Origin of the sequence: Candidatus Pedobacter colombiensis, assembly GCA_029202485.1 — a bacterium.
Classification (GTDB): domain Bacteria; phylum Bacteroidota; class Bacteroidia; order Sphingobacteriales; family Sphingobacteriaceae; genus Pedobacter; species Pedobacter colombiensis.
This window is the reverse complement of sequence record CP119313.1, coordinates 4,152,346-4,267,688: the sequence shown is the minus strand read 5'-3', so window position 1 is coordinate 4,267,688 and position 115,343 is coordinate 4,152,346. Positions and strand designations below refer to the sequence as shown.

The following is a 115,343-nucleotide window of genomic DNA, read 5'->3' as shown; positions in this document are numbered from 1 at the left end:
TTTAAAATTGAGGGCAGGATGCTTACACGAGCAGTAGTATCATTAGCAAATTCAATCAAACCATTCAAATCCAGCTGATTTACATCATCTTCATTAGAAAGCTTAACGTTTAAGGATAAACTATCATTTCTTAAAATGTTAGAGATGTTTACATTTTTGATATATAAACTATCATTCAAATCAACCCTGTCAGAAGTAACAATCGCCTGAAGTTGATTTGTACTCGTATTTTCATCAATGATGAGATTGTTGACAACTACCCCCTTATATTTTAATTTTTTTATAAAACCATTAAGTGTTGCCGTGTTATTTGGAGAATCGAAATTTCCTACAAAAATAGCCTGATCTTCTATCTGGAGTCCTGGAACAAGCAATTCTGCTACCGGTTCAAATCTTTTTATGTTTAAATTGAACTGAAAAATCTGATCCATGAATTTGACAATATCAGCTTTAAGGGATGGTATGTATTTTTTTGCTAAGGTTTTGTAATAGGAAGGAAGGGTATTTAAATCGTACTGACCTTTGATACTGGCATCAAGTATATCCGATTTTACGGTTAAGCTTCGTTCTTTCCCTATACCACTCGCTTGTAATTCAATGGAATCGACATTATAAATTCCCTTTACATTATCCAGTTTTATCTGCTGCAGGCGGAGGTTTCCTTGAATATTGTCCAGGTTGCTTCCGGAAAAGTTAGTGCTGAATATAGCATCGATTTTCAATGAATCCTTATATAATTTAAGCGCCCTGAGCCTGGCATTTTTTATGTTAGCTTTAAAGTTAAATACCGGCAGCTTTGGATTTAGGTTAACCCCACCATCAAAAACAAGTTGAATATTCTTGTCATTAATTTTTAAGCTTCCATCAAAGAATTTCTTGTCAAAAGTTCCATCAATTTCGACGTTTCTATATCGATAATCGTTAAAATCAATATAGTCTATATCTCCATTTAGTTTTTCTGATAAACTATTGATCTCTGTTCCCCGACCTTTAACATATAATGAAGCAGTGAGTCGACCCAGCGTTTTTTCATTAATTAAGCCCCCTAAATTGAAATCATAAGTCTTAACATTACCGGTATAGGAAGGGATCCCCTTTTTATCGATTTTCATATTCACATCCGACACCACCCGACCTAATCTGGTTTTAAATTCTCCATAGGCAATGAAGTCATTTTGAAAACCGGTAAAGGACCCATTGAAATTAATGTTTCCAAATTTATCTATTATTTGGGGGATCACTTTTGTTTTCTTGCCAGTTACATCCGTTACAATTTCTTCAAGGTCGGCTTTATTTGTTCCAGCCATATCAACCTTCATGTCCATAAAAGTCTCATTGAGAGAGGGCAGACCTTTTAGTGTAAAATCACCTTTTATGTAAGTCGCTTTGCCTGCCTTAACAGTTAGTTTTTTTGCTCTAAGATAATTGACAAGACCGGTAATCTGGCCATCAATGTCGATGTCAAGGTTCATGGGATCAAGTTCAGAAGCAAAGTAAGCAACATCGCGTGAGGAAACATGGCTATCAACAAAGTTAGCTTTCATCTTTACCTTGTTGATATAATCATTAAAATCTTCAAATTTCTTGAAGCTCATTTGAAAATAATCAGTCAGGCGGGTTCTGTTTGTAACCAGCATCAGATTTTTTAATTCAATGCTATTGGTATCGATGGTCGTAAATGCAGTTAAGTTTTTAAGATAAAAACCACTTTTTTCTTTAAAAGTTAAGTCCTTGATATGGGTTTGTAGAATATGGTCTTTGGTATTGAACCCTTCAAAAATACCATTTAAATTACTCAGGGCAACATCATCAAAGTTTACCTCCTTCATAATGGTATCCCTCCTGTAGTTCTTATACTTGAAACTAAAATTATTAAATATTACTCTTTCTAAGGAAAGCTGGAATGGTTTTTTCTTTTTAACTGTTGGAGGGCCGGATTCGAAGTAGTCTATGATAAAATCGAGGTTGGTTGATCTATCCTTATACGATTTTAAAAAAAATGACCCTTTGTTGATCTGAACCGTATTAATTGCTATTATCCGTTGTTTTAATGAGAACTGATTAAGATTTACCAGGAATTTTGGCGTGTTTAATATGGTATCCTTTTGACGGTCAAGCACCAGTAAATCCTCGATCACTACCGAACTAAAGGGTTTTATGTATATGCTACTTAATGATACTGTGGTGTTTAATTCTTTTGAAAGGTAAGCTGCAGCTTTTTTCGCGACATACGTTTGCACCGGTTTAAACTGGAAGGCAAAAATCACGATCGCAACTAGTAATATTACTGATGCAACAAGCCAAAGAAGTATTTGTAATAGTTTTTTAATAGTTTTGTAGCTTAATTATAAATAACCGTGTCTGTAATACTTGCGATAGAATCTTCTTGCGATGAAACCTCAGTTGCCATTTGTAACAACGGCAAAATTACTGCCAATGTTATTGCAAACCAAACAATTCATGAAAATTATGGTGGTGTAATACCCGAGCTTGCCTCAAGAGTACATCAGCAGAATATTGTTCCGGTTATTCAACAAGCATTAACTGATGCTAAAGTTAGTAAAAAGGAGCTTAGTGCAGTTGCTTTCACTAGAGGGCCAGGGTTGTTAGGATCATTGTTGGTTGGGGTATCATTCGCGAAATCTTTTGCATTGGCACTTGATTTACCTTTAGTAGCTGTAAATCATATGCACGCGCATATTCTGGCTCACTTTATTGATGATCCAAAACCTAAATTTCCTTTTCTTTGTCTTACTGTTTCGGGTGGGCATACCCAGATTGTTCTGGTCAAAGATTATTTTGATATGGAAATTGTTGGGGAGACTTTAGATGATGCTGCGGGCGAAGCATTTGATAAAACTGCTAAGATATTGAGTTTACCTTATCCAGGTGGACCATTAATAGATAAACACGCAAAAATAGGAAACCCAAAAGCTTTTAAATTCCCTGAACCTCAAATCAAAGGCCTGAATTATAGTTTTAGTGGTTTAAAAACCTCAATATTATATTTTATCAGAGCCCAGGAAAAGGAGAATCCTAATTTTATTGCCGATCATTTGAATGATATTTGTGCATCTGTTCAAGATAGTATTGTACATATTTTGCTGAATAAACTGAAGAAGGCTGCATTACAATACGGGGTAAAGGAAATTGCGATTGCTGGTGGTGTTTCTGCTAATAGTGGTTTAAGACTGGCTTTGCAAAGTATGGCCGATCAATTGAGCTGGAATGTTTATATTCCGGCATTTGAGTATTGTACGGATAATGCGGCAATGATTGCAATAGCAGGGTATTATAAGTATCTAAATGGGGATTTTGTTGGGCAAGATGTTGCTCCGCTCTCAAGAATGGAGTTTTAAATTTAAATAAAGAATTATGAATGCTGCTAGCTATATATTTTTCGGATTGTTGCTAATCCCACTAATTGTTTTCCTGGGTTGGCTCATTAAAAAGGACAAGGAAAGGAACTATATAGGAATACTTGTACTAATTGGTATGGCCCTAATCGCTTTGTTTGCTATTATTAAATATGATAGTAAGTTTATGGAAACTGGTGAGGGATCGAGAATTAAGACACAGGCTCCTAGTTATAAATAACATAAAATGGCCGATAGTATTCACTATCGGCCATTTTATGTTATTTGCCTTAATTAAATATTAAGCCAATTCTTCTAGTCTTTCTCCGGTAACTTCAGTACGTATTTTTGCTTCGATCTCTTCAGATAGCTCCGGGTTATCCAATAGCAATTGTTTAACTGCATCTCTACCTTGTCCAAGTTTAGTATCTCCATAAGAGAACCAGGATCCTGCCTTTTTGATGATGTTAAAATCGACACCAAGATCAATGATCTCACCTGTTTTAGAAATACCTTCACCAAACATGATGTCAAATTCTGCAACACGGAAAGGAGGGGCAACTTTATTTTTAACAATTTTTACTTTTACTCTATTTCCTGCTACTTCGTCCGAATCTTTGATTTGAGATGTTCTGCGGATATCTAAACGAACAGATGCATAAAACTTAAGGGCATTACCACCGGTTGTAGTTTCAGGGTTACCAAACATTACACCAATTTTTTCGCGCAATTGATTGATAAAAATACAGCAGCATCCCGTTTTAGCTATTGTTCCGGTAAGTTTACGTAAGGCTTGCGACATTAAGCGGGCATGTAAGCCCATTTTAGAATCACCCATTTCACCTTCAATCTCTGCTTTTGGTACCAAAGCAGCAACAGAGTCAATTACAATTACATCGATAGCACCAGAACGGATCAGGTTATCAGCAATTTCTAAAGCCTGCTCGCCATTGTCAGGTTGTGATATCAATAGATTATCTACGTCAACACCTAGTTTTTTTGCATAACTTTTATCAAAAGCATGTTCCGCGTCAATAAATGCAGCCATTCCACCTTTTCTCTGTGCTTCAGCAATAACGTGTGTAGCCAAAGTTGTTTTACCCGATGATTCAGGTCCGTATATTTCGATAACTCTGCCTTTTGGGATTCCACCAATGCCTAATGCAATATCTAAACTGATAGATCCGGTAGATATAGATTCAATAGGTTCTACCGGATTGTCTCCTAATTTCATCACTGTACCCTTACCATATGATTTTTCTAACTTATCTAAAGTAAGTTGTAGCGCTTTTAGTTTGTCTGCGTTTATGCTCATGTTTTTATAATTCTTTAAGTAAGACAGACATTTAATGTATAGACATAAATGTTAAATCTGTATGCTAATTATATTAGCAAATATAATGTAATTTAATTTTAATTATGCAAGTAATGTTTAAATTATTTTGTGAGGTCCTCCGGATCACTAAATATTTTAGTTATTTTTTTATTTTTTTGGAAATATTTACAGAAATGTGTGATCTCGCAAATGCTACACTTGGGCGTTCTGGCTACACAAACATATCTTCCGTGTAAGATTAGCCAATGGTGTGCTATATGAATGGTATGCTCAGGTAAATTTTTAACGAGATCTTTTTCTACTGCCAATGGTGTTTTGCCAGCCGTTAAGCCAATTCTGTTAGCAACCCTAAAAACATGGGTGTCGACCGCCATTGCCGGGGCATTATAAATCACGGAAGCAATTACATTAGCTGTTTTCCTTCCTACACCTGGCATTTTCTGCAATTGTTTTACATCTGAAGGCACCTCGTTGTTAAATTCATTTAATAGCATATTTGCCATTCCAACTAAATGTTTTGCCTTATTATTGGGATAGCTTACACTTCTGATGTAATCAAACACAATATCAGGAGTTGTTTCGGCCAGTGCTTTTGCATTTGGAAAACGCTGAAATAAAGCAGGAGTAACCTGATTAATCCTTTTGTCGGTACATTGTGCAGATAAAATAACTGCGACCAATAATTGGAAAGGATTATTATAATGTAATTCTGTCTCAGCATTTGGCTGGCGAGCAGAAAAATGGGACACAAAAAGCTGATATCTTTCTTTTTTGAGCATAGGCAAACTTAGATAAAAAACGGGCATAAAAAAAGCTGCCGGTTTCGCGGCAGCTTAAGATCATTTTAAATTACTTTGTTCTCGAATAAGCCAGAATCTTAGAAATGGATTCTTCTGAAGGTTCTTTTTTAAGCATATCCAGTTGAGATTTAATGTTTTCGTAAAACACCATGTCTAACCCTTCAACTTTATCAGTATTTTCCTGATTGTGTTGCGTGTGATCTAAGTTGTTAATTGAAGTAAAAGTTTTCATCATAAGCAGTAGCGCGTATTTAGTTTTAATGAAAAACGTTTATCTCCTTTATTTATTTTCAGCTAATCCTCAATGAATTGTAATATATTCTTTACAATTGGCGATATGCCCTCAAAACACACGATTTTGAACAAAAAAATCAAGAAATTTCTTTCACTTTCATCATCTTACGAAGATTGTTTAATGCATAGCGCATACGTCCTAAAGCTGTATTAATGCTTACATCAGTAAGATCTGCAATATCCTTAAAGCTTAGATCGGCATAATGACGCATAATCAAAACTTCTTTTTGATCATCAGGCAATAAATGGATCATTGCCCTTAAATCAATATGAGTTTGCTCTCTCAACATTTTATCCTCGGCGTTCTCTTCATGAAATTGAAGTAGGTTAAAAACATCCGTTCCATCAGCACTTGTAATTACAGGGGCTCTTTTTTCGCGCCTGAAATAATCTATAACCAGGTTATGCGCAATACGCATCACCCAAGGCAAGAACTTGCCTTCTTCATTATAACGACCGGACCGTAATGTGTTAATAACCTTAATAAACGCATCTTGAAATATATCTTCGGCCAGATACTGATCTTTAACCAATAAATATATAGATGTATAGATTTTTGTTTTATGCCTTTTTAAAAGTTCTTCCAAAACGGTTTCATCACCGTTAAGGTATAACTTAACCAATTCCTGGTCATTTGTTTGTTGTAGTTTCATAGGAGTCCCTTACTAAAATCCCTTGCTTCTTTGTTTCACTTAATCCCTTACTTTCTTGCTAAAAAAATACTTTAGTAGACGTTTTATTCTATATGAGTTCTCCTATTGGTTTGTTAGTTAGTGGTTTGATTTCTGGCTTAATATTTCAAAAGAAGCATTTTTTTATTACAAAACCATATAAAAAGTGTTAAAAAAAAATAAAAGTGGATGGATAGCCTTATTTTTGCACTTACTGAAAAAACCAAAATTCTGTTATTTGGGTTATATTAGCAGTATTCTAGCAAGAAATCAATGAATAAGGAAATCAATAAAGATCCACATAAAAATATAATCATAAAGGGTGCCAGAGTTCATAATCTTAAAAATATAGATGTAGCCATACCTAAAAATAAGCTTGTTGTGATTACAGGAATGTCGGGTTCCGGTAAGTCATCGCTGGCCTTTGATACCTTATATGCCGAAGGGCAACGCCGCTATGTAGAAAGCTTATCCTCTTATGCCCGCCAGTTTATGGGACGTATGAATAAGCCTGATGTTGATTACATTAAAGGAATTGCGCCGGCAATAGCGATTGAGCAAAAGGTAATCACTTCAAATCCACGCTCTACGGTGGGTACTTCAACAGAGATCTATGATTATCTAAAATTACTTTTTTCCAGAATAGGGAAGACCTATTCGCCGGTGTCAGGGGAAATAGTGAAAAGAGACACGGTAACTACTGTTGTTGATTTTATTTCCGCTTTAGGCGAGGAAAGCGTAGTGACCATATTTTGTCCATTATTTCCACACAATAACAGATCCTTAAAGGAGGAGCTAGCAGTGCTTTTGCAGAAAGGTTTCTTAAGAGTCTCTTACAAAGAAAAGATCCACAAAATTGAGGATATTCTGGAAGATAAAGATTTTGAGGATTTCGAGCTCATAGATGAGCATACTGTTAATATATTGATTGATAGGATTGTTGTTCATGCTGACGATGAAACGCTAAGCCGTATTGCAGATTCTGTGCAAACCGCTTTTTTCGAAGGTAAAGGCGATTGTTATGTGGACTATGAAGGTAAACTCAGCCATTTTTGCGATAGATTTGAGCTTGATGGTATTCGTTTTGAAGAACCCACACCTAATTTTTTCAGTTTTAACAATCCCTATGGGGCATGTAAAAGGTGCGAAGGTTACGGAAACGTGATTGGTATAGACGAAGATCTGGTTATTCCTGATAAGAGTAAAAGTGTATACGATAATGCAATTGCACCCTGGAGAGGGGAAAAGATGCGTGAGTGGCTCAATAGGCTGATTAAAAGCGCAGATAAGTTTAATTTCCCTATCCATAGACCATACAGTGAATTAACGGACAAAGAACAGCAGTTAATCTGGACTGGGAATAAGTACTTTGGGGGATTGGACGATTTCTTTAAGGAGCTGGAAGAGCAAACGTTTAAAATTCAATACCGTGTGATGCTTTCCAGATACCGGGGCAAAACCAACTGTCCGGATTGTAAAGGCTCCAGATTGCGCAAAGATGCTTCTTATGTTAAAATAGCTGATAAATCTATCATTGATGTGGTATTGATGCCACTGGCAAGCATATTGGATTTTTTTGAAAACCTGAACCTCTCAGAAACGGATCAGAAAATTTCAAAGCGATTACTAGCCGAAATTGTAAACAGGGTGCTATACTTAAACAATGTCGGATTGGGATATTTAACCTTAAATAGACTTTCAAATACGCTTTCGGGTGGAGAATCACAACGTATCAATCTGGCTACCTCACTAGGAAGCAGCCTGGTCGGCTCTATTTATGTACTGGACGAGCCAAGTATAGGTTTACATCCGAGGGATACCAATAAGCTGATAGGCGTATTGGAATCGCTCAGAAATGTGGGTAACACAGTTCTGGTTGTGGAGCATGAAGAAGAAATGATGAAAGCGGCCGATCATATTATAGATATTGGTCCGGAAGCCGGAACGCATGGAGGTAACCTGGTATTTAGCGGAACCTATGAGGAGATCATTAAAGATAAAAATAGCTTAACCGGGCGTTACCTTTCCGGCGAAGAGAAAATTGCAGTTCCCACAAGGCGAAGAAACTGGAAAGATCATGTTCTGATTAAAGGGGCAAGAGAGAATAACCTTAAAAATATAGATGTAAAAATTCCTTTAGGTGTATTTACAGTTGTTAGTGGGGTTTCAGGATCTGGTAAAACGAGTTTAATCAAAAAGATTTTTTATCCTGCTTTACAAAAGGCAATTGGTAATTATTCGGGAGAGCAAACTGGCGCATACGACGGTATATTTGGTAATTATGAATTGGTAAGCCAGGTAGAGATGGTAGATCAGAACCCGATAGGGCGCTCATCAAGGTCAAATCCTGTTACTTACGTCAAAGCATGGGACGATGTTCGTGCATTATTCTCTGCCTTACCGGCTTCAAAAGCGGCTGGATTAAAGCCGGCGGCTTTCTCTTTTAATGTGGAAGGTGGTCGCTGCGATGTTTGCCAGGGAGAAGGAGAGGTGAAAATAGAAATGCAGTTTATGGCTGATATTTACCTGCCTTGTGAAACCTGCGGTGGCCGTAGATTTAAGCAACAGGTTTTAGACATCACCTACCAGGATAAAAATGTAGCAGACATATTAGATCTTACCATCGAAGAAGCGGTAGCATTCTTTAGTAATGAGCCTAAAATATTACAGAAACTACAACCGTTAGTTGATGTAGGCTTAGGGTATGTGCATTTGGGCCAGTCATCCAATACTTTATCTGGTGGAGAGGCGCAGCGTATTAAGCTGGCATCTTTCCTGATCAAAGGAAATAATGCGAATAAAACCATGTTCATTTTTGATGAACCTACAACGGGACTGCATTTTCATGACATCAAAAAGTTATTGATTGCGTTAAATACCTTAATAGAACAAGGCAACTCCATATTGGTGATTGAACATAATATGGACATGATAAAGTCTGCAGATTGGGTAATAGATATTGGGCCTGAAGGGGGAGATAAAGGTGGAAATGTTGTTTTTGAAGGAACTCCGGAAGATCTTTTAGGTGTAAGCGCATCATATACTGCAACGTACCTAAAAGAGCACATGAAGTCTGTATGAGTTTAATCCGTCTTAAAAAAACACTGAAATCCTTGTATCTTCGTCCATGATTTTTTTAACACTCTTTCTGGGTATCGTTTTAAATATGCTGGGATATATTCCCCCGGGGAACATTAACCTGACGGTAGTTCAGATCACAATTACCAGAGGCATCAGACAGGCCTTATATTTTATAGGGGCATTCTCTACTGTAGAAATCCTTTTCACCTTTGGTGTGATGCGCTTTGTACAATGGCTTTCCAGTGAAATTAATCTCGGAAATACCATCGACGTAGTGATGGTATTCATGTTTGGTATTTTGGGAGTTTTAACCTGGAGGTCGAGAAAAGAGATGCCTAAGGAAGATTATTCCAAGAAGGACAGTATTAGGTATGGTTTATTGCTAGGGGTGATTAATCCAATGCAAATCCCTTATTGGCTATTTGTGGGTACTTATCTCATCTCTCACGAATGGATTGATATTGGTTATCTTTCGCTGTCTGTCTTTAGTGTGGGATCGGGGATAGGTGCAGCATTGGCATTGTATGGATTTGCGCGATTTGCACAATACATACAAGAGAAATTTACCTTAAGTAGCTATATCGTTAATAAGAGTATTGCACTGTTATTTTTTGCCTTGTCGGCCTATCATATTTGCAAAATCACCTATATCCATCTTATTAAGTAATAAAGCTGCCAGAAAAAAAAAGTCAGGATTCCCGTGCTTTTCTTTTCTGGCAAAACTCATTGCTATTTCAATAGTTCAGGAACTTTTTTGTTGTTCCCTACTATCCAAACAATATCTTCATTCTCAAATATCATATTAGAATCAGGGTTCAGTATGCGTTCACCCTTACGCTCTATACCTACCACTAATCCTTGCGTAGTTTCTCTAATTCCCGAACTGCGTATACTTTGTCCGTAAATTGGTGAATTGGCATTGATGACAATCTTTTGTAAGGTCATGTCTTTTTTAGGGAAGCTTGCTTCCTCTGCACTTTCATCCACACTACCTTCAAAAAGTTCCTGGATCATGGCCAGCTGATTATCAGTTCCAATTACCAATACCTTGTCATTTGGGTATAGCCTTTCATCTCTTCCCGGAGTAGGAATCATAATTTTACCACGTTCTATCAGAGCGATGTTTACCCCATATTTTTCCCGGATGGATAGCTCCATCAAGGTTTGTCCAACTAGCTTAGATTCGGGCGCTACTACCAATTCAGCAAGGTGGGTATCCCAAGGCAAAATTTCAGGTTGAGCATTTTGGGCTTCACGTGCATTTAAGTTCAAAAAAAAGCGGCTTTCCAGACGGTTGTAAAAGCTCTGCAGTTTCCTCGAAAAGATAATCATCCCCGAAACAATCAATGCCAGCGCAATGGTAATGGCCAGCCAGGTACTGTAAAATTGGAAGATCAGGAAACCAACAAAGAAAACAGCCAGCGCAATACGCAAAACTTCTAATGCTATAAGTGGGCCCCTCGTATATTTCTTATTGAGCCATAAATGTGAATAAGCCTTTCTTTCGATCCTTCTGATGGCCAAGGCCCATAAAAAAGGTGTCATGATAATTAAAGTGAGCACTAAACTAATCACCATCCCATAGTTGCCATTGATGATATTGCCCGTAATAAAAGGTTGCAGATACTTTGAGCCTAAAACGGCAATGGAAATTAGAATTACAGAGTGGATGATGGTGTTAAAGGTATATGACTTAAGCAGCACTTTCCAATCGCTCAGTGTAGTAATACCCGCCGTACTGGAACTATATCTATTTAAGCCTTCTACCCATCTCTTTGGTAGGTTGCGCTCTAAAAAGAAATAAAAAGGCTCAGAGGCCTTAATTAAATATGGAGTAGTAAAGGTTGTAATTGCTGATACCGCAACTGCAATTGGGTAAAGGAAGTCGCTGGTTACTTTTAACGTTACACCAAGGGTTGCTATAATGAACGAAAATTCACCAATTTGCGCTAAACTTAAACCCGTTTGTACCGACGTTTTAAGCGGCTGTCCGGAAATCAGAGCACCGAAGCCAGAACTTAAAAACTTACCCAGAATAGTTGCAAATGTAATGACCAAAATAGGCACTGCATAGTCCACCAAAATACTTGGGTCTATTAGCATACCCACCGAAACAAAAAATATTGCAGCAAACAGGTCTTTAACAGATTTGGTTAAATGCTCAATGCGCTCTGCCTGTGTTGTTTCTGCCAGGATGGAACCCATGATAAATGCACCCAGAGCAGGAGAGAACCCGACTTTAACTGCCAATAATACCATAATCAAGCATAAAGCGATTGATACAACCAGCATGGTCTCATCATTCATCAGCTTTTTAGTGGCTTTTAAAAAAGTAGGGACTAAGAATATACCTCCAATAAACCATAAAATGAGGAAGAAGCAGAGCTTTAAAATAGAAACCAGCATCTCTGCACCTGCAAACTGTTGACTCACTGCGAGGGTAGAAAGTAGCACCAACAATAAAATGGCTACCAGATCCTCTACAATCAATACGCCAAACACCAAACCTGCAAACTTCTTATGTTTTACCCCAAGCTCTTCAAATGCCCTTATAATGATGGTTGTGGAAGAAACAGAGAGGATACCTCCTAAAAATATGCTGTCCATTGTAGCCCAGCCCATAGCCTTACCGGCTACAAAACCAATGAGCAGCATAAACACCACCTCCACAATGGCGGTAATAGAAGCCGATCCGCCAACTTTTACGAGTTTCTTGAAACTAAATTCAAGTCCTAAGCTAAACAGTAAAAAGATCACACCAATCTCTGCCCAGATATGGATGCTTTCATTATCAGTAACAGTGGGTATAAAATCTATATGTGGACCAACCAGTAGTCCGGCCAAAATATAGCCCAAAACCAATGGTTGTTTAATCTTTTTAAATAGAAGTGTAGTTATTCCTGCGGCAGCAAGTATTAAGCCTAAATCAGTAATTAATACTGGTAAATGTATCATATAAACGTATATTTTTATTGCGGTATTCCTATTATGTTAAAAAGTGTTTAGCATAATTTTTTTACCAAAAAACATGTTTGGGGTACAAATAATTAATTATAAATGAATAACAACCGTGTAAAAATGAATTATAAATCTTAACAGTTAAAACCTGGTATTGTTTAAAATAGCCCAAAATCTGGAAAGACAAAGGATAATCGAACCCTGATTTTTTTAACGTAGAATGAATGAAAGGGGCATCTTCAAAAAGATTTTTTTTAAATGAGGACGAATGCTTTTTACTTAGGTTATAATGATAGGCACTTGTTGCTGGTCTTTTCTGCCCGGCCCTGTTTTTTGTGGTGCTGCATTCTTTTCCCGAAGCATACTGCAGGGAGATTAGCTGTACAAAAACAAGTATTACTGCGCTAAAAAGACACCTCATTGCCGTAAATATAGCAAAAAAGTGCATTTATTGCTAATAAAAATGGCATGGAATTCGGATTAAGACAATGCGTTGAAATAAGCTAAAGTAGCTTCTTTATCTTTTTGCAATTGTAGCTTTAAGGCTTCTAATCCGGTAAATTTAACATCCTCCCTTAAAAACTTAAGAAAGGTCATTGTGATATCCTGTCCATAAATTTCCTGATTGAAATCGAATATGTTTACTTCAATATTCCGTGTCATGCCATTGATGGTTGGTCTTTGACCAATGTAGGCCATGCCTTTAAAAGTTTGTCCGGCCATATCAACGGTTACCGCATAAATGCCATCAGAAGGAATCAATTTATAGGTTTCTTCAATAAAAATATTGGCGGTAGGAAAACCTATTGTCCTGCCAATTTTATCACCTTTAATTACTCTTCCATGTAAAGAAAAGTGATAACCCAGATAATTAGCCGCAAGTGCTACCTTACCACTTAAAAGGGCATTACGTATTTTAGTGGAGCTTACCGCAACATCATTAATATCTTGTTCAGGTATAACCTCAATTTTATAACCATAGGTTTTGGCTTCAGCTTCCAGCTCAGGCATTCCACCAGCTCTGTCCTTGCCAAAACGATGGTCGTAGCCTACAATCAGGTGTTTAATGCCAATGGTATCTACCAGAATGTTTTTAATGTATTCAGCAGGGCTCAGATTCGAGAAATCACGTGTAAATGGGGTAATGATTAAATGATCTACACCTAAGCCAGCCAGTATCCGTGCTTTTTCATCAATAGTATTGATCATTTTTAAATCCTGATTCTCAGGATCTATAATTAGCCTTGGGTGCGGAAAAAAGGTAAGGATTACACTTTCACCACCGGTAGCTTTAGCAAGTTCACACAGTCTTTTAATAATTTTCTGATGACCATAGTGCACACCATCAAAAGTGCCAATGGTAACTACTGCATTGTTTAATCTTTTAAACTCAGAAAAGTGATTGTATATCTTCATAAAATTAATGTAAGGCCGGGCGTTTTACCACTCCTCCTTTTATATCAGCAATTTGCTGTTGTATGACGAATGCATCAGGGTCAATTTGCCTGATGGCAGTTTGCAGTTTACCCATTTCCAGCTTAGTGACAACAGTATATAAAATGTCTATATCCTTTTTTACACCATAGCCACCCTCACCTTTATAAATGGTTACACCCCGTTTCATTTGGTTAATGATGAATTTTTTAATTTGTACATTTTTCTCCGAAATTACGGTGACTCCGGTATACTGTTCAATTCCGTTTACAATATAATCTACCGTATTGGAAGCAGACAGGTAAGTTAGAATTGCATAAAGTGCAGTATCAATACTTAGTAATATAGCTGCGAAAGAGAAGATGACAATGTTTAGGATCAGAATGATGTTACCTACCGTAAGCGTGCTTTTTTTACTGATGTACAGGGCAAGGACCTCCGTTCCATCAATCACACAGCCACCTCGCATGGCTAAGCCAATCCCTCCCCCTAAAAATAGCCCTCCAAAAAAGGCAATCAATAAAGGATCGTGTGTAATGGATTTAAAAGGAGCTACAATCAACATAATAGCCAATATTGATATGGCAACAGATGTTTTAATGGCAAAAACTTTACCAATTTGCCTGTATCCCAAAACAACAAAAGGAATGTTAATGATTACAATCAGGTAGGAAAGCTTAAGGCCAGTTACATTGCTGATCAATAGTGATATACCCGTTACTCCACCATCAATAAAACCACTTGGGAGCAGGAAACTTTTCAATCCAAAGCAAGCCGAAACAATGCCACATGCAATTAAAAACATGTTTTTCACAAAGTTCAGTTTTTTCGGTTTTGCTTGCCCCCGCATAATTATGCTCTTTGACCTCTAAGATAGTCAACAAGATCCTTTACTTCGTAAGCATTTTCCAATAAAAAGTTGCCACTTCTGGTACGCACCAGTTTAGATAGGTATGCTCCATTGTTTAACTGCTTGCCAAAATCAGAAATCAGCGACCGGATATAAGTTCCTTTACTGCATACAATTCTAAAATCAACTTCAGGTAAATCAATTCTGGTGATTTCAAAAGCCGTAACGGTAACATTGCGCAAGCGCAATTCTGTTTCTTCTCCCCTACGGGCCTTTACATATAAACGTTCGCCATTTACCTTTACCGCAGAATGTGCCGGTGGGTATTGTTGAATATCACCTATAAAAGGTGCTGTAGCAGCATAAATAGCCTCTTCAGTAAGATTATCCAAAGGAAACTCCTGATCTACCACTGTTTCCATATCAAAAGATGGAGTAGTGGCGCCAAGCACCATTGTGCCTGTATATTCTTTTTCCTCTGCCTGGAAGGTATCTATCTGCTTTGTTAGCTTTCCGGTGCAAATGATAAGTAGTCCGGTAGCTAAGGGGTCTAAAGTACCTGCATGGCCTACTTTTAATTTCAAGGGCTTTAAGGAATTTCTTATTTTTCCCACCACATCAAAACTAGTCCACTGATAAGGCTTATTGATGAGCAGGAGCTCACCTTCAGCAAAATTAAAATCCCGAAATTCGATCATTAAAGTTGTATAATATTCTGATAATACAGAACTAAAAATATTAAGCCAAAAACGATTCTGTACCAACCGAATAGCTTAAATCCATACTTTTGTACGTAACCAATAAAAAATTTGATAGCCAGTAAGGCAATCACAAAAGCAACCACATTACCTACGCCTAAAAGCACTAGATTGTGCTTGTCTTTTAAGATTTCTGGTGTTTCTTTATAGGCTTTGAATAATTTTAATGCCGTAGCGCCAACCATTGTTGGTACTGCAAGGAAAAAAGAAAATTCAGCTGCAACAGATCTGGTTAGTTTTTGTTGCATCCCGCCAATAATACTGGCTGCACTTCTGCTGGTACCAGGCACCATAGCCAAACATTGCCAAAAGCCAATAATGAATGCACTTTTATTAGTGATCTCTGGTTCTGATTCTACGGTTGGTTTATTAAATACTTTGTCGATAAAAAGCAGGACAATACCGCCCAACACCAGCATTACCGCAACAATAACAGGGCTTTCCAGCAGGATGTCAATCTTTTTTTGCAGCAGTAGTCCTAAAACCGCGGCTGGCAAACAGGCAATGACCAATTTAAGGTAAAACTTCCAGTGATTTAAAGGGAAAAATCTTTTCCAGTAAAAAACAACAACTGAAAGAATAGCGCCCAGTTGCACAGCAACTTCAAAGAGTTTCACAAAAGGATCTTTGGTAATTCCCATTACAGAAGAAGCAATGATCATGTGGCCAGTTGAAGATACTGGTAAAAATTCCGTTATTCCTTCAATTATGGCCAGAATAAGGGTCTGCAAATAATTCATCAGGTAGCCTTATTTTTTTAAAATGGCATAAATACCAAAACCAAAACCAAACAATACCACCATTGGGGCTAGTAAGGTTTTTCTGAAGTCATAAATATCAGTAGTTCCTATCATCAGGATAAAACCAACTGTAACGATTGCAATGCTGATCAGTAACAACTGATAGTTTTTTTTAGTGAAAACAAGTTCACTTTTGTTGCCCTGATTTGCAGGAGCTGATTTTTTCTCTGTCATTATCTGTAAAGGTCGTAAATTTTTAAATTTAAATATTTGCTCACCGCAAATGAGGTGCTGATGGCTGTGATGAAAATGCCTATGCCAACCAGACTTGCCAATACAATTCCAAACTCAGTATAGTTCCTTAAAATAATCATTTCAGGAATCTCCTTTTGAGCATAGAACAATATGCCAAGTAGGATTAAAATCGCTATAAAAGCAGCAATTAAACCGTGTAAGGCCGCAATTAAAATAAAGGGCTTACGTATAAAGTTTCTGGTTGCACCAACCAACTGCATACTTTTAATCAAAAAGCGTTGCGAATAAATAGCAAGTCTGATGGTGTTGTTAATTAAAGCGACAGAAATAATTAACAATATAGCTGCAAAGCCCAAAATAATTAAACCGATGGTATTGATGTTCTTATTTACCATGTCAATTAATGAACTTTGGTAAATTACTTCTTTCACAATTGGATTTTTGCCGATACTCGCTTTCAGCGCATCAATACTTTTATTATTTGCGTAATCAGCTTTTAAATAAACATCAATGGTGGAAAGTAGTGGGTTATAGCCCAGGAAGTTTACGAAATCTTCACCCAAATCATTGGTTAAGTTTCTGGCCGCCATTTCTTTATTTACATACACCGTACTTTTAATGGCTGGATTTGCATTCAGTTCTTTCTGAAATTGCAAAACTGCAGTCTCCTTAGCGCCTTCATCTACAATAATGTTCAGGACAATATTTTCTTTTACGTAGTTAGAAAGGTTCTTTGCGTGTACTAATATCAATCCTAGCATTCCCAGCATCAATAAAACAAGGGCAATACTGAATATTGTAGAAATATATATGGTTTTCGTCTTCTTAGAAGCATCGCTCACTTCAAATTCTTCCATGTAATTGTTTTTATGTTCTGCGAAAATAAAAAATATAAGCAACTAATGTACAAAGCTACAACGTAATTTCATCAGAATATATTTTCTTTTCTCTTTATAGCTCCTCGTTTAAAGAACTTCAGATCAATGATTGTTGAAGGTATATCTAACAATAATTGCAAGAAAAACTGTATTTGTGTAACATTTTTGTACCAAAAGAATATTTTATACGTTATAATCAGAACAAATACTTATTGAAAACCTTAAAAATCACTCCCTAATGAAAAAACAAATTACTTTCGCAATTGGCTTATTATTGATTTTTGCAAGCTTAACGAGCTGCAAGAAGAATGAAACAGCAACACTTAAAGGCAAGATAGTGGGTAGGTGGCAAGTCGCCAAAATCGAAACCACTGTTTCAGGTTTGGCTACAGTCACATATACTGGTGTAGCTGCAGATTACTTTGATTTTCGTAACAATGATGCCAATGAGGTGGTGGTGGCTTTTAACGGCACTACCTATACAGGGATTTATTATGTGCTGATAAACGATCATCTTAATATCACCTACAATGGTAAAACACGCTCTGCGCAGGTGACTACTATTACGGCCAATAAACTCGAATTTACCGCAAGTGTTGATGGAGCTTCGCCACAAACAACCGAAAAATATTATCTGACCAGATAACAGATTTTACAGATTGAAACCTGTGGGCTGTTTGGGATATTTCCGGCAGCCCTTTTTTGTCAATTTTAAAATCCTTTATATTTGTCCTAAGCCTGAGTCTTAAAATCATCCTCAGGCATAGCATGATTAAGCAACCTAAACCAGTATTCGCTCCCGGAAATATTTTAAAATGGATTGGCTTGATCCTGATCGTAGCTTTTGCTGCGGGAACATTATCTGCATTTTTTTTAACGGCTTTAAATCTTGTTACCACTTTCAGAGATCAACATACCTGGGTTTTATATTTATTGCCTTTCGCCGGTTTTGTGATTGGCCTTTTGTACCATCATAAAGGAAAAGAGGTAGAACGTGGCAATAATCTTGTATTTGATACGGTGCACAACCCTAAAGATATTATTCCATTTAAAATGGTACCCCTGGTTCTTACAGGAACTCTTGTTACACATCTGTTTGGTGGGTCTGCAGGCAGGGAAGGCACTGCTTTACAAATGGCAGGAGCCACAGCCGATCAACTGCATAAGCCTTTTAAATTGAATGCCCAGGATCGGGGAATATTGCTCATTGCCGGTTTAAGCGCAGGTTTTGCCTCTGTTTTTGGGACTCCTTTGGCCGGGATAGTTTTTGGAATGGAAGTGTTGTTACTGGCTAAAATCCCGCTTAAAGCTATATTACCGACAATAGCGACTGCTTTTATTGGAGCCTATGTTACCGAATTATGGGGAGTTGGACATACGCACTATCAAATCAGCAGTATTGAGCCGCTCTCTTTGAGGTCTGTCATTTATAGCGGATTGGCTGGAGTGGCATTTGGGGTAGCCGCAATTTTGTTTGTAAGACTAACCGATGGCTTATCACATTTATTTAAAAAAATTACTTATGCACCCTTACGACCATTTATAGGGGGTATTATTGTCGCATTATTGTTTTTAATACCGGGTACCTACAAGTATGCCGGACTAGGTATTTCGACTATTTTAGAGTCATTTAATACGGCATCACAAACTCAGGATTTTGCGCTTAAAATTCTATTTACGGCGATTACGCTTGGTGCAGGTTTTAAAGGAGGAGAGGTTACTCCACTTTTTTTTATTGGGGCAACTTTAGGCAGTATGTTGTCTTTGTTTCTTCCACTGCCAGTCGGTTTACTGGCCGGAATGGGTTTTGTTGCGGTCTTTGCCGGTGCTGCCAAAACACCTCTGGCTTGTTGCATCATGGCCATCGAGCTGTTTGGTATTTCGTGTGGCATTTATGTAACCATAGCTTGCCTCGTTTCTTATTTTATTTCGGGCAGGCATAGTATTTATAATGCACGGGAAAATAAAGATCCGCGTCACTTCATATTTGGTAAAATCAAGTATTCCTATTTTAGCAAAACTTAACATAAAGGCTATTTTATAAAAGCGTTTCGCTAGCAACCTTTATTTCTTTATTTTCGCGCTATAAAAGGAATAGCATTAATGGATTACCAATTTAAAGAAATAGAGCAAAAGTGGCAAAAATTCTGGGCTCAGAATCAAACGTTTAAAGCAGAAAAGGATTCTGCTAAACCTAAATTTTATGTGCTCGACATGTTTCCATATCCTTCAGGGGCTGGATTACACGTTGGTCACCCGCTTGGCTATATTGCTTCAGATATATTTTCGAGGTATAAGAGACTAAAGGGCTTTAATGTGTTGCACCCAATGGGATACGATTCTTTCGGCTTACCGGCAGAGCAATATGCTATCCAAACAGGACAACATCCGGCCTTAACCACAGAGGCCAATATCAATACCTACCGTAAGCAGTTGGATGGAATCGGCTTCTCCTTTGATTGGAGCAGAGAAGTTCGTACCAGCGACCCTGAATACTATAAATGGACACAGTGGATCTTTATGCAGTTGTTTAATTCATGGTATAACCTTGAAACCGACCGTGCAGAAGACATCACCACATTGCTTGAAAAATTCAATGCATCAGGTAGTGCAGATGTTAAAGCCGTTTGTGATGAAGACGTAAAAAGCTTTATGCCGAGCGATTGGGCCACTATGACTTATGAAGAAAAACAGGAAGAGCTTTTAAAATATCGATTAACTTATCTAAAAGAAAGCACCGTAAACTGGTGTGCTGCTTTAGGTACCGTACTTGCCAATGATGAAGTAAAGGACGGTTTCTCTGAGCGTGGAGGTCACCCCGTTGAGCAGAAAAAAATGATGCAATGGAGTATGCGTATCTCTGCTTATGCAGAACGCCTATTGCAAGGTTTAAATACGATCGATTGGCCGGAACCTGTGAAAGAGATGCAGCGCAACTGGATCGGTAAAAGTATTGGGGCAAGTGTAAGATTTACAATCGAGCAATCTGAAGAGCTTAAATCTCAGATCCCGGCACTTAAAACCGATTATATTGAAGTTTTTACCACACGTGTAGATACCATATTTGGCGTTTCTTATCTGGTACTTGCACCGGAACATGAGTTGGTTGCTCAGCTAACTACCGCAGCACAGCAAAATGATATCAACAACTATATTGCCCAAACCAAGAAAAAATCAGAGCTTGATCGTATGGCTGATACCAAAACGGTATCCGGTGCCTTTACAGGAAGCTATGTGATTAATCCGGTGAGTGGCGAGCGTATTCAGCTTTGGATTGCCGACTATGTATTGGCCGGTTATGGTACAGGTGCCGTAATGGGCGTACCAAGTGGCGATCAACGCGATTGGTTGTTTGCTCGTCATTTTAACTTACCTGTTGTTCAAATTCTTGATGCGCAGCAAGATATAGAGAATCAGGCTGATGCAACAAAAGAAGGAAAATATATCAATTCAGGCTTCATTAACGGAATGAACTATACTGAGGCGATTGCAACTTTAAATGCATGGTTGGAAGAAAAAGAAGTTGGTAAGGCAAAGATCAATTACCGGATGCGTGATGCTATTTTTGGGCGCCAACGTTATTGGGGAGAGCCAATTCCTGTATATTTTAAAGATAGCTTGCCTTATTTGATCAAAGAGGAAGAACTGCCTTTAATGCTGCCAGAAATTGATAAGTATTTGCCAACTGAAACTGGTGAGCCACCATTGGGTAGGGCCGAAGGCTGGAAATATGAAGATCAATACGAATACGAATTGAGTACCATGCCAGGATGGGCAGGTTCAAGCTGGTACTGGTATCGCTATATGGATGCAAAAAATGATTCAGATTTTGCATCAAAAGAAGCCATCGCATATTGGAAGGATGTGGATTTGTATATTGGTGGTGCAGAACACGCAACAGGTCACCTTTTGTACAGCCGTTTCTGGAACAAATTCCTGAAAGATTTAGGTTATGTACTGGAAGAAGAGCCTTTCAAAAAACTGATCAATCAGGGTATGATTCAAGGGAGAAGTAATTTCGTATACCGTGTAATTGATGAAGAAGGAAGGGGCACCAATACCTTAGTTTCTCACGGGTTAAGAAAAGACTACAAAACTTCGGCATTGCATGTTGATGTTAATATTGTAGATAACGAGATTTTAGATATCGAGAAATTTAAGCTGTTCAGACCAGAGTTTGCCAATGCTGAGTTTATTCTTGAAAACGGTAAATACATCTGTGGTGTGGAGGTTGAAAAGATGTCTAAATCTAAATTCAATGTAGTAAATCCCGACGTACTTATAGAAAGCTATGGTGCTGATACTTTAAGGATGTACGAAATGTTTTTAGGCCCGTTAGAACAAAGTAAGCCCTGGAATACCAATGGTATTGAAGGTGTGTTTAAATTTTTGCGTAAGTTTTGGCGTTTGTTCCATAATGAAAACTGGACTTTCCATGTAAATGATTCTGTGCCTGCTAAAGCAGAGTTAAAAGCCTTACATAAGATCATTAAAAAAGTACAGGATGATGTGGAGCGTTTCTCGTTCAATACTTCTGTTTCAAGCTTTATGATTGCTGTAAATGAGTTAACAGATCTGAAATGTAAAAACCGTCAGGTATTGGAAGATCTTGTCATTGTTCTTTCTCCTTATGCTCCACACATTTGCGAAGAGCTTTGGGCACAATTAGGGCATGATGAAGGTAGCTTATCTTATACTCCTTATCCAACTTTTAATCCTGCATATCTGGTAGAGGATGAATTCAGCTACCCGGTTTCTGTAAATGGTAAAACACGGTTGAATTTAAATCTGAGCCTTACTTTAGAGGTTAAGGAGATTGAAGAAACCGTATTGGCTAATGAAGATGTACAGAAATACCTGGAAGGTAAGACTCCTAAGAAAGTGATTGTAGTGAAGGGAAGAATTGTGAATATTGTCATATAAGATTAGTCTCAAATAGTCTCATAAAAAAGCTTCTAATGAAAATTAGGAGCTTTTTTCATAATATTCCAGGCCGATTTCTCTTTCACATACTCCATTGTGCTATAGTTATCCTGCTGTATTTTTAATCTTTTATTTGTAATCGTCTTGTGTTTGCTATCTTATTCTCAACATATTCTTTACGGGTTATGTACAGGTTCTTTACGCTTTTAGCCGTAGCGAACCCGTAGCAAACCCGTATAGGAGTCGTAGCAAACCTGTAAAGAATATGGTGTGAAAACGTGACGGTATAGTTTTTTCAGGAATCGACAGCAGATGTTTTTGAGAAGTAAAAACTCTTCAATTTATAAGAATGGTTTATATTGGCTGATTTTCGAAAATATTTCCTATTATTGACGAGGGTATATAACATACACAACCTTTTAAGATGGTGACTGATGTCAAGGAGGATGAACAGTATTGGATGGATGGGTTCCGAAATGGGAATAACCAGGCATTAAGTCATTTCTTTGATTTGCATTATAAACCACTTAGTTATTTTGCTACCCGCCTTACTCAGGACGCAATGGAGGCAGAAGATATTGTAGCCAATTGCTTTGTAAAACTTTGGAAAAGGCATGAAGATTTTCAAACAGTTAACAATATAAAGGCTTTTCTATATATCAGCTGCCGGAATGCTTGTCTTGATCATCTGAAACAGTTAAAGCGTAAAACCACTGCCCAGGAAGAGTATTTTAAGCAACTTGAAGAAAGCGAAGAAACTATTTTATTCCAGATTATAGAGGCAGAGTTTTTACAATTACTAAATGCCGAGATTCAGTTACTTCCGGAGAAATGTGGCGAGATTTTTAAGCTCATTTATTTCGATGGTAAGAAAACAGATGAAATAGCTGCTGAATTAGACTTGTCTGTGAAAACTATACGGAATCATAAAGCCCGAGCGGTAGCTCTTCTCAAAACATCCTTCCTTAAAAAGGGCATGAAAGATGGATTGTACCTCGCTTTATTGCTCTTTTTACAAAATCGTTAAAAAAAGTAAAAAACATTTGGGCGTTTTGTAGGGCGCTGTCGTTTCCATATCAAACCTAAGCTAAAACCCCTAAACCTATTAAATCATATTTTGACCAAATGCTTGAAGAAGAATTTAATATTTCCTTATTAATTGCCCTGCATTTACGTGGACAGTTAAGTGAACAGGAACAAACTGATTTAACTGCATGGTTAGAGGCCTCAGCAACTAACCGGGCTTATTTTGATGAGCTTGTTGATGAACAGGCCATGCCAGCTAAGCTTGTAGCATTCAATAAAGTGGATAAAACTGCTATATGGAATAAAGCATTAAAGGGAATGAATGATGGCCCAGATCGGAAGCCTAAAGTATATCAGTTAAGGAGGTATGCTGCAATTGCAGCGGCCTTGTTAATGGTGTCTGCTATCGCTGTTTTTCTGTTTAGCAAGCACAGAGGTGCTACATTGATGGAAAATAATCTAGTGAATAGGGGAGTTGTTATACCAGGAGGAAATAAAGCTTACCTGACTTTGTCGGATGGAAAAACCATTAGCTTGACCGATGCCAGTAATGGTCAGCTTGCGGAACAAGCAGGTATTAGTATACAAAAAACTGCAGATGGAGAACTCGTCTATAAGGTCGCAAAAAAACAAACTGCAGTCGGTAAAATAAATACGGTTACTACCCCAAAGGGTGGGCAGTATCAGATTGTATTGCCGGATGGTACACGTGTATGGTTAAATGCCGCCTCCACCCTTAGTTTTCCTATTACTTTTACTGATCAGACCAATAGATTAGTTGAGCTGAAAGGTGAGGCCTATTTTGAAGTGTCTAAAAATAAAGCCAAGCCCTTTATTGTAAAATCTGATGAGCAACAGGTAGAAGTTTTGGGCACGCACTTTAACATTAATGCGTATCATGATGAGGAAAGCACTAAGACAACCTTGCTGGAGGGATCCGTAAAGGTTGCAGGCAAGGGAATGTTTGGAGATGAGGTGGTCCTGAAACCTAATGAGCAATCTATTCTTGTCGGTAATAAATTTAGCGTTATACCGGTTGACCCTGAGATGGCCATAGACTGGAAAAATGGTTACTTTTCCTTTAACAAGGAGAGTTTACCGGCTATTATGCGCAAAATATCCCGATGGTACGATGTGGAAATCGTTTATCAGGACAATTATACCGGAAATGATTTTACTGGAATTGTATCCAGAAAAAAACAGGTGACAGAAGTGCTTGATTTGTTGGAATTGACTGGCCTTGTGCACTTTAAAATAGAAGGAAGGAGGATTACTGTTATGCCATAAATTTTACGAGAAATTTAAAGGCTTAAAAGGAAGCCAGAAGCGGTCGTAACGCCTCTGGCCGGTGTAAGGGCCCCATTAAAAATTAGCTGGAAACCATAATAACTAAACCCAAACTATTCAAATGTATGAAATTATACGCTATAAATGGCGATAAGCAACGGACTTATGCTTTAAAAAAAATCCTGCGAATAATGAAACTGACCATTTTTTTATTGATAACCGGCTTACTTCAGGTAAGTGCGGCAGGTTATGGACAAAGGGTCTCTTTATCTTACAAAAATGCAAGTATTGAAGAGGTTCTGAGACAAATCAGGAAACAATCAGGTTACGATTTTTTATATAGTAACCAGGGACTAAAAGATGCCAAACCTATAACCATTAAAATAAACAATGCGACTATTGAGGAGGCGCTAATAGAGTGCTTCTCAGATCAGCCTTTTACCTATTCCATATCTGGTAAAAGTGTAGTCATCAAAAATAAACCTGCTATGGTACTGCTTGATCCCGTGCCTGTTAAAGGAAAGGTGACCAATGATAAAGGTGATTTTCTGCAGGGAGTAACTGTTACCGTGAAAGGCACTAAGATTAAAGTAATTACTAATGCCAATGGTGAATTTAACATCAATATGCCGGAAAAAAGTAGTATACTAATTTTTTCTTGTATCGGTTACGGAAACAAAGAAGTTGCTGCAATAACTGCCAGAAATATTACTGTGCAGCTGGATGTTGCAGCAGCCAAGTTGATTGAAGTACAAGTTGTAGGATACGGAGTAGTAGAAAAAAGAAGTAACACGGGTGCCGTGGCTACCACAAAACCTAATGTATTGGGTGCGCTGCCCAATAATCTGGATAATGCCTTAGTAGGCAGAATGGCAGGTGTGCAGGTCATGCCGTCCTCTGGTGTACCAGGATCGGCTTCAGCCATTACCATAAGGGGTGTTACCAGTATCAATGGTAAAGGAAACTCTCCATTGATTGTAATAGACGGGGTGCCCATGTATGGCGCCGATAAAGATGCAAATACTGTAAATTTTAGTGGACGTACTTATGGGACCGGATTTACCGGTAATGTAAACAATAGTCTGTCGCAAAACCAGCGCGAAACTTTTGAGCGTAATCCCCTTTCTTTAATCAATCCGGAAGATATTGAATCGGTTGAGGTATTAAAAGATGCCTTTGCAACTGCAATCTATGGATCGCGTGGCGCATCGGGGGTAATTCTTTTGGTTACCAAGCGCGGACACCTCAATATGCCACGCGCCGATGTACAGATTTCTGCTGGAGTAAACAGTCCTTTTGCAAAACATAAGCTAATGAATGGAGATCAGTATTCGGATTTCTATACCACCTATTTTGCACAACAAAATAAGGCTTTTGTCTTTCCTAAAGGGATCAATACCAATTGGATGGATGAGATTGAGCAAACTGGAAAAACTTATAATGCCACTTTCAACATCTCTAATGGGAATGAAAAAGGAAACTATTATATCAGCGGATCTTATGCCAATGAGTCGCCTTATATTGTAAACAATAAATATGAGCGTTACTCTGGAAGGGTAAACCTGAACCAGAATTTAAGTAAAGCACTCAGTGTAGGTACAAATTTAACTTTATCGACCAGCAAAAATGGAGCTTTAAATTCTGCTCTTTTATATGGTGATGCCGCTATAGCAGCCCCTAATAAACCGATCTATAATGAATTTGGTAACTACGTATGGGACAACTGGAAAAATACATTGGTGTCGAGCCTGGCTCGTGACAATAACCCCGTTGGTTATGCTGCAACAACCATCAACTATATTAGTGATAACAATGTTGTGGGTAATGTATTTGCGGAAGTCAAACTGTTTCCATGGGCAAAATTTAAATCGGAACTTGGTGTAGATTGGGAAACCAGTCGCGCATATAGCCGTTTTACAAGCAAACCCCGAACACTGGGCGGATTGGCCTCTGAAACCGAAAACTGGAGACGCAAATGGGTAGTTAACAATACCATTAACGTAAATAAGGCTTTTGAAAATCATACGTTGAATGGAGTAATCGGGCAAAGTTTTGAATCATCAATCGAAAATGCAGTAGCTGTAACCGCCAGTAATTTTCCAAACGATAAGGTGTTAAGTCTGAATACTGCAGGGACTAAAACCTTTGGCTCTGCATTGCAGCAGGAGTGGGCGCTCGTATCCTATTTTACACGACTCAATTATATGTATAAAGGACGTTATATGGCTGGTGTAACGTATCGCTTAGACGGTTCCTCAAAGTTTAGTGTCGATCGTCGGTATGTAGGCTTCCCGTCCTTTTCTGCTGGCTGGGATGTTAGTAGAGAGCAGTTTATGCAAAAAGTTACTTTTGTTGATCAGCTGAAGCTTCGTGGAAGTTTAGGCCTTTCGGGTTCGGATGGTGGATTGGGCTATTATGGAAATAAGGGTATTTATACCAATGTATCTGGAAATGGTACCTGGGCTGGCGATAATGCCATTGTTCCTTCAACGCCTAATAATCCCGACCTGAAATGGGAAACACGGACCAAGTATAATGTGGGTGCCGATATCATTTTGTTCAAATCAGCAGTGAACATTACCCTAGATTATTATAGCGAGCGGACCAAAAATGCCATACTTTCTTTTCCTATCCCAAATTATCTGGGCTTTATCAGCCAGTCGCAAAATGTTGGAGAGCTCTCTAATAAAGGGGTCGAGTTTAGCATCAGTACCACAAATATCGAAAAGGACGGTTTCAGATGGAACACGATGTTCAATATTACCCGGAATGTAAATAAGGTCGAAAAACTGTATGAAAAAAATGGACTTACCGATCCAATTGCTTTGGGTAAAAATCTGGAGGCAAGTACCGGACGTTTTTTAATCGAAGGTAAATCAGCAACAGCATTTTACCTGTACGAATGGGCTGGGGTAAATCCGGATAACGGAAATCCTTTATGGGTGGATAAGAATGGCAATAAAGCAGAAACCAACGTGCAGTTAGTTGCCAACGGCGGCGATAATAACCGTAGAATGATGGGCGATGCTGCACCTAAATTTTATGGAGGCCTGGACAATACCATTAGCTACAAAGGGATCGAATTTAATGCATTTTTCTCCTATGCTTACGGCAATAAAATGTTGAATGGTACCAAGGCATATTTATATGCCTACACCAGTAATGATGTCAACAACTTGTCGGTAGATATGTTGGACTATTGGAAAACGCCTGGTCAACAAACCAATATTCCGGCTTTGCTAAACAGAAGCAATTTCAATTATAATCCGACCACCAATTTGCCTACAACGGCGGCCGGAACCGACTATACTTTGGGCCGGAATACCTCAAGATTTCTGGAAGATGCATCCTATATCAAATTAAGATCGGCTACCATTGCTTATACCATAAAACCTGCATGGTCTAAAAAAGTGGGTGTTTCAAATCTGAAATTATATGTGCAGGCCGACAATGTTTTTGTGATCACGAAATACTCGGGGGTTGATCCGGAAGTGAGTGCTTTTGGCTCATCGGCGCTGCAAATGGGAAGAGATGAGTTTACCATGCCTACTTCCCGGAGCTTTAGATTGGGTATTAAAGTGGGTTTTTAACTATATAAACTGTACAACATGAAACGAATATATTTATATCAGCTGCTTGTGCTTGTTGTTTTAAGCATCACAGCATGTAATAAACAACTGGATCTAGCACCCGAGAATAATCTGGTTGAAGATCAGGTACTGGAAGATAAAGTTACCGCCGAGCGACTAGTGGCGGGAGGCTTTTACTCACAGTTTCTGGTAGAGCGGAATACACTGCCTGTTATTGATTTCAGCACGGGCATCACTACCCAGGCTACAAACAACTATTATACAGGGAGTATTGACGAAAACTTGTCGACCGTGAAAGATATTTGGGCCGGGCATTATGTGGTGATCAATATTGCGAATGTGATCATTAATAATTTACCTTCAAAGGCCAAGTTTGAAGTTGAAATTCAAAAAAGACTTATAGCCGAAGCTAAGTTTTTAAGGGCATTTAGTTATTTCCGACTGGCTATTTTGTATGGTGATAGGATTTTTGATGGTCCTTCGGCTGCAAATAATCCTTGTGTACCCCTGCGGTTGGAAGGCTTTGTCAGGTCTGGTGCCGAACAGATTATTCCAAGGGCAACCAATAAACAAATCATTGATAAGGTGCTAAAGGATCTGGAAGAAGCTATCCCAGATTTGCCGACAAATTATCCCGACGCTCCCAGCGGAACCCAGGATGTAAAGTTGCGCTCCAGAGCAGTTAAAGCGGTCGGTCGCGCCTTTTTGTCGAGGGTATATCTTTACTTAAACAATTATGACGGGGCCATCAGTAATGCCGACCTGGTGCTTGGTGATCCCAATTATGAGCTTGCCGCCAGTCCTGCAGTAGTATTCCCTAACAATTTGACTGTAAGTTCGGGCCCTTCAAATATCCCTTATAACAAGGAAGTGGTTTATGGCTACCCGGTAAGCTGGAACCTGTACTCTACAAGTTCTACAACACATAGTTATCAGTATAATTTTGATGCAACGTTTTTAAACACTTATATGGCAAATGATATGCGGAGCACAACCATGGTAAGGTCCGTAACCGTGTTGGGGGTAACCGGCCCGCGGAGCAATAAATATACCAGTCCTGGTCTGCTTGATAACGAGATGATCATCAGGTTGGCAGAGGTTGTTTTGACCAAAGCCGAGGCATTGGCCAGAAGAGATGGTGTTAATCAAACTTCAGTCGATCTGCTCAATAGCATTTACCAGCGTGCTTTTGTAGCCGGACAAAAACCGGTTCCCTATACCATGGCTTCATTTGCCACTAAAGATGCACTGGTTAGTCGCATTCTGCAAGAAAGACGATGGGAACTGGCTGCCGAAGGGCACGACCGTTTTGACAAGCTGCGGGCAGGGCTACCGGTAAATCCTGTTCTTCCTGCGGGCAAAAATACTTTCCCTATTCCACAAACAGAAATTAACATTACCAGCGGGGTTATTGTTCAAAATCCCGGATATCAGAAATAATTTACATTTAAAACGAAACCATTCATATGAAACGAAGACTAATCACATTAACGCTTAGTATTGGCGTTATGTTGAGCGCAACAGCACAAAATAGATCTATTAATTTTAAACACGAGGGCTCCTTTAATGAGCATCTTGCCACAGCAGCCAAAGAAAAGAAACTGTTGTTTTTTGATGCCTTTACTTCCTGGTGTGGCCCCTGCAAAACGCTGGCTAAAGATGTATTTACTGTAGATAGTGTAGCAGATTATTTTAATGCCAATTTTATCAATGTAGGTTACGATATGGAGAAAGGTGAAGGGATTGAACTGAAGAAACGTTTTGCTTCCGAGATCAATGCTTATCCAACATTGTTGTTTATTAACGGAAAAGGAGAGGTGGTACATAAAATAGTCGGAGCCCCTTCAGTAAAAGAGTTTATGGAGCTTTCTAAACTAGCACTTAACCCGGAGCACTCATTAAAAGGCCTCGAGAAAAAGTTTAATAACGGAGACCACTCGTTAAATACCATAACAGCTTATTTAAAAGCACTTGGTAATGCCTACGATGCAGAAAAAACCAAAGCCGTAGCTACCGCTTATTTTGATGCTATGCCTGTTGCCGAGTTGAATAAGCCGGAAATCTTTGAACTTATAAAAAGCTATTTGTATAATATAGATGCCAAAACTTTTAAGTACATTTTATCGAACCGTGCTGCCTTAGGAAAAGTGCATGGTGCCGAAAAAGTAGATGGCTTTTTGATCGGTAATCTGTCCAGAGAGGTAAATGGCTTAAGTTCGGCATATTATGGTAAAAAGCCTGTTGATACGGGTAAAGAAGCGTGGTTGGTTAAAAACCTGGAAAACTTTAAAAATGAACAGGCTGGGCAACTGCTGGTAAGAATGAGCCTGATCAGCAGCAGAAATAAAGGGGACTGGGCAGCTTTTAATCAGGCTATGATTAAGATGATTACAGATGTTGGACCGATTAAAGGAGCTAGTTCAAAAACTTCTACTATGCTCAATTTTACAAGGAAATTTACAGAAGCGGCACCGGCCGAACACCTTGCTGATGCACTGAACTGGGCCGACCTATTGTTAAAAACAGATGTCAATGTGCCTTCTGTGATCGACTTGTTGACTTTTAAGAAAGTGATATATAATAAAATGGGGAATGCTGAATTGGTTAAAGAAACAGATAATATGATTACCACTCAGAACAAAATTAAGGCCGACCTAGAAAAAAATGGAACCTCTTTTCCTGGTGCAATGCGCGGATTTATGTAAAACCTGCTGATTTAAATAATTTAAAAAAATGATTAAAAAAAGTTTAACATTGGTTGTTGCAGTCTTATTACTGGCAGGCAGCAGCTTTGGCCAGAAAGGAAAAACGGTAACTTTTACAGGGACTGTTAAGTTTCCAGATACCGAAAACAAATACCAGATTTACCTGGGTAAATACGAAGGCGAAGGGTTTAAAAAAGCTTTTAAGGCATTTGATAGTACTAAAGTAGATGCCAATAATAATTTCTCATTTAAAGTGCCGGCAGATAAGCCTGACTTTTATCAGGTACGGGTTTATTATTTCGACCGAATTGATTTCTGGGCCGATAAAGACAATATCCACGTAAACGTAAGGGGGATTGATACCGCAAAGATGAAAATCAAAAACCCACCATACATCTATATGGAAAACACATCTGCTGATAATGATCTGATCAATGATGTGAAGTTAATTGATTATCTGCATTATCAGAATCAGATTGCAGTAAGCCAGGAACAATATAAAGCAGGTCAGTCAAAGGACAGTTTGTGGATTAATTACATGAAAAATGGCTTTGATCGTATCAATAAGGATTTAGACATCCGTGTCAAATATACTATCAACAAATATAAAGATCAGCCAGCGGTATTGTATGCCCTAAATTACTTAAGCTGGAAAAGGGATAGTGAATTACTCATGTCTACATTGGATAACCTGACTAAGAAATACCCTAATTTACCACAAGCCAGAAATAAGAAAAAAGAGATTGAGGAGAATATGGCTCAAACGGCTAAAATTGCGAATGGTCAAAAAGCTCCGGATTTTGCTTACCCTGATATAAATGGTAAGAAATGGAGTCCTAAAGATTTTAAAGGAAAATACCTGATTGTAGATTTCTGGGCCTCATGGTGTGGCCCTTGTCGCCAGGAAATCCCTCACTTGAAAGAAGTGTACAAAAAGTACAAAGATAAAGGGTTAGATATCTTAGCTGTTTCTGTAGATGCGAAAGAAGCCGATTGGAAAAAGGCTATGGCAGAAGAGAAAATGGCCTGGACACAAATCAATGCCAAAGAGTCTAAACCTGTAATGGCTTCTTATTTGTTCAGTGGTATCCCTTACCTGGTTGTGGTTGATAAAGAAGGAAATATCATCGAAAAAAACCTTCGAGGAGAGACATTAGATAAGAAATTAAAGGAAATTTTTGGATTTTAATAACTTCGACGATTACAGTTGTTGTGATTTTATTTTATAATAAATGGCTGAATAACACGTTTTTAAAGAACTGGTTCGGCCATTTACTATTTGAAATGGTTCTGTGGATATGTTTTTCAAAGATTTTCATCAATTGAGATTCATTGCAATAATGCAGGAAGAAACCAGAAATTCTATATAAATTTATAGTAACAACAATATTATTAACTTATGTACAGCTCCTTACTGCTTCGGCAGGTATCACTGACCTTTTTGGTTATGTTAGCTGTCTGCCCAATTTACGCGCAAAAAGTTATTGCAAGTGCCTACCCCAAAGAGGTGGTATTTAAGGAATCTTCGATTAATTATCTCCCGGATAAGATTGTTGGTAAATGGATTAGTGAAAAGAAAAATCTCATTGTTGAAATCTATAAGTCAGGAATTGAATTTAAAGCGAAAGTTGTATGGTTTGATGATCAAGATGATTTGAGTAGTCCTATGGACAATCGAACCGACTTTCGAAATCCTGACCCCGCACTAAGAAGCCGGAAACTTCTAGGCATGGAAGTATTAAAACAACTTAAGTTTAAAGAAGAATCAAATAGTTGGGAAGATGGCATCATTTACGACTCGATAAATGGTAAGGAATGGAGTTCATGTGCTTTTTTTACAGATAGTGGCCACTTACGTGTAAAAGGCTACTGGAAACTTAAAATGCTCTGCAAAAGCATGGACTTTTTACCTTACAAGGGGCATATTAAATAAGCTCCAGATTTACTACATAATTGCAGCTTAAGTTAGTATTACAAAAATTAAATACTAATGAAGAAAGCGACAATTTTAATCGCCGGCCTAGCCGGCCTGACAATTTCGGCGAGTGCTCAAAAGCTTGCTGCATCTAATGTTCCCGGAGCTGTTAAAATGGCATTTGCTAAAGCTCATCCTGAAGTAAAAACTGTGACATGGGAAAAGGAAGAAAATGATTTTGAGGCTGGATTTAAATTAAAGGATCAGGAGGTATCCGAAATTTACTCCGCCTCAGGTAAGATGAGGGAATCGGAAGTTGAAATTAAAACTACTGAATTGCCTGCTCCAATTACATCTTATATTGCAGGCCATTATAAGAAGGCTAAAATAAAGGGAGCTGCTAAGATTACTAAAGCCGATGGGACGGTTGTCTATGAAGCGGTAATAAATGGCAAGGATCACTTGTTTGATGCAAAGGGTAATCCTGTTAAGTAGGCAAAGCTTTAAATATCCGGGATTAGCATTATGCTAATCCCGGAGTTTATATCTTAAATGCCGTATTCAAGTACTCTGAATGTTCCTGGTATTTTTGTTGGTCTTTTACCTTTTTCCGTTGCTGGTTTGAAATCTGCAACTGGCATAAAAATATGGTGACTAACTGGATCTAAGGTTATAGTTCTGGCACCTGAAACAGTCTTGATGTTTTCCAGAACTGTGAACTTGTTGGCATTGCTCTCTTTAACAATGGTTAATGTTCCGTCACCGTTTGAACTATAGGCTAGTTTTAAAGCGGGATCAAAAGCTATTCCATCACTTTCCTCTCCAATAGGTAATGCAGCTATTTTTTTGCCTGTTCCTGCATCAAGAATCAGCATTGTTTTATTGGAACATCCTACAAATAAACGGGAGGTGGTCCTATCTATTGCTAGTCCAGTTGGTTCTTCTCCACCCTCAAGATTGAAGGTGCCTGTAACTTTAAATGTGGTTGCGTCAAATCGCACCACCTGATTCTTGGTTTCGATGTTTACATAAATATTTCCTTTGCCGTCAGATACACCTGCTTCCGGTTTGCCGCCAAGAGCGACGGTAGCAATCACCTTATCTGTTTTTGGATCAATGACAGATGCATCTAGGCTACGTCCGTTGAATACAATTACTTTCTTTGAGAAATCATCGTAGATGATTGCATCTGGATTTTCACCAACTTTAACTCTTCCGGTTATTACATGGGTTAAAGTATTGAAAACGGTGCATTCACCACTTTTTCCATTACTGGTATAACCTTTATTTAAAACCGGAACAAGTGCAATACCATGTACCCTGGGCGTATTCAAAATAACTCCAACGGAGTCGCCGGTTTTTTTGTTGAGGATATTAACTTGTGTTCCATGAGCAACATAAAGATTATTAGATGCTGGATCTGCCAGAAGGTAATCCCATCCACCATCGCTACCTATTCGATAAGTGTGAAGTAGGTGAGTCCCTGTTGTAGTTTGTGCCTGTGTAGCCATAGCTGCTGAAAGACTCAACAAAACGGCTGTAATAGCTGCTTTCTTCTTCATGATTTTTCTTTTTATCAAATAGAATAAAACAGTCTGTAGAAATTCTGTAGCATTGTGTAACAATTTCTATCTTTCGGCTACTAATTTACGTATGAAAACCAAATTGAAATATTTCACTCTGCTCTTTGGGGCATTGATGCCATTTTTTGGCGCAAAAGCGCAATTTTCCCTTGGCGGGGGAACTCAACAACCAACTGTAACAGGGCGGATTACTGCAGTAATTCTTGACTCTTTGACTAAAAAACCGATAGATTATGCAACTATTTCTCTGCTTAAGGTAAAAGACAGCAAGTCCGTTAATGGTGCTGTAACGGATGATAAAGGAAAAGTAGTGCTTCAAAATGTGGCTCCCGATGATTATAAATTGTCAGTTGGTTTTATGGGGTATAAGACAAAAATGATACCCGTTAAAACCACAGCAGGGAAGCCCGATCAAAATATGGGAATAATTTACATTAGTCCTACAGCCGATAATTTAAAGGAAGTAGAAATTACCGGACAAAAAGCATTGGTCGAAAATAAGATTGATAAGCTGGTGTACAATGCAGAGCAAGATATCACAAATGCAGGTGGTGATGCTACCGATGTGATGCGTAAGGTGCCTATGCTTTCAGTCGATATAAATGGGAATGTTCAGCTCCGCGGCAGCTCGGTTAGGGTTTTGATTAACGGAAAGCCATCAGGAACGATGGCCAATAGTGTTGCTGATGCCTTGAAGATGATCCCTGCAGAGCAGATTAAAAGTGTGGAGGTGATCACCAGTCCATCTGCAAAATATGATGCTGAAGGTTCCGGTGGAATCATTAACATCATTACCAAGAAGAAAACGGCAGAAGGTATGAGTGGCAATGTGAGCGCAACTGCAGGTACGCGGTCAAATAATGGTACCTTTGGCTTGAATGTTAAAACAGGCCGCTTAGCAGTAAATGGAAGTTTAGGATTAAATCAGGCTTATCCACAAAACTCAAAAGTCGTTATTGCTAACACTTCTACGATTGATGGAGTAACCAATAATGTTTTACAGGACGGTTATTCTAAATGGTCGAGGGTGGGATATAATGGTAGCTTTGGTATGGATTATGATATCAATGGTTACAATAACATTAGTACTAACGTTAAAATGAATCGCTTTTCTAATGGCGGGCCGGGTAGTTCATTGATCACCAGGAATGGTGTTGTTTCGACGAATATAAGGGATATGGACATGAGCTTTAATAATCTGGATTGGAATGTGGATTATAGAAAAACCACTAAGCGGGAAGGTGAGGAGCTAAGCATTTCGGCACAGCTATCTGCCGGGCGTAATGGTAGCGACTTTAGCAATAGATTTATCAGTGCAGGCATCCCAGATGTCGAAGTTCTAGGACATAATACAGGTAAAAATAATGAGTACACTGTACAAAGTGATTATGTTTATCCCTTTAGTAAAACAACTGTTTTAGAGACAGGTATAAAGGGTATCTTCAGAAATATTAAAAGCGATTTTGACAAAGCTGAACAGGATTTTGATTATAACCAAAATGTGGCGGCGGCTTATGGTGTGTTTGGTTTTAAATTGACTAAAAAGATAACGGTTAAGGCAGGTTTAAGAGCTGAGTATACTAAAATAGACGGGTTGGCGGGTCATACTTTAGACTTTAATAACGACTACTTTAATCTATTTCCGAGTATGGTGATTTCAAAGACTTTAAAAGGAATGTCTACGCTTAAGCTAAGTTATAACCGCCGGGTACAACGCCCAAGCTTATCTTATTTAAATCCTTTTAGAAATGAAAGTGATGTGTTTAATCCAACTCAGGGTAATCCAAAGCTCGCTCCTGAATTGACAGATAATATAGAACTTGGCTATTCGACTTTTATTAAGGGCTCGGTCATCACAGCATCGGTGTTTTACAAAAATACTCAGGATGTGATTGAGAGTGCCATAGCGCCAATAGTGGAGAATGGGGTAAGTAAAAATTTGATCTCTTATATCAATGTTGGGACCAGCAGGTCTTATGGGGTTAATGTGTTCGGTTCTTATAATCCAAAACCTAAATGGACGTTAATGGCCAATTTGGGTTTAAATACTTATGATGTTAATAGCCCTCAATACCATGTGAATACGGGTACATTTTTAAACTATACTGCTTTTGCGCGTTCGGCTTATGCCTTGCCTAAAGGTTGGACTACTGAGTTGTGGGGAGTGATCAATGCACCAAAACGTACTTTTCAAGGTAAGACAGATATGATGTATTTTTATGGTGGAGCGGTGAAAAAAGAGATTTTAAAGCAGAAAGCAACCATTGGTTTGAATGTTTTGAACCCTTTTAACCGGGATTTGAATATTAAGACTCAAAATACTACTCCAAATTCAACGCAGAAAACTGATATTCATTATCCTTTGCGTTCTTTTGGTGTGAACTTTAGCTATAAGTTTGGTAAAATGAATTTTAATGCCAAAAAGAAGAAGGTAAATAATGACGATTTAAAGAAAGATGAACAGCAACAAGGTGGTGGTGCTGGTGGAGTTGGCGGATTGCAGGGGAATTAGCACACTATAATTTTTTACATAAAAAAACCGTCACAATCAATATTGTGACGGTTTTTTTTAATACTACTGGTAATTGATTTACAATGGTATCAATTTCATTGTATTGTTGGTATTAGAATAATATCCTTTTGCATAAGTAGCATCTGGGGCATTATATTTTAACTTACTAAACTTAAGACCGTCAATTTCATACTCTTTATAAAACTCAATACCTGTATCAGTTACTATAAAGGAGATGGTCATGCTCTTAGCGGTTACATTTAGATAACGGTTTGGCCTTACTGAACCATTTACCGTAGACGTTGTAGCCGTAGTTGCATATGTTGTACCATTTACCTCTATTTTAAAAGTTCTGAATGCATTGAACGTAGCTGCAGCTGCTTTATAATTCGCAACGATAGTTGGTAGTTGATTTACGTCTACTGATCTCATTTTCATGAGATTGGCGTATTTTCTGCCTTTTAATACAACAGAGTCTGGGCTGGCACTCATTACCAAAAATTCAAAATCACCTTTCATACCGCCATCTGCAGTACCAATACCTGTATAGTAACCAGGAAGTCCGAAATAGTGAATAACTGAATTATAAGTATCAAATGTTAAAATAGGACCTGCACCTGCATAAATCTTAAAAGTGCTGCTTTGTGCGGTTAAAGCATAATCGGCCTGTAAGGTTACATCTACAGCACTGGTAAAGTTAGGAAAAAGGTTAAACCCACCATATTCCTGGTTTGCACCCGGATAGTAGCTAAATACCCATGCTTGTTTTGCTTTTATTGCAGCATAAGTGTTATCAATGCTGGCATTTAGTCTTGCTGCGGGACTTTCATCGAATACTCTGTCTTGCTTTTTATCACAACCTGCAAATAAAAGAACAGATAATACAGCTAATAATAAATATTGTTTTTTCATAATTCTTTTAGATTAAGGTAGAGTTGTTTGATCAAATGTTGGCAAGCCGGCAGCTTTAGATTGAATATTTGCTCTTAAAAGATCCATGTCAATCCCAAACTCATTTTTCATGTAGGTTTTAACAATATCTGTTTTTGCAGCAATAATTGCGATGCCTGCCGGAGTGCTTCCTGTCGAGTTTAAGTAGGCAGTATATTCCGTTGCTGATAAGGTAACATAAAACGAATATAGCTCAGCAAAGTCTTCTGTATTCTCACTTGAAGCATAGGGAGAAATAAAACCAGCTGCAATTGCAGCGCCGTCAGTTAAATAGGTTGTATTCCATACATCACTTACATAACCGGTTCCGGAGATGGTGACAAAACTTGTCGGAAATGGCTTAGTTTGATTTAATATGTGCTGAAATTCGTGATGTATAACATGAAAGTAATACTTATTTAAATAACTGATACTGGTTGAATTTGCAGCCAAATTATTTAAATTATATAAATTAATTTTTTTACCGCCTTCAGCTGTTCCCAGCACTATAGTCCCATTACTTTTAATTGGCGATGAACCTATATAAGTTAAAAGTTTAGGAAAATAGGTTTTCATGAAAGTCTTACTTCCCGTAATATTATCATATGGTTGTAAACCCAGGTACAATAATAATTTTGTCAATCTAACAGAGCCATCGTAAGTTGCAGGCACTAAGTTATAGGTCAAATCAGTTTCTCTATCTACATATTTATAAAGTACATCGATATTGTAAGGGACGGTGTAATTATTATATATGTAATTGTCTAAAGCATTTTTTGGAAGTGTAGTGTCTACAAAAACACTTTTATCGCTTAGCTTTTCTTTTTTACATGATGTATAAATCAATGTGATAAAAAGCAAGTATATAAGGTTATATCTAATTTTCATATTATCTTGGATTAGGGGTTAAACCTGCTGCTATTACATCTTGAGGCAATTGAATGGCTCTTCTTTGATCTCTAACAGTTAAAGTATTGGTAGATACACTATTTATTACCGCTCCGGTTGTACTTCTTCTTGTGATCTCTATGCCGTATCTTTTCACGTCAAACCACCTTAAGCCGGCACTGTAAGTTTCAAGTCTTCTCATGTATAAAACCGCATGTAACATGTTCTCTTGTGTTCCAGCCTCTATCGTAAATTCAGGATTTAACTTTTTCTTAGGTGTAGGGGCAGTAGGAGTGAAGTATGCAAAAGAATTTGCCCAGGTATTGATATTTGCTTCGGTTAAAGTTGGTAAAGTGGTGGTCGTATAGGTGAAAGTACCCCAGTATTGCATATCAGCCAAAGCAGCAGTGTAATTTTTCAATTGAATATTTGCTTCTGCGCGTGTAAGTAAAGCTTCTTCGAATGTAAAAGGGGTAAATACACCATGAGCATAACCAGTACGAGCTACAGGGTCAGTGTATTCAAACTGATAGCTCAAGTGGGCAAAAAGTACCTTATTACTACTTGTTGAATAAGAGAACGCTTTAAGTCTGTAGCCAGTGGTTGTAAAAGTTCCAAATGGTCCTTTAGAGGTTATGGTTTCGTAATTTGAAACAGCTAAGCCGGGTACAAACCTCGATAAGGTAGTATAACCGCCGAAAAGTGTACCCATAGTAGAATATGCTGGTGTAATTAAAAAATTAGCTTTAATTAAACTGTTATTATATTCACGGGCCATATCCGAAAATGAAGCTGCATAAGTTGCAATTTTAGCATAATCTCTTACATAAGTTGTAGGTGTATTTGCAAAGGATGCCGAAGCATACTCTACTGCTTTTGTCCAATTGCCCATGTACAAATGAACTCTTGCGGCAAATGCATTAGCCGCTGATTTATTAAAGTGAAATTTGGCAACATTTGCATTTGCGTAAGATGCATCATTAATTAAAGGTATACCTGCTTCTAAATCTTGAAGGATATAATCGTATACCTCCTTTACCGTGTTTCTTGTATATTTTGGGTTTAGCTTATCTTCCGATTTAGTCATATAAGTTATACCTAAATCTGTGGCAGAATTGGCAGGCGAGTAATGTTGTGCAAATACGTTTACCAAAATAAAATGGCCATAAGCTCTTGCCACTAAGGCTTCACCTTTGGCTGCCGTCAAAGAGCTTGGGTTACCCAGTTCTTCAATAGCCGTAAGCGCTTGGTTTGCACTGGCAATTGCACTGTAACAAGAACTCCATATTTTTTCAACTCCATCATTTCCAGCTGTTTCAGTAATGTCTTCCCAGCCATACATTTGCTCAGTTTGACGATTACTTGTATAGTTTGGGCCATAATCATCAACATTATCTGAAGCTAATTCTGTAGTTACAACATAAGCATTGGTAGGATATGCCGAAACCAATAATCGGGATATTTTATCTGTATTGTTTAATTCGGCCCTGTTATCTGGTAACTCATCCAAGTACTTCTTGCAAGAAGAAAAACTAAATGATACAACTGCACAAAGCGCGATATATATAAATCTCTTTTTCATGATTAATTAATTTAAAGACCTAATCTTAGTGATAATGTATATTGTTTTGCTAAAGGGAGTGCAACACCGCCGGCATTAACAAATTCCGGGTCTTGTCCATTTAACTTTTTATCTGCATAAATCAACCACAGATTAGAAACGTTGAGTCTCAAACTTGCTGAAGCAACTTTTATGCGGGCTAAGAATGTTTTAGGCAATTGATAGGCTAATGAAATATCTTTTAATCGAATAAAATCACCTTTAGCTACCATAGCTGAAGAATAGTTATATGCATTATAAGCATAGCTATATTGACTATTGAGTTTGTTATACCTTCTATCTAGAATTACCGGAATTTTTGTAAAACGCTCATCACCAGGAACAGTCCATGCATCGAAATACTCTCTGGTTGTCGCATCTAAATCTGAATATTCTGTTTTAAATACAGGGTTTAGGCGTACCACATTACCAAATGAATAGGTAATATATGGCGTAAAGCTAAAACCTTTGTAGCTAAAAACGTTGCCAAAACCACCTGTAACTGTCGGGTCCGTTGGGCCTTCATATTTTAGGAAATCCAGGCTAGTTCTGTTTTGGAAGTTTATTCCTGTAACAGTTGTGCTCCCATCGGCGTTAGTGAATTGCGGTAAACCATCATTTCGCAATCCAACAAATGGGATGGAGAATAGTGATCTTACGGGATAATTTTGAAGTGCAAATCCATTACTGGTTATGAGATCAATAACTCTTTGTCTGTTTTGGAGGTTGGTAACTTTTGTTGTTGCGTGGGTATAGTTAAATGTCGATGTCCAGGAGAAATTAGAGTTTTTTATAACTGTTCCGGAAAGTGCAATTTCTAAACCACTGGTTTTCATATCGGCAACGTTTCCGTATTTATTAATCTGTCCACCTAAACCTTGTGTGACTATTGGGCCGATAAGGTCAAATTGCTTTCTTCTATAGTAGTTAATGTCACCATTTAACCTGTTTTTAAATAGGCCAAAATTCATACCTAAGTTTAGTTCGTACTGTTTTTCGTACGTTAAGTCAGCGTTTTCCAAATCACTAATTTGAAGACCTGTTTCATTATCCGATGTACTTGGTCTCCAAGGGTTATAACTCTGTATCACTACTACGGAGTTTGTTACAGTTGAAGGTCCGCGATCAGCCATTAAGCTATATGAAGTTCTAAATGTTAAGGTAGATATTGGTGTGCTTAGATTTTTAAAGAAATTTTCTTCACTTGCATTCCACAATCCTCCAACAGACCATGTAGGCATCCATCTTGCGGATGTGGTTTTGCCCAGTTTGTTCGATCCTTCGTACCTGCCTGTCACTTCCAAACTGTATTTTTGATCATAAGCATAAGCTGCCTTTCCAAAAAAAGCAATCTCTTTGCCTCTGGTGTTACCAACTGAATAGTATTGGCTATTCTCTTCCTGACCTCTTTTGAAAACGCGATAATCCACAAATGGAATTTCACCTAAACCATATTGTAGGCCCCAACCTCTAAACCAGTTGTTATTTCTTTCGATAGAATTTATGGAAGCACTTCCTTCAACATCTAAAACATGTTTTTCTGCAAATGTATTATGATATCTAGCATTGGCACGTAGGTCATTTACAAGGGCTCTATAATCTGTTCTGTTATAAATACCACCAGAAGGTAAAATTGATATAGGAACAGCATAAAGAACAGATGGATCTGTATACAAATAAGGGTTTGCATTACGTATAACTGTTGTAGGCATTGACCTATAAGCTAGAGCCTGGTTAGACTCATCTTTGATGTAATGTTGCTGTGATGTTTGTTGATATCTAACACTACCAAAAGCACTCACTTCTACGTTTTTAATTGCTTTCCAACTTAATTGTCCTTGAAACTTTACCTCCGCAACATTGATATCCATATAGTTGTTTTCCAACTCTGTTAAGATGTTAAATGGCGCATAATTTCTAGTATAACTTTCATTTGGATCAAGAGTTCTTGAAGTATTCAAAGCGTAAGCATAAGGATTGATGTCAAAATTTCTTTTAACTATTGCGGTTACTGAATTGGTAGTCTGACCTAGTGTACCTGGTGCTTTTTGAGTTCTGTAGCTTCCTGATGTAATGATGTTTAGTTTTAGCTTGTCAGAAATGTTGTATGTAGCATTTAAGTTAGCTGTATACCTTTTCATTTGAGATTGTTTTGCCCATCCCGGATCAGAAATGGCACTTACCGAAGCATAGTATTGAGATTTATCTGTACCAGAGGTAATACTTAACGAATGGTTCTGCATAATGTCATTGCTAAACAATTGGTCAAACCAATTGGTATTTCTGTACTCTGCCTCTCTTAAATAAGCATTACGGGCCTCTTCTGTGTTTAGTAATTGACCACTGTTAATTAATTGGTACATTTTACCATAAACACCACTTGAGGAAGCAGTTGATACTTCCGCCAAATTTAACCAGCCTCTTTGGAAAAGTTGCTGATAAACGCCCATCTGCTCCTGAGAGTTCATAATGTTAAATCCACTGTAAGAAGGAGTGGCCCTTACGGTAAGTTCGGAAACATAATTAAGCTGACTAAAGCCCGAGCGACCCTTTTTAGTTGTGATTACAATTACCCCCGCCTTAGCTCTGGCACCATATATTGATGTCGCAGAACCATCTTTTAAAACCTGGAAGGTTTCAATGTCATTTGCGTTTAGTCCGGCTACGGCAGAGCTGACTAAAGTAAGTGCATCACCGGTTGATAAATCATCTGCAGAAACATCGGCAACATCTTCTAAAATAGCACCATCCACAACCCATAAAGGTTTTGAACTGCCGTAAATAGAAGTTGCACCGCGTACTCTAATTTTAGGAGCTGTACCGAATGTTCCGGTCGTGTTTTGAACACTCACACCCGCAACCCGACCTTCCAGCATCCTACTAGGATCAGGTAAGCCTCCAAGTTCTGCATCTTTAACAGATATCTTTGTGGTGGCCCCAGTAAAGGTCTTTTTATCAACTGCACCGCCAATACCAGTCACAACTACTTCATTTAAGCTATTGTTGTCCTGCGCTAAGCTTACATTTACTATGTTTTTGTCAGTAGTAACAATTTCTTGTTTAGTGTAACCTAACATCGAGAAAATCAAAATGTCTCCATCGTTTACCCTGATAGAAAATTCTCCATTGCTATTTGTCGAAGTTGCTTTTGTTGTGCCTTTTATTTTAACACTAACTCCTGGCATAGGGAGTTTATCGTCAATGGCGATAACCCGACCGGTTATAACTCGATCTGGTTTGGTATTTGACTTTTCGGTTACTCTAACAATTATATTTTTATCTTCAATAGTAAACGAAAGCGGTTTATTTGAGAATATATCATTTAGTAAATCTGATAATTCTTCATTATTTACGTTTACATCAAGATTGGCTGAATGTTTTAAAACTTCATTATTGTATATGAAATCATAGCCTGTTTGATTGTTTATTTCCTTAAAAAGTGCTTTAAGCCCTATGTTTTTTTTGTTGATACTTACTTTTTGGGCAAAGCTTATTGCGCTTGCCTGAAAGGTAATCATCAAAATTATTATTCCTGTTAACTTCATAACCAAAAAAGCTTTTTTTGCGCCATTAAAGGTTGGCTCTTTATGAATAGTGGGATAAAAAAGAGCAATATAGCTCCTTAGTGAATGTGATAAATCATTCATATATTTGATTTGTTGGGTTTAGTTGTTAGTTAATTCACACGATTGATTATGGGTAACCCTACAGCCTGCCGCATAGCAGGAAATAAGCCTTTCCGGACTGCAATCTGGAAAGGTTATTTTAGTTAACCCCTGGCGTATTTTGAGTAGTTATTTTTCCATTTAGTTCCCTCCATTTATTTTCTTAATTGTAATTTGTTTGTTGTTTATTTCAAAATCTAAGCCGCCAGATTTTTTAAGTAAATCGAGTATTTTAGATATTTTATTATTTCTGGAGATCATGGCAGTGATGGAAATTGTAGGTTTATTGCCTTCATAAACTACATCAACATCATACCATCTTTTAATTTCCCGCATAACCTGATCAATAGGTGTATTGTCAAAAAGAAAATATCCATTTTTCCAACTCATTACATCATCTGTATCAACATTTCTAAGTGCAATACGATCTGAGCTACGGTTGAAAAGTGCTTGCTGACCAGGTTTAATGATTTGAGAGGTTTCTCCTAAATTTAACCTTATTGATCCTTCAGACAAAGTTACTTGAGTGTTTGGCTCATCATCATAATTCATAATGTTAAAATGCGTACCCAATACGCTGACTTCAGCACTACCAGTTTTCACTTTAAATGGCCTTTCGGGATCTTTAGATACTTCAAAGTAGACTTCTCCCGTAACCATTACATTCCGTTCATTTGTTTCAAATGCTGTTGGAAATGATATAGAAGAAGATGTATTTAGCCAAACCTCGGTGTTGTCTGGCAAAATGACCATATATTTTCCACCTGCAGGTGTTGAAATCGTATTGGTTGTTGGATGCGTTTTATTTGCGCTAACATCTGTTACATTATAAACGATTTGCCCATCTTTTGTTTTAGAAACAGAAATACCCGCTTCTTGAATCAGTTTACCATCAGCAGCATCGGTTAATGATATTTTAGTGCCATCTGCTAATGTTAAATAAGCTTTGTTATGGTTTGTTTCCTCCCCTCCAAAATGCTTTGTCTGGAGGTTTCCCTTATCTTTTACTTTGATATATTGGGTATAAGAAGTAATTCCAATCGAAAATAAAATGGTTATTGCAGCCGCATATTTGTAAATGGAAAAACTCTTTTTTGGAGATTCAAGATTGAGAATGTTATCTTCCAGGTTTGTGAAAATGTTTTGTTTAACGAAGTTTTCATCATTCATCAGGTCATTATCCCATACCTGATGCTTTTTAGATAATAAATGATAAGCTTGCTCAAATGCCCTCTTCTCAGATTCTGTAGCGGTTCCAAGTTCGTACTTACGTGCAAGTTCTCTAAATTCTTTATTTGTGATTGAGGCATTCATATAAGGTAAGTCTAATTAGCAGAGTCTTGCCCCCAAAAGAATTTTTACTTTTTTAAAAAAAAGGTAAAAACACAGTAATAAATAAAATATAATCGCCTAATGATATTTTTAAATGTCTTAAAGCTATTGTGATTTGATTTTCGACAGTTTTGGTGCTTATTCCCATTCTTTCGGCTATTTCTTTGTTGTTTAAGTGTTCTTTTCTACTTAAAATAAAAACTTGCTGACATCTTTCGGGTAAAGCCATAATGCCTTGATCTAAAAGGGATTTGATTTCTCGCTCTTCTAAAAGATCGCCTAAATGTACAGTGCCTGCTAGTTTTTCTAACTCTTGATCCTCAATAAAAACTTTTCGATTAGGTGCAGAATTTATAAAACTGATTACTTTATACTTTACGGCAGTAAATAAATAGGCTTTAAGTGATTTAATCTCTACATCATTTTTACGAATCCACAGCTGAAGAAAAATATCCTGAACAATATCTTCAGCTTGTTGTGTATCTTTTAAAACACTAAATGCAGATAAATAAAGCGATTTCCAATAAGTATCATAAATACTTTTTAGCACAAATTGATTGCCCTCCTTTAACAAAAGAAGAAGTTCAGTATCAGAAAAAGTTTTAGCCTTTGTGGAATTCATTGTGTAACAAATATGTGTATTTTAAGGCTTAATGGCAATAAGTCGTGAGCTATTTTTTAGCTTAACCAGCTTTAGTTAATTTTTTTTCAAAATTTTGCACTATTATTGCTTTTTTAAGGTTTTTAATATCATCAGGTTTAAAGCGTTAAGTGAAAAACCGCTGATGTTATTCTGTGTCAGAATCAATGACTGAGCATAAAGAAGAGGAACTACATTGGCATATTCTACAATCATCGATAAAGCGCTGCGCGAATAACTTCAGGAACGTACTGATTTAATCCAGCATAAAATCTTTCTTTTATGGTGTTTTATAATAAGGGTTGATCAATTAATTTTAAGGACTCCGTCTCATGATTAGTTCAGTTAAATAAATAAAAGTATATTTAAAAAACTTATACAATAAATTATAAGCTTACAACTCTATTAAAAAGACATTTATAAGCATCCTATTTATTTTTAAGAGCTTATAAAATTATTGATAATATAGATTTAGAATTATAATAAATTGTAGCTGAACATATGATAAAAAATACATTAATTACATCTTTTATTTTTGCAATAGCGCTGTTAATTTGGACTTCAAAAGACTTTTTTCATCCGTCTTTTGAAGAAATATCAAAAGCATCTTTTGAAGGACTTTTTTTTTGGCTATGGTCATATTTTTCTTCAAAAAATACTCAAAAAAAATCACATAAACAATAAGAACATATTTCATTTAATTGAAAGACAGCATTCAAGACTGCCATTGTTAATATATCCTAAACAAGTACGGGGCCTTCTAGTTCAATCATAACCAAATGAAATAGTAATTAATTAGTTTTTAGCTGAATTCTTAGGCTATTATTGCTTTCTCACCGTTTTCAATATCATCAGGTTTAAAGCATTCATTGAATATCCGCTGATGTTATTCTGTGTCATGACCAGAGATTGATCGTAAAGAATGGGAACTACATTCGCATATTCTACAATCATCCGATCCATTTTTTGATAAAGCAAATATCTCTTTTTGTTATCATTTTCGTAATAGCTTTGCTCAAATAGACGGTCAAAGTCATCATTAAAATAACCGGTATAGTTAGGGCCATTGGGTACTTTATTTTTGGAATAAAACATGGCCAGAAAATTCTCACCATCCGGGTAGTCGGCAATCCATGAACCTCTGAAAAAATTAACTCCATTTTTAGAGATGAGATCCCTTAAGCTAGCATTCGGGCTCACATCAACTTTTACATGAATGCCAATAGCATTGAGTTCCCCCTGAATAAATTCAATGAGGTCTTTGTAAGTTGTTGAAGTACTTAAGGTAAGCTGAGACATACCTTTTCCATCAGGGAAGCCAACTTCGGCAAGTAATTCGGCTGCTTTCTGTGGGTCATAATGATAACCTTTAACAGCTATACTATCGAAGCCAGGCATCCCGTTAGGAATAAAACCTGATGTGGCTGGCTTGCCAATGCTGTTTCTTAAATATTTAATCAGTTTAGGTTTGTCAATCGCGTAATTGATAGCTTGCCTCACCTTCTTAAATCTTAAAGGAGAGTTTTTGACAATTTCTTTTGAGGTGTCTACCAAAATGCCGACATACTCGGTACATAGATAAGGACCTTTTCTTAATTGAAATTTCCCTTTATACTTGCTGGTCATTTTGCCGCTCTTGGTCAGGATATCATCACGGTAACTGCCATCTACCTTGTCAAAATAGTCAAGATCTTTTTTAATGAAATTCATGAAAGCACTTTGCTTATCACTGATGAAGGTAACTTTTACAGCGTCGAGATAGGGGAGTTGCTGCTCTCCTTCTTTTTCCCAGTAATGCTCATTTTTTAACAAGACCAAAATTTCGTCTTCTTTCCAGTATTTAAATTTAAAAGGACCGGTGCCTATTGGGTGGCTTCTGAAATCTTTACCATAATGCTCAACAATTTCCCATGGTACTACGGAGCAGTATTGTGTGGTTAATAAGTTCATGAAGGCCGGAAAGGGTTTAATGAGTTTTACCTGAAAGGTGCTGTCATTGAGCGCGATGAAACTGTTTTTATCTTTTACCTTATCGCTAAAAATCCATCCTCCGGATGAGGCAACTTTTGGATCTATAAGTCGGTAAAAACTATATATAAAATCAGCTGCGACCACCTTTCTGCCTTTTCCATCAGGAAAAATAGGATCGTCATGGAAGTAAACATCGTTGCGTAGGTTGAAAGTATAGGTTAAGTGATCTTCGGAAATTTGCCATGTTTTTGCAATACAAGGCAGGGGAGCTAATGTGCTGTCAATCTGTACAAGTCCGTTAAAGATCTGATTGATCATCCAGATGGCATTTTGATTGCGGGCAAAAGCAGGATCAAGGGAAGTGACATTCTGGTCAAGGTTCATATTAAATACCTTTTTATCCGTATCGGTTGATTTTTGCTTACAGGACAGCAATGTTAAAATCAAGAGGGCATAAAAAATATTGTTTATCATATGGCGCATCAGTTCAGGAATAGTAATTTTGTACAAAGTAATAAATATATCGATATGTCTTTTTTAAATGCTGTTATAAATAAGGTTAAAGATGAAGCGCTGCGCGAACAACTTCAGGAACGTATAGATTTAATCCAGCATAAAATAAAGTTTATGGATAAAGTGCCAGTAGTCTGCCTGGATACAAACAACAAGCTAAATTATGCTTTAGAGGAAGTTATTTTAGCTGCCGGTGGAATATTTCACGATTTTCCAAATACAGCCAAAGTAGTTATCTATTTGGAAAGAGGGGTCTCTATGTTAGCGCTGATGGGTCTTGTTCTTCCATTATTGGATAACAGCTGGCCAGCCGTTGAGTACAATAGAGTTTATTTAATGGATGGACAGGATTTGGATATCGATGATGCCGAAGATCTGGTTGCAGCATTGGAGGATATCGCCGAAATGCTTTATCCTGGCTTCTTTGTGTTTGGGAATGAAGGGATAGATTGGTTGAGTTTTAAAACGCAATAAACTTATCCATTTGCTGACCTGTAAATTTTAAAGTGTCCTCTTTAAACAGGTTGTCATGCTCATCCAGTTCGGTTTTGATAGCTGATATGTGAATTCTTAAAGGCAGTACATTAAGATGTAAGTAGCTACAAACACCTCCGAAGTGGTCTATCCCTCTAATGTTTCCATATTTTCCGGAAGAGACACCTACCAGAGCGGCTTTCTTATCATAAAAACTTTCAGGGAAATTACAGGCGTCAATAAATGTTTTTAGTACACCAGGGAAGCTGCCGTTGTATTCGGGTATGATGAAAAGAAACTTACTGGTTGCCGCAATTAGCTTTTGGATGGGCTCAAATTGGGCACTTCTTTTTCCATAAAGATCAGACACAATGAGTGTTTCGGGAAGATCTTCCAGGTTAAAAAGATTGGTTTGTAACCCTTTTTCTGCCAATGTTTTCTGGTAATATTTTGCGACTTTTAATGTGTTACTTGCAGGTCTGTTTGTTCCTGATATGATGGTTACCATGCGTAAATTGTTGATAAGATGTGTAAAACACTTAATGCATTAATGCTAGTTTTGCCATTTAGTTTGTATCTTAGCTAATCGTTAAAATATGCCTAAAACATTACAAAAATAGCATTTTTTATAGATTTACTTCAATGTAAATTAAGCCTTAAGTAAATAATTGGTAATTATTAAAAAGATAAATGAGTAAAATTATTGCATTGGCAAATCAAAAGGGTGGTGTGGGTAAAACGACTTCATCTATAAACTTAGCCGCAAGTTTAGCCGTACTGGAATACAGGACTTTATTGGTCGACGCAGACCCTCAGGCCAACTCTACCTCTGGTATTGGTTTTGATCCAAGAAATATCAAAAACAGCATCTACGAATGTATCATCAATGATATTGAGCCGATGGATGCGATACAGAAAACGGAAACGCCAAATTTGGATCTGTTGCCAGCGCATATCGACCTTGTTGGTGCGGAGATCGAGATGATCAACCTCAATAACAGGGAGTATAAAATGAAAGCTGTAATGGAGAAAATTAAAGATCAGTACGATTTTATTATTGTAGACTGTTCTCCTTCATTAGGTTTAATTACGATTAACGCACTTACAGCAGCAGATTCGGTCATCATTCCTGTTCAATGTGAATATTTTGCATTGGAAGGTTTAGGTAAACTATTAAACACAATTAAAATCGTACAAAATCGTTTAAATCCTGAATTGGAAATTGAAGGTATTTTGCTGACGATGTATGATGTGCGTTTGCGTTTGTCGAATCAGGTGGTTGAAGAAGTGAAAACGCATTTTCAGGAACTTGTTTTTGAAACCATCATTCAAAGAAATACCCGCTTAAGTGAGGCCCCAAGCTACGGTGTGTCGGTAATTATGCACGATGCAAACTGTAAAGGGGCTATCAATTATCTGAACCTGGCACGTGAGATCGTTCGTAAAAACGGATTGGTTAAGGAAGTGCAGGATGTAAATACGGCAATTATATAATTATTTTTTAATGACATCTTTTCAGCGAAAAACAGGTTTAGGCAGAGGGTTAAGTGCGCTTTTGGATGATAGCGAATCCGTTAACCCGCCTAAAAGCGAGGTTAACCCGGTTAGTGAAACCAGATCGGAAAGCCACCAAAACAACAATGGCATTGGATTGATCAACATCAGTGATATAGAAACCAATCCGTATCAGCCACGTACCGAATTTGATCAGGTGGCTTTAAACGAGTTGGCTGAGTCTATTAGAGTGCAGGGGCTTATTCAGCCGATTACGGTTAGAAAACAAGACGGAAATCAATATCAGCTCATATCTGGTGAACGTAGGTTAAGGGCATCTAAACTTGCCGGACTTACTGAAATCCCGGCTTATGTACGTAGTGCCAATGATCAGCAGATGCTGGAAATGGCGCTTATAGAAAATATACAACGTGAAAACCTGAACGCTATTGAAGTAGCACTTAGTTTTCAGCGCATGCTGGATGAATGTAACCTAAAACAAGAACAGCTTGGCGAGCGTGTAGGTAAAAACCGTACTACGGTGACCAATTACCTGCGCCTGCTAAAATTGCCCCCGGTTATCCAGATTTCTATTCGCGATCAGAAAATATCCATGGGACATGCCCGTGCACTGATCAATGTAGAACAAGAAGAAAAGCAACTTTTTATCCATCAGGAGATTATTGACAAAGGACTTTCTGTTAGAAAGGTTGAAGAATTGGTAAGAAGCATCAACAGTGTTGAGGTAAAACCTAAATTTCAATTGAAATCGAAGGCGGTCCCTTTTGAATATCAAAAATTACAGAAAGACCTGGCCTCTAAATTTGCCACAAAAGTGAAATTAAAGGTAGGGGACAATGGTAAAGGAGCCATCGAAATTCCATTCATGTCTGATAATGATTTGAATCGGATTCTAGAGTTATTGGATTGGTAATGCACAAAGTTTTGCTGTTATCGGTCCTCTTGTTTTTTGCTGTTTTTGCAGCAAAGGCCCAGCAAAAACTGACCAATAAAAAGGATAGTACAGTATTGGAATCTAAACCCACTGATACTGTAAAACCTTATGTAAACCTGGGTAAAATTGCAGGAAGAAGAGCTGCCATCAGATCGGCGATTTTGCCGGGTTTGGGACAGATCAGAAACGGATTTAACTTTTACAGGGGGGTAAAAGTTGCCGCTATCTATACCGGGGCAACTTTGCTTACCATTTCCTATATGGATAATAGTAAGCAGTACAATATATTTGTTAATGAATTGGAGTATCGAGCGCAAAATGGAGGTAAATCTCCGGCAGGTAGCCTTTATGCAAACTCTCCAACAGATCGCTTGGTTTTAGCAAAAGACACTTACAGAAGAAATAAACAGGTTATCATTTTCTCTTATGTAGGCTTATATTTATTAAATATTGTGGAAGCTTATATTGATGCTCGCTTAGCAAATTTTGATGTGGGTGATGTCGGGGATGTAGCGCGGATAAAAGTTAGTCCCGATTTGATAAATTCAAATCAGATGTATGGCTTTAATGGTTTTGCGCCGGGAATGAAAATTGCAATTAGCTTTTAAATAGGTTAAATTAAAAAGAAATATAAATTAAATGAAGATAGCTTTACTTGGTTATGGAAAAATGGGGCAAATCATTGAAAGGTTTGCTTTAGAAAGAGGCCATGAAATCGTCCTGAAGATCAATATCGACAACACCGAAGATTTAACTACAGCTAATTTGTCTAAAGCTGATGTCGCCATAGACTTTAGTGCCCCCGATGCAGCCCTCGGTAATATCTATGCTTGTTTTGATGCAAACGTGCCGGTAGTGGTTGGTACAACTGGATGGTATGGTCAGCTACAAGAGGTGAAAAACGAATGTTTAAGCCGTAACAATACTTTACTTTATGGATCAAACTTCAGTATAGGTGTGAATCTCTTTTTTCATATTAACAAACTGATGGCAAAGCTTATGAATGATTTCCCCGCTTACGAAGTTCAGGTAGAAGAAATACACCATACACAGAAGTTAGATTCACCGAGTGGTACCGCTATGACGCTTGCCGAAGATATTATTGAGCGGATGGACAGAAAAACGGAGTGGGTGAATGAAGTGGTGGGTACGCCATTTGATGAGGTGATTAAGAAAGATCAATTGTTGATCGAATCCCACCGAATCGAAAATGTACCGGGAACCCATACTGTGCTATATAGCTCGGAGGTAGATGAGATTGAATTAAAACACACTGCACACAACCGTTCCGGATTTGCTCTCGGAGCAGTAGTTGCAGCAGAGTGGCTACAAAATAAACAAGGCTTTTATAATATAGCCGATATATTTAATTTTAAATAACAATATATGAGTTGGAAATTCTGGCAAAAAAGCAAAGACGATAAGCCAAAGAAGAAAAAAACCAGAACCCGTGAATGGGTAGATGCTATCGTTTTTGCAGTGGTTGCTGCAACAATTATAAGGGTATTCTTTATCGAGGCTTATACAATACCAACGGCTTCTATGGAAAGGTCTTTACTGGTAGGCGACTTTTTATTTGTTAGCAAGGTTAATTATGGTGCAAGAATACCTATGACACCAATAGCATTTCCTTTTGCTCATCATACTATGCCAATAACCGGTACTAAAGCTTATTGGGATGGAGTGCAATGGAAGTTCCATAGATTGCCAGGTTTATCCGATATTAAAAGGAATGATGTTGTGGTTTTTAATTATCCGCAAGGTGATACTGTAGCTTTAGAACAACAGGATGTTGACTATTATCAAATGGTAAGATCTGAAGGATGGGCTGCGATCAATAGCAGATATACCATTGTAAGCAGACCTGTAGATAAAAGGGAAAATTATATCAAACGTTGTATTGGTATAGCAGGTGATACCATAAGCATGTCAAATGGATTGGTAACTGTTAATGGAAAGCCTGAACCATTGAAAAATACGGGGCAGATCAGCTATGAGGTTGTGTTTAAAACTCCTGATGTGAATCCTTCAGTTTTTGAAGATTTAGGATTTAATATTTCTGATGATATCAGAAGTACTATGACTCCTAATGTGTATACATTTAACGGAACTGCAGAAATGATGGCCAAAGTGAAAAAATTGGACTTCGTGCAATCTGTAAAAGAATTTACGGCTCCTCCTCATGAACGGGAAGGTGATATTTTTCCGTTTGATCCGCACAGAGATTGGAATGTAGATAACTTTGGACCTATCATTATCCCTAAAAGGGGATGGACAGTTAAGTTGGATAGTGTTACCATGCCACTTTATGAAAGAAGCATTCGTATCTATGAAGGCAATAAGCTGGAGAAATCAGGTAGTGGCTGGTTAATAAACGGTAAACCTGCAGATAGCTATACTTTTAAAATGAATTATTACTGGATGATGGGTGATAACAGACATAGATCTGCTGATTCCCGCTATTGGGGCTTTGTGCCAGAAGATCATATTGTTGGAAAGGCTTTGTTTATATGGATGAGTTACGATACCAATGGTTCGTTCTTCCATAAAATCAGATGGAGTAGGTTATTAAGGGGTATCCATTAGGATAAACCAGCTATCCCTAATTTAAGGGCCAGTTCATTTAAGTCATTTACAACGGCATCTATTAAAGGGATGCCGTTTTTTTTGCGCTCATTTTCAAAGACATATTCAGGTTCACCCGGTATGATTACCTTATGCTCAGTGTCTATGGTTTTAGCACTTTTAAAACGTGAGATCCAGTTATCCAGATGGTCTTTGAAATCTTGTGCCGGACGGAAACCATCAACACGCATGGCACCAAAAAAGTGACCAATGCCTTCGCCTACGGGATCTGTTGGCGGCTCCAGAAAAGCAACAAAAGGAGGTACCCATGGTCCGTAATTAGCACCAGAGAGCACTGCAGATAATATATCAACTGTAGCCCCTAATCCATAACCTTTATGGCTCCCATGATCTTTATCACTTCCCAAAGGCAATAATGATCCGCCTTCTTTTAATTGATTTGGGTTTATAGAAATTTTTCCTTCCTTATCCTGTACCCATCCCTCTGGTATAGGTTGATTGGCCCTTTGCGCGATCTCTAATTTACCATTTGCTGCGGCAGCCGTTGCCATGTCTACCACTACCGGAGGATATTTGCCGGCAGGAAAAGCATAGCACATCGGATTTGTCCCTAATAATCTTTCATTGGCATAAGTAGGAGCTACCAGCGGACTTGCATTGGTCATACTGATCCCGATCATATCTTGTGCTACAGCCATTAGTGCATGATAGCCGGCTATTCCAAAATGATTCGAGTTTTTTACAGAAACCCAACCACTACCATAAGTTTGTGCTTTTTCTATTGCAATCTTCATGGCAAAAGGAGCTACCACCAGACCTAGCCCTCCATCACCGTCAACAGTAGCTGTAGTAGCGGTTTCATGGACTATTTTTACCACAGGCACCGGATTGATCCGTTTCTTTTCCCATAACCTCACATAGCCACTTAAACGGGCAACACCGTGAGAGTCAATACCCCTTAAATCCGAACATAACAAAACATCCGCGGCAAGTTTAGCATCTGCTTCCGGACAGCCCATAGTTAAAAAGACGTTTTCTGTAAAACGGCGTAGATTATTTTCGGTAAAAGTGTAAAATTTCATGGTAATCAGGCAAATAATATGGTGAACTGATGGTCCAGGGGTTTGAAACAGGCAATTAAAGAATCGATAAATTCGTCACCATAAAGCACATACATTGGCGCAATATTTAGTACCCTTTCCTGAAGTACTCCTGTTGGGAAAAGCTTCTCTTTTAAACTTTCAATTTGAGCTAAAGAGGTCTGATGTTTACGCTTCTCAGCCCTAAGCATTTTTGTCTCCAAACTGGAAATGAGTTTAAGTGCTTTTGTTTTAGCTGCATCAGCCGATTGAGAAAGTGTTTTGTCAATCTTGTAAGCATTTAATTTAATCTGATCAAAAACGGCGCTAATGGCACGTTCTTCATCATTTAAAGAAAGTTGAAGGTTTACATGCGAGCGTATCCAATCATTTTTTATAGTTTCAGTTTTTGCAAACAGGTTTTTATGACTGATGCCAAGAATCTGCATTCTTACTTCACTTCTGCTGTCAATGATCAATGCCGAATTACGTAACAACAACACTGGGAAATCAACCTTATAATGGTCAAAGTTCGATTTTAACTGTAGCCAGTAAGTCAGCTCGGCGCCGCCACCTATATAAGCCAGATTAGGTAAAATCACCTCCTGATAAACCGGGCGCATGACTACATTGGGGCTAAATCTTTCAGGGAAGCTACTGATTTCTGTTTGCAGCTCTTCTTTACTAAAGCTAATATCAGTGTGCATTACCTTATAACGTCCATCTTCGGCTACAATCCGTTCCCTCAATCGGTCTGTCATGTAAAAGAAGTTAATTTCTCTGGGGTTTACCTGTGGTTTATGGCCAAGTTCTTCCAGTTTTGCGTTGCTTTCAGAAATGAACTTAAAGCTATTTTGTTCAGTAATATCCTGGTATATAATTTCAGCGAATTGTTTTTTTAGTTGCGGATCATCTGCATCCATACAAACCAATCCGTATTCACCAAATAAGGCATCTACCAATTCCCGGGTAGCATCACTTAATTTAGTATTGTTGGTATAGGCTGCTTCAACCAACCGGGATAACATGAGCCCGTTTTTACCAATGCCTAAATACCCTTTATAAGCAGTAAGTGCTTCAATTATATCTTTAGTATTCAGTCGGCCTGTTGCGCCTGTAGCGTTTTTGTTCCAGGTCAGCATTTTGTCCTCAATTTTAACATGATTGATTTCTTCAAAATCATGATCTTCGGTAGCCATCCAGTAAACGGGAACAAAATTGTAATCTGGGAATTCCTGTTTCAATTCTCTGGCCAGGTTTATAGCGGTCACTATTTTATAAATAAAATAAAGTGGACCGGTAAAAATATTTAGCTGATGACCGGTTGTGATGGTAAAAGTCCGGCTATCTCCTAATCTTTTGATATGCTCGGTAACCATTGGCGTAGTTTTAACTGAAGCATATTGCTGCTGCAAAGTCTCTACCAATATGGTTCTGTCCCCATTGAAGTTACGATTTTTAATGGCTTCGCTGAAGCCATTAAAATCCGGATTATATTTATAAAAAGACTTTAACTGGTCTTTTCCGCTGATGTAATCCAATACAACGGCGGAAAAAGCATTCGTTTCCTGATAAGAGATGTATTTAGCCTGCATTGCTACGAATTTAAGTTAATAAACCATAATTCTTAATTTGCGGCTTTTATTTTACAATCTGTCCATATAGATCAAAGTCTTCGGCGCGGTCTATTTTTACTTGTACAAAACTGCCATTTGCGGCATAACCTGTACTGGCATCAATTAATACCTCGTTGTCAACTTCTGGTGAGTCAAATTCTGTACGACCAATAAAGAAGTCTCCCTCTTTTCTGTCTACCAGAACTTTATATGTCTTGCCAATTTTCTCTTGGTTAATGTCAAATGAAATGCCTTGTTGCAATTCCATAATTGCATCTACACGTTCTTGTTTTACTTCATCAGGTACATCATCTACAAGACTGTGTGCATGTGTTTTTTCTTCATGTGAATAAGTAAAACAGCCTAGCCTGTCGAAACGAGTTTCTTCAACCCAGTCCAACATCTCTTCAAAATCCTGCTGCGTTTCGCCCGGGTAACCACAAATTAAGGTTGTACGCATGGCAATACCAGGTACCTTATCTCTAATTTGGTTTACAATGTCAATGGTTTTTTGTTTAGTGATACCACGACGCATAGATTTCAACATATTGTCTGTGATGTGCTGCAAAGGCATATCCAGGTATTTACAGATATTCTCACGTTCGTTCATTGCGTCTAAGATTTCCATAGGGAAACCAGAAGGGTAGGCGTATTGAAGTCTGATCCATTCAATACCATTTACATCAGATAATCTGCGAAGTAATTCATCCAGATTACGCTTGCCGTAAATATCTAAACCGTAATAGGTAAGGTCTTGTGCAATGAGTATCAATTCTTTTGTACCGCCAGCTGCCAATATTTTGGCTTCATTTACCAATTCCTGCATATCGCGTGAAACGTGTTTACCACGCATTAATGGAATGGCACAGAAAGAGCAGGGGCGATTACAGCCTTCTGCAATCTTGAAGTATGCAAAATGGGAGGGAGTGGTAAGTAACCGCTCGCCAATAAGTTCATGTTTATAATTTGCACCAAGAGAGTGCAATAAGTTATTTAAATCATTGGTCCCAAAGTAGGCATCAACATTGGTGATTTCAGCTTCTAGTTCAGGTTTATAGCGTTCAGATAAGCATCCTGTTACAAATACTTTACCTACTTTTCCTTCATCTTTTAGATGGCTGTACTGTAATATGGTATCTATTGATTCTTGTTTCGCATTATCAATAAAGCCACAGGTATTGATGACAACAATATCATCTTTCCCCATTTTGTTTGCTTCATGAACTACATCCATGCTATTGCCGCGCAGTTGCCCCATTAAAACTTCAGAATCATAGGTGTTTTTGGAGCAACCTAAAGTAATTACATTGATTTTAGGTTTTTTAACGGGAATTATTTTGGAACTGATTTTTGTATTCATGCTGCAATATTGGGGTATTCTTTTTTATTTATTGTGCGCTTATTTAAATAAGCTATCAACAAATGCTTTTTTATCAAATAATTGAAGGTCGTTCATGCTCTCGCCAACGCCTATGTATTTTACGGGAATTTTAAACTGGTCAGATATGCCAATAACTACACCGCCTTTTGCTGTGCCATCAAGCTTAGTGATAGCCAAAGCGTTTACGTCTGTAGCTTCTGTAAACTGTTTACATTGCTCAAAGGCATTTTGTCCTGTCGAGCCATCCAATACCAGTAATATTTCATGCGGGGCAGAAGGGATCACTTTTTCCATCACACTTTTAATTTTGCCCAACTCGTTCATCAGTCCGATTTTATTGTGCAATCGACCTGCAGTATCAATAATAACTACATCTTCGCCGTTAGCTACGGCTGATTGTAATGTGTCATAAGCTACCGATGCAGGGTCAGAGCCCATTGCCTGAGCCACAACCCGTACGCCAACACGCTCACCCCACAGTTTTATTTGTTCTACCGCTGCCGCTCTGAAAGTATCGGCCGCACCTAAAACAACTTTAAGGTTTTCAGCCTTTAGTTTATGTGCCAGTTTTCCAATGGTCGTGGTTTTTCCAACACCATTTACGCCAACAACCATAATTACGTATGGTTTATGCTGACCGTATTCAAACTGTCTGAAGTCGTTACTGTTGTTTTCTGCCAGTAGCAACTGAATTTCATCACGCAATAAGTGATTTAGTTCTGTCGTAGATAAGTATTTGTCTTTGCTTACACGCTGCTGTATACGGTCTATGATTTTTAATGTTGTACTTACACCAACGTCAGAAGTAACCAATACTTCTTCCAGATTGTCGAGCACATCATCATCTATGGTAGATTTGCCGGCAACAGCTTTAGTAATTTTACTAAGAAAACCTTCCTTAGTTTTTTCTAATCCCTTATCCAGAGCCACTTGCGCTTCAGGCGCAGTTTCTTTTTTCTTGAAAAAATCGAATAACCCCATACGAATGTATAACAAAACAAAAAAAGCCCTCCCGGTAAAAAGGGACGGCTTTAATATTATAAAATATTAAAATTATTTTTTAGATGCAGAAATAGCATCTTGAACGTGATCGTTGTGAACAATAACTTCTTTGAAAGAATAAGCACCTTTAGGTGATTTAGTCATTGTAATAACTTTCGAATATTCTTTTCCTTTACCCGTTTTAAGGGTAGCAACTACCTTTTTTGCCATGATTTAATAGGATTATATTTAGTTATATACTAAATGATATTACTTAATTTCTTTGTGAACCGTTACTTTTCTCAATACCGGATTGAATTTTTTCAATTCTAAACGCTCAGTAGTGTTTTTACGGTTTTTAGTAGAGATATATCTAGACATACCAGGCATGCCGCTAGTTTTATGCTCTGTACACTCTAGAATAACTTGTACTCTGTTACCTTTTTTTGCCATTTTATATACTATTAAGGTTGATTCACATCAACCAATGTTATTTACAAATATCCTTTTTTTACGAAACGACTGATCGCTTCAGTAATACCAATTTTGTTAATGGTTTTGATAGCTGAAGTAGATACTTTCAGTGTTATCCAACGATCTTCTTCAGGAATATAAAATTTCTGAAGCTGTAAGTTGGGATAAAACTTACGCTTAGTTTTAACGTTTGAGTGAGAAACATTAAAACCTGTCATCGCCATTTTTCCGGTTAAATCACAAACTCTAGACATGCCTTTATTTATAGTGTTAAATATACTTTCTTAATTTTTTTAAGAGTGTGCAAATATCAATAAAATATTTGTATTCGTCAAGAAGTCGCCGAAATATTTTTAATTTATTTCCAGAGGGTTGGCTAATATAATTATGATTCACTTCTAAGCAACATTAACCGGTAGCTTTTATTTGTTTACAAAAGTATGGCTAAGCACTTAGTAGTCAGTCGTGGCTTGTATAGAAAGATATGGTGCCCTAAATACAAGGTCTTTTTTATTATTAGAGACAGATAGTTATGGATTAAAGCGTAAAAATTGGTACTTTTGGACTGGAGGGATAAGATAGAATTTAAATTTAACGCATTTTAAACTTGGACCAGATTAAATTATATACCCGGCAATTGGTTGCAGAAGCAATGTCGCTTATGCAAAATGGGAAGGTGGAAAGCCTCCCTATGTATGATAATGAAGATTTTATAGGTAAAATTACTTACGAAGAGCTACAGGCTTTTTTAAAATATAATCAAAAATCAGGAAATATTAATGCTCATAAACTAAATTTCGAACTCGGAACTGCACTGATTACTATAAAAAGAATGCGTAGGGAAGCCCAGCAAAGGCCTGTGCGAAGTACACTTGGTAAACAGTTTATCATTGGATTGAGCTCGGTAGCTGCAGTTGCATTAGTATTATTGGGTTTAACTTCTTTATTCTTTAAGCCTGTTCCCATAGTTCCTTCGGTTGAAAGTAATGTTATTGTTGCCAGTTCAAAAAATATATTATTGACTTTAGCGAACGGCGAAAACATTCCATTAAATGAAGCGAAAACTGGTGTCGCAGTAAAAGATCATATACTAACATATATTGACGGTGGTAAAGTAGCAGGGCAAGAACGTTTAGCAACCAACAGCCAGCAATTGATCTTAAATATACCACGCGGAGGTATGTATCAGATGGTATTGCCCGATGGTAGTAAGGTATGGCTCAATGCTGCCAGCAGTTTAAAGTTCCCCTCAACTTTTGCAGGAGCTACGCAACGCAGAGTGGAGCTAAATGGGGAAGCTTATTTTGAAATTGCTAAGGTTACACGCCCATTACAGCAAAGTAATAAGCAGTCTGCTGTGCGGGTTCCATTTATAGTGGTAAGTAATGGTCAGGAAATAGAAGTTTTGGGAACGCACTTTAATGTGAGTGCCTACAGCAATGAAAAAAATGTAACTACAACTTTGCTTGAAGGAAGTGTGTGCATCAGGCCATCACAGAATAGTATGTTATCAGCAAGTCTGGATCCCTCAACGCTCGACTTTATGGGAGGTATAAAGGGCAAGTCAGGTTTAGGGAAAGCTGTGATGCTCAAACCCAATCAGGAAGCAACTCTAATAAACGATAAAATAAGCGTTAAACGGGTAGATGCTGAGGAAGCTATAGCATGGAGAAATGGAGAATTCACATTCCGAAATGCACCACTGGAAAGTATTATGCGAATGGTTGCCCGTTGGTATGATGTAGAGGTGGTTTATCAGAATAAAGAAGTCGGTACGGCACTTATAGGTGGTACTATGATCAGGTCTAATAAAATACCTCAGGTATTACAAATGCTTGAATTGACCGCAAATGTACATTTTAAAGTAGAAGGAAGAAGAATTACCGTAATAGAATAATGCGTTTAAAAAGGGGAGCAATTGTTTTCATATTAACGCTGCTGGGGATAGTTGTACACGCACAGAAATTAAATTACGTTCGGAAGAACGTATCCTTATTGCAGTTTTTTAAAGAAATAAGAAAGCAAACGGGGGCTAGTGTAGTCTGGAATGAAAAGGAGTTCAATACAAATCAGCAGATAGATGCTAATTTTAAGAATGTTGAGCTCAAAAAGGTAATGGATCAGGTATCGGCTAAATTGCGATTTACCTATACCATGGTCGACAAAATGATTGTTGTAAAGGATCAGCCGGTTGTTACAGCACCGGTCAAAACAGTAGAACCGAAGGTTAACGATAAACCGGTAGTCACTGTTGAGGAAAAGGAGGTTGATTTGCCTGGGGTAGAAATTGTAAGTACAGGTTATCAACGTATTCCGAAAGAACGTGCTACAGGAAGTTTTGCATTGGTAGACAGTGCACAGCTAAATCGAAGAGTCAGTAATGATATCTTTAGCAGGCTCGAAGGGATCACCAGTGGTCTGTTGTTCAATAAAAATACTTTAAGTAGTAATTCGGGTAATTTGGATCTATCTATCCGCGGCAGAAGTACAATCTATGCAAATGATCAACCATTGATTATTTTAGATAATTTCCCTTTTAATGGTGACTATAATTCCATTAACCCAAATGACGTAGCTAGTGTTACTGTATTAAAGGATGCTGCCTCTGCTTCCATATGGGGTGTACGGGCAGGTAATGGAGTGATTGTAATCACAACAAAAAGAGGGAAGTACAAGCAGCCCTTGAAGCTCTCTTTTAATACTAATTTGACTGTTTCAAGTAAGCCGGATGTTTTTTACAATCAAAATTACCTGTCTTCCAAAGATTTTATTGATGTAGAAACATTCTTGTTTAATAATGGGAAATATGATGCGGCTCTGCTAGACAAGATTAATTATCCAGTTGTTTCTCCGGTTGTGCAGATTTTAGACAAGCAAAGAAAAGGACAATCTGCAACAGTAACAGAACAACAGCTTAATGCTTTGCGGGGGAATGATATCAGGAATGAAGAGCTTAAATATTTCTATCGAAGCCCTGTTTCACATCAATATTTTATAGACCTAAGTAAAGGCACTGATCGATCCAACCATTATCTTTCAGCGGGTTATGATCGGGCGCTTTCAAGCCTTGTTAATAATGAAAACAATAGGGTTACTGTAAACACGCAGCATACAGTAAAACTGTTGAAAAATCTGGAATTGAATGCAGGATTGTATTATGTAAGAACCAATGCGAAAATGGACAGTACGATTGCTGTTATAGCTCAAAACTTTACACCTTACTATCAGTTTAGGGATGCGAAGGGTAATGTTATGCCATTCTACAGTCAATATAGTGCTGAATTCAATGCACAGGCTCTGTCTAAAGGGTTTTTGGACTGGTCTTATGTCCCTTTAGATGAATTAGGACTTCCTCCTACAACGGTGATAGCTGATGATCTGCGTTTAAATGGCGGTTTAAATTATACGCTTTTTCCCGGTTTAAAAGCAGAAACAAAATACCTCTATCAACGTATCAAAAATAGTTCAGAACTTGTAGCAGGATTAGAAAGTTCCTCAACGAGAAGTTTGATCAATCAATATTCAATTTTGGATGCTGGGCAAGTTATTGGTTATAATATTCCATTAGGAGCAATTCAGTATCAAATAGTCCGAAAAGCTATAGCAAAAAATTTTAGAGCCCAACTAAATTATCAAAAGGACTGGCAAAAACAGAGTGTTTATGTGATTACAGGTTATGAGCTTTCCGAATTTGATACTCAACTAAATTCATACTCCAATTATGGCTATGATAAGCATACAGGGAGTTCTGTGTCTGTTGATACATTGAGTATTTTTAACCTAAATCCATCAGGTTCTGGTAAAATAAGCACTGGTCGCGATCTTTTCGGGAGACTAGATAGAATCAGGTCAGTATTTGCGAATGCTGCCTATACTTATGATCAGAAGTATATCATATCAGCGAGTGCGAGAATGGACGGATCAAATTATTTTGGAGTCAAAACCAATCAGAAGAACATACCACTATGGTCTGCTGGTGCTTTATGGCATTTGGATAGGGAGAGTTTTTACAAAATAAACTGGTTGCCTATATTAAAATTAAGAGCATCTTATGGCTTTAATGGGAATTTGGATAAGAACTATACAGGGATAACTACTTTCAGAAATATTGGAAATGCAGTAGGTACAAATTTGCCAATTGCGACTATAGTAAACATAGGAAATCCTGAGCTTCGTTGGGAAAAAATAGGTATTGTCAACTTAGGGTTTGATTTTGGGTTCAAGGATAATGTTGTTTTGGGTAAGGTAGATTATTTTTTTAAGAAAGGGACTGATATTCTTGGTGATAAGGCCTTCCCCGCCAGCTCAGGAATTAAAGTATTACGAGGGAATTATTCTGAAATGAAGGCTAAAGGTATAGACATTTCATTAACTTCTCAGAATTTAAAGGGAATTGTTAAATGGCAAACAGATGTTTTGTTTTCGACTGTGCATGATTGGATAACTTTGTATGATGTAATTAGAACAAATGCTAGTACTTATTTGGATAATTATAATGTAAAACCCATAGTTGGGAAACCGGTTTATGGTATTTATAGCTATAGATCGGCAGGATTAGACCCTTCGAATGGTGACCCTCGTGGTTACTTAAATGGGCAGGTTAGTAAAGATTATAGCCGGATATTTGCTGAAACTCCATTAAGTGAACTTGAATATAATGGGCCTGCACGTCCTACGCTATTTGGGGCATTGAACAATACAATTTCCTTTTGTAAATTTACACTTGCCTTTAGTATCAGCTATAAGTTAGGCTATTATTTCAGAAAGCCTACAGTAAGTTACTACAGTATGTATCATTTAGCGATAAATAGAGGTTCGAATAATGACTTTGAAAGACGTTGGCAAAAAAAAGGAGATGAACTGTTCACGGATGTGCCATCCCAAGCAAATTATACGGAAAGCAACTTTAGGGATTTATTTTATACGAGTTCCCCTTCAACTGTTGGAAAAGGTGATCATGTCCGTTTACAAGATGCTAGCCTAAGTTTTGATCTGGATCATTCCAATTGGAGAACTATTCCGATGAAACAATTGCGACTTTATTTATATGCAAATAATATAGGCATCATTTGGAAAGCAAATCATTTTGGCCTGGATCCAGATTTTGTTCCTGGGATAGGAGATCGCCTAGCAACTTCTATGCCTATGAGTTTTTCAATTGGAATTAAAGCAAGTCTTTAAAGGAAAAGGATTATGAGAAAAGAATGTCTAAGTTATATATTCTCAATGTTGCTGATGCTGTTTTTTCAATCATGCGGTAAATCGTGGCTGGAAGCTAAGCCTGACAAATCATTAGTTGTTCCAAAAAGCATAGGAGATTATCAAGCTTTGCTTGATAATACTTCTCAAATTTTCAATGTTAATCAAGCATGTGGCTTAGGCGAAATAGGAGCAGGTGATTTTTATATTACATCTTCCAGCTGGCAGAATCTTTTTACTATACAGGAAAAATCGGCCTATATTTGGGCCCCCACAAAAGAGTTTTATAATGGTGAACAAAGCTTGGATTGGACGTATGCTTATCAACGGATTTTAAATGCAAATGTAATATTGGAAGGAATTGAAAAAATAACGCCCATAACAAATGACCAACAGGATTGGAATAGTGTAAAGGGGAGTGCATTATTTTTTCGAGCTTTTGATTTCTTTAACCTGATACAGGAGTATTGTGTCCCTTATAATTCTAGGTCTGCATCGGGAGATTTGGGATTACCATTAAGGTTGGAGTATGATGTAAACATAAAAGTGAAACGCAGTAATCTTCAACAAACATACGAGCGGATCATCATAGATCTAAAAGAAGCAATTAATCTTCTTGGGGCAAAATCCGGGTACAAAACCAGACCATCTAAAGAAGCTGCGTATGCCTTATTGGCAAAAACTTATCTAGCCATGGAGAACTATGATCAAGCAGGAGTATATGCTGACCTTGCTTTGAAAATTCAGCCGGATTTGATGGATTATACCAAATTGAACAGCTCTATATCTTTCCCAATCGCAAAATTTAATTCTGAAGTGATCTTTCATAGTACGTTCTCATATGGGATATTTAATGCATCAAGGCTAATCGTAGTTCCCGAATTATATAATGATTACACCATTGAAGATTGTCGTAAGTCTATCTTTTTTACCGCAAGTGCTAATGGCATGACTTTTAAAGGTAGTTATAATGGTGATAAAACTTTTTTCGGAGGCTTGGCTACTGATGAAATGTATTTGATCCGTTCGGAATGTAACGCGAGAAATGGGAACTTAACTCTAGCATTAGAAGACCTGAATCGTTTAAGGAGAACGAGATGGAAAGGTTTATATCTTGACCTAATAAGTACAAATCCTAATACAGTATTGGATTACATTCTAAAAGAACGGAGAAAGGAGTTGATATTCAGAGGGATTCGTTGGTCAGATTTGAGAAGGTTGAACGGAGATACACGCCTTGCCGTTACTTTAACAAGAGTATTGAATGGGAATTCTTATACCCTGCAACCGAATGATAAAAGATATGTTTTTCCAATTGATGAAGAAGAGATCAGGTTAAGCGAGATACAGCAGAATGAGCGTTAAGGGTATAAAAGGAGATTGATTAATCAATCTCCTTTTATACTATTTACTCAAAATGACCAGATGTAATTGTACTGGTTTGAAGAGTTACTCCGGTAGGAGGCAGGGCCTGACCTTCAAAAAAAGGGGGAGGATTGAGGCCAATATCCCATTGCGCAGTGCAAAGATTACCTCCAGCTTCACATCTGTCTCCTGAATAGTAAGCATAGCCATTAGGATTGCTAGGTGCCGCATAAGGATTATTTACCTGATAATAGGTGAAGACTGAACTTTTTTTAATTGTGGTGAATGCACTGAACCCAAATGCCAGCCCAGCTACGAGAACGCCAAATGCTGCTTTTTTAATTTTGTTCATTTTATTATTGTTGTTTAGTAAATCTCTGATGTATTTATTTTAACAGGCTACCTCATTTACCTGAATCACGCGCGTAAATTCTTTTATTTCTTTTTTCTGTTTATGGTTAAGCCAATAATGGCCAGTACCACAAAGCCCAGATTAAACCAAATGTGCTGCTGCCAGGTCATGGTGCTGATTACACCCCCACAGTGGCAGGGTAATTTATTTCCTGAAAAAACCATGTAAGCCAGGTAAGCAGTAAATACTGTCATCAATAAAAATGAAGCATACAGCCCTACTTTCCTTACCAAGGGAAAGATCAGGACAATGCTGATGAGCATTTCTATGATTGGAATGGCATAAGCCACAATCATATTATAACTACCAATTAAAGGTGATTTTGCCAGTGTTGATGCAAAGGATTTTACAGTTAGTATTTTACTTGCTGCAGTATACATAAAAAGTATAATGAACAAATAAACTGTAATGTCTACAATGATTTCTCTTGTTTTGGCAGATAGATGTAGACCTGGTTGTTTGTTTAATGTAATTTGCATATTGATTATTGTTATTGGTTATTGATTCAAAGGTGCGGCACATTTTTTTAGAAAAAAATGTAGGATTCTGCCAAAATATTTCGAGAATTGTTGGCAGATTTTTACCCTTGCATTTCCAGAGTAACCATTTCTTTGCACGGTCTTTCAAAGCCCTTTGGAGATATCTCATAATATTTTTTAAAAGCTTTACTGAAATAGTGGGGTTCTTTGTAACCACTTAGTCTGGCTATTTCATAGATAGGTTTATTCGTTGTCAAGAGCAGTCTCAATGCTAAATCAATTCGCAGTTTGATAACCTGTTCATGAAGTGGAATTCCGAAAGCCATTTTCGCCAGCCGGGCAAGACTTCTTTCCGATACCATAAATCGGTCAGCAAGTTCGTGTACACTACTTGCTTTTTCAGATGTAAAGTTTTCGTGTATAAATTGGGCAATGGCAGTTGCCTTATGTTGCAGGTATTCATTATTGCAGTTTCGGCTGATAAGTTTATTGTAATATTTAGTAATACAATTGTTGATAAAAATATAGGTGCTGGCATCCATATTTAAGTGATTGACCTTCAGATCAGTTTTTTTTAGTAAATTAAATAAGCTTTTAGCGATGCCAAAAGAAGGAAGATTTACGCTACGCCTTTTTGGATTGTTGAAGAATGCTGTAAAAGATTTTAATTCTGCCAGCTTTTCAGATTTATAGATTAGCCATTCCGGACTAAAGGTAATCAGCATCATTTGATGCGCTCCTGCTGTTAGAGTTTCCCTATACTTCCCTTCAGATCTGTAGCATAAGTAACAGGAGTTTTGCCTTAGGTTAATGTACATGAAAAATGAAGGTTTAATTACCGAGAAGTCGATGTTAACCTCCTGTGTAAGCGTATATTCAAATAATTCGATATATGCCAGATAATGACTAAGAGATTGAATCAGGATGTCTCCCTCATTAATCTTGATTTTTTCAGCTTTTGCCATTCGTATGGGCACTGCGCTGTGCTGAGGTAGGGCATCAGGTGTCAGTGCCACCGATCTACCAGCTGCTAAATGAAGTTTGATGTGTGATTGCATTATTTACCCCTTTTTGAAAACGAGGTAAAGATGACATTGTAAGGTAAGGGAATGTTTAATAAGGTCAAGATTATTGCACTATTTTTCCTCCATGCAAAAGATTCTATAAAAGTTTTATTAGCTTTTTAATAAAGTTATATTTGAACTTTAGTACCGAAACAAATTAGACCATGCAAATTAAATCATTTGAAGAGTATCAAAAAACCTATCAGTATAGTGTAGATTATCCGGAACAGTTTTGGGAAGGGATTGCCAATAATTTTCAGTGGAGAAAAAAATGGAATAAAGTTTTATCCTGGAATTTTTCTGAACCCAATATCAAATGGTTTGAGGGGGCCAAGCTAAATATTACCGAGAATTGTTTAGATCGTCATTTAGCTGAAAATGGAGATAAACCAGCCATCATCTGGGAACCAAATGATCCGCAAAAAGAAAGTATAACCCTAAGCTATAAAATTTTACATGAACAAGTTTGTCGTTTTGGCAATGTTCTAAAAAAGAACGGTGTAAAAAAGGGCGACAGAGTATGTATATATATGCCAATGGTACCTGAACTTGCGGTTGCTGTATTGGCTTGTGCACGTATTGGTGCAGTTCATTCTGTTGTATTTGGTGGTTTTTCTGCTAAATCTATTGCTGATCGTATTAACGATGCAGAATGCAAAGTCGTGATTACCGCCGATGGAGCATATAGAGGAAACAAACAAATTCAGTTAAAAGAAGTCATTGATGATGCCCTGATTGGCTGTCCAACGGTTGAAAAGGTAATTGTCTTAACCCATACCCGTATGGCCGTGTCCATGCTGAAAGGTAGAGATGTTTGGTGGGAAGATGAAATTAAATTGGTGGATACCAATTGCCCTGCTGAAGAAATGGATGCTGAAGACATGTTGTTTATCCTGTATACATCAGGTTCGACCGGAAAACCTAAAGGTGTAGTACATACCATTGGTGGTTATATGGTTTATGCAGGATACACCTTCTCCAATGTATTCAATTATCAGCCAGACGAAGTCTTCTTTTGTACGGCCGATATTGGTTGGATTACCGGTCACTCTTACATCGTTTATGGTCCACTTTCACAGGGTGCGACAACCTTGATGTTTGAGGGAATTCCAACTTATCCAGATGCATCAAGAATGTGGCAGGTTGTCGAAAAACACAAAGTAAATATTCTATATACTGCGCCTACAGCCATCCGCTCATTAATGAGTTTTGGAGAAGAACCTCTAAAGGGCATTGATTTAAGCTCGCTGCGAGTTTTGGGGTCGGTAGGAGAACCAATAAATGAAGAAGCATGGCATTGGTTTGATGAGAACATCGGAAAAAGTAAATGTCCAATTGTAGATACCTGGTGGCAAACAGAAACCGGTGGTATCATGATCTCGCCAATAGCTTATGTTACGCCTACAAAACCAAGTTTTGCAACCCTGCCATTACCGGGGATACAACCAATTTTGGTGGATGAGCAAGGTAATGAAATTGCAGGTAATGGTGTAAATGGCAACCTATGTATCAAATTCCCATGGCCGGGAATGTTACGTACCACTTATGGTGATCACGAACGTTGTAAGCTAACCTATTTCTCTACCTATAAAGACCTTTACTTTACCGGTGATGGTTGTTTAAGAGATGAAGATGGTTATTATAGAATTACGGGTAGGGTAGATGATGTGATCAATGTATCAGGACATAGAATCGGTACTGCTGAAGTCGAGAATGCGATTAATATGCACGCCGGAGTGGTAGAAAGCGCTGTAGTTGGTTACCCACACGATGTAAAAGGACAAGGGATTTATGCTTTCGTGATCAATCCTAATGTACATACTGATGAGGATCTTACCAAAAAGGATATTTTACAAACGGTAACACGTGTTATTGGAGCAATTGCCAAACCGGATAAAATATTGTTTGTATCAGGTTTACCAAAAACCAGATCGGGTAAAATCATGCGTCGTATTCTAAGAAAGATAGCCGAAGGTGATACCAGTAATCTGGGCGATGTAACGACCTTGCTTGATCCGGCAGTCGTGGCCGAAATTGTTGAAAAAGCATCACAATTAAAATAAAATATAGGAAGGGGAATAGTGAACTGCTATTTCCCTTTTACTTCAAAAGTATAATCTCCATAAAGTACATCTTTGGTACTCACCCCTTGCACAATTACTTTGAATTTTCCGGTAATGTCACTAGTATAAAAAGTAATTTCTTTCTCATTCTTGTTCAGCAAGAATCCATTGTTCCAGTAAATGGTTGATACAAAAGCCGGTTCTAAAGGTTCGGCATAATCATTCATATAAAATTCCTTTTTTGAATAAATGCCATCCATAGCTACCATGCCTGGGTTAATGGCTACAGTTTCGCAACCCTGATAGACTATTGTCCCTCCACCACCGCTTATACGATAACTTTCACCCGCTACAGGCTGCCTGTTGTTTGAACTACCTACATGATTGAAACAGTTCAATATATTATAGCTGCAAACATAATCCCCACAAGCATTTGGGCCCCTAGGCGACCGAAAGTTATTGTTATTTCCAGAAGTAATCTGAACTTCCTTTAATCTTATTGCAGTTTCGTTACTCTTAAGAGAGAGTACATTGTTATTTTGAACTGATGAGGGAACTGCCCTGTATTCTGGTCCAAATAACTTCAAATAACTTTTGTTCAGGTTTGCGTAAGGGTCATTTATAGATAGCACATATCTATCCTTGTTTTTCTCACCCAGAAATATATACACCGGCTTTTCTTTTTCTACGGTAAGGTTGGCTGCTTTAAATTCAAAATAGCCCTGGTTATCTGTGTTATAGAGCTCTATTCCCAAATGATTTAAAATAGCAATCTGAATGGGTTGGCTTATTGGCTGTTTTTTGTTGGTAATTTGAATACTTAAGACCGTATTGTCGTACTTTTTATGGTGTCAGATGGTTTTGTTTGCATTAAATCCTGCCACGTATATTTACGCCAACCTTTTACCAGCAAAATGTCGTCCATATACCTCAGGTCTTCATAACCTCTTGTGATACTATAGGGAGGTAAAGCGGTTAGTGAACTTGCCAAATAAGTATAGCTTTCTATATCGGTATTAAGTTTAGATGATAGGCGGTTGTCTTGTACACAAGAGATAGAGACAATTGCCAGACTATCTGAATGGTTAAGTTTTAGTTTCAGCGTTACCTTTTTCCTTTGCTCATAAACTGGCTGATCTGATGAAATGGTTAGCTTGGATGTTGGGTTGTAATGTGCAAAGAACATCCTTTCTGCAAGCGGCCTGCCCAAACTATCAGAAATGGTTAATGTGGTGAGCCCCGTAGGAACCTCTTCAAGAGAGATTATTAAGTTAGTATCCGAACTTCTTGCATTAAGATGGTTGTAGATAAACGTCTCTTTAAAATTATGCACCCTAATAAAGAAGTGTTCATTTTGGGCGGTTCTGAGTTTTACCTTAAGGGTATCTTTTGCTGCGGCTTCAGCAATGTAAATGCCAATCCCCTTATCTAAGATAGGGGGTAGCAGGTAACTGCTATCTTTAAAACCTGAGTGTAATAGCTTTATTTTATAAATACTTCCTTTTTCCGGGTTCAGTAAAAAGCTGCCAATTCCATAGCTATTGGTTTCAATCGTATCAATTACTTTGTCATTTTTATAAAGCTGCGCCTTTAAAGAAACAACTGCAAGCTGTTGATCTTTGATCTCCACACCAACACGGCACTGAACTCCGTTAACTAAGTTCCCGCCTTCGGGATAAAAACCTACCCTGGCACTACGCTTTGTAACAGGCAGACTAAGGTTTAAAAAGCTACTGTCCTTGCCGTATCTTAGTTTTATATAAAGATTAGGATCGGGAATATTCTCCTGTTCATCCAATTTTAAGATGACCTCACCTGAAGCGTTGGTCTTTGTTTTTTTAGTGAGTTGTCCATAGCGGTAACTTACCTCAACAGGCTTTGGTAAAAAACGGGCATCTCTGGTAGTTACGGATAGTAGAACCTGATTTGGCTTTACGCCTATGATACCGGGCTCCAGTATCTTTAAGCCTGCATTAAAGCTTGGGTTGATATTTGTTTTTATCGTTATAGGTTGGATAAAAACAGCTTCAGGAACACCATTTACAACCCTGTTTGTACTCGCAAGAAGATGATAATCGCCTGCTAACATAGAATCGGGGAGTACCATACTTCCAAAAGACAAGCTTGTAGCCATTAGAAACTTTTGATGTTTAACAATTAAACTGTCCGAATTCCTGATCAAAGCAACCGACATGATGTTGTGTTGGTCAGTATTGGTGCCTGATTCTGTTAAAAGGTAGCCGGTAAACCATATCGTCTCATTGTTGGTATAAATGTTTTTATCATAGTGGACAAACAGACGAGGCGATGGGTTAGCTAGTTTGTAAAGGTAAAGCTGTTTGGCAAGAGGGTCGACCAATAATGGTTGTTCTTGCTGCGCAAAAGCAATATGACCGGAAAATAAGAATAACCATAAAATAAGATTTATCCGGTAGCGCATTAAATAAAGTTAGGATAAGGAATTTGAATATGCAATATGGGATACAAAGAAGCCGTACTAAATTGCTTTAATACGGCCTCCTTCTTATTTTATTTTGGTCGTTAATAACCAAAAATCTGTGTCAATGACAACTTGGTAACCGGACCAAACTTTTGCATATCCTCAGGTTTCGCATTTTTCTCTGAAGCAACGATGCAATAGGTATACGGCTTGTTGGCCACATTATTTTCATGAAATGATTTAATGTCACCAAAAGTCAATGGTTTTAATCCTGCATAGGTATCCATTCTGGAATCGTGATCGAAGCCTAATTTTTTATCGGTAAAATAAGCACCAATGATATCCTCTTTGGTAATTCTGCTTGTTTCAATTGCATTTAAGGCATTGTATTTCGAAGCTTCGAAAGCTTTATCGGTTTCAGGTAAATTGTTCAGCAATTCATTCATTCCTTTAACTGCATCATTCATTTTATCAGCCTGACAACCTACATAAGCCACCATTGCATATTGTTTCTCCTTTCTATCTGGAGCAGAGAATACTGCAAAAGTTGAATATGCCAGTGCTTTCGACTCTCTGATGGTTTGGAAAACTACCGAGCCCATACCACCACCAAAATAACTGTTAAATAAAGTTACTTTAGGTGCCCAGGTCGGGTTGTATAACCCAGCATTACGTACCCAGCGGATCTCTGACTGTACCATGTCATAATCAGCAAAATATACCTGGTTGGTTGTATTGTTTGCATAAGTGAATTTTTGAGCAGGAGTCACTGGAGTAAATTCCTTAGGCAAGCTATGTAATTTACCAATGGTTGTGGTAAATGTATTTAAGTGTAGCGGACCATAATAAGTGATGGTATGCTTGTAATTGTTAATATTGTGCAAGATATCCAGCAATTGGGCTGAAGTCATGTTTTTCACATCTTCATTGCTTAAAGTGTGATTAAATGGATTGTTCGCACCATATTGGGCATAACTGGTTAATCCATTAAGAATTGCACTTTTATTAAGTTTATTGTTTTCTCTCGATTTTAATATACGGCTCTTCAATTCTGCAAGCGCTTGCTCGTTGGCTTTGCAATTGGCAAAAATATGCTCAACCAAACTTACAGCCTTATCGAAGTTTTCCTGCAACCCGCTTATCGTAATAGAAGTAGTTTCATTACCCACGTTAAAGCTATAGTTGCAGGCAATATTATAAAACTCTTTGCTAATCTGTTCTGCACTGTATTTGTCGGTACTTAAAAAAGCCAGGTACTGGGCAGCATAGGGTTGAAGCTGGTAATTCCATGCCCCCATATCAAAGCGATAAGTTAGGCTAAAGATACTGTTGTCTTTGTTGTGAACAGTAATAACGTCTGCAATGCCCGATTTCCCGAAATCTAAATCTTTTTTGTAATCCAAAAATTTAGGAGCAATAGGTTTAACCGGCATTGAAAGTAAATTTTTTGCAAAATCCGATGTCTCAGCAGCATTCGTGTTTACCGGAGTGATTGCTGGTTTTTCAACCTTAACAATGCTTTTGTCTTCACCTTTGTGCTTGTATGCAACGACATAATTGTCTTTAAAAAACTGGTTGGCAAAGTCTACAATCTGTTTCTTGGTCACCTTGGCCATCGCATCAGGATTGTCTAACGATTTGTCCCAGTTTACACCGCGGTTAAGAATAAATTCGTTTGTTATCGCCTCAACACGGAAACTGTTTTTATCAAAAGCTTCCAATAAACCAAGCTTATTGTTTGCTACAGTAGCTTTAATTAAGCTTGCATCAAAATCTCCTTTTTTAAGGATGTTGATCTGATCAAGCAATAATTGCTTTGCCTGTTCCAGGGTTTGTCCTTGTTTAGGTTGTGCCGAAAGGGTGAAAATACCATAATCTTTCATTTGCTGATAGCCTGCACCGGCACCTAAAACTTTTTGTTGCTTATTTAAATTGATGTCCAGTAAGCCTGCTTTTCCATTAGATAGGATGCTGGAAATCAAATCCAATAGCATACTTTGCGTTGTGTTTTGAGCAAATCCTCTATAAGAGATTCTTACACTTTCTGCACTTGGACCGTAGATATCTAACTTCTGTACTTTTGTAAGCGGTTTTTCAGGAGCTGGGTTGTAAAGATCAAGTGGTTTTGGTTTCATGTAGGCAAATGATTTGTCTACTTTTTTAATCATCTCGTCCGGGTTAAAATCACCCGATAAAGCAATGATCATGTTATTTGGTACATAATACTTATCATAATATTTCTTGATTTCTACCAGCGATGGGTTTTTTAAATGTTCAACCGTACCAATAGTAGTTTGTTGTCCGTAATTATGAGTAGGGAATAACAATGCACTAGTTTGTTCATTTATCTTCCATGAATCATTATCCAGTCCACGGTTCTTTTCTTCGTATACAGCTTCCAGCTCAGTGTGGAAGATACGGAAGATTGGATTGCGGAAGCGTTCGGCTTGAAGCGCCAGAAATTGATCCGTTGCATTGGCAGGAAAATCTTCATTATAAACAGTTTCTTCGTACCAGGTATGTGCATTGGTAGATTGGCCACCAATTGCCTTCATCATTTTGTCGTACTCATTGGCGATAGAGTAGTTAGAAGCCAAACCCGATGTTTTATCAATTTCAGCATAGATCTCTTTGCGTTTTGCAGGGTCGGTGGTCTCATGATATTGCTCATAAAGTGCCGAAATCTTGTCGAGCAATGGTTTTTCTTTAGCAAAATCCATTGTGCCAAATTTATCCGTTCCCTTAAACAATAGATGCTCCAGATAATGGGCTAAACCTGTAGCATTACGCGGATCTGTGTTACTTCCTGCTCTTACCGCAAGTCGAAATTCGATGATTGGCTCTTTGGTGTTTTGAGAAAGCACTACAGTTAATCCATTCTTTAACGTATAGAAGCGGGCTTTTGTCGGGTCGTTGGTTACATACTTATAGGTATATCCCCCAGATGATGCCGTTTTCCATTGGTAGGCAGATTGCGCCATTAAGCTCGAACCTGTTATCAGCAAACAGACAAGCAGCAGTAATTTGTTCTTCATTATAATAAGTTATTTGTAAGTTTTTTTTAGTCACAATAGTTTATCGTAACTCATAGTCAAATATAAGTCGAATGCTAAACTTTTTATCTGAATTCTTGTACTTTTACAGCTACAAATGTAGTTTGTTAAGCAAATTCATCAAGAATGGTGAATATGGCATATTGCCGGGACTTAATAACTGTTTCAGATCTTTAATATATACGCATGAAGAAGCAAAATTCAAAACCCAATATTTTAGTAGTGAATGATGATGGTATTACAGCGCCAGGGATTAAAAACCTGATTGATGTAATGATGGAATTGGGGAATGTGGTAGTTGTGGCACCTGATGGGCCGCAGTCGGGCATGGGTCATGCCATTACTATTGGAAAGCCATTGCGTTTTGATCGTGTTGACTTATATCCGGGAGTAGAAATGTACAAATGTTCAGGTACTCCTGTAGATTGTGTAAAACTGGCAGTAAATAAAATATTTAAAGGTAAAAAACCGGATCTATGTGTGTCGGGGATCAACCATGGTTTAAACAATTCGATCAACGTTATATATTCCGGAACCATGTCGGCGGCTGTAGAAGGTGCAATAGAAAATATTCCATCAATAGGCTTTTCATTGGATGATTTTGCTCAGGAGGCAGACTTTAGCCATTGTAAAAGATTCATCAAAACCATTTCCTTACAGGTTTTGGAACATGGATTGCCACAAGCAACATTGTTAAATGTGAATTTTCCTAATGGACCCGATCTGAAGGGAATTAAGATTTGCAGGCAGGCAAATGCCAAATGGGCTGAAGAATTTGATGAACGTAAAGATCCTCACAATCGTCCGTATTACTGGCTTACCGGCGTTTTTCAAAACAATGATAAGGGCGAGGATACAGATGTTTGGGCATTGGATCATGGATATGTGTCGGTAGTGCCGGTACAATTTGACCTTACTGCACATCACGCCATTCCTGTCTTGAACAGTTGGAATTTCGATGTTCCTCCAGCTGCTGCACCTCATGGATCTTCACTTGGATAACTATGACATTAGGGAATCGCTTAGCACAAATAAAAAATTCTGTATTTATTGGCTTGGGTATCGGGTTAGTGATACCCGGAATATTACTTTCGGGAGTATGGTACCTGATGCATAGATTTGCTTTTTTAGCAAAAGCTGATTTGTTGCTGATCGGATGTATTGCCGTGAATGCAGTATTTATGCATTACTTTTTTAAATTAAATAAGGACAATATTGGTCGGGGCATTATCAGTGCTACTTTCCTATGGGCCTTTGCATTCTTTTTTTATAAAATAACCCAGTCATGAGGTATTATTTAGTAGCAGGAGAGGCTTCAGGAGATTTGCATGGCGCTAATTTAATGAAGGCATTAAAGGCTGAAGATGCAAAAGCTGATTTTAGGTATTATGGGGGCAATAAAATGCTGGCCGAAGGTGGAATACTGGATAAACATTATTCCGAAATGGCTTTTATGGGCTTTACCGAAGTGCTTTTAAACTTGCGTACCATTTTTAAAAATCTAAAAGCCTGCAAAGCTGCTATCCTGGCTTATAAACCAGATGTACTGATCCTCATTGATTTTCCCGGTTTCAATTTAAAGATTGCCGAGTTCGCCAAAGCCAACGGCATTAAAGTTTGCTATTATATTTCACCAAAAGTTTGGGCCTGGAACCAGAAGCGAGTACTTAAAATAAAACGGATCGTAGATAAGCTATTCTGTATTTTGCCTTTCGAAGTCGATTTTTATAAAAGCTGGGGTATGGAGGTAGATTATGTGGGCAATCCATTGCTGGATGAAATTGCACAGTTTACGCCAGACATGGAGTTTCGCAAAAAATATCATCTCGAAGGGGATGTGATAGCCTTATTGCCGGGTAGCCGTAAACAGGAGATAGAGCGATTATTGCCGGATATGCTTAGTGTTACACAAAGTTTCCCTGGTTATCGTTTCGTAGTTGCAGCAGCACCGAGTTTTGATGAAGCCTATTATAAACAATTTATTAAATCGGATAATGTAACTTTGGTCTTTGCACAAACCTATAACCTGCTTCATGTAGCCAAAGCAGCAATTGTTGCATCGGGTACAGCTACACTCGAAACTGCTTTGTTTCATGTACCTCAGGTTGTAGTTTACAGAGGTGGGGCTATTTCTGTGGCTATCGCCCGGGCATTAGTCAAAATCAGATTTATATCTCTCGTTAATTTAATCATGGATAGGGCCGTAGTTACGGAGTTGATCCAGAACGATTGCAATACGACAAATATTACCAATGTGCTTAAGGAGATACTCAGCGGAGTTGAAAGAACGCAAATGCTTAGCGATTATAAAGAGCTATCTGCAAAAATGGGTACAGCAGGCGCTTCAGGACGTACCGCTAAGCTTATTCTCAACTATTTGGCAACGTTCACCCCTCGTCTATACCAAAAAAAGGAGATATCTGATGAATGAATTTTTTCATTTAAAACAAGGCTAAAGCTTATGGTCTGATTAGAAAGTTTGAAATCCTGGATGCTGATATCATCAGAATAATTGATCCGCTTAAAAAGTATCCCGTAATAGTACAACCAGTAAGTAACGTTTTTTGTAGTAACGTCAGCATCATTTGAATTAATGAGCACCATTTACTTAGTTTTTATAATTAGAAGGAAGAACTAATCCGAGGGCTTGAACGGTTTTTAGTGGGGCCAATCCAATTTCTGCTCTTTTTTGGTCTACGTTTTCGATTTGCTCAACAGGGGTTATAATTCTTTTTCCTGATTTTGAATCATATTCCCAATAGGACCCATAAATCTGTTTTAAACCTCTGATTACCTGGTTCCGGTCTACAAGGTTGGCCATCCAAAAGGGCTCAAAAGTTCCTTTGAGTACGGAGATTTTGATTAATGGTTCAAAGTATTCCAGGTCATCTTTGTCTTTAAGACCATCGTTAAGTAAGTGGGAGAGGAGAATATACATTGCAACTGCGCCATCTTCTCCAACTTTATCGCGGTCTGGGAAGCCAATTTTTTTAACAATAGCATATACCTGTTCGCTGTTTTCTATATCTGAAGAATGAACTATAGAATCTCTTTTTAGTTCGGGAAAATACTCCATTAAATTTCTCACATCTTGATCTTTTTGCAGTAAAGTGACGAGCTTTAGTCGCTCTTCCTGAAAAGGGATTGAAGAATTATATTCTTTCCTGTAAATGTCATATATCTTCGCCCAACTAGTACTTTCTTTGAATTTTTTATTAATAGCGCTGTCATTCAGTAGTTTATCTATGTTTGCTCCTTTTAAAATGCCTGATTTTAGATATTTTTCTGCTTCGTTGTTTTTCTGCTGATGAAGAAGAACCGAAATTAGATCGATGTATAGATCTGGGTTACCGGAATAGATGGTTAATGCTTGAAGATAGGTCTTTTCTGCAAGATTGAAACTACTTGATTTCTTATAATCATCACCCCGTTGGTAGAGTTGATGAAATTTTGAGATTTTTTGAGAATAACTAAAGTTAGAAAAAGAAGATAAAAAGAGGCAAAGTATAATAATTCTTATTTTCATGGAATTTTTCCAGTCACTGCCATCCTGTTTCGTCGATAAGTCGTTTGTATCTGAAGCTGTTCCTGCAAGTGACGTGCCTTGTTGAGTATGAATTAGGAATACATGGCTTAGAAGACAGATTTTAAGGTGAGAACGTAATTTCATGATTTTTCTTTTAGTAGAATAATGGAGTAACTAGAGACAATATATAAAAAATTTAATTGAGACCATTTTTTTTGAGGATTTAAATACAAAGATATTTAATGCCCATTCTCGAACCTGCGTATATTGAAACTTAGAAAGTCGAAACCTTCATCAATAGGTGTAATCTTTGTCTTCTCATCAGAAAGGGGTAGACCTATCAAGCTCCCCAAAGCTTGTTTCTGAAAATATCGAAAGTTTGCCTCAGATGTTGATTGAATAGTATAAGGGCAACAATAATGATCAATCCTATACCAACTATAGTAAATATTTCCATGTTGGATAACAGCATGGCTTGTTTTGATATTTGCCTGGTAATTTGTTGCAGAGCCAATGTGTTGGCTTCACTGGTTGAGAAGCCCTTACCTAAAAAGTTTTGGGTATACTGCGTCATTTTATCCTGAATAACAGGATCATCCGGCCTTATAAACTGTTGAAGTTTGGTTCTATGATTTTGCTCAAAATAAACCTGAAGGTTTTGCATAAGACAAAAACCTATTGTACTTCCCAAAAATCTCCCCGTTACACCAACCGTTCCTGAGAATGGAGCCAATGGAGTGGGAACCGAGGAAACAGTAAACAATACCAGGGGGACGAAGAGTATTCCAACGGCTACACCTTGTAGTATATAAGGGAAGATGATATGAGATAAAGAAGCATCTGACACAAATAGAAAGGTAAACCAAAGGTGGTAAATCGCCATTAAGGAAAATCCCAGGATAAAAATATATCGGGTAGCTACCACTCGCGACAACAGTACTCCTGCAATGGCAATGCCTATTATGTTACCTGCTGCATTTAAATATTGTACATGTGCTATTCTGATAGGTTCCCAGTTCCATACCTTGCTCATGGTACTGTGACAGATGTTTAATGTAGCCCTTGAGATGTAAAATATAATAAACAGGGCTAAGCCTGTTCTTAAATTTGCATAGCGAAACACTGCCATGTCAAAGCATGGGCGCTTAACCAATAATTGTCTTACTGTAAATAAGGCTGCAGTTACAACTGTAACTAGGGTGGCAATAATGATTTGCGTAGATTGGAACCAATACTTCTTTTCTCCATAAACCAATACAAATGCTCCGCATAATATGGCAGCATGGAACAATATGAAACTAGCCCAGTCTACCTGATATAAAGGTGTCTTTTTATGAAAACGGTGACCATTAAAGGTTAGCAATATCAATGCAACGCACAGAAACTGAAAAAACGCTGATCCGTAGGCCATATATTTCCAGTCATAATTTTCCAATAGCCAGACCACGATGTTCATAATAAATGGAGAGGCAATTAAAAGCGAACCGTAAGTGAGTGAGAAGACAATGATAATTGCATTTTTAGATTTAAACCTTGTTAACAGCAACATCCGTAGTGGGATCCAGGGTAGCGCCATCAATACGCCCTCGGCCATCCTGAGCATAATAAAAAGGACATAATCATGTGTATAACCAGAAATGATAAAAGTAAGGGCCGCCAGAAAGTAAATGGTCATAAAGTAATTCCGGGTAGGGAAGAACTTAAAAATGCGACTTTCGATCATAATGGTAGCCAGAAAGGTCCCATAAGTAATGCTCATTGCATACTGCATGTCTTCAACCTCAACATCTAAAAAGCTTGCAGAGTAAGTCATATTGGCCGTGTAAAGTCCCAACAAAACCATAGAATGTAACATGCAGAAGATCAGCACCGCTTTTATGCCCCAGTTGGGAACCCAGGGCTTGAATACGCTATTGGCAGACATATTTAGTGTTGATGGTTAGCAATTACGATAACATTCATTCCGGCACGTAAAAAGTTTGTTTCTTTTTCTGGGTCAGTTAATTTGATTCGTACGGGGATGCGCTGTTCAATTTTTACAAAATTGCCGGTAGCATTATCCGGAGGGAGCAAGGAGAACCTTGCTCCACTGGCAGGAGAAAAAGATTCGATGGTACCATTAAACACGCGATCGCCACTTGCATCAGCCTTAAAAGTTACCCGTTGTCCGACAGTTATTTTTCCAATTTGGGTTTCTTTGTAGTTTGCCATCACCCACTTTTCTTTGCTTACTACTGATACGAGTGTTTGCCCTTCTTTAATCAATTGGCCAGGCTGAACAGTTTTTTTTCCTACCCAACCGTCATAAGGTGCAGTGATAAAAGTGTAGGAAAGGTACAGTGCTGCATAATCAACCGCTGCTTTTTTTGCGCCCACCAGTGTTCTGGCAGCCGGAACTTTTGCCGATGCTTCCAGCGTGTTTAGTTTGGCCGTTTTAATAGCTTGAAGTATTTTATGGTGATTGGCTACCGCAGATTCATAATTCGATTTCATCAACTCTACTTGTTGAGCAGTTGTGGCATCAGCTTTAAATAATGCCGTATAGCGCTTGTATTCCTGTTCGGTTTTCCAAAGCTCGGAATTTGCCGCATCTAGTTCCGATTGTTTGATACCGATATTACTCTGGGTGGTTGCTACGTTTTTTTGAAGTACAGTTACGTTCTCTTTGGTATATGCTATATCTGCCTGAGCCTGGTCAAGATGCGATTTGTATTCATTTCCATCAATAATAATAAGCGTATCACCTTTGCGTACAAACTGGTTTTCTATATATCTTACTTCTTTTACATAACCACTTATACGCGTAGCAACAGGTGTTACATATTGGTCAATCTGGGCATCGTTGGTTTCTTCATTATTGTTGTAAAAGATGAAGAACCAAATCCCCATAATGATGCCCGAAGCAGCAATTAGACTGGCAAGAATGGTAAATAACAGATGGAATGGACTGTGTGATTTGGGAGCTTTTTTAGCACTCATTTTGGTAGCGTATTTAGGTTAAAAGGATTAAAGCAAGCCGGCAGCATAGCGCAGTTCAAAGTGTTTCATTAAAGCATCAATGCGGGTAGCAGCAGTGTTAAACTTAGCTTGCAATAAAGCATTGTCTGCGTCTATCATGTCTGTTATCAATGCCAGCTGATTAAGGTATTTCAGTTTTACGATGCGATAGTTTTCGGCAGCTTGCAGTTTCGCTTTTTCTGTTACCGGCAACTTGTCCATAATTTCCAGGTACTGGGTGTATTGCTTAAAAATCTGGTCTTTGATCTCGTCATTTGCTATAGCTGTTGCAATTTTTTGTTCTGCAATCTTTTTGTTGGCTATGTGCATCTTTGTTTTATTCTTGTATAAATTAGAGAGGCTAAAGCTGGCTTCAATACCTACTTTTCCGAGTGTGTAGATGTAAGGATTGGGCGGGAAGAACATGTAATTTGGATAATTGAATCCATAAGAAGCAATAAGGGATATTTTGGGATAATAATTGCCTTTAGCCAATCTGCGTTCTGTTAACCCGATGGCTTCTTCTTGTTTGGCAATACGTATTTCTTCCTTATTCTGGGCTGCGGTTAGATAAGTTTCATAACTGTCCAGAGATAGATTCTGATTGAGTAAGTTAGTGGTATTTATTTCGAATGACTCATCCTCAGGTAATTGTAATAATGTCTGTAATTCATGTTCGCCAATTGCGATGTTTTTTTGATTAGAAAGTAGCTTTAGTTGCATGTCAGACAACTGCAACTCAGCACGTAGTACCTCATTACCTGTAACTGTGCCTTGCTTTTTAAATGCCCTTACTTCTCGCAAACGGTCCTCTTCCTCCTTAATGTTCTCTACAATGATCTTTTGCAGTTCCATTAGTTTAAAAACACCTAAAAAGGTGGCAGTTACCTGTATCTGAATGTCGTGTTTAGTCTTTTCAATTTTTAGAAGTCCAATGGCATTTTGTTGTTCCGCTTTTTTTACGGCATATTTAATTTCTCCACCATTGTATATTGGCATTTTTCCAAAGGCTGATACATCGGCCCACTCAGGAATCGTTGTGGTTACAGCCTTGTCGCTCAGTCCTTTTTTAAATTCTGTTAAATCAGTTATTCTGGCGTATGAGGTGTGGAAATCAATTTCAGGTAGCCTTTGTTCCTGCTTTTCTTTAATGTTTTCTGCTATAATTTCCTGCTGTACACTAGCTCGATGAACCTGATGATTTTGCGCTTTAGCGATGTTCAGAGCTTCATCAAGCGTGATTTTATGAACAGTCTGTCCGTAAGTTGGTGCAGCTGTTGTGAAGAGTGTGGCTGTATAAATAGCCGTTAAAATAAGTAAACCCCTTATATTAAGGGAACGCTTGTCCATTTGTTATGAATTTTCACTACAAAGTTGCAATCATTAATTCTGGCATGATTATCTTTGCAAGACAAATGATTATTCATTTCAGCCATGTCCAACAGTCCCAGTGATTACTATTTAACAGAAGTCGATAAACATCCGGAAACGATTTATTGTATGCACGATTTGATGGGTGAAGGAATTTCAATCCATCAGCACAATAAAGGACAGTTCTTGTATACGGAGGGGGGAGTGGTGCATGTTATTACAAAGGTAAAAACGTTTTTCCTCCCGGCCCGACATTACATGTGGATTGCACCTGGAGTTGCGCATAGCATACACCCCGGCTCAAAAGATGTGATTATGCGGAATCTATATTTTCCGGTTGAGGAGGACGAAGATCCATTTTATGCACAGACTGCTATTTATCCGGTAAATGATCTTCTTTTACAAATGATTATTTATAGTAATCGATGGAGCGGAGACATCGACAGCACGCAGCTGAGTTCTTACCGTTTTGCTCAGGCTTTAAAAGCTGTTTTACCAGATGTAAGCAAGTATGATCTTCCATTGGCTTTACCTTATCCGCAAGATAAACGGCTTGTAGAGGTAATCAGGTTTATGGAATTAAATCTGCATGATGTGATTGTATTCCCTGAACTCGCTTCGCGTTTTTGTTTAAGCGAAAGAAGCCTCTCGCGACTTTTTCAAAGTGATGTAGGGATGTCTTTTATCCGGTATTATACCGTTCAGCGTATGATGCGGGCATTAAAACTGTTACTTGTGGATAAACTATCAGTAAAGGAAGTTGCCGCGCAAGTAGGATATAATAGCATACCCACCTTTAGCACCACGTTTTATAAGATATTAGGTATAAGGCCGTCGGAATATGTAAAAATGAAAAATGTGCTGGATAAAAGGTGAGCTTATGCGTAGAGCGTCTCCTTGTTAAGTAATTCTTCATGTTGAACCATATAGCTTAATGAGGCTTTTACAAGTTCATTAAGGTTAACACCTTTCTTTTTAGCTAAAAGGGCAGAATCTTGATGAAGTTTTTCAGAAACTCTTACGTTAAAAGAACCCTTATATGTTTTGTCTGGTTTTTTCCCTAATTCTTCACAAGTTCTTAAGTAGTCGGTTATAGCCTCTTTAAAAGCTGCTTCTAACTCGTTTACAGAGGCGCCCTCAAAAGTTACTAAATCATTTATTCCATGTATTTTACCAAAAAAAACACGATCTTCTGCACTAAACTCTACAGAACCGATATAACCTTCATATTCAAAATAGTTTTTCATAATGTTGATTAAGTTGTTGTTGAATTAAATCAATTTGGTAGCTCTTTAAAATATTGCCGGGATGTGGCTCATGTATACTTATAACATCCTTATATTTATTTGCAAATTTTCTTCTGGAACCACCAGTTTTACCTCTTTTTATTTCTTCAAATCCATAATGGTTTAATATTCTAATGGCCTCCTGCCAGGTAAAGTCTTTTGGTTTTGAATATAATCTTGCTAATAGCTTCTCTATTTTGCTCATACAAATATACAGTTAATTTTGTAACTAAAAAATAGTTACACATAATTGTGCTCATCTTTTTAATAAGACTAATCTATACCCAAAGCCTAATACGTTGGTACGGCGTTGTTAATTAATTTATGCTGGCGGCAGGAGATATTCTCTAATTCTGGTAGAAGAGTCTTTTAGATTGGATGAAGAAGTAATCGATCTGAGTAAGTAAGGGTTGATTTTTCTGCTAGCTCTTGCATCAATAGTAAAAGAGTTAGCCATTTGATTATTATTGATATTCAAAATCTTTTGAACCGGGAAAACACAGTAGGTATGTTCTACAATTCGAGTAAGCAGATTGTAGAATCTCAAAATGGAGTGGGATTATTCCGGCAATCAATTATAGGATAGAGTTTTAGCGGGTTTTCAAATATACTTTGACGATAGATGGTATTTTTCCGCTAGAATGTGTACATTTGCATAGTTTGGTTAAGCAGACGTTTAAGCTTCAAATCATTGGACGCTTGCTGATTAATTTCGATACATTACATATTGAACCCATACTACACCCAGGAGTGCATTAGCGCTTCTGGGTGTTCTTTTTTAAGGGGATATCTTCGGGAGCGATTATATAATAAGATTGTAAAGAGGAGTGTGGACAGTTAAGGGGCGGTAAAAACGAAGGTTGGTATTTATATGAGGTCGTATTAAAGGAAATATTTTATAATTTTTTTTAGATCTTTTTTAAAGCTTTATTAGGTCATTTTGACCTAGCAAGGACCTAGTAACGTCCTAGAAAGGTCCTAAAAAAGATTAAATAATTACGGCTGCTTATAGATGTCTTATCCTTTGGCTATACTTTGCCACCCGGATCAGACGTATCTTACAGTAGCTCAGCCCTAACTTGTAGTGCTTACACCTTCATGTATCTAGAAGGTACTTGTTTGTCGCGTCCGGAATTGTTTCTCTAAATTTGCTGGTATTATGGTTTTGGATAAAGAGCAGGTAATGTCATTTAACAGGTTTGCGGCCGGTTTTGTTACGGCCAATAAATATATGCAGAAAGCGATTCGCTGCGATAACAGGTTGATTGTATTAACGAAAAGCAATCAACTCATCTTTGATTTCAATGATTTTACAGATGAATACCAGCAAAAATTTATGCTTAACAATTTTGAACTGTACTGCACATCGTTATTTATTGCGTTTAAACGGATCAATGCCAAATGCTGTGGAGAGAATATGTTTTTTTGATTTTAAATATACCGTTTCCTGTGGTTGCGCCTATATTTATCATTCAAAAAGGAAAAGCAATACTCAAACGAACACCATTAAACGGGAGTGTCAAGTGAACTGTATTGGTGTATAATATATACTGGTCTCCTACTGGTCTTGTACTGCTATTATACTGGTATGCTACTGCTTTACTAGTATAATAGCAGTATAATAGCAGTTTAAATATAAATAGAGGATAATATATGTATTAATTCAATGCAATCACCCAATATTGTTTGTTACTAAATACATGCCATATCTTCTTACTGAGGGTGAGCAGATTGCTGAAATAGAATGTGAAAAGATAAAGTGGTAATCAAAATTAAAAGAAAGCAGTGTTTGGAAGCCTATGCTTCGTTTACTTTAAGAATTTATGGCATTGATCCGATTTAATGCATATTTTGGGGTTCGGGCTAAAAACAGAAAAGCTACGCAATCATTTGATTTGCATGGTTTTATGTGGTTTTGTTACTATTCTCTGTGATCCCACTGGCATCTGAACTTATTCCTAAAATCAGCGTTTAAATAGTATTTTATACGGTTTTCGATTTTCACTCACCTAATCGCTCACCATTTTTTTACGTTTTTAACTGCAAATGATATGCTTAAGTATAAAGAGTTTTTATCGTTGGTCCAAAAAAATCTGTGACTACGATTCATTAAGTGTATAGTGTTATTCTAATTAAAACAAAATGCCTGCTCGAACCGCAAAACCATAGTATCTATTTTTAGTAACGCTAGGTTCTCCTTTTATGGTTTGGTCATTATATCCTATACTCCCAATCATCCCTGTCCTTGGAGCAACTTTAAACTTATAACCAACTCCTAGGTTGAACATTGTTCCCTTACTAAAGTTGTCCGCAATTTTCGCCGCTCCACCTGCGTCACCATAAACAAAAAATGTATTGTTTTCATTTTTAAAGTAATATCTAACATCTACAAAAAGAAGTAGTAAATTGTTGTAATCGTGACTACTTTCGGTGAGAGTATAGTTTTCAAGCCCAAGCCCTGCACCAATAGAAATTTGATTACTAAGAAATATACCATTGATATTTCTTAAACTAAGTGAATAAGTACCATCCGTGGTAGAATTGAAAATATTTTTTGCAGCTTGATACTCAAAAGTTTTGTTTCCAAACGAATACCCTATTTCTGTTAAATTAAAATATCCTTGTTCTTGTTTGGTTACCTCTTGAGCTATCGTCTGGATTGAAAACAGCATTGCTACAGAGAAAAGAGTGATTTTGTTTTTCATATTAAAATTAGATTTAGTCTTTCATTTTTACATTCAGGCGAATGCCTTTCCACTGATTATTCCACCGCACCGCTCCAAATACAGATGCAGCTTTCACTTTGTAGCTATCTATTAATTGAGGCGTTAAAAGTGACTTGGCTATTTGAGTCAAGCTAACTGAGAACTTACTCGGATCAGTAGAAAAACTGAATTTTACAGTAGAGAGATCTAGTGGAATATCTATCATATCAGTATTATATGCTTTAATTTCATAAGGTGAAATAAAGGTGGTAGTTTTATTGCCATCCAGTTGATCCGTCATTAATTGATAGGTACTTCACTTCATTGTTGCTTAACGAGTAAGCTGGGAATATTTACGAGGGATGGACCAACCGGTGGTGCAGGTTAAAATTGAAACAGTAAATGTAGTTGTATAAGGTGATGCATTGAAAGGTTTTAGAAGTGGGGGGAGAAGGATTCGAACCTTCGAAGTCTTGCGACAACAGAGTTACAGTCTGTCCCATTTGGCCACTCTGGTATCCCCCCCTTTTTTGATGTTCTAAATAAGAAAGCCTCAGATTGCTCTGAAGCTTTTTTGGTGGAGAATATCGGATTCGAACCGATCACCTCTTCACTGCCAGCGAAGCGCTCTAGCCAAATGAGCTAATCCCCCATAAAACTGCCGATAATCAATTACCGGCATGGGGCAAAAGTAATTAAATTTAGAAACCTTGCAAATTAAATGTTGAAATAAGTGCTTTGGGAATTCTTAATATAATTTTATGCTCAGATTGTCAGTTGATTGTCGCAGTGATTTATTCTTTGCGTGATTTTAATTCTGAAAGAAGCTCTTTTAGAATTTGTTTTTTTCTTTGCCACATTATGGAAGCTGCTTAAAATTAAGGAAAATAATTCTAAACTAGTATTTTTGGAGTCTTATACTCATTAGGTAGATTAGTGAGGAAGTTTAACTATTTTCAATACGATTCAAATTGTACTCAAAAGATCAAGTATCACAATTAAAACAGGAATTCTGGACCGCATTTGGGCAGTATATTGCACCGCAGCTATCTGCCGATGGGTTAAAAATCAACTGGATCAATTATAAAACAGGGATAAAACATCTGTTCTTTAAAATGCAGGCAGATAAACGTCAGGCTTCAATAGCGATAGAGATTACGCATCCGGATCTGGGAATGCAGGAATTGGTGTTCGAACAATTTAAAGAATTCAAAAAGTTATTTGAAGCTCAGTTGCAGGAAGAGTGGGATTGGGAACTTGGCGCAATTGACGAGTATGGCAAAAAGATTACCCGTATTTATAAAGTCTTGCCGGAGGTTAGTATATTTAAAAAGGAAGACTGGCCTACATTGATCTCATTTTTTAAGCCAAGAATGATTGCATTGGATGAGTTTTGGAGTGATGCACAAACTAGTTTCGAAGTGTTTAAATAAAAGCACAAATGCCAATGGACAAAGAATATCTGAATACGGTACGTAAATTTTATCCAACAGCAAAAGCAACTGAAGATGCAATTGATACCCTATTGGATGTGGTTGAAAAGAAGCTTGGTTTGAAAGCCGGGCAACTGATGTATGCCGACAGCATATGTTGTGATGATGTAAATATTATTCAGTATCCGGCCAGGGCATACGAAATGCTTGGTCCCTTTAAAATGGGTGGTTTAAGTGGGTTCCCTTTCGCTGGGATTACAGGAATGAATGCTTTTGCAAACCATGTGCCTGAATCAGGAGCTGTTGTTATTTTCTATGCTCCACATATTGGTATCACCGAAGATGGTGTATTAGGAGAAATACATCGCATAGGGCAACAAACTAATTCTGCCTGCTGTGGAGCGGCTAGTGCTGCGCTGAGTAAATTGATGAAAAATGAGATCCTGCAAGATGACATTACTGCATTAGATTACCAGATGAATGCTATTGAACAGATTTTTTTGCGAAATGCAGCGCGTATTAAAGCAGAGGAAAACCCGCTTTTTGAGGCCACAGAGGTGATGTATGAAGCCATAGAACAGCGGATAAATATTTTGATTTCGAGAACAAACTACCCTTGTAAGCACATTATTATTGCCGGTGGAATTTTTATCAATGCGGATCAGGAAATGGGTTCTTATTGCGCATACAAGCGCTTTGAACACCTAAATCTGGAAACCAATCAAAGCGAAGACTGGATGAAGGATTTTTAAAAAAATCGGGTATATTGTGCCGTTATAATTTTAGTACACATGAAACCATATACCATAATTTTTTCATTCCTTTTGCTGTTTGGCATTTCTTTCTCCGCTCAATCTCAAACACAAAATGTTTTTACCGGGGCAAAAGCTACGCTGAAACACTATAAGGCATTATATGTGCTAAATAATAGCGATGAAAAAAAAATCAACGGCACCCTTCGCAATATTAAAAATGCATTGGAAGATCCGCGGCTTAAAGGGAAACTGGAAGTAGAACTTGTTGTTTTTGGAGACGGAGTAGCCGCTTTTGATAAAAATAGTCCGTATCAAGAGAAGCTTAAAGATTTAAAAGCAAGAGGTGTGCTACTCGCAGAATGCGAAAATACCCTTAAGGAACGAAATATTGATAAAAGCACCTTGTATGATTTTGTAAACTTTGTGCCTAGTGGCAACGGAGAGATCATCATCAGGCAACAACAAGGCTGGGCGGTCGTTCATCCTTAAAAAATTATACCTAAAAACCTTTAAACCATTTATATGAAGAAAGTAATTCTGTTATTTTTTGCCCTTTTAATTTCAAGCGCATCATTTTCGCAAGGTATTTTAAGTCTTATAGGCAAATCTCAAAATTTGTTTAATCTGTTTTCCGAGGCTAAATATACCGAGGCTTATGCTTGTTTTGATTCCTCCTTTCAAGCTAAGGTGACACAAGATGATTTAAAATCACTATGGGAAAAAATAGGTGAAAGATTTGGGAAACTTGATGCTGTTGCGATATTAAACAGCAAAAATGAAGGTGAGTTTTATACGGTTGTTGTAGAAGGACGGTTTGACAACGATACGCAGAATTTTATGCTTGCGTATAATAAAAATGAGAAGATAGTTGGCTTTTTCCTTCAGCCAAAGTCTGCAGCTGCAGCTTATGTGCCGCCAGCGTATGCTGATACAACTTTATATAAGGAAACGGAAATCAATGTGAAAACACCAGGTCATAATCTGGTAGGACTATTGACTGTTCCAAAAAATGTAACTAACTATCCAATAGTTGTTTTTGTACATGGCTCTGGCCCAGGTGATATGGATGAAACTGTTGGTCCAAATAAGCCATTCAAAGATCTTGCAGCTGGTTTGGCCGCTAAAGGTATCGCTAGCATCCGTTATGTGAAGAGAACAATGGTTTATCCGAATGACTTTAATGGTGCTTTTACAGTTAAAGAAGAAGTTTTAGATGATGCGGTAGCTGCGGTTGCTTTGGCAAGAACAATTCCCGAGGCGGATAAAAAGCAAATTTATTTATTAGGGCATAGCCTGGGCGGAATGCTTGCTCCAAGACTGGCAATGTTGGCGCCTGATTTGAATGGGATTTTGTTGCTTGCTGCCCCGGCAAGATCATTGACCGATATGATGGTTGAACAGAATAAGTACGGATTTACACTTTCTAAGGATACTACTCGGGCAGGTAAATTACAACTCGATAGTGTGATTAAGCTACTGGATAAAACCAGGATTACTCAATTGGGAGCAATGAAGCCAGATTCTAATGTTTTAGTACTGCCAGCAGCTTATTGGGTTGATATTAATAATTACAACCAGGTTGAAGTTGCAAAAAAATTGAAGCAGCGCATGTTTATAGCTCAGGGAGCTTATGATTTTCAGGTATCGACAACCGATTATGATTTATGGAATGCAGCGCTTGATAAAAAGAAAAATGTGGAGCTGAAACTGTATCCTAATCTTAATCATCTAATGAGTTGGCAAACAGAGAAGGGTTCACTAGAACAATACAGTACTCCATCGAGTGTGTCGGAAGAGCTGATTACCGATATTGTCAACTGGATCAAGTCCAGATAGTCGTAAAAATAGCCAATATTCAACCATGGGATCATGTAAAATAATTGTTTTTCTTTTTTGTGTATTTATTCATGGGGCTTTTAGTCAAAAACGAAATCAACATAAAAGAGAGCTTTGGACTGTAGAGCAAGCTAATGACTGGTATAAAAAAATGCCTTGGTTGTTGGGGTCAAACTTTTTACCGAGCACGGCCATTAACCAACTGGAAATGTGGCAGGCAGATACTTTTGACCCGGTAACCATTAAGCGTGAGTTGGGCTGGGCAAAGTCATTAGGGATGAATACCATGAGGGTATATCTTCATGATCTTCCATTTCAGGCAGACTCGGCAGGATTTATGAAACGTATAAATGTGTTTTTGAATATTGCCGCCAGAAATGGAATTAAGCCTGTATTTGTGATTTTCGACTCCTGTTGGGATCCTTTTCCAAAATCTGGAAAGCAACCAAAACCTGTCCCTTATGTACATAATTCTGGTTGGGTTCAAAGTCCAGGTTTAACCGCGTTAAAAGATCCCGCTCAATATCCACGATTAGAGCGTTATGTAAAGGGCGTTATTTCCAGATTTGCAAAGGATAAAAGAATTCTTGCCTGGGACTTATGGAATGAACCTGATAATATCAATGGGAATTCCTACGGGAAGGTAGATCTGGCAGATAAAGCAACCTATGTACTCCCATTAATTAAAAAAACTTTTGAATGGGCGAGGTCGGTAAATCCTACCCAACCTTTAACTTCAGGTGTCTGGACAGGTAACTGGACTTCTGACGCTTCATTGCGGGCTGTTGAGAAGGTTCAGATTGGAGAATCTGACATCATTACTTTTCACAATTATGGTAAACCGGAAGAGTTTGCTAATAAAATGAAACAATTGGAGCGTTACCACAGGCCTTTAATCTGTACGGAGTATATGGCGCGTCCAACTGGAAGTACATTTGAGGGTTTTTTGCCTACGGCGAAGAAACATAAGGTCGGAATGATTAACTGGGGATTTGTGGATGGAAAATCACAAACGATTTATCCCTGGGATAGCTGGACAAAGAAGTATAATGATGAGCCCGCTTTGTGGTTTCACGATATATTTAGAAAAGACGGAACCCCATATAAGCAGGAAGAAATCGATTTGATTAGAAGTATAGTTGCAATAAAATGAGCTTTGGTTTCCGGAAAGGTGTCGTCGTATTTTACAGGAAAGCCCTTTATCACTTTGTTTAGTCTGGATGAAAATAATACCTTATAAAGCACTAAGAGCCTTACGAGTGTAAGTTATATAACTTCTGTGTGAATGCCGATTATTTAAAAACAATGCTTAATATTGGGTTTAAATAATCGGTATCTATTTCTAAGGGGGTAAAATTATATGGTTTCTTATGGTTCGTATGCTGACACACAGCTCATCAATCTGGTTAAGGCCGGTGATGAGACGGCCTTTGATGAAGCTTATAAACGATATTGGAAAAAACTTTACAGTGAAGCATATAAGCGTTTAAGAAGTGCGGAGCTTTGCGAAGAAGTGATACAAGATGTGTTTGCTGATTTTTGGGTAAAGCGTGAAGAGAAACAAATAATTGAATTGTTCCCTTATCTGCTTACTGCGGTTCGATATCAGGTTTACATGCTTTATAAAAAGGGTAGATCCATGCCTGTTTTTGAGGAGCCATTAGAATACATGGCACAGGAATCTTTACAAGCAGATTCGTTATTCTGTGAAAAAGAGTTAAAAGCCTCTATCGAAGCTTGGTTGACCTTACAACCGGAAAAGCGTAGGGAGATTTTTAAAATGCGGTTTATGCAGGACTTAACTACACGGGAGATTAGTGAGATACTTGGGGTTTCTCAAAAAACTGTACAAAATCAATTACTTACTGCCACAGCAAGTTTACGGGCCTCATTGGGTAAAATTGTTACCATCTCTGCGATTATGATGGCTTTTAAGGTGAATTAAAAAAATATTTTCATTAGCCATAGGAGATTAGGCTTTTAAGGTATACTGTATATAAAAGAGTTTTGTTTTATGGCCAATTCTACGAAAAAGGAGTTTCTTGAACTGACAAATAAATACCTGGACAATACCGCGTCAAAAGAAGAGATTGAGGTGGTGGAGGCCTATTATGATTTGTTTTCAGTTGAACCCGCAGTTCTGGAAAGGATAGCAGAGCTAGGTCTTGATCCTCTTGAGAAAAGATTAAAGGATAGGATTAACATTAAGATAAAAGAGCTGGAAGAACGAAAAGAATTGCCTAAACCAGTGATACATAGCTTATGGTATTATATTGCAAGAGTTGCAGTCATCCTGGTTTTCTCGAGTGTAGGTCTCTATTTTTATAGCAATAGAACACCTCAGCCCAGTGCAATGCACATTACAGCTGAGAATGACATTGCTCCTGGTAAAGATAAAGCTATCCTGACTCTTGCCAATGGGCAAAAAATAGCGCTTGTTGACACAATAGATGGTCAGGTCGCTAACGAACAGGGAGTAGTCATCACAAGGAAGGAATCAGGGCAGTTGATTTACAAGGCATCAACTTCGCAAAAAACAAATTCTAAACTGAGTTTTAATACATTGAGTACACCTAGAGGAGGTCAATTCCAGATACAACTTCCCGATGGAACGAAAGTGTGGCTTAATGCAGCATCTGTTATTAAATTTCCTACCTCATTTTCGGGATTAGCAGAACGAAGAGTTGAGCTTAATGGTGAAGCGTATTTTGAAGTAGCTAAAGTTAATGTAAAAGGACAGGGTGACAAAGCGGAACATAGATTGCCCTTTATCGTGAATACTGAACGACAGCTTGTGGAAGTATTGGGTACTCATTTTAATGTGAATGCCTACAGTGATGGTAAAAGTGTAAAGACTACTTTATTGGAGGGGGCAGTTCGTATCATCATCCCTGACTTGACTCACAACTCTACTGTGGCTGTCGTCGCAAAATCCGGACAATTTATTTTAAAGCCTAACGAACAATTCGTTTTAACTGATAAAGGTATTCATATAGATAGGGTGGATGCTGAACAGGCCATTGCCTGGAAGGACGGACTTTTTACGTTTGAAGCGGAAAATCTGGAGAGCATTATGCAAAAGATTGCAAAATGGTATGATGTAGATATACATTTTGAAAATGAAGAATTAAAACAAAAGATATTTAGCGGCAGTTTTTCACGTTTTACCAATGTGTCGAAAGTATTGCAAAAGATTGAATTGACCCATTGTGCACGATTTACTATTGAGGGAAGAAAAATAACAGTATATAAATATTAAATAATTAACTAAACGAACCAATATGAGAAAAAGCTACAAAAAAGATCCCTAACTATATATAGCCGTAATTCCATAAAAAAACCAGCATCAGACGGCCATCCGATGCTGGGAATAGTTTGGAATATGATCAATAAAATTTTCAGGATTATCAACTTAACCAAACCAATCAAATGTATAAAAATTATATCAGAACCTTAAATGGTATGCCATGTTGTGTGCCTAAAATTCTGCTTGTTATGCGATTAACTACTATCTTACTTATCCTTGGTGTAATGCAGGTTAGTGCATCAGGATTTGCGCAAAAAGTCACTTTAAGTGAAAAAAGTACAACTCTTAATCTATTGTTTAAAGAGATACGTAAACAAACAGGTTATAATGTTTTCTGGGAGCGTGATCTTTTAAAAAAAACAGCACCAATTCGTGTAAATTTTAAAGATACACCATTACAAAAAGTAATGGAAAAGTGTCTGGAAGGAACTAACTTGACTTATGTTATTCAGGATAATACAATAGTAATTCAGCAAAAGGAACAGTCTGTTTTTGACAAAGTTATTGATTATCTGAAGATGAGTGATGTTAAGGGTCGGGTTATCGATGAAAATGATAAACCACTTCCTGGTGCAACAGTTAGGGTAAAGGGAACCACCAAAATGGTGTTAACCAACACTAATGGGGAGTTTTTATTAAAAGATGTTCAGGATAATGCTGCCCTCACCATTTCTTATCTCGGGTATGAAGAAAAAGAGATAGGTACAAATGGAACTGCTTTTTTAGCAATAAGGTTAGTACCCTCATCTCAGAGCCTGGACCAGGTTTCTATTATTTCAACCGGATATCAGACACTAAAAAAGTCACAGCTAACAGGTGCTTATGCTACAATTAACAGAAGTACTTATCAGCAAACTGTTCCTGCAGATGGAAATATCATCGGCAATTTGGAAGGCCGCCTTGCAGGTTTGATGCTCAATGTAAATCAGTCCAGAGATTCCTGGAGCGATCCAGGTAATACCAGCCCTTTTGTCATCAGGGGTGTATCTACATTTCAAGCCATTAAAAAGCCACTTATCGTATTAAACGGATACCCAACGGAGGTTGATATTGAGTCTATTAATCCTTATGATATCGAATCGGTTACCATACTAAAAGATGCAGCCTCTGCAGCTATCTATGGTGTTCGCGCTTCTAATGGTGTAGTGGTAATTAATACCAGAAAAGGCGTGTTGGGCAGACCGAAAGTAAACTTTACAACGGCCTTAACGTATAAACCAAAGCCTAACTATAACAAACTTAATTTGTTAAAAGGGCGCGGCTTTATCGATTTCGAAAGTTCATCAGCTCTAAATGATATTGAAAACAACTTTAATTCTAAGGATTATATAGATATGGTAAATGGTACATATACGCCTGTTTTTAGCATTACCGATGATCTTTATAATGGGAAAATTACTAAAGAAGAAGCAGATAAATTGTATGGTGAACTGGCTGCTTACGATAATACAGAGGATTATAAAAAAATATTTCTTCAGAATCAGGTTTTTCAGAGCTATGATATGAATGTGAGTGGAGGAGGAGCAAATTCTACTTATTTCTTTGGCGTAAATCATCAAAATAATAAAGGTTCGGAGAGATTTTCAGGCTTTAACAAAACCAATATCAATTACCGCGGTACTTTTGAATTATCTAAAAGAATAAATTTAGATGTACAGGCCATTTATTCAACCAGTAATTCTAAACGGGTTAATGTTCCTGGATATACTGAGTTTAAACCTTATCAACGTTTTTTAGCAGCAGATGGTAGCCCTATAGCTTCTTATTTTGCGCCATTTAACGAAAATTACTACGGATTTGGGACTAAATATGGTACAATAAGTGCGGCTCGTAATCAGGAAAATATTGCTTTGGGACTGTATGATGAAATGTATTACCCTTATCAGGAAATGTTTGAAAGTAGCACAAATTTTAAAAGTGACGTATATCGTGCACAAGGTAATTTAAAATATAATCTTTTAAGTGGCCTGAACCTGGAAGTGGGTGGGGTTTATGAAAGAGAGCTCGATAAGATGATCAGGTCAGCATCAGAAAATGCCTATGAAACACGGATCATGCTTAATTATTTCGCAAAAGAAGATCCTATAACCGGGAGGCCAATATTCAACATTCCTCAAGGTGGTACAAATAAAACAGAAAATTCAGATATTACTTCTTATACATTAAGAGCCCAGTTAGCCTACAATAAGCTTATTGGACAGAAACATGACCTGTCTTTTTTAGCCGGTATAGAACAACGTAAAAATACCAGCTCTTCACATTTGAATACCTTGTTTGGCTACAATGCTAACTCCTTAACAATTAAGCCTGCCGATTTAAGTTTATTGGGCAATAGCAATTACATTCCTGATTATACCGACATAATGGTTTCTGGTCTGGAGGGATTTGCATTTGATCAGACTATGTTTGAGCAATTTTTCAAGGAGAGCTATAGTGATGACCGTTTTGTATCCTACTATGCAAATGGCGCTTATACTTATAATGATAAGTATACAGTTACCGGTAGTTTAAGAATTGATCAGTCGAACCTGTTTGGTGAGGATCCAAAATTCCGTTATACACCGCTATGGTCTTCCGGATTGTCATGGAATATCCGTAATGAGAATTTTATGAAGGATGTGAAATGGATGGATGAACTGAAATTGCGTGTGGCTGCCGGCTATAACGGTAATATCAAGAAGGGAAGTGGCCCATTCAATCTATTGACAAGTTATGTAAATAATTATGTGCCAAACCCGTTGGTAGGTTATGCAATTTCTGCCCCAAGGAACAATGAATTAAGATGGGAAAAAACTTTTAATTTTAATACGGGCTTAGATTTTGGCTTATTCAATAATCGTCTGGCAGGTAGTGTAGATTATTACATCAAACGTGGAAAAGATATTTTCTCACAGATTGAATCAGATCCTACCAAGGGTTTTACCAATCTACTGACAAATAATGCAAGCATCGAAAACAAAGGTGTTGATCTTAATATCTCTTCATTGAATGTTAAGGGAGGAAATTTCTCCTGGAGAACACAAGTCACTGCATCTTTTAATAAAAGCAAAGTACTTAAAGTAAAAAATACCTATTGGGGCTTCTATAATTTCACAAGAGCAGGGGGAGCTGAGAATATAGAGGGACATCCAATGAACTCAGTGTTAACCCTGGATTATATCGGATTAAATGAATTTGGACAGCCAATGGTTAGAGATGAACATGGCAACCCGGTGGTACTCAGTTTCAGTCAACAAGTGGATGTACCATTAAGCGCATTGAAATTTGCCGGAGTTAATGATCCTAAGTATGCTATTGGATTTAATAATCAGTTTGGGCTTGGGGATTTTAGTCTTTCTGCGCTATTGATGTATTATGGTGGACATGTAGGTTTAATTAAACCTCCTTCTGTTTTTGATGAGCGACCTCAGAATGGTGCGCAAAATTTCTGGAAAAAACCAGGTGATGAAGCTTTTACCAATATCCCAGGATATAGTGGGGCTTTTGGAACGCCACAATATATCGGTACCAGACAAGGTTACGACAATGGTCAGCAGTTTGTTCGTAAGCTCGATTTTGTAGCTTTAAGAAACATCACATTAACGTATAACCTGAAAGATAAAGCGGTTCAAAAATTAGGGTTAAGCAATACTAAGTTTATCCTGCAGGTACAGAATCCCGGTAAGTACGTTTTTAGTGGGAATGATATAGATCCGGAAACGTTGAATTTTGTATCTGGTAGTAGAGGTCTTCCATTGGTCCCATCCTTCACGTTTTCATTATCAACCAATTTTTAAAAGAAAAACTGATCAATATGAAACTTAATAAACTAATATATATACTCACGATTCCGGTACTGATGGCTGTGTCGTGTAAAAAATTTCTTGACATAAAACCTAAGGGGGTGATCATTGCAGAAAGCCTGGGTGATTTTGAAGGCGTCTTAAATAGTGAACTTATTGTTAATCCATTTGGTCAAAACAATCTAATCATCTATTCCACAGATGATCTCAATGATGCCAGCCTTAATCTCCAGGGGCAGACTTCACCTAAAGGGAATACTTATTTTTGGGTAGAGTACATAAATAATAGCAGTGTGCGCCCCGATTATTGGGCTGATTTGTATAACACTATTGCTAATCTTAATGTTGTAACCGAAGGTGTTCTGTCAGCTACAGACGGCACAGACCAACAAAAAAAGCAACTGTATGCGGAGGCCATGGTGGCAAAGACTTTTAATTATTTTCATCTGCTTTCCTTCTTCGCTCCGGCTTACAATAAAGCTACTGCAAATATAGATTATGGCCTGCCTTACGTAAATACTACTGATGTAAGTAAGGATACACCGGCGAGACTTACGTTACAGGCTATGTATGATCAGCTGATCAATGATATCGTCGCTGCTATTCCAGATCTGCCGGAGACCAACATCAACAATACAAGGGTAACTAAGGGAGCGGCATATGGGATGCTAGCCCGTATTTACATGAGTATGGGAGACTATGTAAATGCAGAAAAATACGCTGATCTGATATTGGGATCAGGAAAAGCGAAGATTGTTAATTATGGTGCTTATACTACGGGACAGTTACCTGCTACCAATAGCAGCCCTGAAGAGTTATGGGTAAGATACTCCTATAATATGACTTTCAGTTATTCTAATGAGTTGTTGTCGAAATATGACCTGAACAATGATTTGAGAATTCGTTTGCTGGCAACAAAGAAAAATGATGGAACTTATAGCTATAGTAACTTTCAGGCTTATAATCCGAATCGTGGAATTACTTATGCAGAGATTTTTCTGGATAAAGCAGAATGTCTTGCCCGTTCAGGAGACATCAATGGTGCACTGAATATTGTTAACAATACCATCAGAAAGAATAGGTTTTTAGCTGCGCAATACACCGCTTTGACAGCTTCTACTCCTGAAGCAGCATTAACTGCAGTTTTGGAGGAGCGAAGGAGAGAACTAGCTTTTAAAGGACTACGCTGGATAGATATGAAACGTTTGGATAGGGAAGGTAGAATGCCTGCTGTGAAACGAATGTCAAAAGACGGTACAGCTGTGTTGACTACACTTGCGCCAGGAAGTTCTGCATATACTTTTCAAATTCCGTTAATGGTGCAGAGTTTTAATGTAAACATGCCTTTAAATAAGAGATAAACAATTAACCATAAAATAGTTATGAAACCAATGAAAATAATGTGGACAGGAATTGCTATGTCCTGTTTTTTACCCCTGTTGAGTATAGGTCAAGGGTTTAGCCTTTCTGGAAAGATCGGGAATCTAAATGCTCCCGCTAAAATTTATCTTTCCTATTATTCCTACGAAACTCGTAAGCAGGTAAAAGAAACCTTACCCTTAAAAAATGGTGAGTTTTCATATAAGGGCATCAATCTTAAGGAGCCTCTGGCTTTGGAATTAGTTTTAAGTCATGATGGTAGTACATTGAGTAGTCTGATGAACAAGTCTTATGAAATGGATGAGACCCTTGATCATATGGATAAGTTTACCCTCTTTGTGGAAAATGGAAAAAATGTAATCAGTGCAAAGGATTCCATAAGTAAAGCAGTAATCGCTCCTTCTAAAATTGAATTGGAGAGAAAACAGTTTGAGGCTTTTGTTAAGACTGCAAAGGATAAAATGAAACACCTAAACTTAGACTGGACAGATCTTTTTAAAGCAAAAAGGTCAGGAAATCAAATTGAGGAATCAAAATATCTAAGCACATTGAGTGATCTGTTTTTAGCTGAAAGGGAATATGCTAAACAATGCGTGCTTTTCGCAAAGAAATATCCGACTAAATTTTATGCGGGAGTTGCATTGAATAACGCGCTTTCAGGAGCAGACAGGTTTGGCAGGATACATGATCAGAATCTTCAGAATGATGCCCTTATGATAAAAGAGGCTTACAATCTTTTGAGCCCTACAATAAAGAAAACGATCTACGCTCAATCGGTAATTTATAGCCTAGAGGATTTAGATAAAAGAAAGGTGAATGTTAAGGCAATAAATTTTGTGCAAAATACAGTTGATGACAAACCAATTGGAATATCTGATTTTAAAGGGAAATACGTGTTTGTCGATTTCTGGGCATCCTGGTGTGGCCCTTGTAGGGGAGAAAATCCCAATGTATTGAAGGCTTATAACATGTATAAGGATGCAGGTTTAGAGATATTAGGTGTCTCGTTTGATGATAAGAAAGAGGCCTGGATTAAAGCAATTAAAGAAGATGGAATGCCCTGGACACAGATCAGTGCTTTAAAGGGATTTGAAAATGAAGCCGCTAAGATTTATAACATACAAGGAATACCTTCCAGTTTATTAATCAATCCCGAAGGTGAGATCATTGCTTATGATTTGAGGGGACAGAATCTGGAAAAGAAATTAGCTGATATTTTTAAAAGATAACCCTAGTTTAATGTAAAGATGAAGTCTGCTTCATCTGAATTACCGACATAAAATTTAAGGGTCGTTTTAGGCGATTTGATTAAAGGTGCAATTGGAGAGATAAGATCTGAAAATTGCACCTTTAACATATCCATGTCAGTCTCTTCCGGTACACGGATCAAAAGATCACCACCGCTGCTTTTTATTTTCCATGCTCCAAATTCTTCTTCTTTTTGCAGCATTTGCTTCCATTCCTGTTGATACTTTCCCATGATTTCTTTGTTTTGATAAAGTTAAAAACATTCTCTTAAAATTTTGTTCCTTATGGAAACGGAACAATTGTTGCATCCTGTTGTTATAACACAAATAAAAATGAAGAGAGACATGATTAAAAGTATCGCCGCAAAATTAGTTTTAACACTTACTTTAATATTAGGAATCAATATGGTCAGCAAGGCTGATTTGATTAGGTTAGTAGTTAAAGAAGATCTGGCTAGTTGTACAGGTGTTGCACCTATGACCTGTATGCAGGTGAAGTACAAAAACAGTAAAAATTGGGAGTTATTTTATAGCCAGATTTCTGGGTTCAAATATCAGCCAGGTTATCGTTATGTACTTCTGGTGAATCGCACCAAAAGAAAAAATGTTCCTGCAGATGCCTCGGCGTACGAATACAAACTAAAAAAGGTGGTGAAGAAAGTGAAAATGAAGCAAAATACAACCACAGCATGGGATTTTGTACTGAAGCACAAATGGAAATTGATCCAAATGAATGGCGTAACGCAAACAGCCTCTCCGGTATATATGACGTTTGATGGGACTGAGAAACGTGTTAGTGGTAAATCGGGCTGTAACACTTTCTTTGGAGGCTATGAGAAAAGTGATGATCAGTTAACCTTTAATAAGATTGCCGGTACAAGGATGGCTTGTAGCCCGGAATTGAATAAATTGGAACATGAGTTTTTAACCTTGATAGGTGATAAAACCTTTAGATATGATGTTGCTGAGCAAACGCTTAATCTGTATAAGGGTAATAAACTGATGCTGATGTTTGGAATGGCACCTCTGAAATAATCTTGTTCACATTCGTTTATTCATCCAATAAAGAAACACAATCTTTAGCAAGCTCCTTTAATCGACTATCGAGAGTTGTTAGGGATTGTGTAGCTTTAATACTTTTGTATAAACCGGTAAGGATGTTTAAAGTGTTATCATCTGCATCGCAAGCCTGAGATTTTTCAAAATAAGGAATGGTCAGCAATACTTGTTTTTTGTAAGCTTTAAAACTTTCATTATAGAGAGATTCATTTTTTGCCTGGGCGGCAGCAGTTACTTTATGACCTAATGCTTCACATTTTTTAAGGTTAATAAAACCCAAAGCACGTTGTGCTACATAATAGCCAGGAACAATTTTAATTACCTTTTCATAATATGGAATAGCCAACTCAGGTTCTTTTTCTTCTTCATGCAATCTGGCAAGGTGATAGTTTACATTGGTAACCTGCTTTTCATTTAGTTCTGTGGCGCGTTCTAATAAGGCTAAAGACTTTTCTTTAGTAGCTTTCCTGTTAGGCGTGTTTCTAACCAGCGTGTACTCATTGTAAAGATCTTCGATTTTTTTTGTTTGAGAAAAGGCAGACTGCAGTGTTAGCAGCATTAAAAAAGCGATAATAAATAGTTTTTTCATAAAAGCAATTAATTTTAAATTATCTATAAAAGTAATTATTTTTTCGACTTTTAAAAGCGGTGTACTTTTCTATTTTGTAAAGTCGACTGATGTAATTAACTTCAAAGCCTACTATTAATAGAAAGAAAGATTTGGAAGATGAAATAAAAGGCCTTGTGCCTCATGTGTTAAGTTTCATTGTCAGTGAATTTTGCAAATATGGCTTTCTAATTGCCTATGAGAAGGATTTGTCGGATTTGAAAGGTTTGATTGAACCGGATTCAATTGCGGCGGAAGATTTCGAATTGTTAGAGGCTGTAGATAATGAAGTGGTGCAATTGCTGCTTAGGTCGATTGAAAAGGTAGTTCATTGCTCTAAAACCTTTCTGCTGATCAATAATCTTGATGAGTTTGAGGTTATGGAAAATGATGAGTATAATCAGCTGGCCTCTGATAATTATTACATTTATATCATTGATTGGGAAAATAAAAACTATAAGGATTTATTGATTAATCTGAATGCCGTTTATTTTACCATTGCCAGGTTGTTGTATCATACTGCCACTCAGCTAAGACTTAAAGAAATAGAATTGCCTGATGAATTTTATGATGATGAGTTTCTTGATCAATATTCAGATCTATTGGATCAGAAGCTGCATGAGGAAGATAAGAATGTAGTGTTATTGTACGACCTTATTACTGATTTAAACGTCGATCTGCTCGATATAGACCGATTGTCTTTATAAGTCCTTCAATTAAATTGATATTATTATCTTTGTTAATTCTAAATAAGAAGATAAATGTCAGATCAGAAAAAAGAAATATTCAACAGTGTAGCACAACGTTTAAAAATCGAAGGTTTTAATGTTGTTAGTCGTGATGAAACCCGTCCTTGGGGTGGTTTTTTTGTAATCGATGAAGAACAAGCACAGCAGTTTGCTAATGTGTATTTTGATAAACTAAATGTTGACGAATTAAAAATATCAGGGAAACTGAGTCCAAAAATATTAATAGTTGCCCCAGGATTGAGACTTTCATGGCAATATCACCACCGCCGTGCAGAAATCTGGAGAGTGGTAAACGGAACTGTTGGGGTAATTACCAGTGATACAGACGTAGAAGGTGATGTAAAGAAGTTGGCACCAGGGCAAATTATTAAATTAAAGCAGGGCGAACGTCACCGCTTAATTGGTTTAGATGATTGGGGAATTGTTGCAGAAATATGGCAGCATACAGATCCTGCTAATCCTTCAGATGAGAGTGATATTGTTAGGGTTCAGGACGATTTTGGACGTTAAGGCATTTTAGCGTCATTTCTATCGATACTTACATCTAAATACATACAATATCCGTTACCATTTTATATGATTATTTTAACCTTTTTCCTTTTACATTGGTTCCTGTCCCTTTTTTCTCAAACTTTCTTTTTACACCGATATGCCTCGCATAAAATGTTTAAAATGAACCCTTTTTGGGAGAAGTTTTTTTATCTGATTACGTTTTTATCTCAAGGTTCATCTTTTTTAAATCCTCGTGCTTACGCCATATTACACCGGATGCACCATGCATTTAGTGACACAGAAAAAGATCCTCATTCTCCGCATTTTGTAAAGGATGTATGGGGTATGATGATTCAGACCAAGAATATTTATTTAAATTACTCCAAATATAATGTTGAACCTGAAGAGCAGTTTAGAGACAATTACCCATCATGGCCGATTATTGATAAAATTGGAGATTCCTGGATTACACGGGTCGTTTTTATTAGCTTTTATGTGTGGTTCTATGTAACTTTTGCTACCACATGGTGGGTGTTTTTATTATTGCCAATCCATTTTTTAATGGGACCAATTCATGGTGCAATTGTAAACTGGTGCGGTCATAAATATGGTTATTCCAACCATGATAACAATGATCATAGTAAAAATTCTTTGCCTCTTGATTTTTTAATGTTAGGCGAGTTATTTCAGAATAACCATCATAAAAAACCAAACAACCCAAATTTTGCATCTCGCTGGTTTGAGTTTGACCCTACCTATCCGGTGATGAAAATGATGCACTGGATGCGGATTATCAAAATAAGAAAGATAAATTAAGTGAATTTAATGCACAAAAAAACGAGGGTTTCTGTTCTGAAACCCTCGTTTTTTTGTGCATTAATTTTGTCAGCCTGCTATGTCAGCGGAGTTAGATATTGCGTGTAAGAGTATCCCTCTTCTCCTTGATCTGTTTTAACCAACCACCATTGATCGTTGGCTTTGCTTACTAGCGTTACGACTTCATTTCTGGCAGCTTTTCCTACGATATCATCGTCGGTACTTGGTCCTTTTCGGATGTTAAGGTTAGAGCTGTTGGTAGTTACTTTAAGCTTATCACCTTCTATAACACCCGCTACACTGTTGATATTCATCACCAGGTCGCCAGATGCATAATTTGGATCAAGACGCTCGTAAGTATCCCAGAGTTGTTGTTTTACAGTACCGCTGGTTGAACCATCAATATATAATACGCCATCTTGCTCACGTACATTTAAATTACTTACACCGGCTGTAGTTGCAGTGTCTATCAGTTCTTTATATTTTTCTTGTAAGGCCATTTTTATTCCTCCTTAATTATTTGATTACCAGTTGACTGTTGTCTACCTTTTTAGGTTTTAATGCCTGGAGTGCCATCATTAGTTTTTGAAGATTGGCTTTTTGGATTTCTCCTTTTAAGGTAACTATACCGTCAGAAACAGTTGCTTGAACCGTAGGGAAATCTTTAGTCGCATCTTTAACAGCTGCGGTTAAAGCATCATCTGCAGCAACAATTACTGGTACAGTTGGACTAGAAACAACTTCAAGGTTATTGATTACAGATTTAACACCAATAACAGCGGTTGTTGTTTGGGCTAAATCTGCTTTAGCGCCTTCATTGACAACTTTTCCATTAAGCGTAACCACACCTTTTTCAACAGATACAGTTGTTTCGTTACCGATAGGATTTGCCTGAATGGCCGTTTCAACGGCAGCTTTTATATCTGAATCCTTTGGTTTGCTTTTGCAACCGGTTAATGTGGCTGTGATAATGCTCAGTATCATTAAGACAGCAGTCATTTTTTTCATCATGTTTTTCATAGTTGATCAATTCGCTTTATTGGTTTATAAGATCATAATAGCTTTAGTGTCGATTTTGTTTTTACTATTGCTAATTAAATAATCTACTTTCAAGTTGTTAGGCTAAAATTATATTCTGTTGGTTGTGTTTTAGTGTTTTTAAACAAAATATTGTGTGGTCTTTTTTACTTCGAACTTCATTGTTAACTGATTATTAATAAGGTTCATGGACTGTTAGATCCGCTTTTTAGATTTGCCATAAACAAACCTGACAGATTTGATTATGAGACAATTAAAAATAGCGCAAAGTATAACAAATCGTAATGAAGATGGTATTTCCAGATACCTGGTTGAAATTGCCCAAATTGACTTACTTCGACAGGGGGAAGAGGCAATTCTGGCTGTAAAGGTCAAAAATGGCGATCAGTTTGCTTTGGAAAAAATGATCAAAACAAACCTTCGTTTTGTGGTTTCAGTGGCAAAACAATATCAAAACAATGGGTTGAGCCTTTGTGACTTGATCAGTGAAGGAAATATAGGATTAATAAAAGCTGCAAAACGGTTTGATCCTACCAAAGGCTTCAAATTTATTTCATTTGCGGTGTATTGGATAAGGCAGTGTATCATTCAGGCCATATCTGAGCAAAAGCGGACTGTAAAGCTTTCTGGCAATCAGATTTATGATATGGGCAGGGTCTCGAAAGCTTCAATTAAGCTCGAGCAAATGTTGGAGCGGACACCAACGTTAACAGAACTTGCTGAAGTCCTTGGATTGTCGGAAGAAAAGATTGCTGATGTCTTGTACAATGGTGGCATATCCGTTTCTGTAGAGGTGAAATCAAATGCATATTCTGAATTGTCACTTCTGGATACGTTGGTCAATACAAATTCCATCTGCCCTAGTGCTCAGTTGTTTAAGGAGTCCCTGTCAAAAGATTTGATCAGGGCTATAGATACATTGCCTGAAAAGCAAAGAGTGGTTTTAAAATATTGCTATGGTATTGATAACTTTCCTGAGTTAACACATGATGATATTGCTTATAAAATAGGTTTAACCGCCGAGCGTGTAAGGCAGTTGAAGTGCAAAGGAATTGAATCGTTAAAAACGATTTGCCAGTTGAGCTGTATGACAGACTATTTTGGCTGAAACTTTATTGAGCCAAATTTGTTATAAAGAGGACGCTTTTACTATCAATTATTTAAATAAGTGAGGTATGAAAGGTTTTGTTTTGGTAGGCACATTAAGCCTGTTTTTGTTATTTCAGGGATGTGTAAGTAATAAAAAGTATAATGAGCTGCAGACAAGGTATAATGAGATGCAGCAGGATTTAAGTCAAAAATATCAAGGTTGTCAGCAAGAACTAGCCGGTTCAACGTCTAGAGTTAAAGGTCTGGAAGAACAGATCGCTGCTCAAAGGCAAAATGTTACTTCTTTGCAGGCGGCTTTAAATAAATGTTTGGCATCATCTAACCAGGGAAATGTAAATATCTCTAAACTGGTGGATGAGATTAACTCTTCCAATAAATACATACAGCATCTTGTTAATGCAAAGAATAGAAGTGACTCATTAAATATGGTATTGACTAATAATCTTACCCGTTCTTTAAGTCGAGAGGAATTGAGCGATGTTGATGTTCAGGTGTTAAAAGGTGTGGTGTATATCTCCCTTTCAGATCATATGCTTTATAAATCAGGGAGCTATGAAATACTGCCTAAAGCAGGTGAAACGCTAAGTAAGATTGCAAAAATCATTAAAGATTACCGGGATTACGGTGTTTTAATTGAAGGAAATACGGATAACGTACCAATTTCTCAAACCAATATACGTAATAACTGGGATTTAAGTGCACTAAGGGGGTCTTCTGTAGTGCAGGCTTTGCAAAATACCTATGGTGTTGATCCAAAGCGGTTAACGGCAGGAGGACGAGGGGAATATAATCCTGTAGCAAGTAATAATACAGATGCGGGGAGAGCATTAAACAGAAGAACTCAAATTATTATCACGCCAAAATTAGATCAGTTTATGGATCTGATTGGTAAAGCTCCGGATACAAAGAATCAGTAATTTCTGGTGGAAAAAAGAGGTATAAAAAAAAACGTACATTTTCATGTGCGTTTTTTTTTATACCTCTTTAGAAAAGATCAGTGATTATTTCTTTGACCACCTTCTGTTTCCGCCATTAGGAGTTTTCTTTGCTCCACTCAGATTAGGCTGACGTTCGGTTCTTTCCGGACGAGCGCCTCTTTCGGGGCGTGCACCTCTGGAAGGTTTTGCTTTGCCTTTAGACTTTGCAGCTGCTGCACCGGACATTAGGCTTTGCCAGCTCATCGCATAAGGATGGTCTTCCGTTACCGGAATCTTTAAACCAATCAATTTTTCAATGTCGTCTAAGAATTCCTTTTCTTCTGGATCACAAAATGAAAAAGCAGTACCGCTTAATCCTGCGCGACCAGTACGACCTATACGGTGTACATAAGTTTCCGGAATGTTTGGCAATTCGTAATTGATTACATGGGCCAGTTCATCCACATCAATACCACGGGCCGCAATGTCAGTGGCGACTAAAATCCGTGTTGTCTTTGCTTTAAAATTAGTTAATGCCCTTTGTCTGGCATTTTGCGATTTATTTCCATGTATGGCTTCTGCTTTTATCCCAACTTTAACCAGATCCTTAACAATGCGGTCTGATCCATGTTTAGTACGGGCAAAGACCAATGCCGTTTCTATGGTTTTATCTTTTAAAATGTGAAGTAATAAACCTTTTTTATCATTCTTCTCTACAAAGAAGATCTGTTGCTGGATCTTTTCTGCGGTAGAGGATACCGGCGTTACCTCTACTTTAATCGGATCGGTTAGGATGGTATTTGCTAATGACTGTATTTCTTTAGGCATCGTAGCCGAGAAAAATAAAGTTTGTCGCTTAGCAGGTAATTTGGCAATTACTTTTTTTACATCATGGATAAAACCCATGTCGAGCATCCTGTCGGCTTCATCCAAAACAAAGATTTCGATATCTTTCAGGTTTACAAAGCCTTGGTTCATCAGGTCTAATAACCGGCCTGGAGTAGCAACCAAAATATCAACACCTCGGTGTAGTGCATCAGTTTGTGCTTTTTGTCCAACACCACCAAAGATTACCAAATGTTTTAATGGAAGGTTTCTGCCATAAGCTTTAAAACTCTCTTCAATTTGAATGGCCAGCTCACGGGTTGGTGTTAATATCAGTGCCTTGATGGTTTTATGAACTTTCGTATTGGTATGTGGTTTACTTAACAACTGCAGCATAGGGATGGCAAAAGCAGCAGTTTTACCTGTTCCTGTTTGTGCGCAGCCTAATAAATCTCTGCCTTGTAATATAGATGGAATGGATTGTTCTTGTATGGGGGTAGGTCGTGTATAACCTTCTGCTTGCAGCGCATTTAAAATAGGCTCAATCAGATTTAATTCGTTGAATAACAATGTTTTTTTATTTTAATGTAAAATATATAGAAACAAAAGATTATTGTTTCGTCGCAAAGGTACGCATAACTTTCGGCTTTTGCTTACGAGGTAGTTTTACACGATAATTGTGCATTTGTTGAAACTTTATGGTTGATTCACACGCATATTCACTTAAATTTGTAATTCTACTCTACTCAATTACATCATGGCAGAACCGAATTATAACGAAGATAGTATACGCTCTCTCGACTGGAAGGAACACATTAGATTACGTCCCGGTATGTACATTGGAAAACTGGGCGACGGATCAGCTCAGGATGATGGGATCTATGTATTACTGAAAGAGATTGTCGACAACTCTATTGATGAGTTTGTAATGGGGTCTGGCCGTACGATAGAAATTACGGTTTCTGACCAGAAAGTAAATGTTCGTGATTATGGACGGGGTATCCCTTTAGGTAAAGTAATTGATTGTGTTTCCAAAATCAATACCGGAGGTAAATATGATAGCAAGGCCTTCCAGAAATCGGTAGGTTTAAATGGGGTAGGTACCAAGGCTGTAAATGCATTGTCTACAAACTTTACGGTACAGTCTTACCGGGATAACAAGACCAAAAAAGTTGAGTTCTCAAAAGGAGAGATCGTAGTAGATAATGGCATCATAGATACTACACAGCGGAATGGTACGGCCATTACTTTTTATCCTGATGAGACCATTTTTAGAAATTACCACTATATTCCAGATTTTGTAGAGAGTATGATCTGGAATTATGTGTTCCTGAATGCCGGTTTAACCATCAATTTTAACGGACAAAAATATTTCTCTGAAAGGGGGCTTTACGATCTGTTGCATAAAAATGCAGGCGTAGATAGTATTCGTTATCCGATTATTCACCTGGTAGGGAACGATATTGAGATTGCGATGACCCATGGTCAGCAGTATGGTGAAGATTACTATTCTTTCGTAAATGGTCAGCATACCACGCAGGGTGGAACACACCAGGCAGCTTTTAGAGAAGCTGTGGTGAAAACCGTCCGTGAATTTTATAAAAAGGAGTACGATGCATCAGACATCAGGTCATCCATCATTGCAGCCATTTCGGTACGTGTGCAGGAGCCTGTATTCGAATCGCAAACTAAAACCAAATTGGGTTCACAAAATATGGGCCCTGACGGACCATCTGTAAGGACTTTTATTAATGACTTTGTTAAGAAAGAACTGGACGATTATCTGCATAAACATGCTGATGTAGCCGATGCCTTGTTAAAAAGGATTCTACAATCTGAACGTGAGCGGAAAGATATTGCCGGTATAAAAAAACTAGCAAACGACAGAGCAAAAAAAGCTTCGTTGCACAATAAAAAACTAAGAGATTGCAAGGTTCATTTTAACAGTACCCATGATAAAAGGTATGAAACTACTCTATTCATTACTGAGGGTGATTCGGCTTCAGGCTCCATCACCAAGTCAAGAGATGTAGATTGCCAGGCAGTATTCAGTCTAAAAGGAAAGCCCTTAAACTGTTATGAACTGACCAAAAAGGTGGTATACGAGAATGAAGAATTTAACCTTTTACAACATGCCTTAAATATAGAAGATGGATTGGATGGCTTGCACTATAACAATATTGTAATTGCCACCGATGCCGATGTGGATGGTATGCACATCAGGTTGTTAATGATGACCTTCTTTTTGCAGTTCTTCCCGGATTTGGTTCGTTCCGGACACGTTTATATCTTGCAAACGCCTTTATTTAGAGTGCGTAATAAGAAAGAAACCATTTATTGTTACAGTGATGAGGAGCGTAAAAGAGCCATTGAAAAACTAGGAAATAAGCCTGAAATTACACGATTTAAAGGATTAGGTGAAATCTCTCCGGATGAATTTGGATTGTTCATTGGTAAAGACATCAGGCTTGATCCGGTGATTCTTAAAGATCAGACTATTAAAAGCCTCCTGGAATACTATATGGGTAAAAATACACCAGACCGGCAACAGCATATCATCAAAAATCTAAGAATAGAGAAAGATGAGGTGAATGATCTGGAAATAACAGCCAAACCTAATGATACAGATGAGGTTGAAAACTCTTTGGATGTGGCTTAATTTTTAATGTTTGATATAGGCGAATTGTAAAATTTTTGATTTATACTTGTATTCTGATCGATCCCATTTGATAGAATAGTTTACTAAGTTCTGCAGTTTAATTGCGGTAAATTAAAAACTTTATGCCTCTTAGCGCCACAAAAAGATCGCCCATACGTTATTACCTGATCGTATTTTTAATACTGATTTTATTCCTTTTTGCATTTTTTTTATACCTGCGGTTCAGTAAAATGAATGCATTGAAACGCAATGTTACTGAGCTGGTTAAGCTTAAGGAAGATTATTCAAAAGTAGACAGCTGTATCTATACGCTATATCAGGCAGAAAATAATTCACGTTTGTATGCGGTCACGGCTGATCGGGAGTATATTAAGAAATTCTCTTTGCAAATTCAAAAAGTGTCTACCTTTTTAAGTGAACTCAATATCAATGTTGATGATAATGTGCTAACTCCCGATTTTAAGCGGCTGATTAAACAAAAGAAGCTAAAGACTGAAAGCTATTTAAAGCTAAGAAAACTGACTGACAGTTTGGTAATTGGTTTCTCGCAGTTGGGCCTTGTGGAAAGGGAAGTAGAGGGTAAAATTGAAATTCCGGTAGCAAAGAAGCAGGTTAAAACAGTGACTAGTTTTGATACCATTAAACATCAGCCCCTTCCGGAGAGAAAATTCTTTGGACGTCTTGCAGATGCCTTTTCCGGGAAAAAGAAAAAGAAGGATACTTCTCTTACTATTATTAAAACAGAAAAGAATATAGTTGTAAATCAGGATGTAAGAAGTTTTAATAAACAGCAGCTTAAAAAAATAGAAGAATATTATAAGCGGTTGTATGCTAGTGCTAATAAGTTAAAAAATGATGAAAAGGCGATCCTGATGCTAAATAGTAAATTGGTAACGGAGATCATTTCTATATTACAAAGCTTTAAAAAGGATGAGATTGGTTACGTTATGGAAACCAGAACCTTGCTTAGTGCTAAGCTACTTACAGAAATTAAGGAGCTGGATTGGATTACAATGATAAATGTACTATTGCTGGTTAGTCTGGTTATCATTATCCTCTATAATATCATTAAACTATATAAAAATGAAAAGGTACTCATCATGTTGGGTAAACGCGCTTCGCAGGATTCCCATTCAAAAAGTCGTTTTCTAGCAAATATGAGTCACGAGATACGCACACCGCTCAATTCGGTAGTTGGTTTCTCAGAACAGTTGAGTAAAAGTGACCTGACCAATGAACAAACCCGTCAGGTTGATGCCATCCGTAATTCATCTGAGATGTTGCTGGCATTGGTAAATGAAATTCTCGACTTCTCTAAATATGAAGTTGGAAAAATAAATCTTGAAAATACACCTTTCCATCCTGAAAATGAAATCATGGAAGTGTTTAACAGTATGAACGTATTGGCGGTCAATAAAAATCTTTTATTGGAAAACAAAGTATCCTTAGAAAAAGATGTTTGTTTACTAGGCGATCGTTTACGGTTAAAACAGTTGGTGATGAACTTATTAACCAATGCCATTAAATTTACTTCAAGTGGTAAGGTAATCTTAAAAGTTAATCTGGTTGTTCATGGGAAAAAGCATGGGATTTTAAAAGTCCATGTTGAGGATACCGGGATTGGGATTGCTGCTGAGGATCTGGAGTTTATTTTTGATGAATTTGCGCAGGTATATTCCACGACCAAGCAGGGAACGGGCTTAGGTTTGGCTATCTGTAAAAAAATAGTAGAGCTGCAGGGGGGTAAAATTGATGTGAGTAGCGTTCCTGGAAAGGGCTCTGTATTCAGTTTTGAGATTCCTTATGAAATTACTAAGGTAAAGGAAGAAGAGGTCGTGGTACAGGCAACGGAAGCGCCCCTTACGGGAAAGCTGACCGGAAAGCATATTTTATTGGTAGATGACAATAAGATGAATATATTGCTTGCCCAAACGGTACTGAAAAAATGGGAAATGCGGTTCGATTGTGCTTATGATGGTAAAGAGGCACTTGAGCTGTTTAAAAAGAATCATTACGATCTTATTCTGACCGATATTCAAATGCCAATAATGGGGGGGGTAGAGCTGACCCACGAGGTAAGGTATAATGGTGATTTCGCCAAATCCAGAATCCCGATTTTAGGAATAACTGCCCATGTATTACAAGAAGATAGGGATGCTTATTTAAAGGCCGGGATGAATGATCTGGTATTAAAGCCCTTCCTTGAACAGGAACTTATTGATAAAATTACTAAATATATATAGTTATATCTTAGTGTCTTCCGGGTGCTTTGGCGGCAATGTATCTACATTTTTTTCTACCATAACCACCTTGGTGTGCACAGCGTATTTATTGGGGATAATCCCTTTTGAATAACGTTCGGCATAGGCTTGTGTAAATTCAGCACCGAAATAAAGAATGATGGCGGTGTAATAAATCCAAAGCAGGATTACGATTAAGGAACTTGCGGCTCCAAATGCAGAGCCTGGATTGCCTTTTTCAATATAAATTCCGATTATGAATTTGCCTAAACTAAATAGCAATGCAGTGAATAAAGCACCTATAATTGCTGGCTTCCATTTTAATATTACATCGGGTAATACCTTGAAAATAATGGTAAATACAGCGGTTACAGCAGCGAGCGTTATGGCATTGTTTAATATGTCAATTAATAATGTGGTGGTATGATCAACAACGGGAAAGTATTTGGCAATTTTACTGGAAGAAATTAGATAGCCAAGTTTATCACCAATAGCAACTACAATACTGTTGATGATCAGGGAAACCAATAGCAGAAAGCCCAAAGAGACAATTAGGGAGAAAGATAGAAGCCTGTTGATGATCAGCTTTTTCCATCCTTTTTTTGGAACGGCCTTTACATTCCAGATCAGGTTGATGCTATCCTGAATTTCAATGAAGATAGCCGTGGCGCCAACTACAAGCGTAACTATACCAATAATTAGTCCCATAGTGCTCTTTCCGGTGGTGTTGGCATTCGTTACAAAAGTTTGCAACTGAGCTGCGGCATTTGGACCTACCAGTTCGGTGATTTCTGAGAAAAGTTCTTTTCTGGGATTGATGGATGTATTATCCGAATCAGGAATATTACCTAAAAACAGACTGGCGGCCGAAATGACAATGATGATAAGTGGCGTAAGCGAAAAAATAGTATAATAGGCGAGGGCAGCACTTAGCTTCATCACACGGTCTTCCATAAAACCCTTTCCTGCAGCTATAAATAAATGGGCTGTTGCTTTAGCAAAGTGCTTAACTTTTTTTAAAAATGTCATATTAAAAAGGATATCCTATTCCAATGTTATAAATTAAATTCTCTTTACGCCAGGTGTTGCTGCCAAAGTCTACCTGGTTAATAACCCAGCGTTGGCCTTCTTCATTGTAAGGCTTACGAATTGGAAAAGCAACATCGAGGCGAATGACAAAGATACTTGCATCCACTCGAAGTCCGACTCCGGTACCTACTGCAAACTGATCTAAAGCAGTTTTTAAGTTAAATTCTGTTCCCTGTCTCTGGTCCTTAGGATTCTTTTTTCTAAGCCATATATTACCGGCATCAACAAAGGTCGCACCATATAACCGGCTGTAGATTTTAAACCTTAGCTCTGAACTGATCAGCGCCTTAATGTCTCCACTTTGGTCAATATAACTGCTGTTAGCAACAAGTGGATCATTTTTATAGTAATAGGTTCCAGGCCCTAAAGATCTGGCTGGCCAGGCTCTAATGTCATTGGTTCCACCTGCAAAAAACTGACGTACAAAGGGTAGTGTATTCTGGTTGCCGTAAGCGTAGCCATACCCCAAATCTATGCGATTAGCCCAGGTAACATTTTTTGTGATTTTATA

98 protein-coding genes and 2 tRNA genes (2 of these 100 only partly in view) are annotated in these 115,343 nt (G+C 37.7%); 49 read left to right on the top strand and 51 right to left on the bottom strand.

The window, feature by feature from the left end:
• Positions 1–2,240 carry the 5' portion of a translocation/assembly module TamB domain-containing protein gene (locus P0Y49_17885; protein WEK18661.1) on the bottom strand. 2,161 nt of this gene lie to the left of the window's left edge, so 2,240 of the gene's 4,401 nt are visible here — the first part of the coding sequence; its start codon is at positions 2,238–2,240; its stop codon lies off the left edge, out of view.
• A 117-nt stretch (positions 2,241–2,357) separates the two neighbouring features.
• Here P0Y49_17885 and tsaD point away from each other — a divergent pair, with 117 nt between their 5' ends.
• Together tsaD and P0Y49_17875 are read left to right on the top strand one after the other, a co-directional pair.
• Positions 2,358–3,359: a tRNA (adenosine(37)-N6)-threonylcarbamoyltransferase complex transferase subunit TsaD gene (tsaD, locus tag P0Y49_17880; protein WEK18660.1), complete on the top strand. Its 1,002-nt coding sequence runs from the start codon at positions 2,358–2,360 to the stop codon at positions 3,357–3,359.
• Positions 3,360–3,375: 16 nt separating this feature from the next.
• Positions 3,376–3,597, top strand: a complete 222-nt coding sequence (locus P0Y49_17875; protein WEK18659.1) for a hypothetical protein — start codon at positions 3,376–3,378, stop codon at positions 3,595–3,597.
• Positions 3,598–3,657: 60 nt separating this feature from the next.
• Here the strand turns inward: P0Y49_17875 and recA are convergent, their stop codons facing one another.
• The 4 genes from recA to P0Y49_17855 all read right to left on the bottom strand — a co-directional run bounded on the left by recA (position 3,658) and on the right by P0Y49_17855 (position 6,439).
• Positions 3,658–4,671: a recombinase RecA gene (gene recA, locus P0Y49_17870; protein WEK18658.1), complete on the bottom strand. Its 1,014-nt coding sequence runs from the start codon at positions 4,669–4,671 to the stop codon at positions 3,658–3,660.
• 122 nt (positions 4,672–4,793) lie between these two features.
• Entirely contained in the window at positions 4,794–5,471 is a 678-nt protein-coding gene (gene nth, locus P0Y49_17865) for an endonuclease III (protein WEK18657.1), read from the bottom strand.
• 70 nt (positions 5,472–5,541) lie between these two features.
• A complete protein-coding gene (locus P0Y49_17860) occupies positions 5,542–5,727 on the bottom strand; it encodes a hypothetical protein (protein WEK18656.1) in 186 nt (61 codons plus the stop codon).
• 136 nt (positions 5,728–5,863) lie between these two features.
• The gene (locus P0Y49_17855; GenBank protein WEK18655.1) at positions 5,864–6,439 is read right to left on the bottom strand and encodes a sigma-70 family RNA polymerase sigma factor; all 576 of its coding nucleotides are present in this window, start codon (positions 6,437–6,439) and stop codon (positions 5,864–5,866) included.
• A gap of 291 nt (positions 6,440–6,730) precedes the next feature.
• Between P0Y49_17855 and uvrA the strand changes: the two genes are divergently transcribed.
• Positions 6,731–9,538 carry an excinuclease ABC subunit UvrA gene (uvrA, locus tag P0Y49_17850; GenBank protein ID WEK18654.1) on the top strand — a complete coding sequence of 936 codons (2,808 nt, stop codon included), beginning with the start codon at positions 6,731–6,733 and terminating at the stop codon, positions 9,536–9,538.
• A gap of 46 nt (positions 9,539–9,584) precedes the next feature.
• On the top strand, positions 9,585–10,205 hold the full coding sequence (locus P0Y49_17845) for a lysine transporter LysE (protein ID WEK18653.1): 621 nt from the start codon (positions 9,585–9,587) through the stop codon (positions 10,203–10,205).
• A gap of 62 nt (positions 10,206–10,267) precedes the next feature.
• Here the strand turns inward: P0Y49_17845 and P0Y49_17840 are convergent, their stop codons facing one another.
• From P0Y49_17840 to P0Y49_17810, 7 genes are all read right to left on the bottom strand, one after another.
• The gene (locus P0Y49_17840) at positions 10,268–12,493 is read right to left on the bottom strand and encodes a cation:proton antiporter (GenBank protein WEK18652.1); all 2,226 of its coding nucleotides are present in this window, start codon (positions 12,491–12,493) and stop codon (positions 10,268–10,270) included.
• A gap of 483 nt (positions 12,494–12,976) precedes the next feature.
• A complete protein-coding gene (locus P0Y49_17835; protein ID WEK18651.1) occupies positions 12,977–13,912 on the bottom strand; it encodes a bifunctional riboflavin kinase/FAD synthetase in 936 nt (311 codons plus the stop codon).
• A 4-nt stretch (positions 13,913–13,916) separates the two neighbouring features.
• Positions 13,917–14,735, bottom strand: coding sequence for a YitT family protein (locus tag P0Y49_17830; GenBank protein ID WEK21809.1), 819 nt, complete (start codon positions 14,733–14,735; stop codon positions 13,917–13,919).
• Between the two features lie 47 nt (positions 14,736–14,782).
• Positions 14,783–15,478: a tRNA pseudouridine(55) synthase TruB gene (truB, locus tag P0Y49_17825; protein WEK18650.1), complete on the bottom strand. Its 696-nt coding sequence runs from the start codon at positions 15,476–15,478 to the stop codon at positions 14,783–14,785.
• On the bottom strand, positions 15,478–16,278 hold the full coding sequence (locus P0Y49_17820) for an undecaprenyl-diphosphate phosphatase (protein ID WEK18649.1): 801 nt from the start codon (positions 16,276–16,278) through the stop codon (positions 15,478–15,480). Before P0Y49_17820 ends, truB begins: the two co-directional genes overlap by 1 nt.
• A 9-nt stretch (positions 16,279–16,287) precedes the next feature.
• Entirely contained in the window at positions 16,288–16,512 is a 225-nt protein-coding gene (locus tag P0Y49_17815) for a DUF3098 domain-containing protein (protein WEK18648.1), read from the bottom strand.
• Positions 16,512–17,390 (bottom strand): permease-like cell division protein FtsX, encoded by an 879-nt coding sequence (locus P0Y49_17810; protein WEK18647.1) that lies wholly within the window; start codon positions 17,388–17,390, stop codon positions 16,512–16,514. The genes P0Y49_17815 and P0Y49_17810 overlap by 1 nt, the downstream gene beginning before the upstream one ends.
• Positions 17,391–17,649: 259 nt before the next feature.
• Between P0Y49_17810 and P0Y49_17805 the strand changes: the two genes are divergently transcribed.
• The 11 genes from P0Y49_17805 (at position 17,650) to P0Y49_17755 (ending at position 33,352) form a co-directional block, all read left to right on the top strand.
• The gene (locus tag P0Y49_17805; protein WEK18646.1) at positions 17,650–18,057 is read left to right on the top strand and encodes a hypothetical protein; all 408 of its coding nucleotides are present in this window, start codon (positions 17,650–17,652) and stop codon (positions 18,055–18,057) included.
• A gap of 122 nt (positions 18,058–18,179) precedes the next feature.
• Complete coding sequence (locus P0Y49_17800) at positions 18,180–19,436, top strand: chloride channel protein (GenBank protein ID WEK18645.1); 1,257 nt, start codon at positions 18,180–18,182, stop codon at positions 19,434–19,436.
• Between the two features lie 78 nt (positions 19,437–19,514).
• Positions 19,515–22,334: a leucine--tRNA ligase gene (leuS, locus tag P0Y49_17795; protein WEK18644.1), complete on the top strand. Its 2,820-nt coding sequence runs from the start codon at positions 19,515–19,517 to the stop codon at positions 22,332–22,334.
• Positions 22,335–22,758: 424 nt separating this feature from the next.
• The gene (locus tag P0Y49_17790) at positions 22,759–23,361 is read left to right on the top strand and encodes an RNA polymerase sigma-70 factor (protein WEK18643.1); all 603 of its coding nucleotides are present in this window, start codon (positions 22,759–22,761) and stop codon (positions 23,359–23,361) included.
• A 98-nt stretch (positions 23,362–23,459) separates the two neighbouring features.
• Positions 23,460–24,647: a FecR family protein gene (locus tag P0Y49_17785; GenBank protein ID WEK18642.1), complete on the top strand. Its 1,188-nt coding sequence runs from the start codon at positions 23,460–23,462 to the stop codon at positions 24,645–24,647.
• 125 nt (positions 24,648–24,772) lie between these two features.
• Positions 24,773–28,237, top strand: coding sequence for a SusC/RagA family TonB-linked outer membrane protein (locus P0Y49_17780; GenBank protein ID WEK18641.1), 3,465 nt, complete (start codon positions 24,773–24,775; stop codon positions 28,235–28,237).
• Positions 28,238–28,255: 18 nt separating this feature from the next.
• Complete coding sequence (locus tag P0Y49_17775) at positions 28,256–29,677, top strand: RagB/SusD family nutrient uptake outer membrane protein (GenBank protein ID WEK18640.1); 1,422 nt, start codon at positions 28,256–28,258, stop codon at positions 29,675–29,677.
• A 26-nt stretch (positions 29,678–29,703) separates the two neighbouring features.
• The gene (locus P0Y49_17770; protein WEK18639.1) at positions 29,704–30,942 is read left to right on the top strand and encodes a thioredoxin family protein; all 1,239 of its coding nucleotides are present in this window, start codon (positions 29,704–29,706) and stop codon (positions 30,940–30,942) included.
• A gap of 28 nt (positions 30,943–30,970) precedes the next feature.
• Positions 30,971–32,131, top strand: a complete 1,161-nt coding sequence (locus tag P0Y49_17765) for a TlpA disulfide reductase family protein (protein ID WEK18638.1) — start codon at positions 30,971–30,973, stop codon at positions 32,129–32,131.
• A 258-nt stretch (positions 32,132–32,389) separates the two neighbouring features.
• Complete coding sequence (locus P0Y49_17760; GenBank protein ID WEK18637.1) at positions 32,390–32,875, top strand: DUF2147 domain-containing protein; 486 nt, start codon at positions 32,390–32,392, stop codon at positions 32,873–32,875.
• 57 nt (positions 32,876–32,932) lie between these two features.
• On the top strand, positions 32,933–33,352 hold the full coding sequence (locus tag P0Y49_17755) for a hypothetical protein (GenBank protein WEK18636.1): 420 nt from the start codon (positions 32,933–32,935) through the stop codon (positions 33,350–33,352).
• 53 nt (positions 33,353–33,405) lie between these two features.
• Here P0Y49_17755 and P0Y49_17750 read toward each other — a convergent pair whose 3' ends face one another.
• Positions 33,406–34,419 carry a YncE family protein gene (locus tag P0Y49_17750; protein ID WEK18635.1) on the bottom strand — a complete coding sequence of 338 codons (1,014 nt, stop codon included), beginning with the start codon at positions 34,417–34,419 and terminating at the stop codon, positions 33,406–33,408.
• Between the two features lie 91 nt (positions 34,420–34,510).
• Here P0Y49_17750 and P0Y49_17745 point away from each other — a divergent pair, with 91 nt between their 5' ends.
• Positions 34,511–36,952, top strand: a complete 2,442-nt coding sequence (locus P0Y49_17745) for a TonB-dependent receptor (protein WEK18634.1) — start codon at positions 34,511–34,513, stop codon at positions 36,950–36,952.
• A gap of 78 nt (positions 36,953–37,030) precedes the next feature.
• Here the strand turns inward: P0Y49_17745 and P0Y49_17740 are convergent, their stop codons facing one another.
• The 7 genes from P0Y49_17740 to P0Y49_17710 form a co-directional block, all read right to left on the bottom strand.
• Positions 37,031–37,864: a DUF4302 domain-containing protein gene (locus P0Y49_17740; GenBank protein ID WEK18633.1), complete on the bottom strand. Its 834-nt coding sequence runs from the start codon at positions 37,862–37,864 to the stop codon at positions 37,031–37,033.
• A gap of 12 nt (positions 37,865–37,876) precedes the next feature.
• A complete protein-coding gene (locus P0Y49_17735) occupies positions 37,877–38,770 on the bottom strand; it encodes a putative zinc-binding metallopeptidase (GenBank protein ID WEK18632.1) in 894 nt (297 codons plus the stop codon).
• Position 38,771: 1 nt separating this feature from the next.
• A complete protein-coding gene (locus P0Y49_17730) occupies positions 38,772–40,352 on the bottom strand; it encodes a RagB/SusD family nutrient uptake outer membrane protein (GenBank protein ID WEK18631.1) in 1,581 nt (526 codons plus the stop codon).
• A gap of 11 nt (positions 40,353–40,363) precedes the next feature.
• Positions 40,364–43,915, bottom strand: coding sequence for a SusC/RagA family TonB-linked outer membrane protein (locus P0Y49_17725; GenBank protein ID WEK18630.1), 3,552 nt, complete (start codon positions 43,913–43,915; stop codon positions 40,364–40,366).
• A gap of 261 nt (positions 43,916–44,176) precedes the next feature.
• The gene (locus P0Y49_17720; GenBank protein WEK18629.1) at positions 44,177–45,349 is read right to left on the bottom strand and encodes a FecR domain-containing protein; all 1,173 of its coding nucleotides are present in this window, start codon (positions 45,347–45,349) and stop codon (positions 44,177–44,179) included.
• 52 nt (positions 45,350–45,401) lie between these two features.
• A complete protein-coding gene (locus P0Y49_17715; protein ID WEK18628.1) occupies positions 45,402–45,989 on the bottom strand; it encodes an RNA polymerase sigma-70 factor in 588 nt (195 codons plus the stop codon).
• 840 nt (positions 45,990–46,829) lie between these two features.
• A complete protein-coding gene (locus tag P0Y49_17710) occupies positions 46,830–48,461 on the bottom strand; it encodes an ABC transporter substrate-binding protein (GenBank protein WEK21808.1) in 1,632 nt (543 codons plus the stop codon).
• Between the two features lie 45 nt (positions 48,462–48,506).
• Between P0Y49_17710 and P0Y49_17705 the strand changes: the two genes are divergently transcribed.
• The gene (locus tag P0Y49_17705; protein ID WEK18627.1) at positions 48,507–48,965 is read left to right on the top strand and encodes a hypothetical protein; all 459 of its coding nucleotides are present in this window, start codon (positions 48,507–48,509) and stop codon (positions 48,963–48,965) included.
• Here P0Y49_17705 and P0Y49_17700 read toward each other — a convergent pair.
• A complete protein-coding gene (locus tag P0Y49_17700) occupies positions 48,952–49,473 on the bottom strand; it encodes an NAD(P)H-dependent oxidoreductase (protein WEK18626.1) in 522 nt (173 codons plus the stop codon). The two genes, P0Y49_17705 and P0Y49_17700, sit on opposite strands and share 14 nt — an antisense overlap.
• A gap of 182 nt (positions 49,474–49,655) precedes the next feature.
• Here P0Y49_17700 and P0Y49_17695 point away from each other — a divergent pair, with 182 nt between their 5' ends.
• The 5 genes from P0Y49_17695 to lepB are packed head-to-tail and all read left to right on the top strand — an operon-like array spanning position 49,656 to position 54,000.
• On the top strand, positions 49,656–50,459 hold the full coding sequence (locus P0Y49_17695; protein ID WEK18625.1) for an AAA family ATPase: 804 nt from the start codon (positions 49,656–49,658) through the stop codon (positions 50,457–50,459).
• Between the two features lie 10 nt (positions 50,460–50,469).
• On the top strand, positions 50,470–51,393 hold the full coding sequence (locus P0Y49_17690; protein WEK18624.1) for a ParB/RepB/Spo0J family partition protein: 924 nt from the start codon (positions 50,470–50,472) through the stop codon (positions 51,391–51,393).
• The gene (locus P0Y49_17685) at positions 51,393–52,022 is read left to right on the top strand and encodes a DUF5683 domain-containing protein (protein WEK18623.1); all 630 of its coding nucleotides are present in this window, start codon (positions 51,393–51,395) and stop codon (positions 52,020–52,022) included. The genes P0Y49_17690 and P0Y49_17685 overlap by 1 nt, the downstream gene beginning before the upstream one ends.
• Before the next feature lie 31 nt (positions 52,023–52,053).
• A complete protein-coding gene (gene dapB, locus P0Y49_17680) occupies positions 52,054–52,794 on the top strand; it encodes a 4-hydroxy-tetrahydrodipicolinate reductase (GenBank protein WEK18622.1) in 741 nt (246 codons plus the stop codon).
• Between the two features lie 6 nt (positions 52,795–52,800).
• The gene (gene lepB, locus P0Y49_17675; protein ID WEK18621.1) at positions 52,801–54,000 is read left to right on the top strand and encodes a signal peptidase I; all 1,200 of its coding nucleotides are present in this window, start codon (positions 52,801–52,803) and stop codon (positions 53,998–54,000) included.
• On the opposite strand, the gene P0Y49_17670 is transcribed toward lepB, so the two are convergent.
• From P0Y49_17670 to rpmB, 7 genes are all read right to left on the bottom strand, one after another.
• A complete protein-coding gene (locus tag P0Y49_17670) occupies positions 53,997–55,082 on the bottom strand; it encodes an Ldh family oxidoreductase (protein WEK18620.1) in 1,086 nt (361 codons plus the stop codon). The two genes, lepB and P0Y49_17670, sit on opposite strands and share 4 nt — an antisense overlap.
• Before the next feature lie 5 nt (positions 55,083–55,087).
• Positions 55,088–56,674: a bacillithiol biosynthesis cysteine-adding enzyme BshC gene (gene bshC, locus P0Y49_17665; protein ID WEK18619.1), complete on the bottom strand. Its 1,587-nt coding sequence runs from the start codon at positions 56,672–56,674 to the stop codon at positions 55,088–55,090.
• Between the two features lie 46 nt (positions 56,675–56,720).
• Entirely contained in the window at positions 56,721–58,055 is a 1,335-nt protein-coding gene (rimO, locus tag P0Y49_17660; protein ID WEK18618.1) for a 30S ribosomal protein S12 methylthiotransferase RimO, read from the bottom strand.
• A 39-nt stretch (positions 58,056–58,094) separates the two neighbouring features.
• The gene (ftsY, locus tag P0Y49_17655) at positions 58,095–59,057 is read right to left on the bottom strand and encodes a signal recognition particle-docking protein FtsY (GenBank protein WEK18617.1); all 963 of its coding nucleotides are present in this window, start codon (positions 59,055–59,057) and stop codon (positions 58,095–58,097) included.
• Between the two features lie 72 nt (positions 59,058–59,129).
• A complete protein-coding gene (locus tag P0Y49_17650; protein WEK18616.1) occupies positions 59,130–59,288 on the bottom strand; it encodes a DUF4295 domain-containing protein in 159 nt (52 codons plus the stop codon).
• 39 nt (positions 59,289–59,327) lie between these two features.
• A complete protein-coding gene (gene rpmG / locus P0Y49_17645; GenBank protein ID WEK18615.1) occupies positions 59,328–59,510 on the bottom strand; it encodes a 50S ribosomal protein L33 in 183 nt (60 codons plus the stop codon).
• A gap of 41 nt (positions 59,511–59,551) precedes the next feature.
• Positions 59,552–59,785, bottom strand: a complete 234-nt coding sequence (rpmB, locus tag P0Y49_17640) for a 50S ribosomal protein L28 (GenBank protein WEK18614.1) — start codon at positions 59,783–59,785, stop codon at positions 59,552–59,554.
• Positions 59,786–60,138: 353 nt separating this feature from the next.
• Between rpmB and P0Y49_17635 the strand changes: the two genes are divergently transcribed.
• The 3 genes from P0Y49_17635 to P0Y49_17625 are packed head-to-tail and all read left to right on the top strand — an operon-like array spanning position 60,139 to position 66,095.
• Positions 60,139–61,428 (top strand): FecR family protein, encoded by a 1,290-nt coding sequence (locus P0Y49_17635; protein WEK18613.1) that lies wholly within the window; start codon positions 60,139–60,141, stop codon positions 61,426–61,428.
• Positions 61,428–64,712, top strand: a complete 3,285-nt coding sequence (locus P0Y49_17630; protein ID WEK18612.1) for a SusC/RagA family TonB-linked outer membrane protein — start codon at positions 61,428–61,430, stop codon at positions 64,710–64,712. The genes P0Y49_17635 and P0Y49_17630 overlap by 1 nt, the downstream gene beginning before the upstream one ends.
• Before the next feature lie 12 nt (positions 64,713–64,724).
• Complete coding sequence (locus P0Y49_17625) at positions 64,725–66,095, top strand: RagB/SusD family nutrient uptake outer membrane protein (protein WEK18611.1); 1,371 nt, start codon at positions 64,725–64,727, stop codon at positions 66,093–66,095.
• A 43-nt stretch (positions 66,096–66,138) separates the two neighbouring features.
• Here P0Y49_17625 and P0Y49_17620 read toward each other — a convergent pair whose 3' ends face one another.
• The 3 genes from P0Y49_17620 to P0Y49_17610 form a co-directional block, all read right to left on the bottom strand.
• On the bottom strand, positions 66,139–66,447 hold the full coding sequence (locus P0Y49_17620; protein ID WEK18610.1) for a hypothetical protein: 309 nt from the start codon (positions 66,445–66,447) through the stop codon (positions 66,139–66,141).
• Positions 66,448–66,530: 83 nt separating this feature from the next.
• Positions 66,531–66,986: a hypothetical protein gene (locus P0Y49_17615; GenBank protein WEK18609.1), complete on the bottom strand. Its 456-nt coding sequence runs from the start codon at positions 66,984–66,986 to the stop codon at positions 66,531–66,533.
• Between the two features lie 101 nt (positions 66,987–67,087).
• Entirely contained in the window at positions 67,088–68,044 is a 957-nt protein-coding gene (locus P0Y49_17610) for a helix-turn-helix transcriptional regulator (GenBank protein ID WEK18608.1), read from the bottom strand.
• Between the two features lie 170 nt (positions 68,045–68,214).
• On the opposite strand from P0Y49_17610, the gene acs reads away from it, so the two are divergent.
• Positions 68,215–70,113 carry an acetate--CoA ligase gene (gene acs, locus P0Y49_17605; GenBank protein WEK18607.1) on the top strand — a complete coding sequence of 633 codons (1,899 nt, stop codon included), beginning with the start codon at positions 68,215–68,217 and terminating at the stop codon, positions 70,111–70,113.
• Between the two features lie 26 nt (positions 70,114–70,139).
• Here acs and P0Y49_17600 read toward each other — a convergent pair whose 3' ends face one another.
• The 3 genes from P0Y49_17600 to P0Y49_17590 all read right to left on the bottom strand — a co-directional run bounded on the left by P0Y49_17600 (position 70,140) and on the right by P0Y49_17590 (position 75,588).
• Positions 70,140–70,868, bottom strand: coding sequence for a hypothetical protein (locus tag P0Y49_17600; GenBank protein ID WEK18606.1), 729 nt, complete (start codon positions 70,866–70,868; stop codon positions 70,140–70,142).
• Between the two features lie 65 nt (positions 70,869–70,933).
• Positions 70,934–72,553, bottom strand: a complete 1,620-nt coding sequence (locus P0Y49_17595) for a hypothetical protein (GenBank protein WEK18605.1) — start codon at positions 72,551–72,553, stop codon at positions 70,934–70,936.
• 101 nt (positions 72,554–72,654) lie between these two features.
• Positions 72,655–75,588 carry an insulinase family protein gene (locus P0Y49_17590; protein WEK18604.1) on the bottom strand — a complete coding sequence of 978 codons (2,934 nt, stop codon included), beginning with the start codon at positions 75,586–75,588 and terminating at the stop codon, positions 72,655–72,657.
• A gap of 204 nt (positions 75,589–75,792) precedes the next feature.
• Between P0Y49_17590 and surE the strand changes: the two genes are divergently transcribed.
• From surE to lpxB, 3 genes are read left to right on the top strand one after another with little or no spacing between them, the layout of a single operon-like run.
• Positions 75,793–76,608, top strand: coding sequence for a 5'/3'-nucleotidase SurE (gene surE, locus P0Y49_17585; GenBank protein ID WEK18603.1), 816 nt, complete (start codon positions 75,793–75,795; stop codon positions 76,606–76,608).
• A 2-nt stretch (positions 76,609–76,610) separates the two neighbouring features.
• Positions 76,611–76,895: a stationary phase survival protein SurE gene (locus P0Y49_17580; protein ID WEK18602.1), complete on the top strand. Its 285-nt coding sequence runs from the start codon at positions 76,611–76,613 to the stop codon at positions 76,893–76,895.
• Positions 76,892–78,037, top strand: a complete 1,146-nt coding sequence (gene lpxB, locus P0Y49_17575) for a lipid-A-disaccharide synthase (GenBank protein WEK18601.1) — start codon at positions 76,892–76,894, stop codon at positions 78,035–78,037. Before P0Y49_17580 ends, lpxB begins: the two co-directional genes overlap by 4 nt.
• A gap of 177 nt (positions 78,038–78,214) precedes the next feature.
• Here lpxB and P0Y49_17570 read toward each other — a convergent pair whose 3' ends face one another.
• The 4 genes from P0Y49_17570 to P0Y49_17555 all read right to left on the bottom strand — a co-directional run bounded on the left by P0Y49_17570 (position 78,215) and on the right by P0Y49_17555 (position 83,479).
• The gene (locus P0Y49_17570; GenBank protein ID WEK18600.1) at positions 78,215–79,276 is read right to left on the bottom strand and encodes a hypothetical protein; all 1,062 of its coding nucleotides are present in this window, start codon (positions 79,274–79,276) and stop codon (positions 78,215–78,217) included.
• A 196-nt stretch (positions 79,277–79,472) separates the two neighbouring features.
• Complete coding sequence (locus P0Y49_17565; protein WEK18599.1) at positions 79,473–81,056, bottom strand: MFS transporter; 1,584 nt, start codon at positions 81,054–81,056, stop codon at positions 79,473–79,475.
• Between the two features lie 2 nt (positions 81,057–81,058).
• A complete protein-coding gene (locus tag P0Y49_17560; protein WEK18598.1) occupies positions 81,059–82,111 on the bottom strand; it encodes an HlyD family secretion protein in 1,053 nt (350 codons plus the stop codon).
• Positions 82,112–82,138: 27 nt separating this feature from the next.
• Positions 82,139–83,479 carry a TolC family protein gene (locus tag P0Y49_17555; protein ID WEK18597.1) on the bottom strand — a complete coding sequence of 447 codons (1,341 nt, stop codon included), beginning with the start codon at positions 83,477–83,479 and terminating at the stop codon, positions 82,139–82,141.
• Positions 83,480–83,563: 84 nt separating this feature from the next.
• Between P0Y49_17555 and P0Y49_17550 the strand changes: the two genes are divergently transcribed.
• A complete protein-coding gene (locus P0Y49_17550; GenBank protein ID WEK18596.1) occupies positions 83,564–84,376 on the top strand; it encodes an AraC family transcriptional regulator in 813 nt (270 codons plus the stop codon).
• A 2-nt stretch (positions 84,377–84,378) separates the two neighbouring features.
• Here the strand turns inward: P0Y49_17550 and P0Y49_17545 are convergent, their stop codons facing one another.
• Complete coding sequence (locus P0Y49_17545; GenBank protein WEK18595.1) at positions 84,379–84,747, bottom strand: type II toxin-antitoxin system HicB family antitoxin; 369 nt, start codon at positions 84,745–84,747, stop codon at positions 84,379–84,381.
• Positions 84,731–84,991 carry a type II toxin-antitoxin system HicA family toxin gene (locus P0Y49_17540; GenBank protein ID WEK18594.1) on the bottom strand — a complete coding sequence of 87 codons (261 nt, stop codon included), beginning with the start codon at positions 84,989–84,991 and terminating at the stop codon, positions 84,731–84,733. Before P0Y49_17540 ends, P0Y49_17545 begins: the two co-directional genes overlap by 17 nt.
• A gap of 954 nt (positions 84,992–85,945) precedes the next feature.
• Here P0Y49_17540 and P0Y49_17535 point away from each other — a divergent pair.
• Positions 85,946–86,215 (top strand): hypothetical protein, encoded by a 270-nt coding sequence (locus P0Y49_17535; GenBank protein ID WEK18593.1) that lies wholly within the window; start codon positions 85,946–85,948, stop codon positions 86,213–86,215.
• Between the two features lie 703 nt (positions 86,216–86,918).
• On the opposite strand, the gene P0Y49_17530 is transcribed toward P0Y49_17535, so the two are convergent.
• The 4 genes from P0Y49_17530 to P0Y49_17515 form a co-directional block, all read right to left on the bottom strand.
• Positions 86,919–87,491: a hypothetical protein gene (locus P0Y49_17530; GenBank protein ID WEK18592.1), complete on the bottom strand. Its 573-nt coding sequence runs from the start codon at positions 87,489–87,491 to the stop codon at positions 86,919–86,921.
• Between the two features lie 13 nt (positions 87,492–87,504).
• Positions 87,505–87,792, bottom strand: coding sequence for a hypothetical protein (locus tag P0Y49_17525; GenBank protein WEK18591.1), 288 nt, complete (start codon positions 87,790–87,792; stop codon positions 87,505–87,507).
• Positions 87,793–87,933: 141 nt separating this feature from the next.
• Positions 87,934–88,016, bottom strand: a tRNA-Tyr gene (locus P0Y49_17520).
• 50 nt (positions 88,017–88,066) lie between these two features.
• Positions 88,067–88,143 (bottom strand) — tRNA-Ala (locus P0Y49_17515).
• Between the two features lie 319 nt (positions 88,144–88,462).
• Here P0Y49_17515 and P0Y49_17510 point away from each other — a divergent pair.
• From P0Y49_17510 to P0Y49_17465, 10 genes are all read left to right on the top strand, one after another.
• The gene (locus P0Y49_17510; protein WEK18590.1) at positions 88,463–88,924 is read left to right on the top strand and encodes a DUF4268 domain-containing protein; all 462 of its coding nucleotides are present in this window, start codon (positions 88,463–88,465) and stop codon (positions 88,922–88,924) included.
• A 14-nt stretch (positions 88,925–88,938) separates the two neighbouring features.
• Positions 88,939–89,676, top strand: a complete 738-nt coding sequence (locus tag P0Y49_17505; GenBank protein WEK18589.1) for a hypothetical protein — start codon at positions 88,939–88,941, stop codon at positions 89,674–89,676.
• A gap of 39 nt (positions 89,677–89,715) precedes the next feature.
• A complete protein-coding gene (locus P0Y49_17500) occupies positions 89,716–90,168 on the top strand; it encodes a DsrE family protein (GenBank protein WEK18588.1) in 453 nt (150 codons plus the stop codon).
• A 33-nt stretch (positions 90,169–90,201) separates the two neighbouring features.
• Positions 90,202–91,515 (top strand): alpha/beta fold hydrolase, encoded by a 1,314-nt coding sequence (locus tag P0Y49_17495; protein WEK18587.1) that lies wholly within the window; start codon positions 90,202–90,204, stop codon positions 91,513–91,515.
• 25 nt (positions 91,516–91,540) lie between these two features.
• A complete protein-coding gene (locus tag P0Y49_17490) occupies positions 91,541–92,668 on the top strand; it encodes a cellulase family glycosylhydrolase (GenBank protein ID WEK18586.1) in 1,128 nt (375 codons plus the stop codon).
• A 207-nt stretch (positions 92,669–92,875) separates the two neighbouring features.
• A complete protein-coding gene (locus P0Y49_17485; GenBank protein WEK18585.1) occupies positions 92,876–93,460 on the top strand; it encodes a sigma-70 family RNA polymerase sigma factor in 585 nt (194 codons plus the stop codon).
• Positions 93,461–93,529: 69 nt separating this feature from the next.
• The gene (locus tag P0Y49_17480; protein WEK18584.1) at positions 93,530–94,774 is read left to right on the top strand and encodes a FecR family protein; all 1,245 of its coding nucleotides are present in this window, start codon (positions 93,530–93,532) and stop codon (positions 94,772–94,774) included.
• A 170-nt stretch (positions 94,775–94,944) separates the two neighbouring features.
• Positions 94,945–98,598, top strand: a complete 3,654-nt coding sequence (locus P0Y49_17475; protein ID WEK18583.1) for a SusC/RagA family TonB-linked outer membrane protein — start codon at positions 94,945–94,947, stop codon at positions 98,596–98,598.
• Positions 98,599–98,615: 17 nt separating this feature from the next.
• On the top strand, positions 98,616–99,965 hold the full coding sequence (locus P0Y49_17470; GenBank protein WEK18582.1) for a RagB/SusD family nutrient uptake outer membrane protein: 1,350 nt from the start codon (positions 98,616–98,618) through the stop codon (positions 99,963–99,965).
• A 21-nt stretch (positions 99,966–99,986) separates the two neighbouring features.
• Positions 99,987–101,213, top strand: a complete 1,227-nt coding sequence (locus tag P0Y49_17465) for a TlpA disulfide reductase family protein (GenBank protein WEK18581.1) — start codon at positions 99,987–99,989, stop codon at positions 101,211–101,213.
• Positions 101,214–101,215: 2 nt separating this feature from the next.
• Here P0Y49_17465 and P0Y49_17460 read toward each other — a convergent pair whose 3' ends face one another.
• On the bottom strand, positions 101,216–101,464 hold the full coding sequence (locus P0Y49_17460) for a hypothetical protein (GenBank protein WEK18580.1): 249 nt from the start codon (positions 101,462–101,464) through the stop codon (positions 101,216–101,218).
• 52 nt (positions 101,465–101,516) lie between these two features.
• Here P0Y49_17460 and P0Y49_17455 point away from each other — a divergent pair, with 52 nt between their 5' ends.
• Positions 101,517–102,266, top strand: coding sequence for a DUF4377 domain-containing protein (locus P0Y49_17455; GenBank protein ID WEK18579.1), 750 nt, complete (start codon positions 101,517–101,519; stop codon positions 102,264–102,266).
• Between the two features lie 16 nt (positions 102,267–102,282).
• On the opposite strand, the gene P0Y49_17450 is transcribed toward P0Y49_17455, so the two are convergent.
• Positions 102,283–102,879 (bottom strand): hypothetical protein, encoded by a 597-nt coding sequence (locus P0Y49_17450; protein WEK18578.1) that lies wholly within the window; start codon positions 102,877–102,879, stop codon positions 102,283–102,285.
• Positions 102,880–103,010: 131 nt separating this feature from the next.
• On the opposite strand from P0Y49_17450, the gene P0Y49_17445 reads away from it, so the two are divergent.
• The 3 genes from P0Y49_17445 (at position 103,011) to P0Y49_17435 (ending at position 104,954) form a co-directional block, all read left to right on the top strand.
• On the top strand, positions 103,011–103,604 hold the full coding sequence (locus P0Y49_17445; GenBank protein WEK18577.1) for a hypothetical protein: 594 nt from the start codon (positions 103,011–103,013) through the stop codon (positions 103,602–103,604).
• Positions 103,605–103,658: 54 nt separating this feature from the next.
• Positions 103,659–104,156, top strand: a complete 498-nt coding sequence (locus tag P0Y49_17440; protein WEK18576.1) for a phosphoheptose isomerase — start codon at positions 103,659–103,661, stop codon at positions 104,154–104,156.
• 66 nt (positions 104,157–104,222) lie between these two features.
• Positions 104,223–104,954, top strand: a complete 732-nt coding sequence (locus P0Y49_17435; GenBank protein WEK18575.1) for an acyl-CoA desaturase — start codon at positions 104,223–104,225, stop codon at positions 104,952–104,954.
• A 77-nt stretch (positions 104,955–105,031) separates the two neighbouring features.
• On the opposite strand, the gene P0Y49_17430 is transcribed toward P0Y49_17435, so the two are convergent.
• On the bottom strand, positions 105,032–105,454 hold the full coding sequence (locus tag P0Y49_17430; protein ID WEK18574.1) for an SH3 domain-containing protein: 423 nt from the start codon (positions 105,452–105,454) through the stop codon (positions 105,032–105,034).
• Between the two features lie 16 nt (positions 105,455–105,470).
• On the bottom strand, positions 105,471–105,965 hold the full coding sequence (locus P0Y49_17425; GenBank protein WEK18573.1) for a BON domain-containing protein: 495 nt from the start codon (positions 105,963–105,965) through the stop codon (positions 105,471–105,473).
• 271 nt (positions 105,966–106,236) lie between these two features.
• Here P0Y49_17425 and P0Y49_17420 point away from each other — a divergent pair, with 271 nt between their 5' ends.
• Complete coding sequence (locus P0Y49_17420) at positions 106,237–107,100, top strand: sigma-70 family RNA polymerase sigma factor (GenBank protein WEK18572.1); 864 nt, start codon at positions 106,237–106,239, stop codon at positions 107,098–107,100.
• Positions 107,101–107,167: 67 nt separating this feature from the next.
• Entirely contained in the window at positions 107,168–108,019 is an 852-nt protein-coding gene (locus P0Y49_17415; GenBank protein WEK18571.1) for a flagellar motor protein MotB, read from the top strand.
• Between the two features lie 84 nt (positions 108,020–108,103).
• On the opposite strand, the gene P0Y49_17410 is transcribed toward P0Y49_17415, so the two are convergent.
• Entirely contained in the window at positions 108,104–109,414 is a 1,311-nt protein-coding gene (locus P0Y49_17410) for a DEAD/DEAH box helicase (protein ID WEK18570.1), read from the bottom strand.
• A 187-nt stretch (positions 109,415–109,601) separates the two neighbouring features.
• Here P0Y49_17410 and P0Y49_17405 point away from each other — a divergent pair, with 187 nt between their 5' ends.
• Complete coding sequence (locus P0Y49_17405) at positions 109,602–111,503, top strand: DNA topoisomerase IV subunit B (GenBank protein ID WEK18569.1); 1,902 nt, start codon at positions 109,602–109,604, stop codon at positions 111,501–111,503.
• A gap of 230 nt (positions 111,504–111,733) precedes the next feature.
• The gene (locus tag P0Y49_17400; protein ID WEK18568.1) at positions 111,734–113,746 is read left to right on the top strand and encodes an ATP-binding protein; all 2,013 of its coding nucleotides are present in this window, start codon (positions 111,734–111,736) and stop codon (positions 113,744–113,746) included.
• Here P0Y49_17400 and P0Y49_17395 read toward each other — a convergent pair whose 3' ends face one another.
• The gene (locus P0Y49_17395) at positions 113,747–114,772 is read right to left on the bottom strand and encodes a YihY/virulence factor BrkB family protein (GenBank protein ID WEK18567.1); all 1,026 of its coding nucleotides are present in this window, start codon (positions 114,770–114,772) and stop codon (positions 113,747–113,749) included.
• Position 114,773: 1 nt separating this feature from the next.
• Positions 114,774–115,343 carry the 3' portion of a BamA/TamA family outer membrane protein gene (locus P0Y49_17390; protein ID WEK18566.1) on the bottom strand. The gene runs 1,752 nt beyond the window's last position, so only the last 570 of its 2,322 coding nucleotides appear in the window; its start codon lies beyond the right edge, outside the window; its stop codon occupies positions 114,774–114,776.

Coding starts and splice junctions, on each gene's coding strand:
- uvrA (WEK18654.1), top strand. CDS start 6,731: ATGAATAAGGAAATCAATAAAGATCCACATAAAAATATAATCATAAAG.
- P0Y49_17650 (WEK18616.1), bottom strand. CDS start 59,288: ATGGCAAAAAAGGTAGTTGCTACCCTTAAAACGGGTAAAGGAAAAGAA.
- P0Y49_17490 (WEK18586.1), top strand. CDS start 91,541: ATGGGATCATGTAAAATAATTGTTTTTCTTTTTTGTGTATTTATTCAT.
- P0Y49_17630 (WEK18612.1), top strand. CDS start 61,428: ATGCGTTTAAAAAGGGGAGCAATTGTTTTCATATTAACGCTGCTGGGG.
- P0Y49_17565 (WEK18599.1), bottom strand. CDS start 81,056: ATGTCTGCCAATAGCGTATTCAAGCCCTGGGTTCCCAACTGGGGCATA.
- P0Y49_17755 (WEK18636.1), top strand. CDS start 32,933: ATGAAGAAAGCGACAATTTTAATCGCCGGCCTAGCCGGCCTGACAATT.
- P0Y49_17560 (WEK18598.1), bottom strand. CDS start 82,111: ATGAGTGCTAAAAAAGCTCCCAAATCACACAGTCCATTCCATCTGTTA.
- rpmG (WEK18615.1), bottom strand. CDS start 59,510: ATGGCAAAAAAAGGTAACAGAGTACAAGTTATTCTAGAGTGTACAGAG.
- P0Y49_17775 (WEK18640.1), top strand. CDS start 28,256: ATGAAACGAATATATTTATATCAGCTGCTTGTGCTTGTTGTTTTAAGC.
- P0Y49_17400 (WEK18568.1), top strand. CDS start 111,734: ATGAATGCATTGAAACGCAATGTTACTGAGCTGGTTAAGCTTAAGGAA.
- lepB (WEK18621.1), top strand. CDS start 52,801: ATGAGTTGGAAATTCTGGCAAAAAAGCAAAGACGATAAGCCAAAGAAG.
- surE (WEK18603.1), top strand. CDS start 75,793: ATGAAGAAGCAAAATTCAAAACCCAATATTTTAGTAGTGAATGATGAT.
- P0Y49_17690 (WEK18624.1), top strand. CDS start 50,470: ATGACATCTTTTCAGCGAAAAACAGGTTTAGGCAGAGGGTTAAGTGCG.
- P0Y49_17725 (WEK18630.1), bottom strand. CDS start 43,915: ATGAAGTTAACAGGAATAATAATTTTGATGATTACCTTTCAGGCAAGC.
- P0Y49_17715 (WEK18628.1), bottom strand. CDS start 45,989: ATGAATTCCACAAAGGCTAAAACTTTTTCTGATACTGAACTTCTTCTT.
- dapB (WEK18622.1), top strand. CDS start 52,054: ATGAAGATAGCTTTACTTGGTTATGGAAAAATGGGGCAAATCATTGAA.
- P0Y49_17535 (WEK18593.1), top strand. CDS start 85,946: ATGGTTTTGGATAAAGAGCAGGTAATGTCATTTAACAGGTTTGCGGCC.
- P0Y49_17875 (WEK18659.1), top strand. CDS start 3,376: ATGAATGCTGCTAGCTATATATTTTTCGGATTGTTGCTAATCCCACTA.
- P0Y49_17615 (WEK18609.1), bottom strand. CDS start 66,986: ATGCAAATTACATTAAACAAACAACCAGGTCTACATCTATCTGCCAAA.
- P0Y49_17460 (WEK18580.1), bottom strand. CDS start 101,464: ATGGGAAAGTATCAACAGGAATGGAAGCAAATGCTGCAAAAAGAAGAA.
- nth (WEK18657.1), bottom strand. CDS start 5,471: ATGCTCAAAAAAGAAAGATATCAGCTTTTTGTGTCCCATTTTTCTGCT.
- P0Y49_17700 (WEK18626.1), bottom strand. CDS start 49,473: ATGGTAACCATCATATCAGGAACAAACAGACCTGCAAGTAACACATTA.
- P0Y49_17580 (WEK18602.1), top strand. CDS start 76,611: ATGACATTAGGGAATCGCTTAGCACAAATAAAAAATTCTGTATTTATT.
- P0Y49_17805 (WEK18646.1), top strand. CDS start 17,650: ATGAAAAAACAAATTACTTTCGCAATTGGCTTATTATTGATTTTTGCA.
- truB (WEK18650.1), bottom strand. CDS start 15,478: ATGATCGAATTTCGGGATTTTAATTTTGCTGAAGGTGAGCTCCTGCTC.
- P0Y49_17780 (WEK18641.1), top strand. CDS start 24,773: ATGAAATTATACGCTATAAATGGCGATAAGCAACGGACTTATGCTTTA.
- P0Y49_17750 (WEK18635.1), bottom strand. CDS start 34,419: ATGAAGAAGAAAGCAGCTATTACAGCCGTTTTGTTGAGTCTTTCAGCA.
- P0Y49_17425 (WEK18573.1), bottom strand. CDS start 105,965: ATGATGAAAAAAATGACTGCTGTCTTAATGATACTGAGCATTATCACA.
- P0Y49_17595 (WEK18605.1), bottom strand. CDS start 72,553: ATGCGCTACCGGATAAATCTTATTTTATGGTTATTCTTATTTTCCGGT.
- P0Y49_17555 (WEK18597.1), bottom strand. CDS start 83,479: ATGGACAAGCGTTCCCTTAATATAAGGGGTTTACTTATTTTAACGGCT.
- bshC (WEK18619.1), bottom strand. CDS start 56,674: ATGCAGGCTAAATACATCTCTTATCAGGAAACGAATGCTTTTTCCGCC.
- P0Y49_17415 (WEK18571.1), top strand. CDS start 107,168: ATGAAAGGTTTTGTTTTGGTAGGCACATTAAGCCTGTTTTTGTTATTT.
- P0Y49_17475 (WEK18583.1), top strand. CDS start 94,945: ATGTATAAAAATTATATCAGAACCTTAAATGGTATGCCATGTTGTGTG.
- P0Y49_17730 (WEK18631.1), bottom strand. CDS start 40,352: ATGAAAAAGAGATTTATATATATCGCGCTTTGTGCAGTTGTATCATTT.
- P0Y49_17450 (WEK18578.1), bottom strand. CDS start 102,879: ATGAAAAAACTATTTATTATCGCTTTTTTAATGCTGCTAACACTGCAG.
- P0Y49_17480 (WEK18584.1), top strand. CDS start 93,530: ATGGCCAATTCTACGAAAAAGGAGTTTCTTGAACTGACAAATAAATAC.
- P0Y49_17405 (WEK18569.1), top strand. CDS start 109,602: ATGGCAGAACCGAATTATAACGAAGATAGTATACGCTCTCTCGACTGG.
- P0Y49_17525 (WEK18591.1), bottom strand. CDS start 87,792: ATGACGGATCAACTGGATGGCAATAAAACTACCACCTTTATTTCACCT.
- recA (WEK18658.1), bottom strand. CDS start 4,671: ATGAGCATAAACGCAGACAAACTAAAAGCGCTACAACTTACTTTAGAT.
- P0Y49_17735 (WEK18632.1), bottom strand. CDS start 38,770: ATGAAAATTAGATATAACCTTATATACTTGCTTTTTATCACATTGATT.
- P0Y49_17610 (WEK18608.1), bottom strand. CDS start 68,044: ATGCAATCACACATCAAACTTCATTTAGCAGCTGGTAGATCGGTGGCA.
- P0Y49_17465 (WEK18581.1), top strand. CDS start 99,987: ATGAAACCAATGAAAATAATGTGGACAGGAATTGCTATGTCCTGTTTT.
- P0Y49_17800 (WEK18645.1), top strand. CDS start 18,180: ATGATTAAGCAACCTAAACCAGTATTCGCTCCCGGAAATATTTTAAAA.
- P0Y49_17820 (WEK18649.1), bottom strand. CDS start 16,278: ATGAATTATTTGCAGACCCTTATTCTGGCCATAATTGAAGGAATAACG.
- P0Y49_17720 (WEK18629.1), bottom strand. CDS start 45,349: ATGAATGCCTCAATCACAAATAAAGAATTTAGAGAACTTGCACGTAAG.
- P0Y49_17440 (WEK18576.1), top strand. CDS start 103,659: ATGTCAGATCAGAAAAAAGAAATATTCAACAGTGTAGCACAACGTTTA.
- P0Y49_17500 (WEK18588.1), top strand. CDS start 89,716: ATGAAACCATATACCATAATTTTTTCATTCCTTTTGCTGTTTGGCATT.
- P0Y49_17435 (WEK18575.1), top strand. CDS start 104,223: ATGATTATTTTAACCTTTTTCCTTTTACATTGGTTCCTGTCCCTTTTT.
- P0Y49_17860 (WEK18656.1), bottom strand. CDS start 5,727: ATGATGAAAACTTTTACTTCAATTAACAACTTAGATCACACGCAACAC.
- P0Y49_17545 (WEK18595.1), bottom strand. CDS start 84,747: ATGAAAAACTATTTTGAATATGAAGGTTATATCGGTTCTGTAGAGTTT.
- P0Y49_17830 (WEK21809.1), bottom strand. CDS start 14,735: ATGTTTTTAATTGCATGTGGCATTGTTTCGGCTTGCTTTGGATTGAAA.
- P0Y49_17685 (WEK18623.1), top strand. CDS start 51,393: ATGCACAAAGTTTTGCTGTTATCGGTCCTCTTGTTTTTTGCTGTTTTT.
- P0Y49_17855 (WEK18655.1), bottom strand. CDS start 6,439: ATGAAACTACAACAAACAAATGACCAGGAATTGGTTAAGTTATACCTT.
- P0Y49_17770 (WEK18639.1), top strand. CDS start 29,704: ATGAAACGAAGACTAATCACATTAACGCTTAGTATTGGCGTTATGTTG.
- ftsY (WEK18617.1), bottom strand. CDS start 59,057: ATGGGGTTATTCGATTTTTTCAAGAAAAAAGAAACTGCGCCTGAAGCG.
- P0Y49_17590 (WEK18604.1), bottom strand. CDS start 75,588: ATGAAGAACAAATTACTGCTGCTTGTCTGTTTGCTGATAACAGGTTCG.
- P0Y49_17530 (WEK18592.1), bottom strand. CDS start 87,491: ATGAAAAACAAAATCACTCTTTTCTCTGTAGCAATGCTGTTTTCAATC.
- P0Y49_17550 (WEK18596.1), top strand. CDS start 83,564: ATGTCCAACAGTCCCAGTGATTACTATTTAACAGAAGTCGATAAACAT.
- P0Y49_17815 (WEK18648.1), bottom strand. CDS start 16,512: ATGACAGAGAAAAAATCAGCTCCTGCAAATCAGGGCAACAAAAGTGAA.
- P0Y49_17540 (WEK18594.1), bottom strand. CDS start 84,991: ATGAGCAAAATAGAGAAGCTATTAGCAAGATTATATTCAAAACCAAAA.
- P0Y49_17765 (WEK18638.1), top strand. CDS start 30,971: ATGATTAAAAAAAGTTTAACATTGGTTGTTGCAGTCTTATTACTGGCA.
- P0Y49_17395 (WEK18567.1), bottom strand. CDS start 114,772: ATGACATTTTTAAAAAAAGTTAAGCACTTTGCTAAAGCAACAGCCCAT.
- P0Y49_17710 (WEK21808.1), bottom strand. CDS start 48,461: ATGCGCCATATGATAAACAATATTTTTTATGCCCTCTTGATTTTAACA.
- P0Y49_17790 (WEK18643.1), top strand. CDS start 22,759: ATGGTGACTGATGTCAAGGAGGATGAACAGTATTGGATGGATGGGTTC.
- P0Y49_17785 (WEK18642.1), top strand. CDS start 23,460: ATGCTTGAAGAAGAATTTAATATTTCCTTATTAATTGCCCTGCATTTA.
- P0Y49_17495 (WEK18587.1), top strand. CDS start 90,202: ATGAAGAAAGTAATTCTGTTATTTTTTGCCCTTTTAATTTCAAGCGCA.
- rpmB (WEK18614.1), bottom strand. CDS start 59,785: ATGTCTAGAGTTTGTGATTTAACCGGAAAAATGGCGATGACAGGTTTT.
- P0Y49_17485 (WEK18585.1), top strand. CDS start 92,876: ATGGTTTCTTATGGTTCGTATGCTGACACACAGCTCATCAATCTGGTT.
- P0Y49_17470 (WEK18582.1), top strand. CDS start 98,616: ATGAAACTTAATAAACTAATATATATACTCACGATTCCGGTACTGATG.
- P0Y49_17620 (WEK18610.1), bottom strand. CDS start 66,447: ATGAACAAAATTAAAAAAGCAGCATTTGGCGTTCTCGTAGCTGGGCTG.
- P0Y49_17430 (WEK18574.1), bottom strand. CDS start 105,454: ATGGCCTTACAAGAAAAATATAAAGAACTGATAGACACTGCAACTACA.
- P0Y49_17845 (WEK18653.1), top strand. CDS start 9,585: ATGATTTTTTTAACACTCTTTCTGGGTATCGTTTTAAATATGCTGGGA.
- P0Y49_17455 (WEK18579.1), top strand. CDS start 101,517: ATGGAAACGGAACAATTGTTGCATCCTGTTGTTATAACACAAATAAAA.
- leuS (WEK18644.1), top strand. CDS start 19,515: ATGGATTACCAATTTAAAGAAATAGAGCAAAAGTGGCAAAAATTCTGG.
- P0Y49_17625 (WEK18611.1), top strand. CDS start 64,725: ATGAGAAAAGAATGTCTAAGTTATATATTCTCAATGTTGCTGATGCTG.
- P0Y49_17745 (WEK18634.1), top strand. CDS start 34,511: ATGAAAACCAAATTGAAATATTTCACTCTGCTCTTTGGGGCATTGATG.
- P0Y49_17740 (WEK18633.1), bottom strand. CDS start 37,864: ATGAAAAAACAATATTTATTATTAGCTGTATTATCTGTTCTTTTATTT.
- P0Y49_17840 (WEK18652.1), bottom strand. CDS start 12,493: ATGATACATTTACCAGTATTAATTACTGATTTAGGCTTAATACTTGCT.
- P0Y49_17670 (WEK18620.1), bottom strand. CDS start 55,082: ATGAAATTTTACACTTTTACCGAAAATAATCTACGCCGTTTTACAGAA.
- P0Y49_17810 (WEK18647.1), bottom strand. CDS start 17,390: ATGGAAGAATTTGAAGTGAGCGATGCTTCTAAGAAGACGAAAACCATA.
- P0Y49_17760 (WEK18637.1), top strand. CDS start 32,390: ATGTTAGCTGTCTGCCCAATTTACGCGCAAAAAGTTATTGCAAGTGCC.
- P0Y49_17420 (WEK18572.1), top strand. CDS start 106,237: ATGAGACAATTAAAAATAGCGCAAAGTATAACAAATCGTAATGAAGAT.
- lpxB (WEK18601.1), top strand. CDS start 76,892: ATGAGGTATTATTTAGTAGCAGGAGAGGCTTCAGGAGATTTGCATGGC.
- P0Y49_17505 (WEK18589.1), top strand. CDS start 88,939: ATGGACAAAGAATATCTGAATACGGTACGTAAATTTTATCCAACAGCA.
- P0Y49_17570 (WEK18600.1), bottom strand. CDS start 79,276: ATGAAATTACGTTCTCACCTTAAAATCTGTCTTCTAAGCCATGTATTC.
- P0Y49_17835 (WEK18651.1), bottom strand. CDS start 13,912: ATGAAGATATACAATCACTTTTCTGAGTTTAAAAGATTAAACAATGCA.
- P0Y49_17695 (WEK18625.1), top strand. CDS start 49,656: ATGAGTAAAATTATTGCATTGGCAAATCAAAAGGGTGGTGTGGGTAAA.
- acs (WEK18607.1), top strand. CDS start 68,215: ATGCAAATTAAATCATTTGAAGAGTATCAAAAAACCTATCAGTATAGT.
- rimO (WEK18618.1), bottom strand. CDS start 58,055: ATGAATACAAAAATCAGTTCCAAAATAATTCCCGTTAAAAAACCTAAA.
- P0Y49_17705 (WEK18627.1), top strand. CDS start 48,507: ATGTCTTTTTTAAATGCTGTTATAAATAAGGTTAAAGATGAAGCGCTG.